Origin of the sequence: Bacillus sp. TH25, assembly GCF_016650935.1 — a bacterium.
In the GTDB taxonomy this organism is placed as follows: Bacteria; Bacillota; Bacilli; order Bacillales; family Bacillaceae_G; genus Bacillus_A; species Bacillus_A mycoides.
Window position 1 is genome coordinate 173,014 of sequence record NZ_JAEKEU010000002.1, and the last position, 115,343, is coordinate 288,356.

Consider the following 115,343-nt stretch of genomic DNA (forward strand, 5'->3'; position numbering starts at 1 on the left):
ACCAATAAGAAAAAACATCATAACTGAAACGTACACTATTGTTCCTATCATAAAACCTAAAGCACCTTCTGGACTTAAACGCCTTCTACATATCATCCTAAACTTTTCTAAATTTTCTTCTTTTACATCCCACATCTAGTTACACACCTCTAGCTAATTTTTGGGTATATATCACTATGAATTACTTAATTTCTAAGTGCGATAGCTGACAACAGCCAATCATCCTTTTTTACAATTTGAGTGATGCTTATTAAATTTAAAAGCGATAATGCTTATAGTGAACTTTCATAATCACTAACCCTTATACAATGTTTTAATTCTTCACAAATAGATTCTTCCACCATGAAAAAACAATCTATTACTATTATTTACAATTATCATTTCAGTTTTTATTTCGCTTTTGCTCTTTCTCTCTTATTCTTTTTCTATTTGCTATAAATTCTTGGCGATCCTTTTCATGTTGTTCCCACGTAATATTAAATGATGGGAATTCGAAACGACAATACACCAATAGGACAAATTCTGCTGATGCAACGGCAAATACATATAATATAATTGTTTGTAAAAAATAAAACACCATCGGCTTTAGCGCAAAACGAATACTTGCAAAGATTAATATCAATAGGACAACTATATAAATTACCATTCCAATTAACATCCAGAGTTTTGTATTAGTAAAAAATGGGACTGATTCCCCTTCCAACTTATAGCCTCCATATTTTGCTTTTTTAAAAGCATGGATTGTAATTACAATATGAGTAGTAATCGCTCCTAATAATAATAGACCTATATAACATACGGTTAAATTTTCACAAGTATATCCAAATATCGCTTCAATTAATACATAAGCATACCCTACCGTTGCAACCTGAAACGAGTTAAACACAATTACAATGGCTTGTAACTTTTGTAATTTAAATCTTAATTTCGGAAATGAATAGATAATCAAAAAAAGGATTTGCAGAATATATAATACTAACTCTACAGAAACAAATATTCGTTCAAAAGATTTTGGATAACCCTCCCAACCAAGTTGTAAAAACCCCAAAATAATAAAAAACATCGGTAATGAAGCGTATACAAAGACTCCAACTAAAAATGCCATTACACCATCAGGACTTAATCGATTTTTATTTGCAATTTCGAAAAAACCTAAATCTTCTTCTTTTATTTTAAGCATTCATCTTTCCTCATTTCGACACAAAACTTATTTTATTTCTTTAGTTTTCTTTTTTCCTTCTCTTCATAAAGCTTTAGTCTTTTCTGACGTTCCCTTTCATGTTCCTCCCACGAAATATAAAATGATGGAAATTTAAATCTACAATAGGCTAATAATTGGAACTCTGCTGCACCTATGGCTACCGCGTACATTACAAGAGTTCCTGCTATATACCCTACTAATATCTCTGTTTCATAATCATTATGAAAATAAATTAAAATAAGAAGGATTAGTGCATATACCGTAACACCAATCATTACGTTGTTTTTTGTTTTACTAAAAAATGAAGCTGCCCTTTCATCCATACTAAATGCTCCACTCTCTGCTTGTTTAAAGGTATCAATTGTGGTCACCAGATGAACAAAAACTGCTCCTAGAAACAATAAACCCACATACAATAATGTAATTTGATCAATCGAATAATTTGAAATTGCTGGAAGTATAAACAATGTGAATCCTATAGTTCCCAGCTGAAATGTACATAATAATATCACAAGCGCTTGCAACTTTTGACATTTAAAACGAACTTTTGGAAATAGATATAGAATTAAAAAGATTACTTGCAAGGTATATAAAACTAATTCAATACAAACAATTATTTTGTCAAAGAGATTTGGATAATAACCCCAGCCAAATTTAACTAATGCTCCAAAAATAAAAAGCATGAATAATGAACTATAAACAGTTGCGCCAAGTATAAACACCATGGAGCGTTCTGGACTTAAACGATTTCTACATGTTATTTTAAATTCATCTAAATCTTTTTCTTTTATATTCCACATCCAATTGTCCCACCTTTAACTACCTTTACTTAAATCATGTAGATTAAAAATAAAAACCTTCTCATTTTAACGAAAAGAGAAGGTTTTCTTGCTGTTATACATTCATGCCATATACAAAACTTTCCCTCTTCAAATAACATATTATAGTTGTTAATCTTTGGATTTTTATTTTCGCTATTAATTTAGGCATTTTTACTTTTCTTAAAAAATACCAAATATGCAAATAATGACGAGATTAAGAGGAATACCCCCGCCCCTATACCCTCATATATTTTAAAATAAACAGCAGCAATTATCACAAATATTGACATTATTATTATAAGAATCATTGTATATTTCACTATAAGTTCTAACGCTTTATAGATAGATACTATTGTCCTTTGAAAAAAACTTTTCTCTGTTTCCGAAACATTCCGATCTTTATCCAAAATAACACCTTTCCCTCTTTCCAAATTGACTTTCGAATAAATTTCACCTTTCAAAATAAGAACAAAGCGAACTGCAGAACGTAACTACTCCCCATACAGATTGGCCCAACTGAAAAATCTCATGTCGAACTATTCAATCAATTGCATATAGATTTTAGAATAAAAAAACCTCCTCATTCTAACAAGAAGAGAAGGTTTTATTTATGTCATTTCCCCAAACCCTATTCAAAACTATCTCTTTTATGATATTTCATGATGTTTCCATATTTTAAAAGTCACAAGCTTAAAATATTATTCTTCATTAAATACAGCAATCTTCACTTCAACATACTGTAAAGACTCATCACCGCTAAACACATGATAAATTGGCGAGGCTAAATTCAGGTTATTATCCTCCATATACTGAAGCATTTCACCATACACCTGCTCTGTTAATTTTTCATAATCTCCCGTATATCGTTTCATGAGCATCTCATCAACATAGTAATAACTTCTAAATTGAAGTGTTTCTGATGTTGGAATTTTATCTTCATTTACCGGCATAAATAATTCAATATACATATTTCCATCAGATGGTATATTTTTCAAAGAATAAAACATAGGACCTTTTATCGTTAAATTTACTTTTGAAATTTCTGACGTAAAATCTTCAATTGCTTCTTTCATATCTGGGTAATGAAAAATGTATTCTCTTGAAACAACATTTGTATATGCAATACTTTGTTTTTCAATTAGCATTTCACTGTTTCACCTACTTCTATAATAGGAGCATAAATATCTAACCATGTATCACCATATACATCTAAACATACGTGATAAAAACTACTATCTAATTTCATATGATGCTGCTCTGCAACCTCACGTATTAGGTTATAAGCCTCCTCAATATCACCATCTTCATCTGTAAATCGCACACATAGAGCACTCTTAATAATTAAAGCATCATAATACTCATATGCAGAGCTCTCACCTAAATCAACTCTTCCATTGACAGGAATACAATACGTATATTCCCCATATTCTGGTTCATTTTCTAACTGTGAATATTTATATAGAACAGGTCCTACTGCATATATCCCATTACGAACTACTTGATTTCTAAGTGCTCTTGCGGGTAACAACCAATCTTCTTTTTTTACAATTTGAGTAATGCTTATTAAATTTAAAAGTGACAATGCTTTATGCTGAACTTTCACAAAATCTCCCCCTTTTCAACTTGTGGATTCATAAATAGTCATCAAGTTTATAACATATATCCTATTAAGATTTGAGCAATTTTCAACTCATTTTATTTCTTTTTCTTTCTTTTCTTCTCTCTCTCTATAACGCTTTAAGAATTCCTGGCGTTCTCTTTCATGTTCTTCCCATGAAATATAAAATGATGGAAATTTAAATCTACAATAGGCTAATAATTGGAACTCAGCTGCGCCTATGGCTATCGCGTACATGATGAACGTAAATATAAAGTAACCAAACATTATGCTCAATGAGTAATTATTTTGTATATAAATTAAAACAAGAAGAATTAGTACATAAATTGCCACACCAAACATTACATTTTTCTTTGCCTTATTAAAAAATGAAGTAGATCTTTCTCCCATACTAAATGCACCTTTACTTGCTTGTTTAAAAGTATCAACTGTTGTTACACCATGAACAAGTATTGCTCCTAATACTAGTAAACCTACATAAATAAGCGTAATAAAATTAATAGAATAATTACTCATCCCTGGAAGAACAAATGCCGTAAGACCTATAGTACCTAACTGAAACGCATATAATAATATCACCAATGTCTGGAGCTTTTGAAATTTAAAACGTACCTTAGGGATCAGATATATAATAAAAAAGATTACTTGTAGGCTATATAACAACAATTCCATTCTAACTATTACTGTGTCAAAAAGAGTCGGATAGTAATCCCAGCCAAATCTAATTAATGCTACAAAAATAAAAAGCATCAATAACGAACTATAAAGCATTCCACCAAACATAAACAACATAGCTCCTTCAGGGCTTAAACGATGTCTACATGTTATTTTAAATTCATCTAAATCTTCTTCTTTTATGTTCCACATTTGTTAACTCCACCTTTCCCCGAACTATATTATATTACCAAAATAAAGATGTAATCTTCTTAGTCACTGATTTTATACCTTTTTTTGTACCACTTACCAAACTTTCTCCTCCAAAAGTTTCAAATTTTTCATTCATTAAAAATGTAGCTCCTATCCCAACCGCTGCTCCAACTGCTGTCCCAATAGGCGGCAGAAAAAATGAACCTACTACAGCACCAGTTGCAGCTGCTCCAGCAGTTGTTCCAACATCTACCGCTGAATCCGTTGCTATATCCACTACGTCATGTAATTGCCAACCACCATTCTTTTTAGCATTATCGCTAGCCTCTACAACATTGTTTGCAACGGAAAGAACAGATCCAGCTATCCCAAAACTTTTCATTGTTTTCCCTACTCCACCTAATTCTTTGAGTGTATCCTTCCATTTCCAAGGCTTCAAATCAGTAATACCTTTTACGAGTTCTGTTTTGAGTGAACTCCAAGATTTGTTTCCAACAGCTTTTACGAACCCATTACTCTTCCAGTCTAGTTTGAAATCTTTATACGCTGTGAATTCCGGTAATTCCACAATCTCTCTTTTCGCTATTCTTACTTCTCTATCTGTTACTTTTGGATCAGTTGGCCTCATCCAACCAGTTAAATACTCTTCTACTCTACCTTTAAGAAATTTAAAAATATGATCCTCGTTCTTATCAGCCTTTACAAATTCAAGAGCTTCTACCATTTGTTTCGGTTTGGTTGTTTTTAATAAAAATTGTCCCTCACCATCTATAATGTCAAACTGCGTACCAAACCCTAAAACTTTTTTCATATAATGGTAGCGCAAAAATGAAGATATCACTCCTTTTCCCCATTTATTTCCTTTATTAAAACCGCCTATCCAAGCTTTCGAAGTCACAACTGTTGCTGCTACCCATTCTTCGGGCATTATTTTTTCTATTGAATCACTAGAAAAATCCCCGCCATAAGCTTGTACTCGATTCATTCCATCATCTAACTCACGTATCATTTCTTTAAACGTTTGTAGGTCACTTTGGTTACTATTATAAGCTTCTAATTTTTCTAAAGTGTCACTAATTTCCTTTTGGCTTTTTATAGACCCTTCCATGATCCCTGCTGATGATGGATATTGAATTGCGATGATGTCGCTAACAGACCCTACAGTTTGTCTTGCTTGGTCATTAGATAGATTAAATCCTTCACTATACCCATTAATTTTTTCTTTACATCATCCAAGTAAATTCCATAAATTTTCGTATCAACATCACTGTCAACAGTACTATTGAAATCATTAATACTTTTTTGAAATTGTTCTTTTAATAATTCCACTGCTTCCATATACTTAAAAATAACACTTCCATGAACTGTAGATAAATAATTTTTAATATCAGAAGCAGCTTTCCCTTGAAAAGAGTTAATCTCTGTAAAATCAAGTATTTTTTGCATCAAACATTCAAATTGTAGATTCAACTCAGTGGCACTTGCTTGAAATCTATTTTGAAGTTCTTTTACTTCTTGTAACTCTATATTTTTATCCACGCTTCTCCCACCCTATTTTAATTTTTCATAGCATGATGAATTGAACCGATCCTTAATTGCTTCTCAAGTTGTTCGTCTTTTTCGACTATTTTCTCCCCAGTTTGTTGTATTTTATTTAAGTCATTTTCTAATATCTGTTCGTATTGCTGCACCTTTTGAGATAACTGTTCAATTGCTTCACAATATTGAATCAGCCTAGTCAAGTTCGTACGATGTAACTGCATACCATTAAATTTAGTCTTACCTAAATCACTAGCGCCACTTTTCAATTCACTTACTTTCGCATCAAATACCCCTTTATTTAATTTAATTTCCCCCATTTATCATTTCCCCGCCTTCTGTACTTCTACTTGAATACTAGCGTCAACCATTGAAACACTTCTACTTAAAGAAAGAATACTAGACTCACATGTAGCGATTTCTCTTTCAAGCCGCCGTATAGCTTGATCGATGTCTTCTTGAACTCCCCCTAGTTCTCCGATAAACTTCCCTAAATTTGAAATAACTTGTTGTTCATAAGTTTCTTTAAAAGTAGTTGCTCTTTGCCCTTTCCAACTACTCTCGTTTATTTCTAAAGACTTAAACTGCTCTTGATTTTGTTTAATTGCTTCAAGATTATTTACAAATTTCCCCTTAGCAGTTATTAGCCTTCTTAGTTTCATTTGTAATTCAGCCAATTGCCCTTGTTGATGACTTATACTACTTAATAAACCAGATTTTTGACTATTTAATTCCTCTACCCCCATGCAAATTCCCCCTTAAATAGTTGGCACTTTAATTCTAGTAGCAAAACGATTTTCAACAAAATACCCTTCAAATGGATTTAATTTTGTACTACTTAAATCTTTATTAGATACATCGAAGACCATTTGGCCTGATGATTTTCTAAGTAAAATAACATGAGATTGCGTTTTTATTGTTTTTGAAACTAAGTCGTATCGACTGTCAATTGAATCAACATCACAGCCAATTACGAAGTGGATGCCCATAAATGCACCATTTGTTATTAATTCCGCCAAACTATATATATCGCTATCTTCTAAATTACTTAAAATATCATTTACATCTGCAATTACGATTACAATCGGCTTAAATTTCTTAATAAATTCAGCTGGGTTCACTGTTTCACTTGATGCTTCCTGCTCCTCTTTAAACGCCGCTTCTCTCGACTTATAAGCATTTGTAACTTGTTTAATTGTTTTCTCAATTCCTGTTTTTTCAGCTACATATAAAGCAGCACTCTCTCTGTAGTTTGAGAAATTACGTGTTCTTGTATCAATTAAACCTAGGTCAAAGTGTCCACTTTCAGCCAATTGTTTAAGGAATTGATGAACTACATTTTCAACTTCATCTTTCTTAATACCACCTATAACAATATTAGCTGCTTCAGTTAAATCTATTTCGAGAGGCGTAACGCTTTCTGTTTCTACACCAAATGTTAGTTTGCCTGCTTCAATAATTTTTCTTGTTTCTGGCCATGCAATGAATTCTTTGTATTCCAGAACTTCAGGAACCATAGGAATTGCTTTCGGTCTTTCTCCATCCCAGAAGGAATCCATCTCTTTTCCTTCAGCTTGTATATTTTCAATTCGAGTAAGGACATCTTCTCCATCTGTGGGTAAAGCTGTTTGGAAGATTGTTGGTTCGTCAATTTTAACTAAACCACGGCCTGCTAATTCTTCAATTTTTAAATCCGTTCTTCCTACAATAGCCCTAGATTCTGCCTCATCTATCATATATAGAGCAATTTGTAGTTTAATATTTGTATTTACTTGTACTCTCAATGCATTTTGACGCGTAGCCGTAAGCATTAAATGAATTCCTACCGCTGCCCCTTCACGTACAATTTGTGCAACAATGCGTTCAAAGTCTTCGACAAATCCAGCTTCTCTAACAGAATCATAGTTATCTAACGTAATTAATATTGTTGGTAATACTTCTTTACTAGCTCTCTCATACATTTCAAGACTCGCAACGCCATATTTACTTAGCAATTGCTTTCTATCTTTTAATAGGTCTTCTATGCGGCGAAGAAATTTCTCGCATTTTTCAACTTGGTCTAATGTAATGATGTCTGCCACATGTGGTAAAGATTTTAATGGCATTAAACCGTTTGTTCCGAAGTCTAATAAATACACATGCAAATGCTCCGGACTATGCTGACGAGCTACATCCATAATGACTGATTGTAAGAATGTTGATTTTCCGTAACCTGGACTTGAGAAGACTGCTACGTGTCCGTCTTTACTAATATCTAGTGTTAATGGTGTTTGTGATTGTAATTCAGGCTGATCTAGTAGACCAACTGTTGCTTTTAATGGTTTCTTTTCTTTCGTCCATGCTTCTTTGAACTGAATAGCGTGTAAGTCTTGTAAATATACGCTTTCTGGAAGTGGTGGTAACCACGGTCTAGCTAACGCTTCAATTTCATTTATTTCTGCGTAATCGTGAATATAGTCAATAACAGCATCCAGTTCAGATGGTACGCTTATTACTTCTTTACTGCTACCAAGTCCACTTAAGTCTTCACTTAATATTTCATATTGTCCTAGATCATTTATTGCATAGATTGTTGCGTCTAAATGTTCTTTATCCTCTTTGTTTTCTACATAGTCTGCTCCGCTCCAAGCTGATTGGAATAGTTCATAAATTTCATTATTCCCAACTTGTAAGTACGCACGTCCTGGTAATGTAATTTCAGCAGCATCTGGTGTTTTTAAAATTTCATTACTATCTGACGTATTTTGAACTTTTAATGCTAGTTTGAATTTCGAGTTACTCCAAATTTGATCATCTACAACACCACTCGGTTTTTGCGTAGCTAATATTAAATGGATTCCGAGTGAACGACCGATACGCGCTGTTGAAACTAACTCTTTCATAAATTCTGGTTGTTCTGACTTCAGTTCCGCGAATTCATCACTAATTAAAAATAGATGTGGCATCGGTTCACTTACTAAGCCTTCTTTATACAATTTTTGATACTGATTAATATGGTTTACATCATTTTCCCCAAATAATCGTTGTCTTTTTTGTAATTCAGCTTTAATTGATGCGAGCGCTCTCATACTTTGTGCTCCATCTAAGTTCGTAATTGTTCCTAATAAATGCGGTAAGTTTTTGAATAAATTCGCCATACCGCCGCCTTTATAGTCAATTAGTAGAAAGGCTACTTCGTAAGGATGGAAATTGACTGCTAGAGATAAAATATACGATTGTATAATTTCCGACTTACCTGAACCTGTTGTACCTGCTATTAACCCGTGTGGTCCGTGTGCTTTTTCGTGTAAGTTTAAGTTTACGATATCTTCTTTACCACGTAATCCAAGTGGTACAGCTAAAGATTTATGCGCTGCATTTTTCTCCCAGCGACTTGTGATATTCAGTTCTTTTACTTTCTCAACACCGTACATTTCTAAAAATGTTACACTTTCTGGGATACTATTTTTTAAGTTTTGCAAATGATTTAACGGTGCTAATGCTCGTGAAACATCTTCTAAATTGAACCCTTTCGGTACGTGATTTAGTTTAAATTGACGGTTAACAAGCTCTCCTTGTTCTAAGATGATGTTCCCTTGTTTTGCATCTCTTATATCAATTACCGTTTTCACGTGCTCCGGTAAACTTTGCATAACATCTTGTACAAATACAAGTGATACACCTAATTGACTCGGATCATCATTAAAGAATTCCATAACAACATGGTCTAGTATTAGTTTTTCATCTGTAATGAGAACGACATAGTGCGGTGCAAAGTACATTTTTTCATTAGTTGAACTTTTTTCATCTAGTTTTAATTTTCGTTCTTTCAATATTTGATACAAACTATTTAACACTTGATCACGACTACGATCATGGTATACAAATCCACGTACATTTATATCTCGAACACTTCCATGAGGTAGCCAGCGCATCCAATCCCATTTTTCTTTTTCTTCTTCAGGAAAAATAGTAATAAACTGCAAGTCATAATAACTATGGAATAACGCGGTTTGCACAACTAATAATTGTAATTGTTCTAACACTAAAGAGCGTTGTCCAATATAGCCAACCGGTCCATTTATCAAGTCTGTTACAACAGGTACATCTTCCAAAGAAAGATAACGCTGTCTTAGTTCACGTGCTATATCAATTAATTCATCTTTCGTTTGACTAAATTCTTCTTCATTAAATTGGATTTCAAAACTCGTATTAGCTTGTCCTGTCCCAACGCTAAATGTTAAGAAATCATGATGTAGCATTGTTTTTTCATATATACGTGGATTTACTTGCACAGCCATATTACGTATTACTTCAACATTTGGATTATGAAATTGTAATGCATGACGCTGCTTTTCACTTTCTGCATGTAAATCTTTCGTTTTTTGTTTTATATACTCTCTATAACTTTTATCACGTTCAACAATGTCAATTTTATATTGCTTTAAATTTTTTATATAAGATGTGACAGAAACAATAATTGTTACTAATGTCATCGCAATCGATGCGATAATAAACATTCCATATTTCATAAAGATAGCAAGTAATACTGTTACGACAATCATGACAAGAGATGGTGCAATGATTCTCGCCAAATGCTCAGCCGGTTTTGACGGCATACTTGAAGGTTTCGCAACTGTCATTTTCTCTTCTGGTTCACGATAAATAATACGTGGTGAACGATGATAGTCTGGATAACCACTTTGATAATTCGTTTCTGATTCTACTAAAATAGGTAATGTAGATTTCACGTTGTCTTCTGAGGACAATACTTGAATATCTTCACTGCCAATCTCCATCAAAACACCATCAAAATATAATTGGTCTCCTGCTTCTAACATAACGCTATCATTTAGCTTCGTATAATTATGAAATACAGCCCCGTCATATACGTTCACTTTAAAAGAATCATACAACGTTTCACGAGACAGTATTAAATCTACGCTACTCCCTGTAATAGCGATATCATCATAACTATTTTGACTGATTGTAAGAGAATGTTTCGTTCCTATATCAAACACTTTAGTTGTGCCAATAATAGATATAAAGACTTTTAAGCTCACGCCTTGATTTTTTCCAATTTCAAATTCTTTGTTGAATTCTATTAATTGACTTTCTACCATCCAAGCGTTTACTTCATTATTCCAGTTTAACTCTATTTCTTTCTCTAAACTTGGATTCGTAATATCATTTGTCCACTCTTTTCCAATCGACACTATTGATTGCTCTTTTGGATGTAATGTGCTCTTATATATTCTGTCTCCATAAGTCAATACTAATAGTTGCTCCATGCGCGTTCACTGCTCCTTTTCAACTGTCTCATCAAGTGCTTTCTTATTCTTTTTTCTCTGTGTTCGACAAATCTTTATCGCTTGATGACTTACCATATTTCTTTTTATATTCATCTAATTGTTGCTCATATGTTTTTAACTTTTGATCACGCTCTTCTCCTGACAAATCCGGATTATTTTTCAGCGATTCAATTTGTTTAACAAGGCCGTATATAATAAGCTCCGGATCATCAAGAGTCTTAGCTAAATCCAATGATTTATCAAAATTACCATTTCCGTTATACATCCAATACAGCAAATACTTTTCATCACTTTTCAAACTAATATTTTTCATAATTGATTTCTTTTGATCTTCACCTAGTTTTTCAGCTGTAATGTATGCAAATGCTAACTCATATTTAGATGCAATCGGTAATGATTCAAATTCCTCTTCATTTAATTGAGTAATTACTTTGTCATAATCAGTTGCTATGAAATTCGCATTTGCTTCTAATAATTTATTTTGATAAGGAAATTTTATAAAAGTGAAATATATTAAAGGAGCAGCTAAAATCACAGTCGCCGCTATGAAGGAAAAAGCTAAGTATTTAAACGATTTATAGCTTTTTTTAGGTACTAACTGCATATTTTTTTCTGTTTTTGTTTGTTCCTTCTCAAAGCTGTCATCAAGAAATTGCAGTAATGCATCTAAGCTTTCCATTTGAGCAACCGTCTGTTCAAATGTTGTTTCTTTTGCATCTTTTAGTAACCCAGCATACAAATCATCAAAATTGTGCTTTTGGGAGAATAAAGCGATAATTAGACACTTATATTGTGTTAAAAATTGCTCTTCTAACAACGGGGTTGGTGGAACAATATCTCGAATTCCTCTATGTATAATACTTGGCATTAAATTAGCATTAAAAACTATATTGTCCGGATGTAAAAAGAACGTGATTCGTTTATTTAAATATTTACGAAACTGCGCAACATTTCGAAGCAGTCTTAATTTCTCATTTCTTCCAAAACGGCTAAGATCATCCCACTTATATAATTTTTTATCCACTTGAAATATAAAGGTAAACATATCATCCGTTTCCTCTATCGTTAATGGTACAAATTCAGATGATGCGCCCGTAATTACATCAAATTGACGGAAGTCTTTTATACGTGTTTGAGATTTTGTCATCTCCAATTTCCAATTTTCCTTTTCTATTTGAAATTGATAGTTCATTGCATCAATTTGAATTGTTTTTTCCGTCATTTTTATCCTCTTCTCCTTTTCTTTATAACCCGTAATAACTTATTTTCAAATAACTAAAAGTAAAAATATTCTTTATAAAACTTGTAAAATATCTCCATCTGTTATTTGGTGATCGATTAAACGATCATTATCTGTTAAAACAATTGACTTATTCTTTACTTTAATTACAAAATGTGAACCTTCATGATTATCAATCTTTAGCGTATCTAATAAATTTTTCAACAAATATTTAATAGATTGATGATTCGGAATACGTAAATCGTATGTATTTCCATTCCATTTACTAAAATCTACCGTTACATTAATATGTGTTTGTATTGCCATTACTTTACCTCCAACTTTTGCGAAGAACTGTATAAATACCGATGCAAATAAGTACAATGCCACCACCAAATAATATTATTATTGTTGTACTAATTGGCTTTTCATTCATTGTTTCATTACTCGCTACTTCGTTTGCACTTTTTCTGACAACGTATTCACTACTAAACAAACTATTTTTCGTATCTTTAACACTATTTATTTCTTTTTGTTTTATAAAAAGAGAATCTCGTAAAGCTTCCATATCTTTTTGTTCTTTCTTTTTCTTTTTCTGAATTTCTTCTTCTATTTCTTTATTAAATAACTCAATCGATGCTTTATCTAATTCCGTTTCCTTATGCTCCTTTTTATTTTTTTCTTGGTCGCTTTCTTCAAGTCGATCCACTTTAAACTTAATCTTCCCATCATCACCAAGATAACTGTCAGCCGCGCTCCTTATCGGTAGCGCGACAAACAGTAAAAGGATAGAGAGAAATGATAACTTAGCCACTATGCTCCATTGTTTGATCATTTACTTCTTTTTCCTCCCATTTCTTATGCCATACAAATAGATTACTAACTAATCCGATAATGGCAATTACAAACAACACGATGAAAATAACTTTTCCAGTATCTTTACCGCTAATAAAATCATTTAGAAAACTTTCTATATACTGAAGTGGTGAGAACTGACGTACCTTTCCAACAGACGACATTTGATCTACTTTACTTCCAACTGCTTCAGTTAAAAATAGGTACATACTTAAAAATACTAATAGAATAAACATCCCTACCATTTTTATTTGTCGTAATAAGTATGTTGAGACCAATACAAACGCCATCATAATGATTGTGATAAACGCAATCCATAATAAACTTTGATCTTGACCGAACTGTAAAAGACGTCCAGAAATGATACCTATACTAATTCCTTCCACAATTGATATACCGAATGCCACTACTGTAGTTGGTACATTCATATCAATTAATGAGAATTTCTCTTCAAAATGATCTGATTGCGTTCGTTTCTTTTCTTGATTCGCAATTGCGTATGCTGTAAATAACGCAACAATAAAACAAGTTAATACAATTAAATATGGTGTAAAAGCATTACCAGCTACAATGACTCCATCATTTTGTTTCTGAACTGGACTAGATAAAAATTGATATAACATTTCATTTTGGCGATCACCAATTCGGCTATTAGCCAAAATTTTAGTAAAGTTTTTGGAGAATGATTTATCATCGTCCATTTTCTTTGTAAAGTCATTTAATAATGAATCAGCCTTTGAAACAATTGTCGTTCCACTGTCTTGAATTTCTTTTGCTTGTCCATTAATTTGATCAAATGTTTTATATACATCGTCTGATGTTGTTAAACTATGCTTCGAACTCTCGACCAATGACTGACTTTGCATCATTAATGATTTAATACCAGAATCTAACGATAAAACAGCTGTTTGCTCACCAGTATTATTTGTTGTTAGCACTTGCTGTTCTTCAACTAGCTTTAAGCTACTCTCACGCCATTTCGCTAAACCTTTTAAATACTCTCCTAAATTTTCATTCATACTAGTTGCTTGCTGCGTCGTTACATTTAATTTCTCCGCTAGTAGCATTGAATTTTGATCCGCACTAGTAATCACTTGTTGATAAGCGTCTATTTTTTGTTTTAAACCTGCCATATCTTGCTTTACTTCTGTCGTAATACTAGATGAAACAAGGTTTGAAATTAAATCAATTAAGCTTTGTTTATTTAATACATAGTACAAAGATTGATCAGTCGCAATTGCATCTAAACTTCCCTCTTCTAGCTTAGGACCTACATCTTTCGTTCTTAAGTCGATCCCATAATACATTTGGTACAGACTAAGTAAACCTTGGTAACTTTGAACAGTATCTACTGCTTCTTTAATTAGTACATTAGATGTATTAGTTGTTAATTTTTCTGTTTTTTGATGTACAACTTGATTAGTCGTTCGTTCAATAACTTTTGAGTTATCACCTTGGTTTTGGTTTCCTCCTGGATCTGTTCCCGTTCCGCCTCCTGGGTTTCCTCCTGGATCTGTTCCCGTTCCGCCTCCTGGGTTTCCTCCTGGATCCGTTCCCGTTCCGCCTCCTGGGTTTCCTCCCGGATCTGTTCCCGTTCCGCCTCCTGGGTTTCCTCCTGGATCCGTTCCCGTTCCGCCTCCTGGGTTTCCTCCTGGATCTGTTCCCGTTCCGCCTCCTGGGTTTCCTCCTGGATCTGTTCCCGTTCCGCCTCCTGGGTTTCCTCCTGGATCTGTTCCCGTTCCGCCTCCTGGGTTTCCTCCTGGATCTGTTCCCGTTCCGCCTCCTGGGTTTCCTCCTGGATCTGTTCCCGTTCCGCCTCCTGGGTTTCCTCCTGGATCTGTTCCCGTTCCGCCTCCTGGGTTTCCTCCTGGATCTGTTCCCGTTCCGCCTTCAGGGGTCCCTCCGTTACCATTGTTATCCTGTTCCGTTTTTTGAATGATAGGTTTTTTAGCAGTGTGTACTAGCGGCATTATTCCATACTGCGTTTTATTAACTACATTTTCCACCTTGCTATTTTGGGATTGTGTTCCTTCATCCTCTTTTTTAGGTTCTTCTTTTTTAGGCTCTTCTTTTTTAGGCTCTTCTTTTTTAGGCTCTTCTTTTCCAGAACTAGTTTCTTTTTCGTAATTTCCATTTAATCTCCATTCCCATGTTACTGGAGAGAAAACATCTATATTGATGCTTGGATCTATTAACTTCACATGAAGGTTAATTTTTAAATCCCCTTCATTACGGGCAGGTATTGTAACTGCTCCGTTTTGAAGAAATTCACTTGTATGATCCACATCATCAATATACAAAGATCCTGTACTTCCGTATAGTTCAAAGCCACTTGGAATACTTATGTTCATAGTTTGAGGTGATTCCATCTTGATTACTTTCGCTGTATCACTAAATGTAATTCCATCCTTAGAAAGACTATTCTTTACTTCTTTAATTGAATTTCCTAAAGAGATTTTATTTACAGGATCATAATTAAAGTTATTTTCTTTATTATATTTATTTGTAAATTGAATTACATTTTTCAGTTGTAATTTCGTTTCATCTGGCAAATCACTTTGAACTATTTCTTCCATATTTAAACTAGGTAATTTTGTAATTAAATTCTCGATTTGTTGCTTTATTCGAACATCTGGTTGTTTCATTAACGTATTTATAAATACTTCTTGCTTTCCATCGTTCGACATAGATTGCTTTAACTTTTTAATTATCGTCTCTTGAATATCACTTTCTAACTTTCCTGCAAGTTCTGTATCATATTCTGACACTTGTTTTTTTACATCTGTTAAATATTTTTGAATTGCTGAAGCATCAGCTAAAATATTTGGTTCTTTCTCTGAAAGCGTAAATTGATTTGTAATAACTTTATTAGCGGATTCCAATGCACTTAACTGCTTTAAAACATCGCCTGTATTCATATCACTCATGTATTGATTAAATTGATTCGTAAAATTATTCGCTAACAGATTATTATCAGATTGCATTTTTTGGAAGTTATTAAAACCATCTAAATACGTATTGTTAGATTTATTCCCTTCATCTAACGCTAAACCGAAACCTTTTAAAACATCCTGAAATCCTTTGAAACTAGTAACAGAAACCCCAGTATAATCTTGCACTGTTTTAAATTGATTTGTATAATTTGCCAAAGGACTATGTACATCTTTTTTGTACATAGTTGTTTGAACGTTTCCTTTTTCAATTATTTTGCCTATATTATCTTGTGCACCTTGCAACTTACCGATAATACTTGCAAAATAAACGTCGATGATTTGCTTATTGAAATCCTCTAAAATTGTAGACGCCGTATTTTCAGCTTCAGCTTTCAAATCTTTATTCCCAGTCGCGTTTACTTTGTAGTTTAACGTTAATTTCTCCGGCAGTTCTGAATCAATCGCAACGGCCTTCCTAGAAAAATCATTAGGTATTACAATCATCATATTGTAATTATTATTTTTCAAACCATTTTCTGCTACTCCGCGACTAACTACGTACCATTCTTGTTTCGTATTTTTATTTACATTTTTAACAAATTGATCTCCAAACGCTATTTTATTCCCTTCAAATACAGTTCCTTGATCTTCATTTACTAATGCAACTGTCATTTTTAGCGTGCTATTCTCATTAGCTTTCTTAACATTTTGATTTAATGCTAAATAGGAGACTCCTGTTGATAGCACAAGAGCTAAAATAATAAACAACAAGATGCTCCACTTAAACTTTTTCACTACTTATCACTCCTGCGGCTGCGAGTCTATTAAGTTAAGGACTCCTTATCTTACTCTAGTTTTAAAGCAATTTAGCCATACAACGAAAGTTGCATGGCTAAATTATATATTTCTTTTGCCCGTTTTTATTGTAGACCGAAATTACGAGAAAGATCTTCGTCGTGTCTAGCAACAGCCTCTGCAGTCTTATTAAGCTGCATATTAATTTCTTGTAATAGCTCTGCGAAGTTTTGTACTTTTGGTTTTAATTGATTGAACTGTTGATCAAAACCTTCGAAAGCACGACCTTCCCATTCTCCTCTTAATTCATTTTGTAAGTTTTGTAACTGACGTAAAATGTCCTCAATTTGATTTGCACCTTGTCCATATCGAGTCGCTTTTGATTTAAGCTCCTCTGGTGACATACGAATTTGTCCTGCCATTATTAAATCCCCCTTAAAATTTAAAAATAGTAAAATTAAACCAAAATCAATTCTACAAATTGATTATATCAATAATTTAAAAATTTCTAAATAAAAAAATGATATTTTTCCAAAATTTCTCTTTTAACATAATAACATTATATTATATAATATGAATTTATTGTTTTTTTTAAAAGGACTGCTAAGCGTTTCTACCTCTATTTAATAATAAAAAGAAAACCTTTTTTACCCAAAATTCAGAATATAACCTTTACAAATTACATACTCATTTTCTTTTTCTTGTTTCTTCGCCCACTTAAAATCGTTTTCTCACTTCAACGTCATGATTACTTGTCTTTCAACGAAGCCAAAATCTTCGTACATTTCTTTTGCAAAGTTCCCTGTAAATACATTCAAGCGAATTTCTGAATACTTTTCTTGTAGTTCCTTGATCCCAGCTTTCATTAGTTTTCGTGATAATCCTCTCCCACGATACTCTGAAAAAACATACAATTCATAAATAAAACCGAGTTTTTCACGAGAGAAATAGTCCACATTTTCTCCTATTAGTATCCATCCCACTACTTTATTTTCTTCCTTTGTAACTATATAATATGCCCCTTTTTCTACTAAAGGTTTTGTAATTTCAATCGCTTTTTCCGTACTTAGTTGACAATTTCCTCTCGTTCCTTCGAAAAGTGATTGAGCTGCATAATGTAATATTTGTTTCGTTTCTTCCTCATCCGCTTTTGTAATCATTCCTTTCTCCCTCCTGCCCTCTAATCATCATTGAAATACCATTTTCAAGACCGTCTGACTCAATTACCATTGCCATCAATCCTTTTTCCGTACTCGTTTCATGTAACTCGCCCTTCGCCCAAAACGCAGCTTGTCCAGCTCCTATCTTCACTTTTTCTTTATCTGATCCGCAAACAAATCCTTCTCCTTGTACAATTAGAAGCAGTTGAGATACAACTGCTTCATGATATCCAATAACTCCATTCGGTTGTAGATGCATAGAACCGATATGTATATTCCCTTGATGTTTTAATATTTTTGACATTATAAAGTTAGATTGAAATGCTGATATATGCTCTCCCACTTTTTCACTGAAATCAAAAATTTTCATTTCTGATCCTCCTTATATGTATAAAACCATTCTCACTGTTTGCAGCATATGCCCTTCGAAATCTTCTTCAAATTGCTCTAAAGCCGCAAAACCTTTTGCTTCATAAAATCGTTTTCCTTTTTCATTTTCCGCTTCTACATGAATGTACATTTTTCGAATCCCTTTTAACGTCTTGATCCCTTTTTGTAACAAAGCTGTCCCTATCCCTTTCCCTTGCTGATCTGGCAACAAATAAATTGCACCTAATTCTGCTTCGTTTTGCAGTCTAATTGGTGAAAAATTTGCAAAGCCAATTACTTCTCCCTCTTCTTCCGCAACAAATAAATGTGTATTTTCAAGGCGATATTTCATTTTTTCATCGGAATACGCTTCATTTAAAAAGTTGTCTTGAATCTCTCCCGGAATAATTCCTTCGTAAGTATCATGCCAAGCTATTTTCGCTACGTTTTGTACAGCATGAATATCTTCTTGCTTCATTTCTCTAATTACATATGTCATCTCGATGTCTCCATTCTCTTTAAATTATATTCTGTTAATATACTAGAAGAAATGGCAAAATCATTTTCATAATTTACCTTAATTAATTTTAACTTCTCAATCGAAGCTAGTGTAACATCAAACTTTTCATATATACATTCCATTACACTTAAAAATTGATTTAAATTTAACCCATTTGCAATCGTGCAATGCGGCACCCATTTTCCTGGTACGTAATATGACTGTAGATTATCATGAAAAACTTTGAAATAATCATGATAAGAATGATGAAGTCTTAATAACTCATCAGTAATGGTTGGTGCTAGAAAGATCGTTCCGTTAGTAGGAAAAGTTCCAACAGAAGGAAAAGTTACAGTGGAGATGTTCTCTTGAAAAGCTACAAACTCCTCTAATCTCTTCGTATATAAATTAATATCTAACTCCTTATAATCAGCCAATGTTATATGTGGTTCTACTCCGGCTAGTTCATTTGTTTCAATTATATTCGTTAATTCATTTTGCAATTCTCTAACTTTATTAGTAGACACACAATCAAATGTAGCAATGATAGCGTACATGCTTCCTCACCCCTTCGTTACACATAGCACTTCCCATTCTTCACGAATCATTCCCATTCGAATAGAATCATAGTATGTCCCGTTATAATATCGGCATTTTCGCATTCTTCCTTCTAAGCTCATTCCTATTTTCTCTGCTACTTTCATCATTCTTTCATTGCCAGACCAAGTTGTAAGCCCTACTCTACCAATCTCCATATTTTCAAAAAGTAAGTCCCTATATAATGTTAATGCTTCTGTACCATATCCACCATTCCAGTATGCTGGGTCATAAATTACGATTCCCATTTCTAACCAACGCGTCGGTTTATGCTCCCAATAAAATCCGACTGTCCCTATAATTTGACCGTCATTTTCGACAATTAAATTCGATAGCGGCTCTTCTATTAAACGTTTTTGTGAGTTTTCTTTATATCGCGTGTATTCTTGCATTGTTATTGGAAAGTATGGTGCATCCCATTTTTTCCACTCTGGATTTTCTTCTTTATATATGCAGCTCCATAATGTTTTGATATCTGATTCTTCTATTGTACGAATTGTAACTTTGTTCCCCTTTAATATAACGTTTTGCATAATTTCCTCCTACATTCCTCTTTATTTCATATACAATTATAATGTTTTTTCAGAAAAATCAAAACAAAACTCTACTCTATATTGTATAATTTTGTTATAAGATACGAATTATTTATGTAAATTAACCAATTTTTTCGAGTTTAATCTAGAAACGGAATTTCGGAAAAAATTAGATGAAGTACGAACTCGTAGCATAGTTAATAAAAAACAGGAGGTTATATCCCTCCCATTTTAGCTAAATATTGTATTTCCCTTCTTTTCTACCTCAAGTAGAATCCCTTTCTCTATCCAGCCCTCTACACCATCTTTTTTAATTAAATCATATCCCATGCAGCTACCATCAATTAAAGAAACTGTATCCCCTTTTCTAATACTGATTTGCGCACAAGAAATATCCGTTTTCACTGTATACTCACCTGATTCAAGTTGCTTTATATACTCGTTTTTCACATGAAGTAATTCATTTGTTCCTAGTTGTTTACATACGGTAAAACCTTTCATTCTCTCCACAGGTTCTATGTAATAATGTGGATATGTAACCCCGCCCTGCATTACTGAATTCGCATTAAAATCAGCCAATACTTCATACTGTGGAAAATGATCTACATATGTATAAGAAAACGTATCAGCTGAAGTTGTCCTCTGAATAATAAATGCATTTAATTGCCCTGCTTCTTTAATCGCATTACCACCATCAATCGCAATAATTTTTTTCTCCTTATCAATAACTGGATTGTTAGACGGCGCCTCCTCGGAATAGTTCACAACAGGCCAATGCCCAACAATTACGTACTTATCCGCACTATGTGACTTATTAAAAAACTCTGGTATTGCAATTGCATTTTTCCTGTCTGTTTGTCTCCAATTCTCTCTATCTTCAAGGCCAGCATGTACAAAGATATAATCATCAGTTTCAATAGCAGTTGGCAATTCTGTTAGCCACTTTATTTCTTTTAAAAAATGGCCCATCAATATGTTTTTCACTTCACAAATATCACTTTCTTCATTAACTGTAATGTTCAATTGCCCTAGCCATTCATTAAAAATTGTATTCTTTCTCGTACATAAATAATTTATTAGCGCAGGATTTTCATTTACAAGCGCTTCAACTACAACTTCACAATTCCCTTCAATTACATAAACATTTGGCTTGCTAACTACTAAATCCATGACATAGTTTACGACGCCAATGCTATCGTTCCCCTTCTCACAAAGGTCGCCATTTATAATTAAATAATCATCATCTTTAAAATTAACTTTATGTAGTAGTTCCTTAAAAAGATCTAATTCTCCATGAATATCAGAAATAATGATGACTCTTACATCATTTGGTATAGATAATTTCTTTATTTTTTCCAAGTATAAACGCTCCTAACATTCTCTAAATACAATATTCCCTTGTTAATTTCTAATATTCGACAAATTATATTACTAGACCTGTTCCTAGCTCAAATCTGTAAAAGAAAATAGGTTCCATATATTTTTACACACGGAACCTACTTAATATTATAACTCTTTATAAAAAGAATAACTTACCTTATCATAGCCTTCTCTTTCATAAAAACGATGGGCATCAACTCTTGGAAACGCTGATGTAAGAACGATAGAATTGCACCCTTTTTCTCTCCCCCATTTTTCTACATATGACAGAAGAACTTTACCATATCCTTTCGATCTGTGAGCTTCCGCAGTTACAAGGTCATATACGAAAACATGTTTCTCATTATAAAAGTTCGTACAAATTGCTACACCAGCAAGACAAACAACTTCATCATCTTCATTCTGTAACGAAAGTAGTTTATAATTTTCTTCTTTCATTTTTTGAAATAAAGAACTTGCTTCTTCTCTTGAAAGTTTCGTTCGTAATTGCTGTAATACGGGGAATACATCATGTAAATCAGCTTCTGTTACTACTTCTCTAATATTCATTATGATTCTCTCCTTACTATTTATAAAATTTTCTAAATGTTATATCATTATTATAAAAAGTAACTGCCCCTCACTTAAGTGACAGTTCGATTATTTTTTATATGGCCAGTTTTTAAAGGAGAATTCATAAAATGGATCTTACTATCCCATTGCAATTAGAAAGTAAAACACCAATTTATTTACAAATTTACGAATATATGAAACGAGAAATCTCTCAGGGATCACTGCCTGCCGGTACACGCCTTCCTTCTCACAGAAATTTAGCGGTACAACTTAATGTTAGCCGTATTACTGTTGAATCTGCTTATCAACAATTACTAGCTGAAGGTTATGTAGAAAGTAAACCGAAACGTGGGATTTTTGTTGCAGAAGTTGATATTGATGTCATTCAAAATAAACAACAAGTTGTGTCAAACAGCGCTAACAATATAAAAAAAGAACAATATGACTATGATTGTAGCCAAGGGCTGATTGATCAAAAAGCTTTTCCAATTACAAACTGGAAAAGAGCTTTACAAGAAACTTTATTCCAATATGAAAATGAATTATTTGCTAGAGAAGATCCTCAAGGTGAGTTCGTTCTACGAGAGCATATTTCAAAATATTTATACCATGCCCGCGGGGTACATTCTTCACCTGATCAAATTATTATCGGAGCCGGTACGCAGCCTCTTCTTTGGCTACTACTTCAACTGCTTGGTTCAAAAAAAGAATACGGAATCGAAAACCCTGGATTTCACCGTATAACTGCCATGATTCAAAGTTCTGGTCTTCCTGTTCACCCTATTTCATTAGACGATAAAGGGATTCGTATTTCAGCTTTACGTGAATCACGTTCCAATGTAGCATACGTCACTCCATCACACCAATTTCCTCTTGGAATGATTATGCCATTATCTAGAAGGCTCGAATTATTAAGATGGGCCAATGATTGCGGAGGATATATTATTGAAGATGATTATGACGGAGAATTTCGTTATGTAGGAAAACCTATTCCCTCTTTACAAGGACTAGATTCAAATGAACGCGTTATTTATATGGGAACTTTCTCGAAATCCTTCTTACCTTCTTTGCGAATGGGGTATATCGTTTTACCAACTCATCTATTAAAAATCTATAAAGATCTTGAAGGTAAGTTTAAACAAACTGTTTCCACAATACAGCAACTCGCTTTTGCAACCTTTATTCACAATGGTGATTGGGAGCGCCATTTGAACCGTAGTCGTACGTTATATAAAAGAAAGCACACATTACTAGTTAAATCTATCAAAAATGAAATGGGATCTCGTGTTCAAATACTTGGCGAACAGTCTGGACTGCATATCGTACTTCATGTTCATAATGGTATGAACGAACAAGAACTTATTCATGCTGCTGCAAAACAACAAATCAAATTATACCCACTCTCTACATATGATTCTGTACATAATTTAAGCGAGGCGTCATATGTACTACTCGGTTTCGGCAGCATTCCCGAAGATAGTATCGAAATTGTAGTCAAATTACTAAAGGAAGCCTGGTTCCCTAAGTAAAATAACTCCACATAAGTTATACTTATGTGGAGTTATTTTACACACTATTTTTCTGATACGTCTCCTGATCGAGCTGTCCTTCCTGGACGCTTTACACCAGTTGTTTCTGTTGAATAAGAAGCTTCAATTATAGCACTTGGATCTACAGAGAGAACGAGATCTTTCATTTTCGGATAAATGAAACGGTTTGTAATACAATAAATAATTCTCTGGTGCTCTCCTAAAAAACCACCTTCTCCATGTAGATACGTAACAGACAGTTGTAATTCTCTCATAAGCAGTTCGCCAATTTCTTTATTTTTATTCGAAATAATCATGACGCTCTTTCCTTGATTAATACCGTCTAATATGAAATCAATCATCTTCGTAACAATATAGAAAATTGCTAATGAGAACATCGCTTGCTCAATTGAAAATAAAATAGCAACAAATACAAAGATAACTGCATTTACAGTAAGTAAAAATGTACTAATTGGTACTTTAAAATGCTTGTTCATCCAAACAGCTAACATTTCTGATCCATCAATTGCTCCGCCCATTTTTACAACGATTCCAACACCAACACCAAATAGTACTCCTCCATAAAGTACAATTAATAATTCTGAAGTCGTAATAGCTGGAAATGGCTTTAAATAGATCAATCCGAGTGTTGTAACAACATTTGCATAGGATGTACGGATAAAAAACTTCTTTCCCATTACTTTTGCAGTAAATAGTAAAATAGGAATATTAAGTCCTAAAAAACTCCATAAAGCGGTAATCCTGCAACTTTATTTGCCATAATAGCAATGGCCGTTACCCCGCCATCTACTAATCCATTAGGGGCTAAAATAAGTTCCAGTGAACCAGCTACAATAATAGATCCAATTGTTAATAATACGTATTCGAATAATTTTTTCATTCATTACCCCCAAAACTTATATATTTTCTTAGTATTATTTTACCGTAATTTTTCTACTAATACAAAGATACCGGTTTATATACACAAAAGTTTCACCATTACAGTGGTTTTTATGTAATTTATTTAAAGGCTAATACAAGAAACACACTTACAGATTAAAAGTAGTAAGTGTGTTTTTAACATCTACTTAAGCTTTGAAAACGGCTTCATTTTTAATTTAAATATTTCCTCAACCGCTCTTTGATACCCACCACCATTTCGAAGCGAGTTTCCAACCGTACGACTATTTTCCTTAAACGTCACATCACACATTACTTTCTTTACAGTTTCACGTAACAGTTCAGAAGTTAATTCGTTACGATTAAGTCTTATGCCTGCCCCTACTTCATTTAATCGTTTCGCAACTAATGGCTGATCTCCTGTTACCGGAATTACAACTAACGGAACACCGTAATATAACGCTTCACTCGAACTATTCATACCTCCATGTGTCACGAATACATCAGTATGTTGTAAAACTTCTAATTGTGGCACATAATTATACAACTTAAAGTTATTCGGAATGTTTTCAAATTGATTTATATTTATCTTTTTGCCAACGACTAATACGACCGTCGCATCTACATCTTTAAACGCTTCAAAACATTTCTCATACAACACCGGTTGCTCATTAAAAACTGTTCCCATAGAAATGAAAATCACTTTTTCATCTTTTAAATCTTCAATAGGAAAACTACCCACTTCTTTACGAGTAGCAATTGATGGACCGACAAATTTATAAGATTCATCAAATACATCCGAATGCGGCTGATATTCTTTTGAAGTATATACAATAGTAATATCACCAGGATGATTCATAATATCATACAGACTATTACATTTCATTCCATATTGCTCTTTCCATCTTTCCATTCCAACTAAACAAGATTGATATAGTGGATTAGTTTCATCTATTTGTCTCGATTCTTGCTCATCATTAAAAGTAATGTACTGATTAAAAGCAAAAGTTGTACAAGAAGAAACACTAGGTAATTGTAAAACATTCGCTATAATACGTCCTACTGGAAAATGATTATCGTATATTAAATAATCGTACTTTTCTCCTTTCGCTTCTTCTACTATTTGAGTAACAATACGTTCTGATGCTTCCATCATATGAGATAGCATGGTTAAAGGACTACCACCTTCATTTACTCGTTCCATAATATTGATTTGCGAAAGAAAGTTTTCAAATGCTCGAAATTCCGCACCTGTTGCTTCAACCTTTTTTCTGTAATCTTCAACACAATATGACACGACTGTTTCCCCACGCCGAATTAGCTCACTAACAACTGCTAGCGTCGGATTAATATGGCCTTCTCCAGGAAAATTTATTACGAGTACGTTCGCCATAACATTCTCTCCTTTCCATCTAACAAAACTTAATAATTAATCAAGTTAATTAATTTAAATCTATTATAAAGGAATCTATTCTACTTCTTCATATGTTTCTCTTCATTTTATTATTGAGAAATATTTTCTATATCCCGCACTATTACGATTACAAAAGCTTATAACTGAATACTTATTTCCCCTTTTGCTCTCCATATCCTATTAAATACGTACTTTACATTCAAGCATTTCTACACGTTAATCACCCGAAGAATTATTTTGATAATTCATACAAAACCAGAAAAATATAATTTCCATTCTAATTTCTCACTATAAATTTATTTATGTTCTGTATTATCCCCTATCATTATCCACGTAGTACATATTCTGTTATATAATGAATTTATAGAATTTACAGAATAAGGAGTCCTTTCATGCTACAACAACTATTCAATTCACCTATTTTATCTGTTCAAACTTTACACCCAGGTTATGAAGACCATGCAAGCGACGTATTTCTTGTTAAAACAGAGGCTAAAGAAGTTATTGTTCGTTCCTCAAAAATGACTGAAGAGCCCAACAATGATTTTTGGTGGGGATGTAAAAACTTTTTTGGAATTGATCCAAGGAACGTACATTATTTAGAAACAATACACGCATTATTGAAAAAGCATACTACCTTACCCATCCCTACTATTTTGCAAAAACATGTTTTAAATGGGCGAGAGTATGTAATCGCCGAAAAACTAACCGGAAGTACACTGCAATCATTTATCGGACAACCTGATTCTATTTTATTCAGCCTTGGAAAAGGACTAGCAGAGGTTCATTCATTTAAAGCTAATTTCACAGGAAACCCTTCTGGTACTTTCCAAGTTCCACTAGAAGAATTTAAATCTCACATTTTAAAAGTAAGCAAGAACCTTGTAAATATGTTTTATTCCGATAATGCGAGCATACATAACGCATTTCATACTTTTGAATCACAGCTCTCTTCCTTGCCGTCACCGAAGGAATCTACACTCGTTTTAATTGATATGGACCCTACTCAGTTTTTATCAGATGGCAAATCTATTACTGGTTTAGTAGATACAGAGGCTTATGCAATTTCCCCACGAGAGTTTGATTTTATTGGATTAGAATATGTATTTACTGAAAAAGAAGCTTGTGCTTTTAAAAAAGGTTATGAGACCATTATGCCCATTCCTCGTCTTAAAGAATGTAGACAGCCCTATCGATATTTATATCGCTTATTATCTGTTCAGGGGAATGTGGAGTTAGAAAAGTGGTTACGTCATCCATCATATTTTTAATAACGATTGCGAGGGATTATGAAATGAATATTGAAAAAAAGAAATCTTTAACAACAAACGAAATTCAGCAAATGAAAGGTTTAGCACATATTTGCGGGCAACACGATCAAATTGATTACTCGTCAGAGTTACATGTCAACTTTTTAACTGCTCGTAATAAAGATGTGATAAATGATTTTCTATTTTATGATGATACTCAATTAATCGGTGCATTAAGTATGTATGACTTTGAAAGACCGACAAAACTGGAGTTAATAGGGTTTGTTCATCCGAACTATAGGAAACAACATATAGGCACTACTCTTTTACAAACCGCAATGAAAGAAATACAAAAAAGAGAGGCAGATGAAGCCCTTCTTATAATTAATGGTGACTCTATTTCAGGAAAATCATTTGCAAAACAAATGAACCTTCCTTATTTATACAGTGAATACGGTATGGCGTTCAAAACAAACGAAGCACAAAAAACAATGAAAAATAATATTAATCTTACCGTTGCATCTTCTGAATTACTTCCTGATCTTATAGAAATCGCTAGTGAAGCTTTTGGAGATTCGGCAGCAAATACATCCACATGGTTACAAAAGATGATGAATTCATCTTCCCATCAAGTTTACAGTGCTCTTATCGATGAAAAAGTGATAGGAACGATTACAGTTACTGAGCAAGAGCAATCTACTACACTATCAGGATTTGCAGTTCATCCTTCTTATCAAGGTAAAGGATATGGTAAAGATATTCTTAGTTATATGGTACATACACTTATTACAGAAGGAGTTTCAACAATTGAACTAGACGTCGAAACGAAAAATAACAATGCTTTAAAACTATATACACAATGTGGTTTTGAAATTATGACAAAGTATGATTATTATAGATTGTTGGAATAGGAGTGACTTTTCTACCGAGGAATCATGTTATTTTAGAGACGAAATTATTACCTCTTTAAAATCTGTAGGATGTAACAATATACAACTACACGGTATAAATAGAACATTTTCCATTTGTCAAAAATAAAAAAACTGAATCATATCGATTCAGTTTTTTCTTATTTTTTTCTTAGTATATTTACAACCGCAGTCGTTTCATCATTTTTTTTATAAACACGTGGAATTCTTCTATCCAACATGCATGTAACTTCATAATTAATTGTACCTAACATATCTGCTATTTCTTCCACCGCAATCTCTTCTTCACCTTGTTTGCCGTAGAATACAACTTCGTCTCCTACTTGTACTGGCATTGCATTTGTAACATCTAGCATAAGCTGATCCATACAAACACGGCCAATTACAGGTACTCGTACTCCGTTTATTAGTGCATGCCCTTTATTAGATAGCTGACGATTATAACCATCAGCATAACCAATCGGTACAGTTGCAATCCATTCTTCGCCCGTTGTTACATAAGTATTCCCATAGCTAACACCACGATTTTTCTTCGCATGTTTAACATGAGCTACTTTTGATTTTAAAGACAACGCTGGCTGTAAGGAAGCAACTGTATAATCCACTTCTCTTGAAGGATACATACCGTAAATTCCAATACCGACACGAACCATATTTTGAAATGTGTTACTAAGTTCCATTGATCCTGCACTGTTTGAACTATGAATATATGGAAAATGAATTCCTAATTCTTCCGCTGTATTTACAGCTTTCTCAAACAAATTTGTTTGCATATTTGTATAAGTTTTATCTATTTCATCAGCGGTAGAGTAATGTGTAAACATCCCTACTACTTCTACATATCGCATACGTTTTAACTCTTCAAAAAACGGTTTAACTTCTTCTTCCTGTAAACCAATACGGCTCATTCCTGTATCAATTTTCACATGAATTCGCACTTTCTTTTGAAGATGGTTTGCAACTTCATCTATACCTTGTAAATCTTCTACTCTATAAACAGTCATCATAACGTCATATTGAATTACATCTTCTACAGCTGCTACTGGTGTATATCCTAAAATTAAAATAGGTACAGTGATTCCAGCTTCTCTTAATTCAATTGCTTCATCTACAAATGCAACTGCAAGTTGGTTTATTCCTGCTTCAATAGCCGATTTCGCAACTTCAACTGCCCCATGACCATACCCATTCGCTTTTACAGCAGCCATCATTGCAATATTTTCATCATTCACACGTTTTTTAAATTCTTTTACATTATGTTTTACCGCATTTAAGTCAACTTCAACAATTGTATCTCTTCCATATTTCAAGCTCATTGGTCTAACTCCTAACTCAATAATTACATTCCATTCTATTTCACGTTTCATATGACCTTTTACAATATAATACTTTTCACTATGCTAGTCAAACTACTAGAATTTTCGGAATTTTGAGTATGATATAATACCCTTAAGATACTATTATATACGGAGGTGAGAATAATTACAATGTTTGTTCCATCTGCATTGAATCAAGTTAAAATTGCTATCGATACTTCCATTCAAATACTGAACCAATATACTGAAAGTGATTTGAAAATAAAGCCGATTGAATCAAAGCGGTCATTATTTGAAATGTGCACACATCTTTCCCTTATTTTCCATGCTGATTTACTCATATTAAATGGTATTACGGAAAAAGACTTACATACCTTTTATATAGAACAAACACCAGAAACAATTACTCAAATACAGCAAACGATGATACAAGGGTACGATTTACTTTCTAAAACTTTTTTATCCTATTCCAATGAAGAATTAGCGGAAACTATGACTGCTTATTGGGGTATTTCTTACTCTCGATTCGAATGGTTGCTTGAAATCGTTGCACATTTTTATCATCATCGCGGGCAAATTCATATTTTATTATGTGAGCACGTTAAAGATCCTAACATACCTTTATTTCAATAAAGGTATGTTAGACGACATTAAACTTTTTTAAGGCAAATAAAATACCACCTTCACTCGCCTTCTTTGTAACGAAATCTGCTCTTGTTTTTAACTCTTCTCCACCATTCTCCATCGCAATTCCTAGTCCTACATACTGTAACATCTCAATATCATTTCCACCGTCACCAAAAGCAATTGCTTCTGATTTACAAATTTTCAGATGTTCCAATACCTTTTGAATTGCAGTTAGTTTCGATACTTTATTATCTTCCAACACATTCATAACGTAACCATGAAAACGTTCAAACGTAAGCATTGGATATCTTTTCAAAAATTTTTGAGTTTCTGATTCATCAGCATACAGACATACACAATAAACCTCTTCTAACAAGTTTCTGACTTTGTCAGGATACTGCTCTAAATTTAACGTTTCGTTTAGTGCTCGTATTACACGTTCATCTTTCGAGGCAACACCATTCATTGCAAATTCTTCTGTAAAATAAGAAACACTATGACCATGTAATTCAGCGAAATTTGAAATATCATGAACAATTTCACTTGAAAGTACCGATTTATGTATAACTTCTTCCCTACATTTTATATGTGCACCATTTGCAGAAATAAACGTGTTTATGCCCAGCTCTTTAAATTGTGAACATAAGCTATATGGTCTCCCGGTTGTAACAACTACGTGAATCCCTTTATCTATTAACCTTTGTATCGCTTCTCTTGTACTTTCGTGCATACTTCTATCAATCTCACTTAAAAGGGTACCATCAACATCGAAAAATACAACTTTGTACACAGGTCCTTACATCCCGTCCAAATGATTCGTATCATTTATGAAATGTACCGTTTTTTGTGCACCCTCAATTTCAATCAAACTAATTCCCGTATCTCCCATTTTAAAATAATAGTCCATGCTAATTGGCATTTGGAAAAAAGCTCGTAAAATACTATTTATTACACCACCGTGTGCAACAATTGCAATTCGGTCATATGTATTCTCTGTCACGATTTTAGAAAAAATTCCTTCTATTCTCATTCTAAATTCAATAAATGATTCCCCGTTTTCAAAACGATCATGAAGAAATTTTGGCTCTGGATATTTTTTCGCTTCTTCAAATGATAACCCTGCTTGTACCCCATTATTAAACTCCATTAATTCTTCTTCTAGTTGAATTGGGCACCCAATTCCTCCTGCTAATGTTTCACCAGTTTCGCGGGCACGTTTTAATGTGCTTGCCCAAATGAAATCTGGCGGGAAATCTGCTTTCACTTTCTGTACAAGTCTTTGTACTTGCTGTCTTCCCTTTTCTGTTAATTCAAAGTCAGCTCGACCTTCATGTACATTTAAAATATCCGCTTCTGATTCACCGTGGCGTATTAGTAGTATTTGCATATTTCCCCTACTTCCTCATTTAATATTCACAAGATTCCATTATATCACATTCTTACCTTTCCATAACAAAAAGGAACGGTTTCCCGTTCCTCACCCATTCACTTTCTCCGCATTGTTCCAATAATATTTACTAAACGCTTCCGTCAACACATCAATTGTGTTATATAATTCATCTAATGTATTATCAACACCACCAACTTCAATTAACATCGCATTTTTAGATAAATCTTGATTATAAACACCATTTCCATCTTTTTTATACTTTGGAAAGATTCCTCTGCTTAATCCGTAATAGTTTTCATCTAAATAACTATTGATTGCTCTTGCAATTTTTTCATTTTCAGCACGCCCTTCATTTTCCATCCCAATTATAAAATATAATCTTGCATACGATTTCCCGTTAATTACTTTTGTTGTTACCTTCTTCCGCTGATCATCACGGTGTATATCAATCGGAAACGCAATTTTATTATTTTGTGCTAATGTTTCTTTTACATATTCATGAGACGCTTTATATGATTGCGGCCATTTCCATTTTTTACTCGCTAATAAATCCCCCATATTCGTTTTATCATGAACTACCGGAATTCCTTGTCCTTCAAGTTGTTCTTTCATACGTTTCCCTAGTAAGGACACATTTACATCTGGACTTGATGGATCGGTAGCCCCTGGTAATAACGGAAAGAAAGATTCCCAGCTATGTGTATGATAAATATATACTGCACTTTCACCTTTTTTCGCTCCGTTCTTTTTCTGAACCGGATTATTCTTTTCAGCTTCTGTAACTTTATCTTTTGCTACTTCTCGCTCTTTCGTTACTTCTTCAATCGGTACACTAGATTCATTTGGGATATTCGTAAAGTTTGTCCCTTCCCCAGCTACGATAATGTTAGAGTAATACTTTGACATACCAGGCACTTCTTTACCGACAAACGTTCTTAAATCTTTAATTTTCAAATCCGTCGCAATCGAGAACATTAAATTTCCAAATGACTCCCTTTTATTCTGCTTAAAATAATCAAATCCGTAATAGCGATTCTCACTTTCTAGCATTTGAACAAAACCTTGCATCGATACTTTTCCAAACCATTGATTCGCGTAATTCGATTTCATTGTATGTAAAAGCGACGTCAAAATCGACGCAATAATAATTATGACTAGTGCATATAGAAAGAGTAACGAGATTAGTTTCTTCCCATGTATACGGGTTGCATACTTCTTCACTGTATCACCTTCTTTATACATGGATATGTACAAGCCTTTCGTAATATACGCAAAAAAAAGAGAAATGGCATCCCATTTCTCTTCCTCACTCTTATTGTTCTTTTTCTGTATCTGACGAAGGTAATTTCTTCGTTTGTTTCTCTTTAAAGATTTCCCCAATTGCCCCAAGAGTACCAAGTGTTTCAATTGCATTAGACGGAATAAAGACTTTATTCGCTGGTCCTTTTGCAACCTCAATCAATGATTCAAATGATTTATAAGCAAGTACGCGCTCATCTAAATCTGCTGCGCGAAGTAATTCAATTCGGTTTTGTTCTGCTTTTGCAATTTCCTCAATCGCTCTCGCTTCCCCTTGCGCTTCTAATTCTTTCGCTTCTCGTATACCTTCCGCTTCACGAATACGCGCTTCTTTATCCCCTTCAGCCATTAAAATTTTACTTTGTTTTTCCCCTTCAGCACGAAGGACTTTATCTTGTTTCGCTGCTTCAGCTTCTAAAATGATCGCACGTTTATTACGTTCTGCTTTCATTTGTTTTTCCATTGATACTTGCACATCTTTTGGTGGATTAATATCGACTATTTCGACACGCTCAATACGAACGCCCCATTTTTCTGTCGCTTCATCAAGTGCTAAACGAATTTCTGTTGAAATTTTTTCACGACCTGATAATGTTTCATCAAGCTCCATTTTACCAATAATTTGACGCATTGTTGCAGATGTAATATTACGAACACCATATTCATAGTTTGAAATACCATATGTCGCAAGCTCTGGTTCAACAATTTGATAGAAAATAATTGTATCAATTTCTACTTGTACATTATCTTTCGTTATTACCTTTTGTGGTGGTACATTCGTTTGTTGAATACGTAAATCGTGATATACACGAACGCGGTCTACAATTGGGATTAGAATATTTAATCCTGGGTGCATAATCCGTTGAAATTTACCAAACCTTTCAACGACCCCAACTTTTTGCTGAGAAATAATTTTAATTGTCAATGCAATAAATACAACGACAATCAATGCGAAAATAATCGTTAACGTTAATGCTACTGCCATATTTATTCACTCTCCTTTTTCACTTGTAAAATAGTACTATGCCTCTGTATAACAACGACTTTTTCTCCAGCATCAATAGGAGTATCCGAAATAGCTGTCCAAGTATCTCCATCCACTTTCACAATACCGTTCACTTCACTTGTAATCGTTTGCATAACAATTCCCTTTTTACCAACAAGTTTATCTACTGTATCAGTAAAACCTTTTGCTTCTCGAAAGTTTTTGGAAATTCTTTTCGTAAAGAAAGTCAATGTTAAACTTACAATCGCCCCAACAACAACTTGTAAAAATAGTGCATCAGGAGCAAACAAAGCAATAAGACCTCCGACAACAGCTCCAATTCCAAGCCAAAGCATGTAAAACGTAATCGACAACATTTCTGCAATAAATAAAATACCCGCTATTATAAACCAAATCACCCATCCAGCCATATGCAACCCTCACTTTCTTTCTCATTTTCTATATGTATATGAAGAAAAGAATGGTTTATCCGCCCTTTCTCATGGAGGGGGCGTTTGCTACAAGCTATTATATGTATTCGCTGTTACAACAAGCATTAATAAAATGCTATATTAATATATTCTTCATTATACACGAAAATCCCTTTCAAAAAATGACAAAAAATTTAATTCTTTCAAAAATATAACTTACAGATTATAATAATTAAAATTAAAATTAAAAAGCAGTATTGATTTGAAAGGTGGTATTCTTATTGCCTAAACGTTCACTAACTTACTATTTGGGCTCCAAAATATGCATTACTCTCGCTGACATTGTATACATAATGATTATTACAACTCACATCTATATCACAACTAGATCAGCTACAATTACTGCTCTTTTTCCATTATTACAAGTTATCACAAATCTTATCGCGAACACCTCTGCACCACTTATAATGAATCGGTTTCCATCTTATTCATTGCTATATACTCTACAATGGATTAAAACAGCTCTTTTAATATTGTTAATGATATTATTTCCTATACTATCAACAAACATTTCTGCTCTTTTAACTTTTGTTATTTTCATTTCATTATGTAGTGGCTGGAGCGCTCCTCTACTATACGCCGTTATCCCGCGCTTAACACCACAAGAAAAATTAGTAAAAGTAAATAGTGTCTTTTCCTTTTCAACACAAATTATACAAGCCGCTGCATACTCATTTACAAGCATAATTGTTCTTCTCATTGGCGTTACTTCGACACTCATGATTAATAACATATTGATGATTTTCGGATGTATTACATTACACCTTTCATTACAATCTATACAAGCTGAACGAGTAGCAGAACCCACTTCTTCGAAAACTACTGCATTATTAGAAGGATGGAAACTGTTATTTCAACACCCGTCTCTGCGCATCGTTACAATTATGGACTTAATTGAAACTTTCGCAGGGACGATATGGATCGGTGCTATTACGATGGCATATGTAACGACTGTTCTTCATAAAGGCGAAGATTGGTGGGGATATATTAACACAAGTTATTACGTCGGCACATTAATTGGCGGGATATTAGCGTGGAAAATGAGTACATATATTCAAAAAAATTTAATACGCTCCATGGCGATAGGCTCTCTTATGTTTAGTATTCTTACATTTTTATATGGTATGACAAGTAGCGGATTTATTGCTCTATTTCTTTGTGTTCTAATGGGGCCATGTTATCAAATTAGAGATATTTCTCAAACGACGGTTTTACAATCCAGCGTCACTCCTTCTTTATTGTCGAAGATGTATACAGCTCATGGTGCACTTCTCTCGACAGCTTCTGGTCTTTCTATGCTTAGCGTTGGAATTATTACTGATATGTTCGGCGTTCGTACTATTTATATTATCGCCGCTTTTCTTATTTTATGTTCTGCTTGTTTATCCTTTAACTTATTAAAATATCATAAGACGGAGCAGAAAGATATTTCACTTTAATCAATAAAACAAAAAGGACAGGAATTCCTGTCCTCTTTGTTTATTCTATTCATGACAAGTTGGGAATCTTCCTATGTTTTGTCGCTTGTTCAAAAGCGTATGCTAGTTTAATTAATATTCCTTCACTAAAAGCAGTACTTGCAATCGTAATTCCAAAAGGTCTCCCGCTTTCCATATATCCCGCAGGTATTGCTATAGACGGATAACCTGCTTTCGCACATATAGTAGAGCCTATATAGGAGGGGAACAGTATCGCATCAAGATTATATTTTTCCAACGCAAAATCAATACCTTGTTTTTGCGAAAAATATATATCTTCTAATCTTGCGTTTAAATATTCTGGATTTCTTAACGTATTAGGAAAATCTTTTCTTCTTTCTAACTTAGTTTGTCCATATTTCAAAGCTCTTTCTGCTATGTTTTTATTAAACTCCATTAACTCCGAAATAGAATGCACTGGAATAGTAGAAGGTAATTTAGAAAGATAGTTATCCAAGCTGTGCTTCAGCTCATAAAGTGGAACTCCCCAACTCCATTCCCTATGAAAAGACGGAATATCAATATCTTCTACTACTGTCGCTCCCTCACTACGTAATACTTGGATCGTTTCCTCAAACAATTTTTCATCGTACTCACCATTTTCGTAATAATCTTTTGGAGCATTGCTATAAACACCAATCTTCGCTCCCTTTAAACCATTAGCATCGAGATAAGGCGTATAATCTTGATATGCCATTCCTTCACTTTTATGAGTAGCTACATCCTTCTCATCCACCCCAGTTAGACTCCCTAGTAAAATAGCAGCATCTGTTACCGTTCTAGCAAATGGCCCAGCTGTATCTTGTGAATAAGTAAAAGGAATAATTCCACTACGACTAATTAACCCAACAGTCGGCTTAATACCTACAACCGAGTTTTGAACAGCTGGGCTCAAAATAGAAGCATCTGTCTCTGTTCCAACGGATAATACAGTAAAGTTAGCGGCAACTGCTATAGCAGACCCTGTACTTGAGCCACCAACGAACATATCATCCTCTCCTGTACCGTAAGGATTAATTGTTTGACCACCTCTAGCGCTATATCCAGCCCACATTTCAAAAGACATTGCATTTGCTAACTCTGTCATATTTGCTTTTCCTATTATCACCGCTCCTGCTTCTCGCAGTTTTTTTACGAGAAATGCATCTTCACTACTTATATTTTGTTCCAGGGCAATCGTACCTGCACTTGTATGCATTGAGTCATTCGTTTCAATATTATCCTTAAGTAAAACAGGTATACCATGTAATAGGCCTCTTACACCTTTTGTCTTTCTTTCATGATCTAGCGCTTCTGCAATAAAGATAGCATCCGGATTGATTTCTAAAATAGAATTGATTTTTGGTCCATCTTGGTCATACTTTGCGATTCTATGAAGATAATACATGACTAGTTCTTTTGAAGTTAACTTCCCAGCTTCCATTTCCTTTTGAATATCATGAATTGTTAATTCTTTTTGCAGTAGTGTATTGAACTGAATTTCCATTTTCATTCTCCTTTTATAAGCCCTTTTATATATGACGTATGTCTATTACTTTTTCATTTTCTCCGCTCCTTGTATTAACAACTACTATCCCTATACAGGAATTCAACTCACCAGTTTAAAAACCTTTAATTTCCAGAGAAATAAAAAGAGTCTGAAACGAATATAATATCGCCTCAGACCCTTTTTATTATTTTACATATACCTCTTCTAACAAATGTAAAAACTCGCCTTGTTTACCTGCTAATTCAGGGCATTTGTTAATATCAACCCACTCATAATAAAATACTAAACCTTTGTCTTCCTCACCAGCACTTACTATATGTTCCCACGTATCTTTCACATCTGTTAATAATGAAATGTGGAAAAAATGACGTTTTTGATATTCCTTTTTTTCTTTCATATAAATAATGTAATCAGAAAGGAAGCGCTCGATACAAAAATGGCGTAGTCCTGACTCTTCTTGTACTTCACGTAAAATTGCTGCCTCTAACGTTTCGCCTTCATCTACTGTCCCACCTGGCACTTGGATACCAGCCTCTCGTATATCACGATGTTTAAAAACGAGTAGTTGCATAACCCCTTCTTTTTCTCTCGTAATATATGCATGTACCTTTTTCTTATATAACATCGTCATCTTATCCCTCTCCCCTCAATTCATTACTGCGTTACTTCTTCAATCGTCAGTTGGTTTTCATATAAATATGTAGCTTGCGGATTCCCAACATACCGTACATGCCACGGTTCATAACGATAACCGGTAATCCCTTCTTTCTCTTTCGTATATCTAATAACAAAACCAAACTTATGGGCATTTTCAGAAAGCCACTTTCCTTCTTTCGTCTCCCCAAAAACAGTTTCTAGCTGAAATTTAGCAGATTGAGATGTAATATCCATAGCTAGTCCTGTTTGATGTTCACTCGTACCAGGGACTGCACTAGACATCGCTGTCTTTGCTTCTCCATCTTGTCTTTTATACATTGTATTTAATGCTTTTTGTCGATCAAAAGATCTAAATCCAGAGACTGCAAAAAGGAAAATCCGCTCATTATCGGCTTGCTGAAACATTTCCTCAAGTGCCACCGCTGCCTCTTTCCTCATCTTTTTCTTCTCTTGATCACCTTCACTAGAGTAACGTACTTTCGGAATAACTAAATCTGGCGGTCTATACCCATCTGGTAAACGCCTATTTTTATTCACAAGTACAAGCATCGAATTTGGATTACTAATGACTGCGATATCCCCATCCATATTAGCAATCGTTTCTTTTGCTTTTGGGAATATATTGTTTACATTTACTTCCTTCGCCTCTTGCTCCTTATACATCTTATAATTTATTCCTGCTACTCCAACAATCAGTATCATTGCTACGATACCAAGTAGTGCCCATCTTTTTTTCATATAACGACCTCTTATTTTAATAATTTGGCCATTTCATACTCATCGATACCTTTTCCATCGATGATAAGAGCAGATTTTTTGACACCTTCTTGTTCAAATCCAATTTTGCTATATAGTGCCTGAGCTCTTGTATTGTGGGCCATTACCGTTAATTCTAAACGCCATACATCATGTAATCTTGCCCACTTCTCTACTTCTTTAAACAAACTCGTTCCAATACCTCGGCCACTATACTCTTGCAAAATACCAATTACAATGCCTGCCACATGTCTCTTTCTTTGAATATTATTTCCGTTAACTAAAATAAACCCTACTATTCTATCTTCTTCAACTGCTACAAATATTGTCGCATATTCATTTTCTATAAAACGATGGACCATCTTTTCTTGTTGCTCTACTGTAGTTTTTCTTTCTCCTGGTTCGTATAACATAAATTTCGTTTCTTCGTCTAATTGCTTACTTAATTGTAAAAATAGTGCTGCATCTTCTGCTCTAATCTCCCGAATCACCTTGATCACCCTATCCATTTTGTTAGTTAAAAATTTTCCTTGTAAAAAGATTTTCTCCACTATTCCGAAAATTCCTTTTTAAATTCCTTACTATAAATAGACAAATTTCGATATTGCTATAATGATAGGAAATTATGTCTATACTGTGACATGTCTTATTGACCATAACTTATGCTCAAAAAAAATAAACATAAGCTTCTCACTTACGTTTATCCATTCACTTTTTCAGCTTGCCAAAAATATTCTCCAAATGCTTTAGCAAGAGCATCAATTGATCGATTCAATTCTTCATCTGTATTATCTACGCCACCAACTTCAATTAAAATCGCCTGTCCTGATAAGTCTTGATTATAAACACCATTCCCTGTTTGGAAGCCTTTTTGAATAACACCTCGGCTTACTCCCGGATATTTTTTACTAATTGTCTCATGTAAAGCCGTTGCTAATTGTAAGTTTTTTTCATAGTTTTTGTTACCTTTCCCAATTACAAAAGCAAGCTTCGCATATGATTTATCCCCAATTGTCTTTGTCGTGACGTTTTTGCGCGCACTATCACGGTGCAAATCAAAAAAGTATTGGAGTTCTTTATTTCCAGTCATCGCTTGTTGTACAATTTCTCGGGACATTTTATAAGAACTATTACTGTTTAATCCTTTACTTATTAACTTTTGGCCGACATCAGTCTTATCGTTAGTAGCACCTATACCTTCACTTTCCAGTTGTTCCCGAAAACGATCTCCAGCTATTGAAATATTCGTTACAGAACTCGTTGCTTTATTCGGATCTGGGTCATTCGTTAAGTTCAGTAATGGCAAATAAGATTCCCAGCTATGTGTATGATAAATAAATGCAACTTGTCTTTTTCCCGTCGTTTGAGCTGGCTGTTTCTTCTCTTTATTCAGATCAGACTTAGGAACTTGTCCAGTTTCTCCAGTCCGTTCCTTCACTACTTCTTCAAGAGGAACGCTCGACTCTATCGGTAAATTGGAGTAATTTGTCCCTTCACCTGCTATAACGATTTCTGTATCATATTTCCCAAATCCCGGAAGTTCTTTCCCGACAAAACTACGTACATCATCAAAACGAATATTCGTAGCCATCGAAAAAAGGAATGAAGAAATAGAAAAGTCTTGATTCAAATTCCGGTACTCCTGTGTAAAATAATGATTCTCTTTCCCAATAACGTACATGTAACCATTCATTGATAACTCATTTAACCAATTATATAAATACGTTGACTTCGTCTCTTTCATAGAAGTAACCATCATACTAATAAGAAAAAAAGTCGCCAATACCGTAGTAATAACAAATAAAATTAACTTGCGTACACTTGTTAATTTCACGTAAAAAAAGCCTCGATTCATACTATCACCCTCTCTATTTCAAGTTATGTACAAGCTCTAGAGAATAGACCGCTTAAATTCCGGCTATATTGTTAATGAGGTGAAATGAATTGAAGCTACTAATAGGAACATTACCAATCGTCTTATCATTTATTTTTTATTTGTTTGCTTTACATCCTAAAATTCGTATTGCGCTACATATTTCCGCATACTTAGCACTGTATGTACTCGGGACAATTATTTCTATTAATATATATGATGTTTTAATACAAAATTTAGTTTTCATGACAAGCATTCATGGAATTTTACTAAATCCACTTTTTCTACTTGCAGGAGCATATATAGGTATATACACTTTGTACTTAATTTTGTCTCACATTATTATGAAACTAATGAATATAAAAAATGGAGCGTAACGAAATGCAGCCACCATTCATTTGTCATAAATGTAAAAAAAGAATAGCGAGAAAGAAAGATCTTATTACCTCTACATGGCATTTTCGCTTTTATTTATTTCACAACACTTGTTTCAAAAATCAGCAATTATTTGTCTCACGTTTTATTCCTATAAATACACTTTTTGGTTTTCTTCTTAATATATACGGGCTTATTGCTGGTAGCATTCTAATGTTCACGGAGCCATCTATCGTTTGGCTTATTTTTTTGCTTCCTATTTTACATCGTTTTTTTTCCTATTATTACGTTGAACGTTTTTTCTCTAAATAACTAGTAGACTGACCTCTAGGAATGCTTAAACACTCCCATTCATTTTCTTTTAACATTTTACCAATGTAGATAATTTGACCAATATGTAAAGCATAATGAGAAATTTGCCTTTCGATCGCTTGCATTACAGTGTGTGCTTCTCCGCGAATGTATACTGTCTTCAATAGGTGTTCTGGCGTTATAGTATTCATCGTTTTAAAAACATGTTCCCACCCTTCTTGCCACGCAGCGAGAGCTTCTTGTTTTGAATTGTAGCCGCCTTCAAATTCACCATCTCGATTACGATCTGTTTTTTCACCATCGGACGTTAAAAAATCTGTCCATCTTGAACGCATATTACCATGTAAATGCTTAATAATAATCGCAATACTATTTGTCTCCTCATGAGAAGACCACATTATCTGTTCATAAGATAATTGAGAAAGTACTCGTTCTCCTTGGTTTTGTGTTGCTTTGAAATTCGAAATTGCACATTGTAAATACTCTCGTCCAATATCCAAATTAACACCCACCTTCACACTAACTAATTTTCGTTCCATTCGGTAGTTCCATATTAGGCTGAAGTAAAACAACATCGTCAGCTTCAGGAACTCCGCCAAGTACAAGTACTTCCGATTTAAATCCTGCCACACGCTTTGGCGGGAAATTCACTATAGCAACGACTTGTTGACCGATTAAATCTTCTGGATTGTATCTTTTCGTAATTTGAGCACTTGATTGCTTAACCCCTAACTCTCCAAAATCAATCTCTAACTTAATTGCAGGAATCCTTGCTTCTTTAAATTCCTCCGCCTTTCTTACCGTCCCAATACGCAAATCCAAAGTTAAAAAATCTTCAAAACTAGCCATTTTATCAATCCTCCCAATTATTACTTAGACGAAACATAAAAATCCCCTTTAAAAAAAGAAAGGCGCCTAGGCACCTTTCTTTTGTAACTCACTTGATTCATTTGATTTATAGAAGAAGAAACCGAGAACCCCGCCAACACATGCTGGGATTAACCATCCTATTCCTTCTTTATATAATGGTAATATTTGTAGTACATTTGAAATTGCGTCAATTTTTATGTTCGCACTTTCTAAGCCATTAAATAAACTAATCGACAATGCACCTAATATTGCACCAATATAAATTGTATTACGCTTTCCAATCCATTTATGGAAATACGAAAGTACAATTAATACAATTGCAACTGGATAAATGATCATTAACACTGGTAAAGTTACTGCGATTAATTGTGTCAATCCTAAGTTAGATACAATTAAACTAAATACACATACTATTGTTACAATTGTTTTATGTGAAAATTTCGGGAATAAGTTTGAAAAGAACCCTGCACAGGCAGATGCTAATCCAACCGAAGTCGTTAAACAAGCAAGTGTAATAACAAGTCCTAATAAAATTTTCCCACTCGTTCCATACAACTCATTTACAACATTCGTTAAAATAAGACCACCGTTCTCTGAAACACCAAGTGATGTACTCGTTGAACCTAGATAAGCAAGTGATAAATATATTAACGTTAAACCTATTACAGCAATTACTCCTGATACGACTGTTATTTTTGCGATTTGTCCGCTCTCTTTTATTCCTTTTGAGCGAATAACTTGTACAACAACAATTCCAAACACAAGAGCACTAATTGCATCCATCGTTAAATACCCTTGAATAAACCCACCAAAGAAAGCATTTTCTTTATAAGCAGCGAGTGGTGCAGCCGGTGTTCCAATCGGATCAATAATTGCCTTTCCGACAATAACAGCAACTATTAATACTAACAACGGTGTAAGGAACTTTCCAAACCAATCAACTAATTTAGATGGATTTAATGATAAATACCACGTTACTCCGAAGAAAACTATAGTGTAAAGGAACAGCATGTACCATTCTGAAACCATTGCTTCTGATAAAAACGGCTTCATTCCCATTTCAAACGAAACAGCTCCAGTACGCGGGATCGCAAAGAATGGTCCAATTGCTAAATAACTAACTAGTGGAAAAATAAACGCAAATATAGGGTGAACTCTAGAAGATAGCGCTTTCAAGTCCCCCTCTACAAACGCGACAGCTGTGACAGCTAATAGGGGAAGTCCGACTCCCGTTACAAGGAATCCAATTGTAGCAATCCAAACATTTTCTCCTGCTTGTTGACCTAAAACTGGTGGAAAAATTAAATTTCCTGCTCCTAAAAATAATGCAAATAACATTAAACCGATTGCTAGCGTATCACCTGGCCTTAATCGTCCCTTCATCTCTTTCATTTGCATAGCACTTTTTCATTGTTTTTCTCTATTCTCACAATATGCTATGCATCCTCCTCTCCGTTCATAATCATAAAGTATGCCCCTTACAAAGCAATGTCCTTCTCCATAATTTCTCCATTCCCCTTTTAATTACTCTAAATAATAAATTTTGATTTTTTCGAAAATTTAAGACATTAGAGTGTTATGACGTGGAGTTTAGTTGTCAGACCTCTTTGTTTTTATCACACATATAGTAACATATTTGGCTGAAAAATAAAAACATATTTTTAAATAGAATTTTTTGAAAATCAAAATTATCCACGCATACCTCCTTTATTTATTCTATTACACAAATTTTTTTAGAAATTTACGATTTTTACATTTTATTATATTTGAATATTTTTATGCGAAAGAAAGTAAAAGCCATCAAAAAATAAGATGGCTTTTACTTGTTACTCTATCGTTTCAACTTCACGTGGATTATTCATCTCTTCAACATACACAACTCTAAATCCATGATCTTCTAAATCCTTTAGCAATGTTTCTAATTCACTATCTTCAAACTCTTCTCCCAATGTAAACATAATTCTACGTACTAATAAAGCATCATTATCAAAAGTCATTAAGCTTTGAATACCAGTGTATTTCTTTAGCACTGTCGATAATTTTTGAATGGCCCCATTATAATCTTGTGTTCCAATCATGACAGAATATTTACTAGAATGGACTCCCCATGCATCTTCTAATAGTTCAAAAACTTTTTTATGAGTTAAAATACCAAGGAAGACCCCTTTTTCATCAACTACTGATAAATACGGTAGTTTTTTAATTGTAAAAAATACTTTAAAGAAGGAAGAGTCTTCTCTCACATACCCATTCTTATCGTTCAATAATTGTAATACATTATCTTCAAGTGAACCTTTATATTCTAAAATATCTACTTTGTATACATTCCCTAAAAACTTCTCTTTTTTTCATCTAAAACTGGTACACAACGATACCCCGTCTTATTTAAATGCTCCAGCGTTTCCCCTACCGTAATTGAACTTGAGCAAAACAAAACTTCCCTCTTTGGCACATAATTCCCTTTAATCCTCATAAAAAAAGCCTCCTTATGCTAAAATACTTTCTGTGCCATAACTATATTATATTTTCAGAAAAAAATAAATATATTATTTTATTTTTCTGAAAATTATTCTTTTTTCCGTCATAATTTATTCATTAATCATACACTTGTACTCTCTTCAGCATCAAAAATCCCTTCTGAATTCTGGATCACTTTAATGCATCATTGTACGGACCTAATTGCTTTTTAGAAAAATAATGATTTGTCTCCTTACTTTTCATTAACATATTTCCTTTTATAATTAAAAAATAGGTAGCTACTAGAAAATAGATCAGCCCTAATATCCAATCCAAATTTGTAGCTAGATTGTGTAAAAGAACATATCTCATATATGCATAACCAATCGGAACATGTAGTAATACAACCGCACCTAATCCCGGATTGTATATTGTTTTAGCTTTTATATTCGCAAAAATACCATGCCATATGAATTGAAAAAATCCCATTAAAATAGGTGCCATCCCAAGCCATATTATATTTTGAAAGAAAACCGGAAGTAAATAAAAAACATATGCAATCAAAATATTTATTACCATAGCAGATTGCGTATTTAATGGATAGCGATCTGGTATATCACTTTTAAATATAACTACATTAAACAGACCAGCGAAATAACCTGGCCAACGATACTCTTCAAATTGATGCACTAAAATGGCCACAAAACTTAACGCTAACAGTACTTTTATTTCACTTATTTCTCCCAAATTCGCGACTAAACAAACAACGACAACAATAGCCACAACTAACCCTACATCACACCAATGCTTTCTAATAAAACTAATCATCTCTATCACCCACTATCTCAATTTTTATAAAAATAGCGTTCAAATAGGAAATCAATCTGTTTTTCTACAGGCAGTACTCTTATATCTGCCCCTGATTCAAGAATTGGCATCATTAATGCTGGAAGAAAAATGGATCCAAATATTTGCACTGTCATCATCATTAAAATTTCCTGATCCGCTTCATTTGTTATTTCGCTCAAAATATTCTTCACTTTACTAAAACCTAGCCTCTTCAAAAAATCTCCATATTCGTATTGAGATGTAAATACCGTAGTTCCCATTGCAATAATCTTCCTGACTAACTCAGGATATTGCCGAATTACTAGTACATAATCAAATAAAAATATTTTTAACCTTTCTTTCGCTGGCACTGTAATATCATCTAAAATAGAAAAAGTGCCTTGGAAGCTAATTAACAAAACTTTAATCGCCTCACTAATCAACTTTTCTTTTGAACCAAAATGGTAATTTACAAGCGCAATATTTACATCTGACAATGATGCAATTTTCCTTATCGTTACCCTTTCAAAACCTTCGTTTTTAATTAACTCCAAGGTTGTATTTAAAATCTTTTCTTTCGTTGATATGTTTTCATTTCCCCCAATTTATCTCCCCTCTAGAATTTATCGATTAAACAATGATTTAAACATTGTTTAATTTTATGGTATCACTTTCCAATTTGAAAAATCAATTTAATCCTTTCGACATTTACCTACATTTCTTTTCATTCATCCCATACAAAAAACGTGAAAATGCTAAACTGTTCACGTTTTTTGTATGGATGCTGTTATATACCCTCTCCTGCTTTATATCCCACACATAAAATAAATTTCTAAAAATAATTTAAAACTATCCATATACCAATACGTAAAGAAAAATATATTGTAACTTCCCCTGAAAAAAGCTAAAATAAGAATAAGAATTTTCTGAATATTCTAAGAGTAGGTGATTGTATGTCCTTATTGCGCTCACATATATGTAAATTTATAGTTGGTGTTTTTATTATTTTTGTCATAAGTCCTATTCCAGCATTATTCATTACACATAATTACTCTTACACAACTGGATTTATTAGCATTTTCCATAACTTTGCACAACTTTTTTCTATTTCAATTCCAAGAATCGATTGGATGCATGAACCTATCCTTTTCTCAGCAAATCAGATTATAAATACACAAAATATGATACATACTTCTAGCCATTCGTCACCACTATTCCCCTACATATGGGAAATATATTTTTTATCAATCGTTCGTTTCACATTCACTCTTGTAATCGGTTTCTTTATTAGTTTAGGGATCGGTCATCTATTTTTAAAAGCACCGAGATCAGTAAGAAAGTGCACTTCCTTATTGCGCTGGATACCATATTCTTTTGGTACTGTGATATTACAATGTTCAGTACTATTACTACTACTCTACATCGCGGAATTCATGAAGGTTCCTTTCTTCTCCTCTTTTATCATCGTATGTAGTACTTCCATGATAATCGTTCTGCAAGCAATAAAAAAATGGCTTCCTTTCTTAAATAATACAAATGAATACGAAATAAAAAATTCAGCCTTCCTTGTTGATACGTTATTTATGGCGCTTACTTCCAATCATAAATCTATTCTAAGTTCCATTATTCTTTCATTTGTTTTTATGGAATGTGTTTTTCACGTAAACGGACTCTTACAATTTATCGTTCAATTTGGTGGAAATGCACCTATAGTTGTCGCAATTGGTTTATTACTTCTTTACATCCCATACAGCGTATTATCTTTTCTCCAAACACTATGGACAACAAACTACAATAAACAGCAAACATACACTTTAACAAGAAGTATTTCAAAACCATAACGTAGAATAACCGTCTACTTTAAATTAAAAGTAGACGGTTATTCCTTTTATATAGCGGACAAAATAACAGCAAATTAAAAAAACTATTATTAAAACCTACCATTATTTACCCATTTTCTTTGACTAATCTTTTCATTTGGATTTATTATAAAAGTATAACATAATTGCAGGAGGTGACATCTTTATTCCAACTTAGGAGTAAAGAACACACTTGGACATATTAAATATTTTTCTCATCTTTATACTTATCCTTATTTCTGGTTTTTTCGTTGCTTCAGAATTCGCTGTCGTAAAAGTACGAAAAAGTCGAATTGACCAGCTTGCTAATGAAGGTAATAAACAAGCATTAGCTGCAAGAAGCGTCTTATCTAATTTAGATGTTTATTTATCTGCTTGTCAGCTGGGTATTACTATCACTTCTTTAGGGCTTGGTTGGCTTGGTGAACCAACTGTAGAGCATTTATTACGACCACTATTTGAAAGAATCAATATTACTGGAACAATGGCTAACACCCTATCCTTTATTATTGCTTTTAGTGTAATTACTTTTTTCCATGTTGTATTAGGAGAGTTAGTTCCTAAATCTTTCGCAATCCAAAAAGCAGAGGCAATCACATTAAAATTTGCAAAACCACTTATTTTATTTGATAAAATTATGTATCCGTTCATTTGGCTTCTCAATAGTGCAGCTATATTTTTCACAAAATTATTCGGTTTAGAGCCTGCGAAAGAAAATGAACTTGCTCATTCTGAAGAAGAATTACGACTCATTTTAGGTGAAAGCTATAAAAGCGGCGAAATTAATCAAACCGAATATAAATATGTAAATAATATTTTTGAATTTGATGATCGTGTTGCTAAAGAAATTATGGTACCTAGAACTGAAATGGTTTGTTTATCCACTGAAAATACGTTAGAAGAAAATATGAAAATCGTTGCAACTGAAAAGTATACACGTTATCCTATTATTGAAAAGGATAAAGATGATATTATCGGAATGATAAATACGAAAGAGATTTTTCATAATCAAACAAAAGGCATTTACAAACCACTTGATGCCTACATACATCCTGTTTTAACTGTATTTGAAACAGTTCCCATTCGTAAAACGTTAATACACCTCCAAAAGAACCGCGTACAAATGGCGATTGTTATGGATGAATACGGTGGAACTGCTGGCCTTTTAACGATGGAGGATATTCTTGAAGAAATTATCGGCGAAATTCAAGATGAATTTGACGCAGACGAATCACCGATGATTGAAAAGCGTACTCCTAAGCTTACTGTTTTAGATGGGAAAGTACTCATTTCTGAAGTAAATGATATGTTTGGCCTACATATCGATGAAAGTGACTTAGATACAATTGGTGGTTGGCTTCTCTCTCAAGCAATTGATTTAAATATTGAAGCTGGCTATTCAGTTGAATATGATGGTTTTCAATTTAAAGCATTAGAACTTGATGGGCATCAAATTAAAAAAATTGCTGTACATAAATTAGATACTACAAAGGAGTTATAAAGTGACTGTTTTACTAACAATTTGTATCATTGCTTGTTTCATTGTTTCATTTCTTGCCTTTATATACCCCATTATCCCTGGCATCCTTGCCGTATGGGCTGGTTATTTCATTTATCATTTTGGAATAAATGGCGGAGAGTTAACGACATCTTTTTGGATTATTCAAGTCATTTTTACACTCTTCATTTTCGTTGCTGACTTTATTGCAAATGGATACTTCCTAAAAAAATACGGAAGTACAAAATCGGGCGAACGTGTTGGTATGGTTTCTATCATTGTCGGATCGTTCTTCTTCCCACCATTCGGGCTTATTATCATACCGTTCCTATCTGTATTTATTACGGAACTAATGCATAAAAAGGCGCCAAAAGACGCCCTTTTAGTCGGAATTGCAACTGTAGTCGGTTTTTTAAGTAGTACAGTAGCCAAAGCCATTCTCCAAATCATTATGATTATCATCTTTGTATGCTATATCATTTTTTAGCCATCCCTATTTTGGGATGGTTTTTTAATATGAAATACCTACTCGACTTTTCTCGTATAAGCTTTTATTACGTAAACTCCATGTAAAATGAGCTGTATCACCAACTGTGATTTTCGATCCATCTGTTGGCAACATATCTTTTTCCGTTCGATATACACCAGTTACATCACCGTCTATTAAATGCGTCGGACAAACAACAGTCCAACATAGTTTACTATTATTCAACGCTTCATAAGCAGCTAAGTGATCTTCCGCAGCTGTTGTCATTTTTCTTTTCGATTCTTTTGATTGGAAACGATATATACTTGGATTTGTTCGCGCTTGTAAAATACCAGCAGTTCCTATTGTAACAATTTTCTTTATGCCCTCTTCTTCCATTTGCTTTATAATAATCGGTAAACTCTTCTCTAACGTCCCATTTCGATCAGTTCCAAGAGCACTAATTACAATATCACATCCTTTAATTGCTTCCTTTATATCATCTCCGCTTAATACATTTCCCTTAATAACATGCAACCTTTCATGCTCTGTTTCCACTCTACTCAAATCACGAACTAATACCGTTACTTCATATGAATCTTGTAATGCTAACTTCAAAATGTGTGATCCTACTCTACCTGTCGCTCCTAATATGCATACTTTCATATATTATCCCCTCTTCCATTCTTTCTCTCTATTTTTCCCTAATACATACAAATATACAACAAAAAAGCTTCCTCGTTTATGTGAGGAAGCTCTATTATTTATTTCTTTTCTTTCGAATCAGAAGACTTGTCTGTTCCGCTTGTTTCTTTATCTTTCTTTTCATCTTGCTGCGAAGTTGTGTCATCCTCTTTCTTTTTATCCCCATCTTTACTACAACCTACCATTAATAAAGAACTTGCAAGTGCCATAGCAGTTAATGACTTAACCCATTTGTTCATTTGCGTTTCCTCCCTTTGATAGAATATGTACAATCCCATATTACTCTTTTTTTTAAAGGGAAGATTTAAAAATAGTAAAGATACAGTAAACTTTTGTAAATTTTCGGATCACATAGCCAATCTTTAATCCTCCCATTCTAATTAGACATAAAAAAACTAAGGTGCCTTTCATTCCACCTTAGCTTTTCACGCGAATTTTTCACTTTCATATACATGTTTAATCTTATATTCCTTCTTCACAACATATTGCCAAACACTATAAGCATAACGATTCATTTTCACAAAACAATTTTCCAGAAAAGAACGAAACTCCGGGTTCGCAACTTCTACTGCCACTTGAGCAAACTTTAATGCTAATCGTTTCAAATGTGAAATATAACAAATAGCAATCCCAATATCCCCTGTATACTCATTATCTGTTTCCCTATCCATTTCAGTAAATTCCGGCCACATTTGTTTACAAGTTATATGTTGTATATTTTCTCCTTCTTGAAAATTCACTTGTTCATTATATGCTTGTAACATATACGGCAAATGATGCTGCAAAATATCTTTTAATTCTTCATCTCGAACCTTGCTCGTGTATTCTCCAACTTTATATATAAGTGTGTAACTATATGTCATCAATTCTTTCATACAATCCATTAAAGCGCCTCCCTTCCTATTTCATCTCTATACTATAAATATGATGCGATAACATTTGATATTCTTGCTAGAAACCAATCCCATCTACTAATTTTCTCAAAATCTTCTTCAGAAAATCGTTTTGATTTATGAAAGTCTTCTTTTAATCGACTCCATACGTCAGCAACGACTGTCTTATCATATATGAAACAGTTAGATTCGTTATTTAAGTAAAAACTTCTATTATCAAAATTTGCTGTACCAATATCAACCATTTCCTCATCGATGATTGTTACCTTCCCATGAAAAAATCCATTTCGATATTGATAAATCTCCGCTCCAGCATCTAACATGTCTTTCAAATAAGGATAGGCAGCCTGTTTTAGCAATACTGCATCACTTTTAAATGGGACGAGGATTTTTACATGGACACCACGATTTAATGCATCTTTCAGCCCCTTCACCATTTCTTTACTCGGTACAAAATATGGTGTAGCGATAATTAAAGAATGTTTTGCCTTCTTTAAAAACGCTCCATACTCCTTCCATAAACCTTTTCCATTCGAAAATACGTATTGATATTTTACATTTCCTTGTACAGGTAACTCTTGGTGTATAGGCAACTTTTCTCCCGTATCTTCTTGCCAATCTTCCGCAAACTTCCGTTCCATATCAGTAGCTCCATTCCCTTCGATGCGTACATGATAATCACGCCACGGACCAAATTTAGGATCCTGTCCAAGATATTCCTTTCCGATATTGAAGCCACCAATGTACGAAACTTTCCCATCTATAGTAACAATGCGTCTATGATTACGTTGATGCAAAGAATAAAATAAGTTTTTTAATTTAGGTTTTTTACTAAATGTAAACTTCACGCCTTTTTCTTTTAATTGATTAATTATCTTTTTCTTAAGCTTATATCCGCCAATGCGGTCTACTGACAATTTCACATCTACTCCGCTAGATGCTTTTTTCTCTAATAACTGTAAGAACTTTTCGCTTACTTCATCTTTTCCTACAATATAAAAATGAATATACACATTCTTTTCTGCACGATTTATATCCTCAAATAAACTTTTATATAACTCATCACCGTTTGTATATACTTGAAAATCCCCTGATCGGATTTTTTCTAATTCATATCCACTAGCCATTTTCTTCCCCATTTCCACATCAACGTTCATCCATATGAATACACCTATAAAACAAATTATTACAATTAAAAAGCGCTTCATGGATACGTTCCTTTCTCTAACTACTGTTATTCCTATATCTTTCCTTTTTTAAAACATTATCATACAAAAAATATGTCATTGCATGATATACGTCCATATCAAACAGGAGCTCATCTGCATATTGTATGTTGTATCTTAAAATAAAAGGAGGAAATAACAATGGGCTTCGCACATGGTAATGGATTTGCGCTACTAGTCGTATTATTTATCCTCTTAATTATCGTCGGTGCTGCTTGCTTCTGCTAAGCAGTTATTGTAGTACGATATGGGGATGAAAAAACTATAAAAGCGGACACCTATTTTTAGGTGTCCGCTTTTCATTTTAAAAATCTCCTAACCTATTACAAAATAGTACCACTAGGAAAGTATTTTACATCAAAAAGTTAGCAGTGTAGCTACCTTCTTACTCTCTGCCTTACGAATATGGCGCTGTTCTGCACGTAACACAGCAATTCGATGCAATTCTTTCTCCTCTTCTGTCTCAGGGATAACACGCGGTACAGGAACTGGATTATTCTCCTTACTAAGCGCAACAAAAGTAACGAATGAAGTTGCTGCTACACGTTTTTTACCTGAAATTAAATCTTCTGCTACTACTTTCACAAATATCTCCATAGAAGTTCTTCCCGTCCAAATTACGAAAGATTCATAACTAACACAATCTGAAGAACGTACTGGATGTAAGAAATCTACCCAATCCATAGACGCTGTGACACATTCCATTCTCGAGTGTCTCGTTGCTGAAATTGAAGCAACCATATCCATCTCCGCCAATATCTTTCCACCAAATAGCGTGTTATGATCATTTAAATCCGTTGGAAATACTCGACTCGTTTTAAACACCCTTGATTCATTAGCTGTTTTACCCTTTACTTCAGTCATTGTTATCACCCCTTTAATTATTTATCCCTAATATACACTACACCTCATGAACTACACGTTTAATATTAACAATTTTTAGAACTTTTAGTCCATAAAAAAGAACCGATCTTATCAATCGGCTCCTCTAAATACATATTGTTCTTTCGGCTGTTCAACTTTATTCCATTTCGTTACCTCTAAAACAGGAATATTTGCATGGAACGGCTGATAAAATTCAGTTGAAATTTCTCCCTCTATCTGAATCCAATCATCATTTTCCCACTCTACACCTTCTGGTTTTTTAACTAACATACCATATACACCCGAATCCGCTACACAATGTATAATACCGAAACGGAATAAGAAATATTGTTCCTTTTTAGAAGAATCATCTCGGAAAACAAATCCTTTATAAGACAGGGTTTTACCAGTAAATTCACCAGGATAATTATAAATTGTCTCCATACCCTTTAAGAAATCTTCATCTTTTAAAGTGATATTATCTTTCGTAACAAACTCTTTCTTCCCTTTTTCCATTACACCACGGTATCCTTCTTTCCCGTAATAAATGCTCGTGTCAGGTCTTAGAAATTGCCTTGTCATAAATGGATCTTTACTTTCTGCTTGCGCTACTGGAAAATGGAATCCCTTCGCCTTAACAATATCGGAATCTAATGTTGCAATTGGGAAAAACAATCCTGTAATGATTGGAAAACAGAATAACGTGTAAGAAAACACTTTTTTCCACCATTTATTCTCATCTTTCGAATGATCATGCCCACAATGACTATGATCACAACTACAATCATGCTTCTCTTTTTCCTTTTGGTGCTCTTTTTGGAAAACGATAATAATTTGTACAATCGTTAAGAAACCTAAAATAATAGCAGCAGTTTTTGATAAATAGGCGTACTTCATATTTATATACTTCGTAATGTTACCGGAAATATGAAGCTGTCCAATTAAAATTGTAAAGCCTAATAATATATATGCTCGAAACATAACCTACCACCCCATCGCATAAATGAGTAGTGAGCTTGCATAAACAACAAGTGTAACTGTAACCGTCACAACAATTACAAATTTTGTTTTAAATGTCGCAAGCATCATAAACATATTTTTAATATCCACCATCGGTCCATATACGAGAAACGCGACAAGTGACGCTGTTGAAAATGTACTTTGGAACGAAGAAGCAATAAATGCATCCGCCTCTGAACAAAGTGATAAAATGAAAGCAAGTCCCATCATTACAGCTGATGAAGAAAACGGACCTTGTCCAATAGCAAGCAATGTTGAAGTTTGTACAAACGTTTGAACTGCAGCAGCAATTAACGCTCCTAACACTAAGTATTTTCCCATTGAGAAAAATTCCTCAACAGCATGTGTACATACATCCCACATTTTTGTACGTAACGGACGCTTATGATTCACTTCTGGGAAGTGATCATCTCTTAATTGATGTTCTTTAAACATAAATGATAATATAATTCCAACGATAATTGCTACGATAATCGCTACAATAGAACGATACCATACCATGTGCATACTACTTCCAAAAGCAACATATGTTGCAAATAATACAACTGGATTAATAATCGGTCCAGTTAACATAAATGCAATTCCTGCATAGGGTGGAACCCCTTTTCCGATTAATCGTCTTACAATCGGAACAATTCCACATTCACATCCAGGAAACATCATACCTAAAAAAGTAGCTAATAAAACAGACAGAAATCGGTTTTTAGGCATCCATTTTGCCACCATATCTTCTGTCACAAACATTTGAATGAATCCTGAAATAAATACACCAATTAGCACAAAAGGAAGTGCTTCGATTAATATTGAGATAAAGATTGTATTCATTTGCAGGAATGCTTTCGGTAATTGAAACAATTCCATGATGTATTTCCTCCAACTTTTCATTAACAATATGTAATTTTAACCCCATTTCATTATTTGAACAAGAGTTATATGGAATTCATAACCTTCATACACATTACATTTCACAAGTTATATTCTGTTCCAAAATTGAGATTTCATAGCAAAAAAAGCTGCGCTAGCACAGTTTTATAACTATGCTAGCGCAGCTTTCCTATCATTAAAAGTAACGTTTCTTCCAAAAAACAAATGCTAAAGTGAAAGATAATGTTACACATATTATAAGTACAATTACAAAACCATGTGCTTCCCCTTCAAACGGAACCTTTACATTCATTCCAAAGAAACTAGAAACCATCGTTGGTAATGATAAAATGATTGTAATAGAAGTCAACAGTTTCATAACACTATTTAAATTGTTAGAAATAACCGAACTAAATGTATTCATCATTCCACTTAAAATGTGACTATATATTTCCGCCATTTCAATAGCCTGCTTATTTTCAATTAATACATCTTCTAGTAAATCTTGATCGTCTTCATACATTTTCAAAAATGTACTGTTTCGCATTAATTTTTGAATTACAATTTTATTTGCCTTTAATGATGTTGTAAAATAAACTAAACTTTTTTCAAGGCCGAGCAATGTGAAAATTTCTTTATTTTTCATCGACTTATTTAATTGGTGCTCTAAATCGATTGTTTTTCGATTAATTTGCTTTAAGTATCTTAAATAATAAGTAGAAATTGTATATAAGAGCTGAAGTGCGAAGCGCGTCTTTTTAAACGTATAAAATTCTTTAATACGTTGATTAATAAAGCGTTCAAAAATTGGATTTTCTTCTAAGCAAATAGTAACAAAACAATCTGGCATTACAATCATACCTATTGGAATCGTGTCATAAATTGAATTTCCTTCTTCATCATGTCTGACTGTCGGAATATCCACGATAATTAAAGTATTATTGTCTTCCTTTTCAATACGAGAGCGTTCTTCATCATCCAAAGGGTCTTTAATGAAATCTAAGTCTACATTTAAAGTTTGTACTAGATACTGAATTTCTTCTTCTGTTGGATGAAGTACATTAATCCAGCAGCCCTTTTGCATTTCCTCAATCTCTTGTAGTTTTCCGTTTCGGTCTGTTAAATAAATATTTAACATACTATCACCCCGATTCTTTTTACATGTGGGAATCTACCTCACTTAAACAACAGTTTTTGAACCGCTATTTTCAGCATATGAAACAAACGATTAAATTTCAATAGAAAAATTATTTTGAAAACGTTTTTTTAAGAAAAATCTTGTAAACATAGAAAAAGACAGAGTGTTCTCTGCCTTTAAAAAAGCTTATGTTGCCTTTATAACATATTTAGAAAGCATCCACAAGTTAAAGCCGACTGAAATCGTATAGCCAGCGTATGTTGAAATGATAAAACTTACATAATCAAAATACGGTAGCAATACAATATTTAAAACTATCTTCACAGTTATTCCGATTACTAATCCTAGCACTGTTTTCTGTTGTTGATTAATTCCTTGTAACATGGCAGCGGTTACTGTAAATAGTGAGAATAGTATACAAGCAGGAGCATAGTACTGCAAAATAATACTGCCCATCTCCGGATCATTTCCAGCACCAAATAAAAGAGTATATACTGGTTTTGCTAAAATCATCATCCCAATCGCCGCCGGTACGGTAATTCCTACCACTAATAAATTTGTCCTTGTAAAGTGTTTATACAGTAGCTTCTCATTTCCCGCTGTATAAGCTTTCGTCATCTCAGGTACAAGGGACATACTAAAAGCCGTTGCAACAGAAACCGGGATAAGTACAACCATCTGAACAAGGCCAATAATCGCATTAATCTTTTCTGCTTCTCCTTGCATATATCCTACTTGTATAAGTAGCTTATTAATTGTAAATGTATCAATCGTCTGATATAACGGAATCGCTAATCCTACTACAACGAAAGGAATAGAATATGTAAACAGTTCTCTATACAACGAAAAAAAAGTTTTCGTCGTTTGTGGTATACTGGCAATCTCTTTTTTCTTTAAATGTTTTCTCCTTCTTATATAATACGCACTTAAAACACTTAATCCACCTAGTGCTCCCATAAATGCTCCAAATGTTGAAATACCAACTGCCAACGAAACAGAAGCTTTTATAACATATAAAACGACAAAGCTTCCTATCAAAATAGTTAAGACCCGAAAAAATTGCTCTACAACTACACTGAGCGCAGAAGGTCCCATAGATTGAAAACCTTGAAAGAAACCACGTAACAAGCTCATTACAGGAACGAGTATTAACGCAAAACTTACAATTTGAATATTGTGCGTGACAGCTACCACACTATTCCCCGACTGATCATTTCCATCAATCACAAGTTTAGCTAAATGTGGTGCTAACATATATAATGCTAAACAAGAAATAACGCCCATAATGACCATAAAAACGATACCACTCTTTAGCACTCTCTTAACAGTGTGATAATCATTGAGTTGATCATATTTTGAAACCATTTTTGAAACGGCAAGTGGCAATCCCATCGTTGCAATACTAAGCATAATTGTATAAGGACGGTATGCATACGTATATAATACGTACCCACTCGTACCTACCATTGCTGTAAATGGTATAACATATATGAACCCTAACATTTTAGATATCATCGTTGCCATCGTTAAAAATATCGTTCCACGTAAAAACGGTGATCCTTTCATCACATTCCCCCGCTACGCTTTATTATTACACATTATGGACAACTCCTTTTTTTTAGAACTGAAACAATAAAAAAAGCCAATGAAAAATCATTGACTTTAACGCGCTGCTTTTTTCTTTTTTAAATACTTTAAACCGAAGTATAGAGCAATAAAGAGAACAGCCCCTATAATTATGTAATGTGTGTAATCAGATGCATACTCTTTAATATGTCGCCAATTTCCACCAAGCTTTTCACCTAAGTATATAAATAGTATTGACCATGGAATAATCGCTACAACTGTATACAGTGTGAAAAGTTTTAATGGCATCTTAGCTAGTCCTGCCGGAATAGAGATTGCATGACGTACAATTGGGATAAAACGTGCCGAAAATATTACTCCAGCTCCGTAACGCTTAAACCAATTTTCTGCTATGTCTAAATGGTGTTTATTAATAAGTAGATATTTTCCATATTTCTCTACAACTGGACGTCCTCCATAGTATCCAAGCCAATATAAAAAGATTTGAGCTAAAGTACCACCGATTGTTCCAGCAATAACTGCACCGACAAAGCTAATTTTACCATCTGCGACTAAAAAGCCAGCATACGAAAGTACAATTTCACTCGGGATAATTTCAATCATTAAAGCTAGCGCTACTCCAAAGTAACCTAGGCTTGCAAAAAATTGCAATAACTGATCTATTATGCTTGCTAACATTTTATTTTCTATCTCCTTTTTTCTTCACATACCATCCCATTATTACATAAAGGTTGCATTCTGCCAATATCTTCATTTTAACAATATGTACAATTCAAGCAGTATTAATCTATTATTTTTTCTTTCTGCGGGTCTTTCATGTAGGCAAACATTTCTTTAATTTGCTCTTCTGTATTTCTAGCAATTGATAAATCCGGCAATTTATCTTCACCAAAAAACTCTATTTCTTCTGTTTCAATACTAACTTTCTTTTCCCCACCAACAATATTACAGCCAATAAAAATCTTATATACATGCGTTGCTGAAGGTGATGGTTGATGCTTTTCTTTATCAAATATAGCTAGTAACTTAAAATGATCTACTTCATATCCTGTCTCTTCGAAAACCTCTTTTGCTGCTACTTCTGTTGGCGTATAACCAACATCAGCCCATCCACCTGGCAATGCCCATTTCCTATCACTTTTTTCTTTCACAAATAATAGTTTTTCATTTTGAAAAATAACCGCCCGTATATCAACTTTAGGTGTTTGATAGCCTGTCTCACTTGCAAATAACTTCTCTACTACTTCCCAATCTGTCTTTGTGTAATGTGACATCATTGAAACTGAAATGTCCCGTAATTGTTGGAAACGCTCTAGATCATACACATCTTTGGAGTACGTTAAACCTGCTTGAGCTATTGATTGTATTTGTTTTACCCAATCAATCCATTTAACCGTCATATCTATACAACTCCATTCTTAATCAATTTCATTCTACTAATAAATATTATTTCGCTTTTTTATTTCTCTATCTTTAGTATACAAAAAAAGAGATTGATAATGTTCCAATCTCTTTCAAAATTAATCCAATTCATGTAAGTGGTCTTGTATATACTTCCTTCTTTTATTTATATATTCATCAATCATATCAGCTTCTTGATCAAATGTTTCTAATTTTTCTTTCATATATGAATCCTGTAGTAAATATGGACGAATCGCTTCACACAAACCTTCTACTTTCGGCATCATAAACGAAACGGTAAATTGTTCTTCTAATATTTCTTCCAAAATACTTCGGTATTGTTTTCTAAATACAGGTATATCTAACAATCTTGCACTTAACGTATTATAACCTTGAATACGAATATATTCATGATTAAGTGGTCTCCCTTGTACATCTCGCCCCCAAGTCGCATCATAATCCCACGGTATCACTTCAAATAAATTTGTCTCATCGTTATGATATAGTGCATAGTTATGAACGAAACCATCAAAGTTTTGCGTAAAAATAACTCCAGCTAACCATCTTAAATATTTATCTACATGTAGAAACTTCCCGATTTCTTTTTCATAATCTTCCCTCGACAAAGTATTCGCTTGAAATACAAATTCACTCAGTTGTTCTTCACTATTTTTATTCGAATATTTAAATTCATAACCCGCAAAGAGCTCTGTCTTAACATCTTTATCTCGCTCACTCATTAACGAAAAATTCGCATCATCATCTATCGCATAATAAATAGAACCACTCGGTAACCCTCTATTTTTCAAAAAGTTTTCATCAACTGATTCTAACTGTAAATACACACCTTGAATTTGACCATTAATTTTTATAAATACATGTTGTGATTTTGGCGAAAGTACACCAATATCATGAAAAAAATCTAAAGATAATTTATTTCGTATGAGAGACGGATCCATAAACTCAGAATTCAAATGAAACTCTTTCGCGCCTTGAAATTTTTTCGGTTTATAAAACATAACATGATAAGACTTTTTCTCAAATTCGCGAATATGAGCCCCTCGGTATACGATATCAATGTCATACTTCTTTTTTCCATAAGTTAATTTTGCTGGCACTGGACTATCTGACCAAATGTCCTTTTTCAATTCCACTAAGTACATTGGATGAACAAAAAAATCATATGAAGGCAGCATGTTTTCTCATCCCTTCTCAGTTCTCTTCATTCAATGTATGCGCCTTGTCTTGTCCATACATCCGCTATCATCTATTTATATAAAATTACACTCTTGTCCTGTTCAGAAAGAAGTCGAATCTCATATCATGTTAAGGAAAAAGAATACCTTTTCAATTTAACACTCGATAAGGAGGATTTCTATGAAACGTGATATTAGAAAAGCTGTTGAAGAAATCAAAAGTGCTGGTATGGAGGATTTCTTACACCAAGATCCAAGTACTTTTGAGTGCGATGATGATAAATTCTCTCATCATAAATGTACAACAGGGTGTAAATGTACAACAGGGCGTAAATGTACAACAGGGCGTAAATGTACAACAGGGCGTAAATGTCCAAGAACAAGATGTACTCGCGTAAAACATTGTACTTTCGTTACAAAATGTACTCATGTTAAAAAATGGACGTTTGTTACGAAATGCACTCGTGTGCGCGTTCAAAAATGGACGTTCGTTACAAAAGTGACGCGTAGAAAAGAATGCGTTTTAGTTACAAAACGTACTCGCAGAAAGCATTGTACGTTCGTTACAAAATGCATACGCTTTGAAAAGAAATTTTTCTGGACAAAACGAAGTTTCTGTAAAAAATGCGAATTCTTCCCTCACGGACACGGTAGCTCTTGCGATGATGATTGTGATCATGGTAAAGACTGTCACGATGACGGGCACAAATGGAATGATTGCAGAGACGGACATAAGTTCCCATCTTGCAAAAATAAGAAATTCGATCACTTCTGGTATAAAAAACGTAATTGCTAGTTTTTTATGTCCACCAAAAAAGGTCGCTTTGCGACCTTTTTTACGTTTACTGAAAATGACTTATATCTGCAAATTGTTTTACTTTACCACGGTTTTCATCAAATTCAATCACACTAAGACTCGCGCTATGCATAAATGGCTCTTCCCATACATGTTCAATTTCAAAACCTGCAAAATGCCCTACGAGTAATTTCGCTGCTGCAGCATGAGTAACTATTAAAATATTTTCTCCTTTATGCTTTTCTAAAAGAAAGTGTACCCCTTCAATTACTCTTTTATGAACGGCCGCAAAGTTTTCCCCTGATGTTGACTGAAAAAGATGTGGTTCATTCCAAAATAAATGTACTTCTTCTGGATATTGCATTTCCAAGTCAGCAATTGTTTGCCCTTCCCATATCCCCATGTTTATTTCATAGAAACGTTCATCTTCTATAATTGGAAGATCGCGTTCCCCTTTAATCAATTCAGCAGTATGAAGCGTTCTTTCACTTGGACTACTATATATGGCGTGGAGAGGTAAATCCTTCATACGCTCCCCTAATTGTTTCGCTTGTATCATACCATTCTCAGTTAAGGCTGAATTTTTTCGTCCTTGCATCCGCTTTGCTACATTCCATTCTGTCTCACCGTGCCTTGTTACATATACTGTTGTCTTCATTTCCTATTTCCCCCTTATCATTTCGGCCGCAATTCCCACGGCTCTACTCTCCCTACAATCCATTCTGTGCATTTACTTTCAATTCCTTTTATAACTCCGTCAGCTATCTCTTCATGAGTAAGCCACCTTGCATATGTATCTTCTAAAATAAACCCTAATATAACTCTGTAATAACTACATAATGCCCCGCCTATTTTTTGTGATTTCGTACGTGATGCACTACTACCTAATATATGAAATAAACTGTACTTTTCCGACGACAATTCTACCTCATTACAAATGAGTCGTAATGCATGCTTTGCACTAGAGTGTATCCAGGCAACAACTAATGTTATTGGACCATTTTGTTCAATTGTATTTATAATAGATTGCTTTACATCATCGTCATTTTGATAATCTAAAGGAAGGCACGTAATATTTCCCGGTACAGAACTCACTTGCTTCACATTTTCCAATTTCGTACTATCTCGTCCAATAATAGAAACATGAAACCCTTGATCACAAAGCCACATAGAAACTTTCTTTAGCATTCCTGTTCCACCAATTACAAGCGCATGCAACTTCTTTCCCCCCCTTAGTAAAATGTCATATGAGCTTTCTCATCTCTATAATAATTTAGACGGTCTTGTAACGTCCCTGAATGAAACTCAAATTTATGACCATCAGGATCAACAAAATATATAGACTCACAATCTCTCACATCACGCTCTCTTCCTTGTAAAATATGAACTTTATTTTCTTCTAATCGCTGCAGTAAGCGTTCAAAGTCTTCTTGTTCAACAGAAAATGCGAGGTGCGTATAAGATTGATGAATCTCCTTTCTTGGAATATGTGCCTCTTCGTTCAGTGCTATCCATACTCCACATATATTGAAATATGCAAGTTTTCTCCCTTTAACTAATAGTTCTCCTTCTAGCACTCTTTCATAAAACATAATAGCGTTTTCTAAATTTGATACTGAAAAACAAAGATGATTGATTCCTTTCAACACTCCACGTTCCTCCCTAAACAAATAAAAGATGAGCGAAAATTCACTCATCTTTTATTATACTATTTCTTTGTAATATATGCCCATTTATAACTAAAGTCGCCACCGAACGTATGGTTAGCAATACCATTTACATACGTCTTCTCTAAGTAAGCTGTACTTTGTTGGTACGTAGGAGAGATTGCAGCATCTTGACCAATTAAGATTTTTTCAGCTTCTGCAAGTGCTTTCCAGCGTGCTGCGTCATCTTTTAGTAGTTCTCCTTTTGATTTTGCTACTAAATCATCGTACTTCGGATTTGAATAATCCATTTCATTAAATGAGCTTCCAGTAACGAACATATCAATATATGTCATTGGGTCTGGATAATCTGGACTCCATGCAGATAATGAGAATTCATATTCAAATTTCTTTTCTAAATCTAACTTCTGCTTATATGGTTGTTGCTTCAAATTCACTTTAATACCAGGTAAGTTTTTCTCTAATTCTTCTTTAATAAAGTCGCCCACTTTTTTACGACTACCGTTATCATCATTTAGTAATTCTACTGTAATTGTATCTTGACCAAGTTCTTTCTTCGCTTCTTCCCACAGTTTTTTTGCTTTCGCAGCATTATCTTTACTGTCACGGAAATTTTTATTTACAGTACGGAAGTCTTTTCCATCTGGTCCTGTCGTAAACTTTTCAGGTACTAAGAAATACGCTGGCAATGATCCATCATTCAAAATTACATCCGCAATTCCTTTTTTATCGTACGCTAAATCAATCGCCTCACGAACCTTTTGATTTTTAAACGTTGCATTTTTTTGATTAAAACGTAGGAAATACATACGTGGGTCTAGCTTCGTTTTAAATTCATCTGGTTTATTCTTTTTATATTTGTCTACAAACTCAGAACTTAAAATGACACGGTCTGCTTGATCACTATCATATAAATTTACCCCAGTACTTGTCTCTTTTACTATACCCACATTAATTTCTTGTAATTTTACAGCATCTTTATCCCAATAATTTGGGTTTTTCTTTAACTGGTAACTTTGTTCATGTTTCCATTCACTCATTGTAAATGGTCCATTGTACAATAATTTATCTGCTTCTAATCCGTATTTATCCCCTTGTCCTTTTACATACTTTTCATTTAATGGGAAGAATGTAGGGAACGAAGTAAGCTCAAGGAAATAAGGTGCTGGTTGCTCTAATTCTACTACCAACGTTTTATCATCCTTCGCTTTAACACCTAATTGATCCGACGGTACTTCTCCTTTATTTACTTTCTGTGCATTTTTCACATCAAATAAAATAAATGCATATTCTGCTGCTATTGCTTTATCTAATGTACGTTGCCATGCATATACAAAATCTTGTGCTCGAACTGGATCACCATTTGACCATTTTGCATCACGTAATTCAAATGTATATGTCTTTTTATCTTCACTAATCTTCACGTCTTTGGCCATACCTGGAGTTGGTTTATTATCTTTATCTAGACGATATAATCCTTCCATTGCATTTACAAATACACGGAAAGATACAGAATCTGTTGATTTAGATGTATCCATTGAAGGAATTTCAGCTGTTTCTAGCAAATTTAAAACTTGTTTATCTGCCATTCCCTTACTTGATTCTTTCTTCGTTGTCGAAGCCTTCTCCCCATTCCCACATCCCGCAACCAGTACACTAGCCGATAATGCAACTGCAGCAATCGTTGTTACCTTTCTCTTCATTCTTCCTTCCCCCAATCTATATGTATAAGTTAAAACTTGTATAATATATTTTATTATACAAAAAATTCTGATTATTTTAAATATTTATTTTCATAAAAAGAAAAAAAGCGGTCAGAAATTGCTTTCCCTCCGCTTTGTTGAATAGCATTTACTTGCAATCCATCCTCTATTTCAAACGGATTTTGAACCTTGAATATTTCTTCCATCATCTTCAAAAACTCTTCTTCATTTTTAGATTCACCATTAATCGTAAGGGAATATGGCTCAATTTCACTCAATTTATAATCAACAATAAATTGAATTGTAACTTTTTGTCTTGGCATCCCTGGGCTGTATCCTTGAAATTCTACTAATTCCATACCTTCCGAACCACGATAATATATCCACCCTGAATTTTGAAAATAGCTTTCAAACGATTCACCAATCGAAAAGAACGGATATTCATAAAGCGAACTTGTACGTACTTTTTGTATAATATCTCGATCAGTCGGAAAAAAGAAATGACTGAAAAAAATACTAGCAACTGCTAAAATAGTAACGATTGTTGCTCCCATTTTACTCGTTCCACCACTATCACGGATCAGATAATTTTCAACCGATTCATCTTTAATTCCCCGTGCTTTTATTCGATATATACGCCTTTCTGCAAATTGATAATATAATCCATTTGCAAAAATCCCCATCCCAAATAGAATGAAAATGAGTAATAAAAACGTAAGAGGCACCATATTAATGATTGGCAACGCTACGTTGAACCCCATATAATAAGAAAATGCATCACATGCTACTAATAACAGTATAAATAAAGCAGCAGGTAAATAATACTTACGATATCCAAGCCAACCTACATTGAAAATAGCAGCCAAACCATTCCAGCTCCACCTAGCAATTCGCTTATTCTCAAGCTCCCATTTTCTTTTGTAATATGGATATTGTCTCCCTACATATACTTCTAATTCTTTGTCTATTAGCGAGCTTTCTTCACCTTGTTTATTATGCAAGTTCCATTGACAATTTGCACAATTCAACTGATCATTAATACAAGGTCGCCCACAATTTATACATTTCAAAACAATCCCTCTTTCCATCCATACTTCATTTTAATATGCCTTCATGCTTCAATAACCACTCTTTCCTCCATAAACCACCTGCATACCCAACAAGTTTTCCACTCTTTCCTATTACACGATGACATGGAACGATAATTGAAATTGGATTCCGGCTATTTGCCCCTCCTATCGCTCGTACAGCTTTCGTATTCCCAACCTTATCTGCAATATCTAAATATGAAGCACTTACGCCATATGGTACGGTGTAAAGTGCTTCCCATACATTCTTTTGGAATGGTGTTCCTTCAGCAGACAATGGAACTGTAAACTCTTTTCTTTTTCCTTCAAAGTATTCATCTAATTCATTTATACATTGTTCAACAAGTTCATTTTTATGTTCTTCTTTTCTTTCTTCAACAAATATAACAGACGTAATCCCTTTCGTATTCGCTGTAATTTCCAGCAAACCTAATTCACTTTCATAATAAGCCTGATACATATGTCATCCTCCAATTCAATTCATATTAGCCATTGTAACACGAATAGACGAAATTTTTCGTATAAGCGTTTTATTAGGGAAACAAAAAAGAGGATGATACAATGTAAGAAAATTCAATCAAGGGGGATATTTGATGGAGCTTCAACTTTTTTCACCTTATACAATTAAGGACGTTACGCTAAAAAACCGTATCGTTATGTCGCCTATGTGTATGTATTCATCAGAAAACGCGGATGGCCGAGTAACCAATTTTCATCTCATTCATTATGGAACCAGGGCTGCTGGCCAAGTAGGCTTAGTTATGATTGAAGCAACAGCTGTGTTACCTGAAGGACGTATTTCTAACAAAGACTTAGGCATTTGGGATGATAATCTAATTGAAGGCTTACATAAGACGACAGCATTTATACATGATAACGGCGCAAAAGCTGCCATTCAACTCGCTCATGCCGGAAGAAAGGCTGAATTAGAAACGGACGCTTTAGCTCCTTCAGCAATTCCGTTTAACGATGGAATGAAAATACCCGTGGAAATGAGTAAGCAACAAATTAAAGACACCGTATTAGCTTTTCAAAAAGCTGCGTTACGTTCAAAACAAGCGGGATTTGACGTTATTGAATTACATGGTGCTCACGGTTATCTTATTAATGAATTTCTTTCTCTGCTTTCAAATAAGCGGACTGATGAATACGGGGGTTCACCTGAAAATCGCTATCGTTTCTTACGCGAAATCATTGACTCTGTAAATGAAGTTTGGAACGGACCGTTATTTGTTCGTATTTCAGCAAATGATTATCATCCTGACGGGTTAACAGTTCAAGATTATGTGCAGTATACAGGATGGATGAAAGAACAAGGGGTAGATTTAATCGATTGTAGCTCTGGTGCAGTTGTCCCAGCTCATATTGATGTATATCCAGGTTATCAAGTGCAATATGCCAAACACATTAAAGAGAATGCTAACATTGCAACAGGTGCAGTTGGATTAATTACGACTGGATTACAAGCGGAGCAAATTTTAAATAATAGCGAAGCAGATTTAATTTTTATCGGACGCGAGTTACTTCGTAATCCATACTTCCCAAGAATAGCCGCCAATGAACTTGGCTTTGAATTAAAAGAACCATATCAATACGGGCGAGCACCCGGAAAAATTAAAACTAATAAATAAAACCGAGAAGTGAGTCTTCTCGGTTTTATTTATTCTATCGTTGTAATTTCATTTGAATTATAAATATGAATACCAGATTCTTCACGCAGCGCTGTTATATACATTCCTTTCGCCACATCTTTAGCTGAAATTGGTTTGTACTTTTTAAAAGCCCCTTTAAATATAAACGGAAGAATACGAGATAATTTCTCAGCCATTCTTTCCCCAAAACGATATTCTTGTCGATTTCCTACTAATAATGACGGCCTGAAAATGTGTATGCCACCAATAACTAGCTTTTTCAGCTCCTCTTCCATTTTCCCCTTCACTTGCGAGTAAAAGAAAAATGATTTAGGTTTTGCTCCCATTGATGAAATAACAAGAAAATTTTGCACGCCTTGTTTTTCAGCTAAGCAGGCAGCTCGTAATGTATATTCATAATCTACTTTTTTAAAATTCGACTTCGACTTCGCTTTTTTTATCGTTGTTCCTAAGCAACTAAAAACATCATCTACTGCAAAAAATTCTTTGTATTCCTCTAATACTGAAAAATCCACCTGTTTCTGTTGCAATTTCTCATGCTGTAATTGTAATGGTTCTCTTACAAAAATAGTAACCGAATCGTAGTAATCTGAGTCAAGTAATAGTCGCGTTATTTCTTGTCCAACTAGCCCACTTGCGCCAAGTACTAACGCTGTTCGCTTATTCATATATGTGTATACCTCTTTATTTACTATTCTCTCCTATAGCTAATCGTCGCTAACAGGAGTTTCCGTTCTCCCATTTTACCATAAGTAAAGCACTATGCGTACGCATAGTGCTTTACTTACTCTTTTTCTTTTCTTTTTCCTCCATTGGTAATTTCGTTATTGTTGTAGCATCTCCTAAATTACTTATTAATCTCCTTAAAAAAATTAAAACAAAAGATAATGGCAATACTACCGCAAATATTAATAAGATAGCCTCCATGAAGTAACCCAAACGCTCATCCCCTTTTTTCTGCTCCCTCCCAATATATGAAAGTAACATTGTCACATATGCACCAATCATAAAAATTAATACCTTTCTTTTTGACAAATTTATAACAAAAACAAATCGTAATGATTATTATTTATTGCAACTTTCATAAAGATGTATTATACTAGGTTCGCAACCTAAAACGTAATTATTCCGTTTTGTATTAAAACGATATTTTCTTCTTATATTTGGAGAAAATATAATTGTAAAAAAGAAAAGAGGAGAATTATATGCCTAAAAAATTAGCTCTATTTTCATTTATACTTATTTTCACACTCATCTTTGCTGGATGTTCTAACAACAAAGAAGGTGCAGCGAAAAAAGATGGGAAACTTTCTGTTTATACAACCATTTTCCCACTCGCTGACTTTGCAAAAAAAATCGGTGGTGATTATGTAAATGTAGAAACAATTTACCCACCTGGTGCGGATTCTCATACATTTGAACCAAGTCAAAAGCAGACTGTACAAGTGGCGAAAGCCGATTTATTTGTTTATAACGGCGCAGAATTAGAACCATTTGCCGAAAAAATGGAAAAATCATTAAAAAAAGAAAACGTAAAAATTGTAAATGCATCTAAAGATATCGAACTTCGTGCTTCATCTGAAGAAGAGCAGCACGATCATGGAGACGGTCATAAAGAAGATGAACATCATCACGATAAAGACCCACACGTTTGGATAGATCCTACTCTTGCGATGAAACAAGCAGAAAAAATTAAAAATGCACTTGTAGAATTACAGCCTGAACATAAAAAAGAGTTCGAAAAAAACTTCGCGGCACTACAAACAAAATTTACTGATTTAGATGATCAATTTAAAGCAGTTGTTGCAAATGCAAAAACGAAAGAAATATTAGTTTCACATGCAGCTTATGGCTACTGGGAACAACGATACGGTTTAAAACAAATCCCAATCGCTGGAATTTCAGCATCTGATGAACCATCTCAAAAACAGCTTGCTGACATTACAAAAACAGTAAAAGAGCACGGTCTAAAATATATTTTATTTGAAACATTCTCTACTCCAAAAGTAGCATCCGTTATTCAACAAGAAACTGGCACAAAAATTTTACGTTTAAATCACCTTGCTACTATTTCTGAAGATGATGCAAAAAACAATAAAGATTACTTCACTTTAATGGAAGAAAACGTAAATACATTGAAAGAAGCTACTAACTAATCAACTTTTTTATAAGAAGCTGAATATTCCATTCAGCTTCTTTTTTGTCTGTTTCCGCTTGACTTGACCAAAATAACAAGTAAAATTATCCATATTAGCTTTTAAGCTATATTAATTTAGAAGGTGAGTTGGAATTATGACTCTTCACATTAGTGAAGTAACAGCAAAAAATTGGCGTTCAGTAGCTGCTTTAAACGTCACAAAAGACCAGCAGCAATTTATTGAAAGCAATGCGTTTTCTTTAGCAGAATCATTATTTGAAGGAAACGGAACGTCAGTAGGTTTATATGATGGAGAAACACTTGTAGGGTATGCAATGTATGGATGGTATTGGGGGAAACGTAAAAGTGTTTGGTTAGATCGCTTTATGATTGATCAACAATATCAAGGAAAAGGATACGCAAAACGTTTCCTTCGCATACTCATTCAATTCTTACAAGAAAAATTTGAATGTAAAATAATTTATTTAAGTTTACATCCTGACAACAAACACGCAATGGGACTATATGAGTCATTTGGCTTCCGTTTAAATGGGGATATTGATGACGAGGGCCCAGTTGTAGGTGTTGTAATGGAATTACTTATAGATGAAAATACAAGCCTGTGAAAACAGGCTTTTTATTATTTATTTATTAATGTCACATTTTCTATATTTAATTTCTTCTCCCTATGTGCTTCGCTTTTGCAATCTAGTATTATCTCCGTAAAATGCTCATCCGATTGAATTAGATAAATCATTTGATTGTTTAAACGTATTACTATTTCTTCTTCTTCATTTGTAACATCTGAAAATAGACAACTAATAATGTCTCTATCTTCATTTGTTATTTCTCCATATAATTTCACCGTATTTATTCCTGTAATTCCCTGCTCCAAACTATTTGGATACATATATTTCTCCATATATTCTCTGCTCTTTTGATCGTCCATTTGTTGTAGAAAGAATTGAAACGGCATCCCCTTCATCGGCTGTATGTATGCATTTTTCCACGGCATAGTTTTCTTAAATAAATTAAAAAACCACTTGTATTGTAATGGTTCTGGTTTTGTAATTCCAATTCCACCTTCTATCATTTTTCCATACACTTTATCTATATTTTCAACATCAATTGCCAGTCCGATAAGTCCCCTATGGCCATCACAATATTTCTGAACCCACTCTTGTACCCAACCACCCCCATCTTTTGTTTTTATTCTTACTAATTCTAAATATTCTTTTCCAATCCATATGTTAGATACTTTAAACCCTTTCGTTCCCTTTCCCCATTTCGGAACATATGGAAGCCCGATAGAATGTACATTTTTAATCGTTTCCTTATTTTCTTGTATTTCTTTATTTACATTTATAACAAGATGATCGATTTTCATATTCTTCCACCACATTTTTATTTTTTTAATAGTTTCTCTAACCTATGAATAAATCGAAGTTGCATCTCACATTGTTCATACATATTTTCGAAAATTAGTTTCACATACGCTGGCGCGTTATCTTTTAGTCTTTCTCCTTCCCTCATCTCTTCATAAGTAGATCGTATTTCACTTTTCTGCTCTTCTAAAGCTTCTAAAATCTCCTCTCTCATACTCTCTTCTTCTGACAGAAATGTTAACGCTGTATATAGATGTTTTGGAAACATAACTGAAGTTTTTTGAAACGACTCCTTTAATAACCTTTTAAATTCTTGACTTCCCTTGTCTGTAATACAATATATCGTTTTCGACCGTTTTCCGGTCATTTCAATTGCTTTAACTTGAATGAAATTTTCATTTTCCATTTTTTTTAATGCGTGATAAATAGAAGCTGGGAAAACTTCCGCCCATTTATTACTTTGCACCATATTTAGCGCCTGCTGTATTTCATAACCAGATAGCGACTCCCTTTTAGTAAGCAATCCAAGAATCATTAAACGCACCTTTTCTCCCCCCTACCCCTAACAAAACACTAAACGTTTAGTATTTTCAGATTATTTTAATACAAATTCCAATTTTAGTAAACAAAAAAAGCCTGCAATATACGCAGACTTATTTCACACACTCTTGGAAATGTTCTTGGAACCATTCTTTATTAATATCTCTTCCGATGAAAACTACTTCGCTTACTCGCTCTTCGCCCTCTTGCCACTCTCTATCGTACGAAGCAGCAAATAACGTATGCACACCTTGGAAAACAATACGTTTATCTACTCCATCAATAGATAAAATTCCTTTGTAGCGATATAAATGCTCCCCTAGTTCCTGAACGACAGCTGACATCCACTCATTCAATTTTTGTAAATCTAACGGACGTTCTTCACGTAGTACAAACGATTTTACACCTTCTAGATGGTTATATTCTGTATGAGGGTAAATTTGCAGCGTATCTTTCGTTTTAAACGTTTGAATTTGTAATAACGATGGAATATCTACCTCACAGTTAGTCGCCTCGATTAACTTTGCAGTCGGGTTAATTCCTTGAAGTTCATGCAAGAGATTTTCTTTCTCATTTTCTTCAATTAAATCTAATTTATTAACTAACACAACATCAGCAAAGGCAATTTGTTCTTTTGCTTCTAGTCCCTTTTCAAAATGTTTATGTATATGATAGCTATCTACAACTGTTACAACACCGTTAATTTGGTATGCAGATTGAATAACTGGATCTAAAAAGAAAGTTTGAATAATCGGACCTGGATTTGCAAGACCTGTTGTTTCAATTACTAATCCATCAAAGTCCATTTTCCCTTCTGCTTTCACATCCAGTAATTGTTTTAAAGCAACAAGTAAATCTTCACGCACAGTACAGCATAAACAACCGTTTGTCATTTCCATAATTTCTTCTTCAACGTTCATAATTAATTGATTATCGATACCAATTTGCCCTATTTCATTTACAATCACTGCTAATTTCTTGCCGTGATCCTCTGATAAAATTCGATTTAATAATGTCGTTTTCCCTGATCCAAGAAAACCAGTTAGTATTGTTACTGGAATCATTCCTTACATCTCCTTATAGCTATATGTTTCTACATTATAGCATATAGAGAAAAACGTTTTTGTAGCAAAACATATTTATTGTATGTACAACCGGGTAACTATATAATAATATGTAGCAAGAAAGCCTTTTCAAAAATATTATCATTCATCAAGGGGGTACTTATAATGGAACGAGTTCAAATGGCCGAAACACTAGAATTTTCTCGTATTATTCAAGGGTTCTGGCGTTTAGCAGAATGGAATATGACAAAGCAAGAGTTACTTTCTTTTATTGAAGACTGTATGGATTTGGGGATTACTACTTTCGATCACGCTGATATTTATGGCGGATATACATGTGAAGGATTGTTTGGAGAAGCGTTACAACTCAAGCCTTCCTTACGCGAAAATATGCAAATCATCACTAAATGTGGAATCGCTCCCCCATCCCCTAAATTTCCAGAGCGATATGTTGCTCACTACAATACGAGTGCTGAACATATAATAAAAAGCGCGGAGGATTCATTACAAAACTTACATACAGATTATATTGATGTATTGCTCATTCATCGTCCTGATCCATTCACGGACCCAAATGAAGTGGCAGAAGCGTTCTCACGCTTAAAGCAAGAAGGAAAGGTTCGTCACTTCGGTGTATCTAACTTTTTACCTTCACAATTTAATATGTTAAGTTCGTATTTAGATTTCCCGCTCATTACAAATCAAATTGAAGTATCTGCGATGCAGCTTGAGCATTTTGAAAAAGGTACGATTGATTTATGCCAAGAAAAACGAATCAATCCAATGATTTGGTCACCTCTTGCTGGTGGTGAAATCTTTACTGGCCAATCAGAACGTGCCATACGTGTACGTGAAACTTTACAAAAAGTTGCTACTGAACTAGGTGTTACTAGCATCGATACTGTTATGTATGCATGGTTACTTGCTCATCCAGCTAACATGATGCCAATTGTTGGCTCTGGTAAATTAGATCGTGTGAAAACAGCCGCTCTTGCTACAAAAGTTAACTTAGACCGCCAACAATGGTTTACAATTTTCGAAAGCTCTAATGGACATCCTGTACCATAATAAACAAAAAGAAGAGCTGTTTCTTTACAGCTCTTCTTTTTCATATGTATTTCTCGTCATTGCAAATACACACATATCCCTTAATCCATTTCCATCTACCGCAACACTCGCGCTTTCTAAAGTACCCTCTAATTTAAAGCCTAATTTCTCTGGTATCGCTCTACTCTTCTTATTTAGAGAATCACAACGAATTTCTACGCGGTTTGCTTTCAATTCAGTGAAAGCATAATCTGTTATACCTTTTGCAGCCTCTACCATATAGCCCTTTCCACTAAACCTTGAATCAATCCAATACCCGATTTCAAATTGAGGTATATCCCAATTAATACGATGTAATCCGGCAGATGCAATAAATTCACCTGTTTCGTTCGAAAAAACTAGTAATCTCAAATCCTCACGCTGCAAAAATTGAATATGCGATTTTCTAATACTCTCTTCTATTTCTTCCTCTGTTTGCTCTTTTTGTGCAAAGACCATCCAAGGTTTTAATTCTTGTATTGAAGCTTGAATTGCGTCATATACAACTTTACCATCACCTGGTTTTGGCATTCGAATAAAAAGCCTGTCAGTATAAAATTCAGAAGGAAAATCGAATAATAACGGATTCACTGTAAACACTCCCTATAATTCTTTTATATATAATAATATCCATCTCAAGTTATACAGTAAAGAAATTTCTGAATTTTAAACTTTTTGATCATTCACTTCCATCGCTACACGAACTCCAGATTCAATCGCACCTTGAATCCATCCGTGATACAGCGTTGTATGATCACCAGCAAAATATATTCTCCCCTCAGGTTTTACAATGACTGGCTGTAATTCTGATTCTTGGCCAGCTTGAAATAGTGCAAACCCTCCAAGCGCATATGGATCTAATGTCCAACTCTTTGATATTCCAGACATGAACTCATCATATACTTGACCACCTAATATTGTTGCTAAATTTTGTAGTGTGTAATAGATACGATCCCCCTTTGATAACCCATCCCATAACAACGCATCATAAGACCATGTATAGCTTCCTAACATCATAGCAGGCCCTTTCTCTCCGATTCCATGGCTTGGATAATACGCATAACGTATAGGAAGATCTGTTATAATTCTCCCACCTAATTGCCCTTGTTCCTCCCAAAAACGACTTTTAAATTGAATTCCTATTTTTGTAGCTGGCATATAATGCAATTCGCGAATTGTTTTCCACTTCGCATGAGATATCGAATCAAATGGATCTACTTCTACAAATCGCATTGTTGAAAAAGGAATTGTAACAATAACTAAATCCCCTGTAATACTACTATATTCAAAAGTTTCCTCGTTCCGGTAATAGGCTGTTACACTATTGGCTTGTTGATGAAGCTTCATTAATTTTTGATTATATATAATATTTCCTTCTAATTGTGGTAAAAAAGACTTTGGTAATCTATCATTCCCACCTATTATTTCGCAAAATCCGCTCTCCTCTTGCATAATATATAAAAAACGTAACGTCTCAACGAATGACCTTTCTAAAAAACCTTCTAAATCTAATAGAACACCTATCATCTCAATCGTTACTGGCGAAAAATACGTATTATATTGATAAGGATGATATTTTAAAAATTGACCTGTAGAATATTTCCCAAAATCCTTTACTACAATATCCCAATTTTTCTCTGGGTTCTTTTTTATAAAATTTATAATGGGCTGTACCGCTAACATTAAGAGTTCCTCAGACGTTTTCCCAACTTCATTCATTTCCACAGGATATCTTAAAATACTTGGATCTTTTTCGTATTGTTTTAATGTCGTTTTCCGACCATTTACGTAGATAATATCTGTCTCATTCCTATTAATAAAAGGGCTCACCTGTAGCCCAAACTTTCTTATATATGCCATCGTTAATGTATGCGAATACGGAATTCTCATTGCTCCAACATCTAAATATAATCCGGTATCTTCCATTCTAACTGTCTCTATACGGCCACCTACCCGGTTGTTTGCTTCAAAAATCTTCACTTCATGTCCCGCAGCCTTTAATAAAGATGCCGAAACTAATCCAGCCATACCAGCCCCTACTACAATGATTTGTTTCGGACGTGTCGTCTTCTTTAATCCATTATTTATAACTTTTAATGTTTCATCCATCTCAGTGTTATACATTATATCTTTCTGCACAATTCCACCCCTTACTTCATGAAATACGAATTAGTGGTTTAGTGCATTTTATTCATAAATTCACTTAAACATAACATCACCACAATTTGAAAATTCACTAAAAATACATAAGGTGCAGCTCTCCCCCTTCCACATGCTTCATATGATAAACATACAGATAGTAACTGTATGGAAAGGGTGGATACACATGAAACGTACTTACGATTATCAGGCTACAAAAAAACATTTAGAATTAAAGAAACAGCAGTTATGTAAAAAACTCACTAGCGTTAAACTAACTGAAGAAGAACGCAAGCAAATACATTTAGAAATTGATAACTACGAATATATATTAAACTTAGTCGAAATGAATCATTATGAACGAGGGTTTTCTCATTAAAAGCGGATAAAAAATTATTCACTTTTCCTTTTGAGCATTTCATTACGCATTTTTCGTAAGTAAATATATAATAGGATGTACATTAAGATTGAGAGGTATATTCTATGATCAAATTAAGTGTATTAGACCAATCACCTATTTCAGATGGTAGCACAGCAGCCCAAGCTATTTCACATACAGTTACGCTTGCACAAGAAGTTGAGAAACTCGGATTCACACGTTTTTGGGTATCCGAGCACCATAATTCAGTTAGCTTAGCTGGTTCAAGTCCAGAAATACTCATTTCACATATTGCCGCGAAAACTGACCGTATTAGAGTTGGTTCTGGTGGTGTTATGCTGCCACATTATAGTCCATATAAAGTTGCCGAGAATTTCCGCGTTTTAGAAGCACTTTATAAGGGCCGCATCGACCTTGGTGTCGGGAGAGCGCCTGGTGGTATGCCGATAGCAACTCGCGCACTTCAAGAAGGTAAAATGGTCTCACTTGATCAATATCCAGAACAAATTGCAGATGTTGCTATGTACTTACATGATCAAGTACCAGAAAACCATCATTATGCAAACTTAAAGGCTACTCCAGTTATCCCAACATCTCCTGAAATGTGGATGCTCGGTTCTAGCGGAGAAAGTGCAATGATTGCCGCAAAGCAAGGCGCTTCTTTTGCATTTGCACAGTTCATTAACGGATACGGTGGCCCTGAAGTAATGAAGGCTTACCAAGAACAATTCCAACCTTCCTATTTAGGCGATAAACAAAAATCAATCGTATCTATTTTTGTTATTTGCGGAGAAACAAATGAAGAAGCGGAGAAGATTGCATCAAGCCTTGATTTATCGATTTTACTATTAGAACAAGGAAAACGGACTACTGGTACTCCTTCTATTGAAACTGCTCAAAATTATTCGTATAGTGCTTATGATCTATTCCGCATAAAAGAAAATCGTCAACGTATGATTGTCGGTGATCCGTCTTCTGTGAAAGAAAAAATATTAAACTTAAGCAAAGCGTATAATACTGACGAATTTATGATTGTCACGATTACTCATCAATTTGAACATAAATTAAACTCTTATCGCCTATTGGCAGATGCTTTTAATTTATAATAACGAAAAGGAGATGCATCACATATGATGCATCTCCTTTTCTTACTACCAATCAATTGTTTTTGCTTCCTATATATTCAATAGCTTCTTTTAATAACTCATCAAAATTATGAGGATAATCATGATTTAAGTTAGGCACAACTTTATACTTATGTTCTATATTTTTATCCTTTAATAACGTTACAAATTGCTGTGTACCTTCAAAACAATCTTCATCTTGATCCCCACATATTATATATCCTTTTATGCTTTTATCATGCAATATTCCAATCATCTCTTCCCATTCTTCCATTTCCGGAAGCCACGGTGCCACAAAAATAAAACCGTTCACTTCTATTTCACCTTGTAACATGGAATGTAACGCTACTCTTGCCCCAGCAGAAAAGCCACCAATAATAATATTCCCAAATGTTTTATTCACTTTAATCTTATTGTAATGTCCTTTTAACTCATCTCTTCCTCTTTCGATATTATCCCACACATATCCATCTGAAAATTGAATTTGGGAAGATTGAGGCAATGCTAGCATAAAACCTTGTTCCATTACAGAGTTCCAATATGGTTCTATTATTTGTATATTTTCTTGATCCCCATGCAGTGTTATTAGTAGATTTTCAGTTTGTTTGCTGTATTTATATTTCAAGTCTGCTTGTTCCGATTTCTTTGCTAATTCTTCTCTTTCTTTACATAATTGAACCATTCTATGAAACTCTTCAAATTTATGTAGTGGTTTTAAATCATCATCGGAAATTAAATACTCACTTCCGTACCAAAATCCATTTTCTATAATTGCTTTCTTCATTAAATGCAACGCTTCTTCTTCAAGTCCTGCTGCACTTGCTAATGCATATTTAAAATTATATATTTGTGCTTCATTACCCATTACATCTTTAGCATTATTCATTATATAAGAATACGCTTCAAAACTTCCTTTATTTGCATAACAATGTAACGTTTCATTTAATAACTTAATATAAGTCATATTATTTTCCATATAGGAATTCCCCCGTAACCTTTTATAATAATTGCTTCTCCAATCTTCCTATCATTCTAGGGTCACGGTATAAGTAGTTAAATTCTACAATTCAACTTAATAATACCTGATTCTCAGAATGATATTTAATAGTTAATGTATGTATACGCATAATACACCACTCCTTCCTATCCACTAGTTGTAGTATAAAGTTAAATAAACTGAAAAATCAATATTTTAATAAAAAAAGACAACAATAATATTATTGTTGTTCTCATAACATCTGCCCACTATTCTTTTTTTCTTATCTGGTTTACTTGAAACTAAATAATGCTTTTCTGAAATATATAAGTTTCTTTTTAATATACGATTTAAATATGGTCCTAGCTTCACTCCGCATATGAGGCGATCTTCGCTATCTTCAACAATTGGGAACATTTCTTTTTCTGTTACATATTGATCTACGGCCTTTTGTACGATATCAATTTCTTTAACTAGGTTTAAATTTTCTTCTGTATGTTCAAATACTTCAAGCGTTTCCTTCGTTATCAGAAAAAAATTTGTTGGAAATGCAGGTAAATAGGGCTTTAACAAATCATAATTTACTGTGTAATCATCATTTACTAAAACTGTATAAACGATATTAGCATTCGTTTCTAGAAACTTCGCCATCGCTTGTTCTAATTCATCTTTCGTAATTTCCCTATCTTCTTTTCCAGTTCTGAAAAAGCGAAACATTGTATCGCCTCCTTTTTACTATATTATAGCATAAAAGAAAACTGAAAAATCAAAAAAACTCTATTGAAAGAATTTTTCAATAGAGTTTTTCTTTAATCAATTTATGTTTATTTTAAGAATGCACTTAACATCCACACATGTTGTTCTAATGTCGTATGAATTGCTAATAGCATATCAGCCGATGTTTCATCATCAGCTTCATCAGCTACTTCCATACCTTCTTTTAATTCTTGAATAAGTGCAGAAAAATCGTTTACTAAAATTTGCACCATTTCTTCTGCAGACTCTTTGCTTGTCCCTTCGATTACAGTTGAAGTTGCTAAATACTCTTTCATTGTCGCTAACGGTTTTCCTTCTAACGCTAAAATACGCTCTGCTAACTCATCAATGTATGTTCCTGCTTCATTATAAAACTCTTCAAATTTCTCATGTAATGTAAAGAAGTGCGGTCCTGTCACATACCAATGATAATTATGCAGTTTGACATATAATACATTCCAGTTTGCTACCTGCTTGTTTAATACTTCAACAACATTCGTTTTCGTACTCATACAATCCACTCCTCTTATCATGTTACTATCTTTTAATGACCTAACTTCATTTTACCATACATTCCCTATTCTTTTGAATGAACAGCTTATATGTAACAAAGTTTTAACAACCTTAATATTTCCCTAATATCATATAATTCATGTATCCTTTCAACTACTTCATATGTCTAATTGTCCAAGCTCACACATATGCATAATAGTAAGTCAAGCTCATCATAGAAGAAAGAGGGATAACATGGACAATCAACAATGGCAAGTAGCAAAGAAAGTCGCTGCTACTTATATCGGAACGGTCGTTGGAGCTGGATTTGCTACTGGGCGCGAAATTGTTGAATTTTTTACAGTTAACGGATTTTACGGAACCATTGGCATATGTATAAGTGGATTTTTTTTTATTTGGCTCGGCACAAAGATGATGTTACTTTCATCACAAATAGGGGCATTCTCAGCTCAAGAATTCAACAAATATTTATTTGGGGATGTATTTGGAAATGTCATAAACACATTACTATTACTCGTATTATTTGGTGTAACGAGCGTTATGTTATCAGGAGCCGGTGCAGTATTTGAAGAACAACTCCGCCTCCCGAGACAACTTGGTATTTTCATCACGGTCATCGCCTGTCTCATTATTGGGAGCCGGGGATTACAAGGTGTTTTTGAAGTAAATACGCTTGTCGTACCTATTATGATGATCTTTATTATCGGACTCGCTATTACAACCTTTTTCCATAGTACAACACCTATTAGTAATACTATTCCTGCAGAGAGCTGGAATATGAAGTGGATTACTAGCCCTATTACATATGTCGCTTTAAATCTTTCGCTCGCCCAAAGCGTTCTCGTCCCGTTAGCCAGTGAAGTAAAAGATCGAAAAGCCATTTTGTGGGGTGGAATTTTAGGTGGTGCAGGACTTTCTTTAATTTTATTATGCAGCCATTTAGCTATCTTATCAGTCGACCAATTTTATCAATACAATATCCCAATGGCTGAAGTCATAAGAAGATTTAATGCAACTTTTCACTTTTTCTTTGTTCTTATTATTTTCGGTGAAGTGTTCACAACTTTAGTTGGTAATGTGTTCGGGATGACAAAACAAATGCAATCCATTACCGGATGGAAAAGTAATAACATTATTTACTTCATATTACTAATTAGTTATTGCTTTAGTTTCATCGGATATAGTGAATTACTTCATATTCTATACCCTATTATCGGTTGGGTGAGCATCATTTTACTACCGATTATTGCCTTTAAACAACTTCAAAAAACATGAAAAAACATCCGTGTATACGGATGTTTTTTCATGTTCATTCACAGTCTTCACATACTTCCCAGTACGGCCCCATTTCTACTGCAAGGTATGGCTTTAATTGCAAACGAATCATTCGACTTGGCATGCGTTCTAATACGAATTGAATGCCTTCTTCCTCTTCATCTAACTCAACTTTTGAAATAGCAATTCTTTGCATAGTAGTAATGGGGCTTCCATCTTTATATAAAGTGATTTTCACCTCATCATACTCATTAAAATACAATTCAACATTCATTTGCTTTTTTAACATTTCATCAACAATTTCATATTTATCATTTTGTTCCTGGATTATATATTTCCAGCCGCCTCTATCCAATTCTATCGGAGCAGCTTGGAATAATGTCATCAAATCCTCGTATAGCATAAGATAACCCCTCTCTTACTAAAAAACGATGAGTATTTTATATACCCTTTATCTCTATCACTATCCATGTTTATTGTACCATATATCACAAATCTTACCGCATTCATTTGCTTTATAAACACATACAAAACATATAGTATTTTCAGTTCACTCTCTATTCACTAGTATGTTCCCTTACTGATAACTTATCACTTTCCTTATTTCCTACACACTACTTATAACTCTTAAAAAACCACAAAAAAGAAGAGTAATTTATATCACTCTCCTCATAAGATTTTCCCTGTAGCTGCTAATGCTAACACTATAATTAAACTTGCAAATAATAGTGATACAATTAAACTAAAAATCGGTAATATTTTCTTTTCATTCTTCTTAAATAATAACCTTAAACTAAGAATGATATTTAATGGAACAAATATAAAATAAAAGTATTTAACGATTTGTAATGAGCTATTTGAAAGTGTTTTAAATACAAACACTTCAATTAAAAAAGCAACAAAGAATAAAATGCTTAACCAAAACGAGACATAGCTAAGCCAAGAATGTCTTTTCGTTCCCCAATACACTCCCATACTGATCTCCTTTAAACGTAGTCTATATTATATTAATTATACACCCGCTTAACAAATTCCTCTATTTTTCGACAAACATTAAATACATTGAACCTCTAATCCGTTTATCAGCTAAAAGACTGTCTCTAATAGCACTAATGCTATTTTGAGACAGCCTCCCCTTTTTATACTTTAAATCTTTCAATTAATACTTGTAACTCTTCAGCCATTTGAGATAGTGTACCAGCTGCAGAACCAATTTCCTCCATGGAAGCTAGCTGCTCCTCAGCTGACGCTGCAACACTTTGTGTACTCGTCGCATTATTTTGTGCCGTCATAGCAATTTGACCAACCGAAATAGATACTTCATTTGCACCTTTTGACATTCCATTAGCTGTTTCAACCATCGTTTTAATTTGATCAACAATTTCATTTGTAGATTGTAAAATCTCAGCAAAATTTTGTTTCGTTTCATTTGCGATAACAAGTCCAGATTGAACTTCTTCATTTACATTATTCATAGATTTTACTGTCTTACTCATATCATCTTGTATTTCAGAAATTAATTTACTAATTTCACTCGATGATACACTAGATTGCTCTGCCAATTTACGTACTTCATCTGCAACGATCGCAAATCCTCTTCCGTGCTCACCAGCTCTTGCAGCTTCAATTGCAGCATTTAAAGCAAGAAGATTTGTTTGATCTGCAATATTTTGAATTACTTCTAGAATATCACCAATTTGCTTTGATTTGTTATTTAATAACTGAATAACTGCATCTGATTGCGAAACAGATGCCGCAATAGACTGCATTTGATTTACTGTTTTCCCTACTAGCTTTCCACCATCTTCTGCTTTTTCACGAGTATGAGTAGAAGCCGTATTAATAGATGATGAACTATTTGCTACATGCTGAATTCCTTCTGTTACATCAAACAATAACATCGCACCATTTTCTACACTTGTTGTTTGCGTCGTTGCCCCACTTGATATTTCATCCATTGCCATTGTAATTTGTTCCGTTGCTTCACTCGCTTGTCTTACACTCGCAGTTAGCTCTTCTGATGCCGCTGCAACATGCCCGGCCGAATCATTAATTCTTCCAATTAACGTTCGTAGTGAATCTGTCATCTCATTAAAACCTTTTGCAAGTTGACCAATTTCATCGTTTGAATGAATTTCAATTGTTTGCGTTAAATCTCCTTCACTTATTTCTTTAGAAGTGGCAACTAATCTCTTTAAAGGTTTTGTAATAGAAAGCGTTACGAAATAAATAAGTGCTCCTCCTATAACTAGTGAAATAAGCATAACCATTAACATATTATAAAATACAGGCTGAGCAGCTTCAATTACTTCATTTGAGTACATCGTTCCACCGATTTTCCATCCTGTTTTTAAGTTTGTAGCAAATACCATTTTCTTTTCACTACCGTCATACGTGTATGAAAAAGTGCCCTGATTATCTTCGTAAATTTTCTTTGCCCAAGAATCAGCTGCTTTATCTCCTGGTTTTTCTTGAGGATGCGCAATTATTTTTTGTTTTCCATCTAAAATGAAAGTATATCCTTTTTTACCAATATTGATTAGCTTTGTTGTTTTCAATAAATTCTCTAAACTTAAATCTACCGCAACAACACCATTTTTATCTTCTGTTTGTTTCGCAATCGTTACGACAATATGTCCATTTCCTTTCGCCTTATACGGTTCAGTGACCACGATTCCACCTTGTTTACTCACTGCATCTTTATACCAAGAGCGGGTTGTTGGATCATAATCTGCTGCCATTTGTATATTTGGTTCTTGCACAAACTTCTTATCATTGCCGGCAACATATACTTGTTCAATATCTTTATTTAAATTAATATATTGAGATAACACCTTTCTTAATTCATCTTGATTATCTCCTTGATACATATCACTATGAATCACTCGTGCAAAGTTATTTACTTCGTTAAATTTCGCCTCAATCATTTGATTGATTAAATTATCTAATATTTTTATATTATCGTGAGCACTACTCGTAATTTGTGATTCAAAATTCTTTTTAGCCGTTTGATAAGACATGCCTCCAATAATAGAGACAGCTGCAATTAAAATTACCAAAAATGAAATTAATAGCTTTTTTGCTACTTTTATATCTCGAAACCACCTTAACAGTTTATTCATTATAAACCTCCTAAATTTAAATATTAAGTTTTAAAGATAAATAACCGATTATGAATATATCCCATTCCCTATCCTCTATTTTTACAATTCGTTTTTGATAAACACCTTGTAAAGTTTAAACAAATATTCCCCGTTTGTCTATATATACGAATAATATTATTATAAAATTTACAAATACAAAAAACCAAAGGAATAGTCCTTTGGTTTTTTACATTTTTTTATGTTGTTTAGAAATCTTCTTCCACTTATCGCGCTCAGCTCTTGCGAGAATAGCATCTTGTTTTCTCATAAAATACGCCAATTCTCTTTGCAGCTTTTTATAGCTAAGTAAGCGCTCTACCGCTATAAGTCCATTATCTATAGCGCTGCGTACTTCACATCCTGGTTCACCTTCATGTTTACAATCTCGAAAGCGACATGTTTTTGCAAGATCCTCAATATCAGAAAATGTGGTTTGGATTGCCGTACTTCCTTCCCAAAGTTGAAGTTCCCTCATGCCAGGGGTATCAATTACTAAACCGCCACTCGGTAATTGGAACAACTCACGGTGAGTTGTCGTATGTCTTCCTTTACTATCTTCTTCACGTATATCTCCAGTTTTTGCTACCTCTATTCCTACTAATGCATTTAACAAAGTAGATTTCCCTGCACCTGAAGATCCAACTAAAGCAATTGTTTTTCCTGGGGCAACAAATTGTTGCAATGATTCTATTCCGACGTACGCTAGGCTATCAACAACGAAGATGGGAACACCGATTGCTACTGCTTCTGTTTCTGCAATTTTCCGTTCCACGTCTTCACATAAACTACTCTTCGTTAAAACGATAACAGGCATTGCACCACTTTCATAAGCCAATAGCAAATAACGTTCCATCCTTCTTACGTTGAAATCATGGTTAAGAGCATTTACTAAAAAAAGATAATCCACATTCGTAGCTATAATTTGTTCCTCAGTTCGGTAGCCAGCCTCTTGTCTAGAAAAAGAGCTTCTCCTTTGAAAAACACGATGAATAATCGCCTTTCGCTCTCCTTCTACTTTCTTTATATACACCCAGTCACCAACTGCTGGATAATCCCCCTTCGTTAACGCTTCATGACGAAACTTTCCAGACAGTTCCGCTACATATTCACCATCATTACAAATAATCCGATATATATGCTTATGCTCAAGTAAAATACGTCCTACTTCATAGTTCTCAACAGCTTGTTCTTCAAAAAAAGAATCCCAGCCGAACGATTCTAAAATATTTTGATTCAAATTGATATCCTCCCTAGTTTGAACTCAGTGGAAGGATTGTGCGCTCACTTATAGAGTATCGCCCTTTCCGTCCACCTTTGTATTTGGTTTACTATTCATATAAGTTAATTTCGCCATAATACATCACCCCGTTCTAATTTTAATTACTCTCATTATATGGAATATCCCGTTAAAAAGCTACCTCATTTAACGTAATTTTCAAATAATTTATTTTTTAGCATTCTAATTTGTCCACGATGACTAATTTCATCTTCTAGCACGTGAAACCAAAGGTAGTGCTGATTATACGCTACGCCATTAGGCCACTTTCTTTCTGACATTAGCCATTCATCATCCTTTTGTCTCAAACACTCTATTGTTTCCTCTCGAATTTTCTGTAAAAGTTGTACATAATACTGTATTTCATAACCACGAATAGATCTCCCCACTTCCCCTAAATACAGTGCATCTTCCCATATTTCTAATTCTTCTTTTGTAAAATCACGATTTTGAAAAGAAATAAGCTGATGGACTTTTTCTATAGCCGCTATATGCTTCAGTAAAGCACCAATTGAATTCTCACCACTCGGCATTATTAAATCCAATTGCTCCACTCCTAGATCCTCTATTTCCTGTAATGTTACTGCCCGCGTATGCTCCATCATACTTACAAGTTCCCCTATATTTTTTGTATAACCATTTACACTTCTTATTCGATAATCTATATACATTTCTCGCACCCCTTTCTGAATTCATATTAATGAAAAAAGGATTCATATAATAGACTGAAATATATCAGATTTTTCTGTTATAATTAAATTGAACAAGCAATTAGCCAGAACAAACTTTCTCAATAGGCTTATATAAAATTTAAAAAGGAATATATATTTAATAAACGAATCTTATTCACTAAAAGGAGTGGATTCGATGGAAATGTATCAATGGCTAACTGCTGTTCTAGTTGGTGGCGTTACTGGCTTCGTTTCCCATCTGATCAATAACCAAGGTAAGTTATTGCTTCCACGCCGTTTAAAAACGTTTTTCCACTTTGGGTTTTTAACCGATATATTGACTGGTTGCCTAGCTGCACTTCTTGGACTCGTTTTATTCGATGTCACCACAATAAAAGAAATTATAAAAGTATCTATTGTAACCGCTATTTCAGGTCAAACATTTTTACTTCATCAAGCTTTAGGTGGTGAACAGGCTAAAAACACGCAAATCGGGAAAGCTGATGAGAAAATTCAAGAAATTGACAAACTATTACGACGTTAATCTATACTTTCTTTAAAAATTATTGTTATAATGAAAAATAAATATTTTCTATTGCGTCGTTTGTCAGAAGAAAGGGTGTTTCGTATGACAAAAAAGAAAATAGAAGATTTCTTAACAAACACCGAAAAAGAGGAACTGCTAGAAAACTATAAATGTTTACGAGAAGCCCGCACAAAAAGCGAAGCTAACTATTTTGGTGAGGCAGTAGACCATCTATTAAATAAAGTAAAAAAACGAGTTATTGAAGAAGCTGGAATACATGATGAAAACGCAGCAACTGTTCAATCAAAAAGAAAAGCACTGTTTTAGTAAATTAACTAAAACAGTGCTTTTTATTACGGTATTTTTCACATTACTTTCACATCTATTTCACAAATATAAGTAGTCCTATATGTTAAACTAAGTATATCCTTTTCCAAGGAACTATATGCCGATATATAAATCCCTATCTCTTTAGGGATTTTTTATTTTTTGGATTTCTCCGATTTATTTTTAAAGGCTTTATGATGCAATTCCTGTTTCACTATCTTCATTAAGCTTTTCACTTTTTCTAAACAAAAATAAAGCTCCTATATATAGTAACGCAGTAAAACTACCTACAAGTATAAAATTGTGAGATGCTGCAAATAACATTCCTGCTATTGCCGCTCCAATCATTTGGCCAATATACATAGAAGCATTAGCAAGAGCGGCTCCTGTTCCTCTTGCTATACTAGACATATTTTGTAAGCGCCCCATCATCAATACAAACAAAATTCCTGTCACAAAAAATAAAACAAAGAAAAATAACTCTACAAATATAATGTTCTTTAAATGAGGAAGTATGACATATAGCACTGCTGTAAATACAATTCCACCATAGAAAGAAAGGTTATAACCAATTTTATTTACGATTCTCGGCCCAAAAATGTTACCGGTTAAATTTCCTAATCCTAATACGAGCATAGCTATACCTACTTCATGAACTTGTAAGCCAAATTGACTGGAAAGCCACACACCAAAGAATGAAAATGCTGCAAAATTACCAGTTTGAAAAACAAAATATGCAAAATAAGAAAGTGAAACCTTTGAATCTCTAAGTAATTGCTTATAGCGCTTTAATATATTTTTTTCATTTCCACCTATTTGAGCTGGTTGTATTTCTGGTAATGTAACATAAATAAGAACGACAAGTAGTGCTGATAATATACCAATGACGAAGAATGGTGTTGTATAATGTATCGTTGCTAAATATGCTCCAATTGGCAGTCCTAAAATTTGGGAGATTGATAACCCTGCTGTTGCAATTCCAATTGCTTTTACAATTTGCTTCTTCTCTATAAGGAGCGGAATAGATGCCCATACTTGTGGAGATATAAAAGCTGCACTTACACCTGCTAAAAATCTAAATGTTAGCATCCATAAAAAACTCGGTGCCATTCCACACAAAAATGTACTTAATGCAAAAAAACTCATTCCTAATACCATCACTTTTTTTCTGTTTAAGCCATCTGATATAGGACCAGCGATAAGCGCAAATCCAGCGTATCCTAAAGCATATGAACTCACCATCCATCCTGATAATTCAGTTGATACATGATACACCTGTTGTAATGTTGGCAAAAGTGGTGAAATTAAGAAAGTATCTGTACCAATCATAAACATTATCGTAAAGAATACAGCTAGCACTCTTTTCATTTAAACCTTCTCCTTTTATATAAAAAGAGGGCACTGTCCCTCTTTTCAACTAATCTTCTAATATAGATCCAATCTCTTTCATAACCTTTTCATTCAATGAAACATCCACTGCTCTTACACTTTCTCTTATTTGCTCCGCTCGCTTCCCGCCAGGAATAACAGTATCAATTCCTTTTTTGTTTAATAACCACGCTAAAGCTAACTTCGATACTTCGAGATTCTTTTCTTTAGCTAAGCCTTTTAACTTCTCAACTTTCTTAAAGTTACTCTTATATGTATTTTCTTCAAATAGATTTACACTTTGACGCCAATCTCCTTCACTCAATTTGAAATCTTCTGTATATTTTCCGCCTAGTATCCCAAAAGCAAGAGGCCCGTACGGAATAAATGAAATACCTGATTCTATACAATATGGCAAAAGTTCTTCCCCAGCAGCACGATCCAACATATTATACGGTGATTGTACAACATCTATATGTCCGTGCTGATTCGCTTCTTTTAATTGCTCTACATTAACATTAGATATTCCAATTGAACGAATTTTCCCTTCTTCTTTTAGGCGAGTAAGCTCTCCAATTGAATCTATGTAACTTGTTTCAGGATTTGTAAAATGTAAATAATATAAATCAATATAATCAGTTTGTAATCTTCTTAAGCTATTTTCCACAGCATTTCTTAAATAGCTTGGTTCATTATTAATATAAACCTCTCCATTTAATAACGGCTGTATTCCACCTTTTGTAGCAAGTACAAATTCGTGGCGTTTTCCTTTCAATACTTCTCCTACCAATTCCTCTGATCTACCGAAACCGTATGAATCTGCTGTATCAAAAAATGTAATCCCTTGCTGGATAGCTTCTTCTATTAATCGTTTTCCTTCTTCCTCATTCACATCAGCATATAAATTATGTCCCCCTACAGCGTTTGTTCCTAACCCTAACTTTGAAATATTTAGTCCTGCCTTTTGCAATTTTGTATACTTCATTTTTTTCCCCCTATATTTCTATTGTTCGAATATAATCGAACAATAGAAATATATCACTTTATATGCTATAGTGCAACTAGAACAACTTATACAAGTAGGTGAAATAATGCGAACACTATACCATCCGAATCGAGAAGAAATTCAATTCTCTTCAGTCTTATATGCACTTAGCGATCAAATTCGTTTACAAATTGTAAATATGTTACTTGAGAAAAATGAACAATCTTGTGGCTCATTAAACATCCCTATCGCGAAATCAACTTTATCTCATCATTTCAAGGTTTTACGTGAATCAGGTGTTATGTATACACGCCTTGAAGGAACACAACGTTTCATTTCAATTCGTGAAGAAGATTTAAATACTAGATTCCCTGGTTTATTAGATGTTGTAATACATGCGACAGAACCATACTAAAAAACATCTCATTTAAATATGAGATGTTTTTTAGTAATTACTATTCTTTTAATAAATCTATTAATCCATTCCCTTCAGATGTACGTTCATACCCTAAAGGTACAGTCCTTTTTATAAGTTGCGCATATATTTCCGGCTCTGATAATTTTCTACCATACTCTCTCTCACACTGCTTTATGAGAAGTGCTAACGCCCCAGCGACATGCGGTGTCGCCATTGAAGTACCACTTAATACCGCATATTTCCCCTCTGGATACGTAGACAGTATTTCATCACCCGGCGCTACTAAATCAATTTCTTGATTTGAATTACTAAAGCATGAAATTTTCCGCTCTAAATTAACAGCACCTACTTCAATTACTTCAGAATAAGCACCTGGAAAATCTAATTCTTCAGTATCATCGTTACAATCTCCATCATTTCCTGCAGCGCACACGACAAGTACGTCTTGTTTTACCGCATTTTGAATAGCTTCATGTAACTCTGGTACATCTTGCGGACCACCAAGTGACATTGAAATAATTCTCACTTTCTCTTTATTCGGTCCTCTCCAATTTACAGCATAATGAATGGCCTCAATAATTTGTTCATAACTTCCAGAACCATCTCCAGCTAATACTTTTAAAACTAACATTTTAGAAAGTGGTGCGACTCCTAGTACACCCACTCCATTTTCAGTCGCTGCAATTGTCCCCGCTACATGAGTACCATGTCCATTATTATCAAGATAAATATTGGGATTTCCTTCATAATCTTTTGTGAAATTTCTCCCACCAATAATACGATCTTTTAAATCAACATGATTTACATCACAACCTGTATCTAAAACAGCAACGACAATGTCTTTTCCTTTCGCGCTCTTTTCCCATACTTGCGGAGCATGAATCAATTGTACACCTGGTGGAATTTCATTTACTTGTTCAACCACTTTATTTACAGTAAACGGAATTAATTTAATGCCTTTTTGTTTATTCGCTGTACTACTATTCATCGTAATCCCTCCTGAAAATATATTATTTTCATTTCAGACCACTATTGAATGCGTTTAGATTTAACATTCGTTTTATTCGTTCCATTTCCCTTCCTCTCAAATGTTTCTCAATAAACAAAAGAAAAGGACCATTAATGGTCCTTTTCTTTTTCAGTTTTTCAAAAGAATAATATAAAGTGAAACTATAATCAGTGGGTGGTGTTCATCCCCCACTGATTATTAGCCCTCACCAATCGGGCGTTTACGGGCAATTGATCTCCCACCTAACTTCTTTGCTTCAGCCGAGTTTTGAGGTGGGAGTTTTACTGCCCACAAATAGCGAGATAAATTAAGACTAAATCTTACTCTTGTTCAAAAACTGCTCAATTTCTTTTATTACATGTTTTGCGCCTTCTATACTAACAGTAATGTTTCCATTTGCTAATGAAATATTTTGATCTGAAACATCACCTGTTATTTGACAAGCATTGTATGGTTGATATTTTTGTAAAATGACTTTGTCTTCTTCTACAAAAATTTCAAGTGGTGATTTGATTTGTATTCCTAATACATCCCGTAATTCTTTAGGAATAACTATCCGTCCCAATTCATCTACTTTTCGAATAATTCCTGTTGCTTTCATGTTACTCCCCCCTTACTCTCTATTATTTTTTTCACCTCGCTATTTTCATTTTATCACTATATATTTGGTAATGCCTTACTCTTTTTAGAAAATATAGTACAAAAGTTAAAAAAACACATTTAACGAATATTCAATCTTTCTTTCAATTGTTTTAAATAACGCGATCGTATAATTAAGAAGTATACAACTTGAATACCTACGAAAATACTTAATACAATTGTATTTTCTTTAAACAGTGAGTACTCAAACATTTGTCCTAACGCAGTTAATGCTACTGCCCCGTGTAATGTTGCAACTCCAACTGGAACGAAGAATAAAAGCGCTAAGCGGATTGTGACTACTTTCGATAATTCCCCTCTCGTCAATCCAACTTTTCGAATCATTTCAAATAAACGAGTATCGTCCTCCAAATCTGAAAATAAACGGAAGTAAAGGAAGCTTCCTGCACAAACGAAAAATACAATACCAATAAAGAAACCTACAAATAAAATGGGTCCTGCGATTTGTAGACTTTGATTTTGATCGTACTCTTCTGCACTAAACGTTGAATGTTCTTGATAAGGCTTAATCTGATTCGTAAGCTCTTTACCAACCTCAATTTCATCTTTCACGGATTGTGTTTTATACATATAATCTTTTTCTTCTTTAAATCCATCTTGTAATGAATCATATTGATTTTTAGAGATTACATACACATTACCTCTTAGTATTTTACTTAATGAAGAAGTATTAACTTTTTTCACATTTAAAGGTTCATTCATATTTGGTAAAGTAATTTCTTTTCTTTCTTTCATCGGTGGTCCGGGTATTTCGACTGACAAAAATAAAGCCTCTTTATTTGATACAGTATTAAATGGTTCTCCTGTTAACTTTGCATATTCTTTATAATCTGATTCTTTTATAAAAATGGCGCTTCTTAACGACTGCTCCTCCGTTTTCTTCGATGAAATATTTATTTTTGAAGCTGCTATATTATGTTTCTTTAACCCTTCGTCAATGATTTTCAGATGCTGTGGCTCATTACTATTACCTTGCTTAGACTGATAGTGAAACGCAATTGGTCTGTCCATAATTTCTTTCGTCATCGAAGCAAACCCAACCAATGTACCTATTGCTGAAAATGCTACTGTTGAAATAATCGTTACAATAAAGAACATTCTTGCGTTATCTCTCATACGGTATGCTAAATCTGACAAAGTAATAATATTTGTCTGTGTCCAATAGAAACGTTTACTTTTTTTACATAGTCTAATAATAAAGACGCTCAACTGCTTGTACAGCAAATACGTACCAATAATGACTACCGTTGTAACAGGAATCATCATTATAAATACCATTGCACCATGTGACATAAGAGCTCCTGCATAACCAGCGCTAAGCAATACTACTGCTAATATAGAAGAAATTATAGATGCCTTCGGTTCTGGCTTCGCCTCTGCTGATCCTCTAAACAATTTCATAATTTTATTTTTACGAACCATTCCTGCACTAAACAATGAAATGATCATAAATAATACGAAAAACATAATACTCGTTACAACAATCGCTTTCATCGGTATGTAATAGGATAAAGAGATATCTAGTTTTAATATCATCGGAGCTACAAATATTAATATTCCTGAAAACAACATACCTGAAAGAATCCCAAAAATTATTGCCCCTATTCCAATCATTATATTTTCAAAGAAGATAAGACGCTTTAATTGATATTTCGTCATACCTAGCATCATTAAAATTCCTAGTTCACGCTTTCTCGTTTTTAAAAACATTCCCATTGAATATAAAATAAAGAAGAATGTAAATAAGTAAATAATAGACTGCGCAAAAGACATACTTACGAATACGTACCGTCCTAATTCTCCAGCACTTAATGCCGGATGAAACGCAAAAAATGAATACACAAAAAAGGCCATAATTGCAAATGCACTACTCAAAAAATAAGCTGAGTATGTCCGTCTATTTCGTGTTACATTCCGATATGCGAGTTCTCTAATGTTCATACTACTTCTCCGCCCTTCTACTAACTATGCTTTTATATTAGTAAAGTACGGAAATCCCTTCCATCGATTCAAATGACAAAAACCTTACATTATTGAAAGGTTTGAAACAATTGCTTATATAAAACAGTTTCATTATAATGACTACATTCATACACGCATCCTATTGTATATTCGTTAGTTTTGCGAAATAATAAAGGATAGAAGTATGTACCAATATACATATAAACTTATTTACCGCTTTAATATGAATAGGAGGAAAATATAATGACATTACAAGAACAAATTATGAAAGCATTACATGTTCAACCTGTAATTGATCCGAAAGTAGAAATTCGTAAACGAATTGATTTCTTAAAAGATTATTTAAAAACTACAGGTGCAAAAGGATTTGTACTTGGAATTAGCGGCGGACAAGACTCTACACTGGCAGGACGTTTAGCACAGCTTGCAGTCGAAGAAGTTCGTAATGAAGGTGGTAACGCAACGTTTATCTCCGTACGTCTTCCATACAAAGTACAAAAAGATGAAGATGATGCACAATTAGCATTACAATTTATTCAAGCTGATCAGTCTGTTGCTTTTGATATCGCTTCAACAGTTGATGCTTTCTCAAATCAATACGAAAACTTATTAGGCGAATCATTAACAGATTTCAATAAAGGGAACGTTAAAGCGCGTATCCGTATGGTTACACAATACGCAATCGGCGGACAACAAGGGCTACTCGTTATCGGAACTGATCATGCTGCTGAAGCTGTAACAGGTTTCTTCACAAAATTCGGAGATGGCGGTGCAGATTTATTACCATTAACGGGATTAACGAAACGCCAAGGACGTGATTTATTACAAGAATTAGGTGCAGACGAGCGACTTTACTTAAAAATGCCAACAGCTGATTTATTAGATGAAAAACCAGGTCAAGCTGATGAAACAGAGCTAGGCATTACTTACGATCAATTAGATGACTATTTAGAAGGTAAATCCGTTCCAGCTGACGTTGCTGAAAAGATCGAGAAGCGTTACAAAGTGAGTGAACATAAAAGACAAGTACCAGCGTCAATGTTTGATGATTGGTGGAAATAGAACATAAAAAAGAAGCTAATCTCATTTAGCTTCTTTTTTATACGTTAACGATATACCCCTACTCTTTTCTCTAATAAATCCTGCAAGCAATCTTCATGTTGTTTATTAAACAATGGCGGCATTTTGTCTAAAGGGAAAAACTGCAAATCTAACGTTTCATCACCGTCTATTTTTGTATTCCCTCCAACGATTGAAAACTTAAAGAATATTACAATTGCCTGTGCCTGATCTCCATTCGGATATGTTTGAAAATATTTCGTATACACACCAATGAGCTCATCAATTTCCACATCATATCCTGTTTCTTCTTTTATTTCTCGAATCGCAGTTTCTGCCGCAGATTCCCCGACTTCCATTGCACCGCCCGGAAATCCCCAAGCATTAAAGTCTCCTCTTTTTTGCAGAAGCACTTCACCAAATTCATTAAATACACAACCTCCTGCAAAATTCAAAATAACATAATCATGCCCTATTTTTTCACGTAATTCCTTTATATAATTCGCCATCTGCTTCTCCTTTTTATCCATCTTCCATTATTCTTTTTTATCTTTTTCAAGCAATTCAATAATCCGATCTAACTTCTGATTCATATTAATCACATGTTGTTTTTTCATAGTGTTTTTTTGCAATAATCTTTTAATGAACAGAGTAAATGATACAAAAAACAAAACGATAAGCCCGATTACTAGACAAAAATATATCAATGCAAATATATTATTTTCGAACAAATTCATTCAGCTATCACATCCTCTATTTTCAATTATTTTATCACGCAATTCTAAATAGTCAACGATATTATAAATCAAACACAAAAAGAGCACCTTTTAAAGATGCTCTTTTTCATTAATACGTAAATGTAATTGTCGCTAATGAATAACCTGCCATTGCACTATATGGCGCAACTTGATAAGATACACGCTTTGCACCTTTTGGCCAAGCTATTTCATCTAGTACTTTCTTTATATCTTGCATCGTTCCATCCATTGACTGCTTATATCGTACTTCTACTTTTTCTGGCTTGGAAGCAAATTGTTGCTGTAATTTTTTCTTAAACTCATTGTAATTTTCCGCTCCGTATTGTGCAGATAAATACTTTAAATTTGTTTCTTTTAACATTTGTTCATATACAGCAGTTTTTGAACTACCGGCTTTTATTTTGCTTGTTAATTCGTTGAAGTAGCTTGTAGTTGCCGCTGGATATTCACTACGATCCCATTCATGGTCTTTGCTTAATTGTTCATCAGACATATTAAAATATGAATATGTTACGCGCCCAGCTTTATCAGGAACTGGATCATCGAATGTAGTATCAAGGTGGTACCACTTGTTATCAATGTTCACTAAATTCCATGCGTGAGCTTGTCCATTCCCTGTACCTGTTACAATATGATTTTGAATACCTGCTTCTTTTAGTAATTGATATGTTAACAATGTATATCCTTGGCAAACGGCAGAACGATTCGCTAACGCTTCATACGCTGTATATGCTTGATAAGAAGTATCATATGATACTTCTTTCACAACATAATCATGAATAGCTTTCACTTTTTCATGTTCATCCATGCCTTGTTTAATGATAGAGTTTACAATTGCTTTCGCCTGAGACTTTACATACTGTGTTTGCTCTTTTGATTCACGATACTTCACTTGTAATGTAAATGTATAATTCCCTGGCATCCCTTTTATAGAATATTTAGTAGACGCTACATTATATTTTACATACTCATCAGCATCTACAATTTTATTAAACTCACCATACAATTGGTCCATAATATTTCTAGCATTTCTATCTTTTGTTTTATATGTGATTGTAATATTTTCTTCTCTATTATCAATCTGTTTTTTTAATTCTTTTCTGAAATCATTTAACAACTTTGCATCTGATTGTGTTGTCACTGTAGTCGGATTCGTAGCCGCATAAGATACGGCTGACGCCTGTAAGCCTCCCATTACTATAGTTGAACAAAGTGCGGCAGCTGTCACATACTTACTTGTCTTTCCCATCTTGTCACTCCTTACATTCTATAACTATACAAAAAAGTATCGTATAGTTTCAGAGTATACAATACTTTTCAAAATAGGTCATATGAGATTATGCATATTTAACATTTTTAAAAGGGTTGTTCTTTTAGAAAAAGAACAACCCTTTTTTAGCAAGTTTGCAACACACAGCATGTATTTTCAAAATGGCGATTTTTCAAGTCTTCATTTCCAATACAGAAATAAAGCATCCCTAAATCTCCCCACATCATATTACAATTTTTAGTATCTGAATCAATTTGGAATAAGAGCGTCATATGCTGTGGATCTATCCCCATATATTGTCCAGTCTCGTACAATACCTCATCTTGTACAGAGAATGGTTCTCCAAACATTTGATGATTATCATAGTTGTCTGGGATTAGCTCTTCAAGTAATTGCAAGAAACGATCTGAATCCGCCTCATCTTCAATGAAAAGCTCCGGTAATTTATACGTCAGTTCAAAAGTAATTGCACACTGGTTATATTTCGCTTGTATTTCATCTGCTCTACGTAATTGCTCTACAGGGATATTATAATAAAGTACACGTCCAGCTTCGGTTGGATCCACATCTTCTTCAAAGTAATTTTCAATACTAAAGAAATATAACATCCCTGTCTTAGGAAGATTGTGATCCATACCAACGTTTTGTAAATCACTTAAATTAAATTGTGCGATAAAACGTAACGGATTCTCTTTGTATGTTGGATATTCAAATGTATTTGGCAAATCAGGAACTCCGCCCATTTTCGAACTGCCTATCGTAATTATTTCCTGTTGTTTTGGCACAACTTTTACACAAGGAAATACAGTATTAATAAGTTCCTGTTTCAAATGTGTTAGTTCATATTTATCAATTAATATTTCAATTTTCTTTTCCATAAATTCTCCTTACATTTACATACTTATTTGTATCATAGCACAAAGATTATACTCCATTCATTGTAAAATCAACAAGCCCTCCAAAAAACGGGCTTATCCCTCGTACGCGAACAAGTTTAAAAAAGCATAGTATACATTGTTCCTACAAACACGATAGTTCTTTATTTCTTCCAGTACATTTTCCCCTCGTTCATTTTTATTTTTAATTTAAGGAGGAATTCCACATGGGTTACGGATATAGTTGCGGCGGCTACGGCGGTGGTTACGGTTACGGCGGTAGTTGTGGTGGCGGTTGTGGTTATGGAGGTTTCGCTTTATTAATCGTTTTATTTATCCTTCTAATCATCATCGGAGCTAGCTGTTGGGGCGGCTTTGTAGGCTGCTAGTAAACTTAAAAACTATTGTAAAAAAGCACGTACAATACGTGCTTTTTTTCCATTTTCATTTTTTAGAAAGGAAGTATGTCCAATGAAAATTGATGGTGTTTTTGAAGGAGGCGGTGTACGTGGAATTGCGCATGTGGGGGCAATTTGCGCGTTAGCCGAAAAAGGATATGAATGGGAGCGCGTAGCTGGAACATCAGCTGGTTCAATTATCGCAGCGCTTTTAGCAGCTGGATATTCTTGTTCCGAATTAAAAACAATAATAACCGACATTGATTATAATAAATTTATGAAGAAAACTTTTCTTGATAGAATCCCGTTTATCGGTAAAGGAATAAGTGCATGGTCTACTCTAGGTATTTATTCCAATGTATTTATAGAAGAATGGCTTGAAGAATTACTGCGAAAAAAGGGCGTTCACTTATTTACAGATCTACCTGATTTAAACAAACTCAAAATTATAGCTTCTGATATAAGCAACGGTAAAATGGTTGTCTTCCCCGATGATTTACCGAACTATGGATTTTTAAATTATCGCTTCTCTATTGCTAAAGCTGTAAGAATGAGTAGTACAATCCCCTTCTTCTTTGAGCCAGTAAAATGGAGAACACCAAAATGGAAGCAGCCTTGTTATATGGTTGATGGCGGGATTTTAAGTAATTACCCAATTTGGATTTTCGATTCACCGACTTCTCCTCGCTGGCCTACCTTTGGATTTCATTTTGTAAAAGATGAGATTCAAGCTGATCCCGCCCACTATGACGAACCTATTTCCATGTTCAAAGGATTATTTAAAACGATGATGCAAGCTCATGATTTACGTCATTTAGATAAAGAATCAAAGGCTAGAACTATTACAATTCCAACAGGAAGCATTACCAGTACTAATTTTCAACTAACTAAAGAAGAGAAAGAATGGCTCTATAACTCTGGTTATAATGCAGCTAATAAGTTTTTACAATCTTGGAACTTCAGACAATATGTTGATGAATATAGAGACGGAAATCAGGATCGAAAAACAAATCGGTATTTCCGCCAACTTGACTCATAATTATATTATTTTCCCTGTCACACTTTAATAGTAAATAAGCCTAATAATATAGTACATTATTAGGCTTATTTACTTCTTATGTACTCTCCCATTATTTAAGGATAAGTTAACCCTTCTGCTTCTTCCGCGGTAATTACTATGTAACGGTTTCCGGTTCTTAATCCTAACAGTTCTGCTTTTTCAACTGCATCCTGTTTTGTCTCTGCATAAGTAGCTAAATATTTATCCCCATCGATAATTTGGCAAATCACATATTGTTTCATGTTTTTCTCCTTTTACCCTTTAATTAATTGCGCAATCTTTTTTATTCCAACTTCAATTTCTTCTACAGTTGCATAGGAATAAGAAAGACGTAAAAATTGGTTAGCACTTCTATCATACAAAGTGCCTGGGTTTAACAACACCTTTTCTTGTAAAGCTTTTTCAAATAAACTACGATTCGAAATTGGTAGATTTATATGTAGCCAAATGTAAAAGCTTCCTACTGGCTCATGCCAAGTTGCAATGCCACTACAATACTTTTCTAACATACTTATCATAAAATCTCTACGTTTTTTCAATTCACTTCTTACAAACTGTAAATGTTCATCATACAATCCATTTTCAAACCACTCCGCTGCAATCTGCTGGGATATAGAACTTGAACCATAATCAGTTTGCATTTTTATATCTGCTAATCTTTGAATAACTGATTCTGATCCAACAACCCACCCAATTCTTAAACCAGGACTAATGACTTTGGACATACTTCCAATATGTAGCACGATACCATTTTTATCATATGCCTTTAAAGGCTTTGAAACTGGTGCATCGAACCATAAATCTTGATATACCGCGTCCTCAATAATAGGTAATCCAATTTCATTACATATCTCCATCACTTCTTCCCTCTTCTTAGCGTTCATACTAAAATTGGTCGGATTATGAAAAGATGGGATTGTATATAAAATAGATGCGTTAAATTGTTTCTTATATTTTGTAATGTATGAAGTATTTATACCATTCTCATTCATTGGTATTCCAATCAAGCGCATTCCTGCTGATTGAAATACATTAAGCGAATATAAATATGATGGTTTTTCTAATAAAATTGACGCTCCTTTCGGAAGAAGCCCCATAGAAATAAGCTGCAATGCTTGAATTGCCCCTGAAACAATTAAAATAGAGTCAGGAGATACATATACCCCATGCCCTTTTAAATATTCCGCAATTTTTTCTCTTAAATGGAGATTTCCTTTCGGTTCCTCATACCCAAGTGGAACATTTGATTGTAAAATTTTATTAATAATACCCTTCATCTTTTTCTCAGGCAAGAGACTCGGTGAAAGTTCACCTGTTCCTAATCGAATTACATTGGGAGTAAATTCGGCTTGATTAATCTCTTGTACAGCAGGAAGATTCGGATAATGAAGTCCTGTTTCTACGTAAGACTGCCAGTTTGGAGGCGGGGCATATGTTGAAGTATTCTCACTATTTTTTATAACAATTGTTCCCTTCCGTCCATTCCCCTCAATATACCCTTTTGCTATTAACTCATCGAAAGCCATTACAATTGTACTTCGGTTCACTTCAAACGCATGCGCCAAAGCTCTTTGTGAAGGTAATTTAGTTCCAATTGTCCATTCCCCATTAACAATTCTCTCTTTTATATAAGATTCTATTTGTTTATACAAAGGAATAGATGAAGACATATTAGGTTTCCAAACGAGCCTTTCCATTATCTCACCTCACATATTTTATGGTTGGTAACCTATCCAACCATATGGATGGATACAAATTTTCATTTCTTCTATACAATATAGACTATCATAATTAATCAAATTAAGTAGGAGGTAATCTGATGAGTGAAGCAATTATTCACGGTATCATCCTTGCATTTGGTCTTATCATTCCATTAGGTGTCCAAAATGTTTTCGTCTTTAACCAAGGCGCTAGTCAACCAAATATTTGGCGAGCTGCTCCTGTAGTCTTGACTGCATCTATATGTGATACATTATTAATATTAATTGCTGTACAAGGTGTCTCCCTTATCCTCTTAACTTTCTCTTGGTTAACAACCACCTTGTATATGATTGGATTTTTCTTTCTTATGTATATGGGCTGGGTTATTTGGAGAAGCGATCCTTCAAATGATGTAAAACAAGAAAAAAGCATGCCTTTAAAAAATCAAATTATTTTCGCCGCATCAGTTTCATTACTAAATCCACACGCAATTTTAGACACAATTGGTGTAATCGGAACAAACTCTATACAGTACATAGGAAGTGAGAAATGGGCTTTCACTTTTGCAACAATTATAGTTTCTTGGATCTGGTTTATTAGTTTAGCTTTTGCTGGAAAATTTCTAAAAGGATTTGACTCGACAGGAAAAACGATTATAGTATTAAATAAAATTTCAGGGCTAATCATATGGGGAGTCGCACTTTATATGTTAAAACAAGTTGTTTTTCCTAACTAATTAAAGAGAATTGCATGTTATGTAATTGGCATGCAATTCTCTTTCGCATTATGAAGTTGGTTCCGGTTTCTGTTTTAACATCATTTTATCTTTTGCTGGTTTAATCCAAATAATTGCTATGACAGCACCAATAGCAGCGAAGATGCTTGTTAAATAAAACACTTCATGGTCTGCCCCTTTCATAAAAAAAGAATACAGGGGTGGTCCAGCTGCTACACCGATAAATCGCATTGAACTATAAAATGACGTAACTGTCCCCCTCTGCTCTTTTTCAATCCCTTGTGTAATAAGAGCATCTAGACATGGTAACGCCATACCAATTCCTCCCCCCATAATAACGAGACAAAGAAGTAGCAAATAGATTCCTTTTAGAAATAAAGGTAAGAAGACAGATGCAGCAGCCAGTAAAAATCCAATATAGATACACTTTTTCATAATATCTTGTTTATCTCCAATTTTTTTACCAGCCATATATGAGCTAAGTGATAGTACAAGTAAAGGAATAGCGAGTACACACCCTTTCCATATACCATGAATATCGTACTTCGACTCCAGTATAGTTGACAGATAAAAAAGTATTCCGAATAAAATAAGCATAATAATTGCACCTAGTATAAAAATGGCAATTAACCATCTTCCCTTTTCTCGAAACGTAGAGATAATAGATTGAATAAATTCTTTAAGTGGTGGGGCTTCTTCTTCTTGTTTCTTCGCCTTTACTAGTACCAGTAGTAAAACAATCGATATTACACATAAAACTGGAATCGCCCAAAATGGTAAGAACCATACAATAGCTGCAAGAGCTGATCCTAATATGGGACTCAATACTTTTCCAAATGTATTTGACGTCTCAATGATTCCTAAACCTGCACTAACCTGTTTTTCATCTTTGTATAAATCACCGACACATGGTATGACAACTGGCATAGCACCAGCAGCACCTATCCCTTGAATTGCTCTTCCGATAAGAATCCAAACATAAGGGTTATCAACTTTCCATGATACCCATCCTGTTATCGCTCCTCCAATAGCTGCAATTAATAAGCTTGGAACCATTACCATCTTTCGTCCCCATCTATCTGATAAATAACCAGCAATCGGTATAAGTATAATTGCAATGATAGAATAAATTGTAATTATCATGGATACTTGGAAAGATGAAATATGTAATTTCTTTTCAATGGTTGGCAGGATTGGAATAAGCATTGAATTACCTAGCGTCATAACAAGTGGAACTGATGCAAGTGCAATTAAACAACAGTTTTCTTTTTTTAACATGTTGATTTCGGAACCTTTCATCATATATTTCTTACCATATAATAGCCCTGCTGGAAATTATATTTACATTCCACCAGGGCTATTTCATCTTTACTACTTTCCATTTACAACAAAAGAAATTGGGTAAAATATAGCATTACTCCTATTCTTTGAATCCTGTTCACAATATATCCATACCAATTAATTGAAAATAAAAAAGAAAGGAAGAATCCTTCCTTTCTCCTATAACCTTCTACATTTAGCGAGTATATCCGCCACCAAGCTGTTGTTCTGCCATCGCTACAAGGCGTTTTGTAATTTCACCGCCTACAGAACCGTTTGCACGTGAAGAAGTATCAGCTCCAAGCTGTACACCAAACTCTTGTGCAATTTCATATTTCATTTGATCTAGAGCTGCTTGTGCTCCATGTGATGCTAATTGATTAGCGTTACGATTTCTAGCCATTACCGATCACCTCCTTATATATATTAAACTGTGTCAAATCCGCAATTAAATACATGGTAATTTTTGGTTATTGTTAAAATAAAAAAAGAGTCTCCTAAACGAGACTCTTTCATCATTTCACCTTATGAACTTACTACTTCTAATTTTCTATTCGTTAATGCTTTCATTTCTTCTTTCAATATATCTTTCGCATTATGCCCAAACCATTCAAGCGAAGCAAAATGATCAGTATCTCTCACTTCCCGGATGATTTCATCATAGTTTACAATACCTTCAAATAATGGAACCATTCCTATACGACTTCCAGCAGCGGCATATACATTATTTGGTTCAAACACGTGTAAATACTCCGCCGATGATATATTCTTAAAATGGTAATGTTGTATCCACGGCTTTAATCGATGAAAACTATCTACAGGGTCTGCACCAGACTCCCATATATGAAGAAAATCAAGGTTTATTTTTAAATATGGATGATTTACTTCTTCTAACAATTTCAAAGTAGACGGCAAAGTATCCGTTAACGTATTTGGATGTGTTTCTAATAGTATATACATATTATGCGGAGCAAATAGATCACAAATCATGCGAATTCGCTTCACATACTCTTTTCTCTCTTGTTCCGAGAAATCCTCACTACCTTTTTGCCCGGCAAACGTACGAATTTTATTTGTATTAAACCAATTAGCTAGTGTTACCAGCTGTTCACATTTTTCCATCGTTTTTTGAAAATCCGCTAATAATGATATGTCCAAGTAATCACTTATCATCGTAACTTCTAAATTTTTATCCTTTAAATAATCTATTTCTCGTTCTGTCGTTTCACGCTCTTGCATATATAAATTTTGTGCATGGGTCCCCCACAACTCAATTCCTTCAAAACCGTTTTCGTATGCAAATTGAACAATATCAGTAAATGAAATTAGTTGATGGCGAAATGAAATTGTACATAGCGAATATTTCATTGGTTTGAACTCCCTTATCTTAAATTCAATGAACTTGTATTAGTTAAGAAAGACTGATTTGTTATCATTTCTTTCCATAACAGAAACTGTTTCTCTAGTTCATCCTTAATTTGCAGTTCAATTGTATTCATTTCATCAAGCTTCTCAACAATTGTTATTAACATATCTTTATTTTTTGTCATTGCCATTTTGATTGTGCGGTACTGTACATTTGTAAATCCTTGTACAATGTCTTCCACTCGATCACACCAATAATCAAAGTCTTGTTCCGAATATTGTAACGTTTCACGGAAGTATGCAAAGGCATGTTCATAGCTATATTTCCGTATTGCCAATACGGGTATTTGCTTTACTGCCGCTACGAGCCCCGAAAGTGAATACCCATCCTCTTCATTTACCATTTTTTTAATTAATTTTTTTAATTCCATAGTTAGTTCATTATCATTCTTTTTGAATGTTTCCATGAAATAACTTTCTACCCTCTCTTGTGTTGGCTCCTGAATTCCTTCTATATCAATGAAATAGCCTCCACCAAATGGGTTGTCTTTAACAGAATGGAGCACTTTTTCTCTTTCCATATTCCCTTCCCAGCGAAAATCAGGATCAAGCATGAACCATTCATCTTCTTTCTCTGTCTTCGATATCATTAAGTAATGCGGAAACGGTTTTTGATGAAACTTATTTTCTCTCTCAGGCAATAAAGACATATCAACCATTACAATTACGTAACGATTTTCCGGCTTATTTTCTACTAATTCTAAAAATTTTTCTACATTGCTATTTTTATCTTTTGAATGATCGTACCATTCGTTCACTTTAATACCATACAATTTTTCATACCAGAGTAAGTAGTTATCATGGTTAATGTTTTCAGAATGATAAGAAATAATCCCGCCTTCTGTTATATCAAAATCTCCATCCCATAATCCGAAATAAAATGGACGGAAATCTATATCGCTACGCCTTTTTAAAATTTCACAAAAACAACTCACTAAACAGTGAACTTTAATTGAAGTCATACTCTCATCCACTTTCCTAAAAGGTTAGTTATTCACATTTATTTCGTGTAACGGCTGTAACTCTTCCATAAAGTCAAGCAAAGATCCTACAGTAAGAAACGCCTTTGGGTCTATCTCATCCTCTGGAACACATAGCTTTAAATCCATTTCTATGTATACTATAAGCTGTAACATCATTACCGAATCTATATATAAATCTTGATTTAAACGCATCGTTTCTTCTAAATGCGTTACATTTTTCAGTTCCATTTTTTCTCTCATAATACTTAAAACTGCTTCTTTTAACATTTCACGACTCATGTTGTTATCTCTCCCATCTCTAATAACTTCCGACTTACTTTCCCTGTTTTATTTTTCGGAATCTCTGCTACATTTTCAATTTCATGTGGCACTTTATAAGACGGTAAATGCTGTATGCACCATTCTCGTATTTGTACTGGTTCAATACGAGAGACTACTTTCGCTTTTACTATTTCTCCCATCACAGGATGCTTGCCCCGGTATACAATCGCCTCCTGAATACCTTCTAATCGAAGCATCGTTTCTTCCACTTCTATAGGAAATACCTTTAGACCGGACACATTAATAACATCATCTATTCGCCCCATGAAATGAAGGCCTTGCTCAGATCTATAACCTAAATCTTTTGTATAAATCTCCTTTTCAGCAATTTTCACTACGATTTCTTCAGGTTCATCTTCATTTGAACCTATGTTAATACTTACATGAGGAAGTGGTTTTCCTAAATCCAAATGTGTTTCCATAGCATGACATATACTAATGCAACCAGCTTCAGAACAGCCGTACTGCTGCATCATGTATTTCGTCATGCCCTTTAACTTATAAAATAGCGTTTCTGACAAAGGTGATCCTGATGTCATAATTTTATGAAACTGAAAAGTCCCTTGTGGAAAACTCCCCATAATATGTAACATAAGTGGTACTGCATATATGATATGTTTTTCGGTATTACGAACTATATTTAATGCGAATTTAGGGTTTTTATTTGTAATGATTATAGGCTTACTACCTCTCGTAATTGCTGATAACGTGCCACAAATTAATCCGTATGAATGTGAAACTGGAGCCATTACAATTGGCACTTCGTCTTCTTCACATTTTAAAGCTTCATTGTAAGCAGCAATTTCTGTTTCAATTTCCGTCCATGCTCTACGAATCAGTTTTGGCTCTCCTGTTGTACCTGAACTATACTGCAATAAAGACGGTTCTTCTTGTAATAGATTTGGAACTTCTAATTTTGTAAAGTCGTTACTTTCTCCGTATAAAAGTGCAGTACACTTTGCGCGCTTTGCCATTTCAATAGCTGTATCCTTTGGCGTATCTTCATGAATAAGTAGTACAGATGCTCTTTTTTCTTTTAGAAAAAACACAAGCGTAATAATATCGAATGGATCTTTCAGACAAAGTGCAAATCTATTTCCTTCTGCTTCTTGAAATTGTTCCACTCCCTCGTAACCTTGTAATCTCAATTCAAAATCATATTTGCTAAATTCTTGTTTATTAACGATTAGCATGATTTCCCCCTGTAACAACTGATTTTTGTATTGTAAGTTGCTTTGCTCTATACAATGGATTTGGAACTTCATGAACAAGCGATTCCACATCCATATATAAACGACGCTTCGTTAATTGCTCTGCATGAAATGTAGGTGCATATAATTGTAATGCTTCAAAACGTTCTTTCAAATGCGAAAATCTTTCAAAATGATCTTCTATTTCTTCAACAAGAATGATCCAAAATTGTTCCTCTTTCAACTGATACTCATCTGCCAGCACGAAAGCCAGTTCACCTAGATTGAATAGGAAAAGCGCATCTAAAACCATTTCTTGTAAACATTCAATACGGTCCATTTCAAAGAAATCATTCATTTGACCATTCGCATATGTTTTATGCATTTTAGTAAAGTCAGGACATTTTTCGAGTTCTTTCAAAAATGGACGATAAAACTCCAGTCCTTCATGAAAATCTTTTAGTGCAATACGGACTGGTATTCCCTCTTCATGAACTAAAATCATGTTTTGTCCATGTGATTCTAATGCGACTCCATGCTCTACAACGAGGTGTACAACTGGGATAATTGCTTTTTGAATAAGCAATTGTAACCAGCTTTCTACTCCATATCTCTTTAACCACAAATCAATAGTTGGTGTCCCATTTTTTCCCTTGGCATATAAACCGTTAAATGGGATTGCCTCTTCTTTCTTATCTAAATATTTGTGAACGCTTTCGCGCCAAATACATCCTAATGAGCCATACGTAGCTTTTTTATTCGCATCGTACGTAACACTCGAAAATTCATTTAACAAAATTAAACGCGATTCATCCCTTAAATAAGGGTCATGATTTACTATATCTTTTAACCAATTCGATATAGCAGGTGCACTCACAACCGAATGTGGTTTTAATGTACGGATAGTTGAAGTATTGAGTAAATTCATTGATAACTTTACATATGGTTTCTCTCGATTCGTAACATTTCTTAATGTCCGCATCGACTGCTGCGCGCAATAATCATCTTCTGATTTCCCTAAATAAATAATATATTTATCCTGTATATGGTCAGTATAATTCGGAATAATAAAGTTCTCCCACTGCCAAGGATGAACAGGTATAAACATGTACTTCTTCGAATCACAGTCCATTGTTCGAATACGATCCATATACTCTTCGATTTTCTTTTCACCAATTTCTTCTTTAAAGGTACAGTTATAACTCTCTTCACCTTCATATCCTACAGTCGTATATTTCTCATGAACTGCAATCCATATAATTTTCATTGGCTGCATAAATTCAAATCCATATTGAAAATTATCACGATATTGAAACCCGATGCGTGCTTTATAACTAGGATGATACGGGTGTCCATCTATTAAATGACTTTCAAGCTCATCATAAGATTTCGCAAGATAGTCTTCTTCACAACTTCTCTCATATTGTGCAATCGTATCTTTAAAGATTGTTTGTTCTAATTCTTGAATAAAAGAATCCAATTTCGTTCGATCCACTTGAACAATCCGAAAAATCTCCTGTAAAAATTGTGAAACTGATTGTATTTCTTCTTCCTCATCTTGAACTCTCATTATTAATGAGTCATGTAAACAAATACGCCCAAATGTCATACGTTCTTGCCCATAGCATTGGTACATTACATTTTGATTCTTTTCATCAAGACCTTGTATAATAAAAAGGATTTGCTCTCCCTTTTGTATACGCATCGGCGTAATGATTTCTTCATAAATTAACGATTCTACTAATTGCCGGAATACTCTTCTTCTTACTGAAATGTACTCTTTTGATTGGAGTGCCTTCAATATTTTCATGTGATAAACTTCTTCTTTCATAAATCCCTCCGCTATAATACGGAATATCAAATTCCATTATTTGTATTACGTGAAATTTTAGCACTACTTATGAACGAACAGCCACTTCTCTAACGAGTGGATTATCTACTTGTACATAAATTGCTTGCTCTAAAGGATTTGTCAGTTCATCAACATCGAAAAATCTCGTTAGCAAATTTGCTTTACATGCCAATTTATTTTCTTCCAACAATTCACTTAAAAATGTAGAAGGTTCGCGGTTATATGGAAGGAACGCTTCAAGTACAGACCTTAATTCCGAAAGAAGAATTTCCTCCTTTATTAATCCTGCTGTACCAAAACCGTTAATTAGTCCAAACATATGATTAAAAATTAAATAGTAACGAAATCTTTCATCTACAATGTAATCGTCATATAAATTCCCAGTACGTTCGCCAATACCCGCTAGTTCATTATCTAGCACTGACTTCATTGAATTGCAGAAATAAAAACCTTGATTATCACGGAAGTAAAACTTAACTGGATAACCATCTTTCAATTGAACAACACTATTTTGTTGATGCGCTTCTAATGCAACGCCATAACGTAAATACATCCATACCATCGGCTTTAAAGAGATATTCATATATCGTCTAAACCACTCTAAACTTACTTCTTCACAGCTTCTACCTTCTAAATCCGCTAAGTGATGAATAATATTCGATAAACGAGTACGTTCTCCCGGTATAGCATCTTGAACTAGTCCTGCAATTAAAGTAACGTCATTTGCATGTTCACTATAAAAAGGATTCTCTCGAATAATCACTTCAAATCCAGACTCTTTTGCTCCATAATTTAAGGTAATAAAGGCTGGATCACAAATAAAATCAAAACCTGGATACTTTTCTAGTACTTCACCAATTGACGTATTTAACATTGCCTTCCCTTCAAGGCCACTCTCAAGTTCCTTCAACTTATTAATGCGCATTGAATTTGTTACTTTCACCGGAAATGAAAACTTAAGCATATATTTCGAATGAGGATGATATAGCGTCCTAAGTGATGATGTTGCCATATAATACTTACCTACGGGACCCATATACTCAAGTACTCCTTGATTTATCCACTCTTGTACATAAGGTTGATGTAATAGCCATTCTGCTTGTAGCGGATGGATTGGAATTAATGAATATTCATCTTCTTGACAGTACTCTTCAATAAATTCTTGACCTACCTTTTCATCGTTCTTTAATTCCTTTTTTATCATCGCCGTTGTAGAATCTTGTAACAATGACTTTTCACTTACTATACTTTTATGTGCCCGAAAATAGTGAAGTTGGCACTCCCCTTTTAATTCAGGAGAATACATGGAACTTTTCCAATCCAATATACCTTGTCTACTCTTTGGTGTTGGATGAGTTAAATGTCCAAATAATAAAGATTGCTCCGCCTCAATAAAAGTTGTATGGAAACCATATAATGCAGATGTATCTTCTGCTCTCTTTTTTGTAAATTCCTCAATATTTTGACAACTACGAATAACTCGAAGCATAAGTTCAGCAGGGTTAGTTCCTTCTCCATAGTTGATAGACATCTCTTTTATTAAAAATGTAATAACTGTAACGTAATCTGCTTTTATAACAGTTTTAGTTTCTCCGATTTGATAATAAAACTGTTCTCCAAACAAATGGCGATCTGTTGATGATTTATATATAACTTCTCCATACAAAGTAACCTTCTGTGCCGATAGCCGACAACATAAATATGTGGGGACTATATTTCTATTCAACGTATTACTGAAGATACTTTCTATTCTTTCATCCTCTGTAATCCATTCTCCACTCCCTGTTTCTCTTAAATAACAGTTTAAAAAGCTTTGTATTGTTGCATGTTCTGCGATTTGTTTCGCATGCTGCATACTGGTCCTCCTCTTTTAGACGAACACTATTAAAATTTCCATAAAACTATCGATAATTGAATTTCATTATCAATCACAATTTTAATTGATAATGATAATCATTTCAATATATATTTCAGAATTTTTTCATCTGACTAAACCTTTTGTCTTTTCCACAACATTAAATCCGTATGCAAAAAAACATCAATATAATTATTGATGTTTTTTAATATCCGTAAGTTTAATTTACATAATATAATTATTCAAACCTAAATTGATAATGTTTTGTATAAACAATCCATATTTCGCCACACATATGCTATTTCTTCTATATGTAGTCTTTCTAAAAATTTTGTATCAATTTTTTCAGGATTATATTTTTCATAAAATTTTTTAGAAGGATTATTAGAGACAACCCAAACTAAAAGAGATTGCATATTATTTTTTTTACAATCTGATAGTAAAGCTTGAAATAAAAGTTGTCCTATCTTCATTCCTTGATACTCTTGTAAAATGTATATTGCATATAATTCCCCATCACAATTATATGTCCCCGTTCTTTCAGCTCCACCATCGATAAATCCGATAATTTCCCCATTTAACGTCTCTGCTACAAACCTATATTCGTTCTTATCATCTTTTTGGAAGATGCTTTTCCACAGGTTTTCTCGTTGTTCATACGTTATATTGTCTAAAACCCCGTTAGAAAATATCCCTTTATACGTTGTTTTCCAGCTTTCCACATGCACTTTTGCTATACTTGCAATATCATTTTTCGTTGCCCTTCGAACATGTATCTCCATCACTTATATCCCCCTTTGTAATTAATTATAGCAAAATGTTTTTCCCATATAAAAAAGAGTAAATTTTCATCACCCTTTTCAATCTTTTTTATCTACTTTCAACTTCAACAGATACGACATGATCGATTTCTTTTAGAGAACTATATAACTCAGTTGTATATAAATCTTCTGGAGCTAAAATTACCATTTCTAATTGCTGAGATGCTCCATTATCAATATCTTTAATTTTCACTCGCTTCACTTGCATATTTAAATTTTTAATTTGCTTAAAAATCCCATCTAACTCTCGATGCTCATTTACAGTAATTTTGATAGACAAGTCCTTTTGTCTCAATGAATATGGGCCTGCAATTTTCACAAGGTGAGGAAGTACATTAATCGCTAATATAATTAAAATCATAGCAACCGTCGCTTGTATATAAAAACCTGCACCAATCGCAATACCTAGTGCTGAAGCGGCCCATACCATAGAGGCTGTCGTTAATCCTGAAATAACGTCATTATTTCTTCGTAAAATTACCCCTGCTCCAAGAAAACCAATCCCACTAACAATTTGAGCGGCGAGACGCATTGGATCCATGTTTGTATGACCCGGTACAGAATAAACATTCACTGATTCAATTGAAACCATTGTAATTAAACAACTTGCTACAGAAATAACCATACTTGTTTTCACACCAAGCGGTTTATTCTTTAGCTGCCTATCTATCCCGATGAATAATCCTAAAAAGAGTGCTAAACCTAATTTGAATAAAAATTCATATGACATATTTCATTCTCCTTACTTTACAATGTTTTCCTTCGAATAATACACTATAACTCTTTTATGATATCAATTCCAGTCTTTTCTATTCATTTAACGACAAAAGCCGAAAAAACACTTTTTGCAATGTTTCTCCGGCTTTTTCTATAGCTTTTTTATTAGGATTAAGATCATTATTTATTTTTGTTCTTTAGTCTTAATCTGTGCATCTTTGTAAAATGCTAATTTACTGTCATTATACTCTTTTGTGTGTTTATTAAATTGTTCTTTCGCCTTTTGCGCTTCCACATTTAACTCATTAACAGTTTTAACTTTTTCACCAATTTCTTTTAACTTCGTTTCTTTTACTTTTAATTTTTCATACAGCTCTTTTTCATTCGCTAACGCCTTCGTGTAATCCTCATTCATTTTTTGGAATGCAGCATAACGGTTTTTATACGACTCTTCTACTGCTTTAGCTTGTTTTTGTAATTTCTTATCTTCAAGCTTCTCTATATTGCTTTGAACTGATTTCGTCTCCTTCTGAGCTTTCTCTAACAGTTCTTTCTCGTTTTTCAATACTTTCTCACGCTCATTTACATTTGCAGTAGCTTCCTCTATCTTCTTCGTGACTGCTTCATTATGTTCTTTACCTTCTTGTAAAATTTGAGAATATAGTTCTTGCCCTTGCTTTTCTAATTGCTCTAACTTTTTCGTATCATCAGCTAACGATTTTTCTTGTGTCGCTGCTGTTTCAAAAGCCGTATATAAATTTTCTTCTGGTTTTTCACCGAAACAACCTGATAATAATCCTACTGATAAAGCTCCAACTACTGCTACTTTTCCATACTTCAACTTCAATTCCTCCAATTACATACGGTTATCGTGCCAGAAATTCACTGGGAAGTGATTCTCTTCATGGTATGCCTCAAATTCATAACCTTTTTCTTTTAGACCCTTTAAAATTGCTGGCACAGCAGCAACTGATTGCGGGTGAATGTCATGCATTAAAATGACTTCTTGCGGTTTTGTTGCACCAGCTAATACATTTTGAGCGATTTGCGCTGCCGCTGCATCCACTGGTACTTTATTGTATTTCCAGTCTAAAGAATCAATTGTCCAGTCCCACACTTTTAAACCATCCTCAACTACTTTATTTCGGAGACCTTCATTTAAACCAGGCATCGATCCGTATGGAGGACGTGTTAATTTAGGGGCTTTCCCAATAATATTTGCGATTAAGCCTTGATCTTCTTTCATTTCATTAACATACTCGCCATTTTTATATAACTTCGCAAAATTGTGTGTCATACTATGCATTCCAACATAATGTCCTTCTGCATTTTCACGTTTTACTAAATCAGGAAACTGTTTTACATTCGCACCAATTAAAAAGAATGTCGCCTTCGCATCATGCTGTTTTAACATATTTAATAATTCAGCCGTATATTTTCCTGGCCCATCATCAAATGTAAGGTAAGCAACTTTTCTTTCCTGTCCATTAAAACGACTTGGCGCCGTTTTATTCATTTCAACTTTCGATTGTTCACTTGCAAGCTGCACTATATTTTCTTGCTTCGCAACAGCTTTTGCTGGTGAAGTAATAGATTGAAACATGAAATACCCAATAGCTACTATTGCAATCGCTACTGAAACAACTGCAACTCGTTTAATTTTAAAAGCCTTTTCCATTCTATCGAATTCCTCTCCCTATTAATCTTATATATAAATCACCCAATATAATTATACATCTATTTATTTTATTACACTATATAAACAATCTAAAATATGAATTATAATGGGAGTTTTATCAAAATTGTTGTTACTGCCTCAACAAACTCTTTATTCTTTTCATACCAATTCTTGATTGCACTATGTACAACTTTCAAGAAGATTTGTTTTAACCTGTTTGATCTTCCATCAATTCAATTCGCTTTCAACTTGCAATGAGATGAATTTATTTTCTCTATTTTAGGAGTTAATTACCAAATTCTTCCCTCTAGTATATCGTACAATTGCACCTTTTGTTTATATAAATTAAAATGATTTAACTGTAGACGTGAAAAAACTAGTAGCCCTTCTACTAAAAATAAATGAAGCACTCCATTTCCATAAAAAAAGATTGGCTGAGGCCAACCTTTTTTTATACTTATTCATTTCGAGTTGGTTTTGGTGTAACACCTAAATGCTCATTTAACTTAGTCGAAATATCTTTCACATTTTTTTCGTTTGGAATGTAATAATAAATACCACCAATACGTTTATCCGTTCCTTCTATTTGCATCTTTTCCATTTGCAAATCTGATCCTGCCATATTTTTCGTAATAGCAAGCATATCATCAAACGTTAAGTTTGTTTTCATATTTTTATCAACTGCATCAAGTAGAGAGCCCATTTTACTAATAGATTGAACAGACATTGCTTTTTTCGCAATTGCTTCAATTACAAGTTGTTGTCTTTGACCACGCATTGTATCACTGTCAATTTTACGCGTTCTCGCAAGTGCAAGGGCTTGTTCACCATTTAAATGTTGGAAACCTTTTTCTAAATGAATCATACCTGCTTGGTCTTTACTATCTTGTTCTGTGAAAGTAACAGGTACATCAATATCAATACCACCAATTGAATCTACAATTTGTACAAATGACTCAAAGTTAAACTTCACATAATAATCAACTGGTACATTTAAAAATCTTTCCACTGTATCTCTTGTACTTTCAACACCACCAAATACGTGTGCGTGTGTAATTTTATCTAATTTCTTTCTAGATGGAATATAAACACGTGAATCACGAGGAATGCTTACTAATTTAACGGATTTATTATCTTTATTAATTGTCGCTAATAAAAGTGCATCTGTTCGAACCGCTTCACCATATTGGCTTTTTCTCATTTCGCTTCCATCGACACCCATGATTAAAATCGAAATATTATCCTTTAAAGGTTCCACTTCTTTGTCCCTTTTTGATGACTTATCAATTTTTGCATATGCATCACTTACAACAGCTTTTGCTTTGTTATATATAAACGATCCATATCCTACTCCTCCAAAAACAAGTAGGAAAAATGGAATTAAAATGAACCATTTTATTGATTTTCTTTTAGAACGTTTTTTACTGCTTCTCGTATCTTGTTCTAATTCAGAGCTCATGTTCATTCTCCTCTCTTTCTCTTTTCCTAGTATAATGTATGTCTAGTAATCTTCATATTGAATTTCCTTTCAATCACCTTACATTTTTGTAAGGTTACATCATGAATCCAATATGTATTCCATTTCACATTATACTCTCGTGCTTATTTTTGGCAAGTCACTATTTATCAACTTCAAAAATTTAACACTTCAAAACGTTCAAATTTACAGATTTATCATTCTGTTATTTGCAGGTAGTAAGACTTTCACCTCATAATTTAGCAGGAATAAAAGAGTCAAGTTTGTGCCGTGAAATTTTGATTGGTGATGACTAATAATCAGTGAGGGATAAATCCCCCACTGATTAAAGTTTCACCTTATTATTTCTCATTTGGTGTGTATATCATTTGCTTCCCATTATTATTAATTAAAGCTGATTTTGCTTGTATTTTCGTTTTTTCTATTTCTACATCTTTATTTGAGAAATTCACAATAATTTTAATATCTTTTCCATATGAAGCAGATTGTACTAGCTTATCTTCTGACAGATATGCAAAGTTCGTCATTTCTTCTTTTACTGCTTTTTCATGAACTTCATTCCAAACTTTCAGATGCTGTGTAATTTCTTTTTTATGCTTATTCCACTCTACTTCATCTAAATGGTACAACGGAGGAACATTATACAATAACTCATATAACATACGATTTCCAACTTCATCTTTCACCTTCAAACTTCCCCATTCCCAATGGTGCGTTGTAATAACGGAATCGTTGTATACTAATTTATATAATGGTACCGAATATACTGGATTTAAATATACTTGTTTATATTCTTCTTTCAACGGTACTTGTTTTGCATATTTTTCGGGAACATTTTGATTTGGTGACCAATATCCACCTACATAATACGGGCTTGTTTTGTTTTTTCTCATATCTTCATCGTCCCATTTAATAACTGGCGTTTCAATTCCATGAGCAAATGCAATCGTACTACTCGCAAAATCATTTCCACCCTCAGATCCAACTACCATCCCTTTTTCTTGTGCAATATAATCCATTCGTTTTAATCTGGCTTGTAAATCTTGTTCTT

Annotated in this window: 123 protein-coding genes and 4 pseudogenes (2 of these 127 only partly in view); 26 read left to right on the plus strand and 101 right to left on the minus strand. The window is 33.9% G+C overall.

Annotated features, from left to right (window positions below; all coding sequences use genetic code 11):
- The 23 genes and pseudogenes from JFT89_RS00955 to JFT89_RS01060 all read right to left on the minus strand — a co-directional run.
- Positions 1-135 carry the beginning of a polysaccharide biosynthesis protein gene (locus JFT89_RS00955; RefSeq protein ID WP_059037776.1) on the minus strand. The gene continues 648 nt to the left of window position 1, outside the view, so the window shows 135 of its 783 coding nt (coding positions 1-135); it begins with the start codon at positions 133-135; its stop codon lies beyond the left edge, outside the window.
- A 247-nt stretch (positions 136-382) separates the two neighbouring features.
- Complete coding sequence (locus JFT89_RS00960) at positions 383-1,180, minus strand: hypothetical protein (protein ID WP_201039364.1); 798 nt, start codon at positions 1,178-1,180, stop codon at positions 383-385.
- A gap of 32 nt (positions 1,181-1,212) precedes the next feature.
- On the minus strand, positions 1,213-2,001 hold the full coding sequence (locus JFT89_RS00965; protein WP_201039365.1) for a hypothetical protein: 789 nt from the start codon (positions 1,999-2,001) through the stop codon (positions 1,213-1,215).
- A 182-nt stretch (positions 2,002-2,183) separates the two neighbouring features.
- A complete protein-coding gene (locus tag JFT89_RS30065; protein WP_078173794.1) occupies positions 2,184-2,429 on the minus strand; it encodes a hypothetical protein in 246 nt (81 codons plus the stop codon).
- A 291-nt stretch (positions 2,430-2,720) separates the two neighbouring features.
- Entirely contained in the window at positions 2,721-3,167 is a 447-nt protein-coding gene (locus JFT89_RS00970; protein ID WP_201039366.1) for a DUF5085 family protein, read from the minus strand.
- Positions 3,161-3,625 (minus strand): DUF5085 family protein, encoded by a 465-nt coding sequence (locus JFT89_RS00975; protein ID WP_046959244.1) that lies wholly within the window; start codon positions 3,623-3,625, stop codon positions 3,161-3,163. Before JFT89_RS00975 ends, JFT89_RS00970 begins: the two co-directional genes overlap by 7 nt.
- Positions 3,626-3,712: 87 nt before the next feature.
- Positions 3,713-4,507: a hypothetical protein gene (locus JFT89_RS00980; RefSeq protein ID WP_078173765.1), complete on the minus strand. Its 795-nt coding sequence runs from the start codon at positions 4,505-4,507 to the stop codon at positions 3,713-3,715.
- A 34-nt stretch (positions 4,508-4,541) separates the two neighbouring features.
- Positions 4,542-6,046: pseudogene (locus tag JFT89_RS00985) on the minus strand (T7SS effector LXG polymorphic toxin).
- A 17-nt stretch (positions 6,047-6,063) separates the two neighbouring features.
- Entirely contained in the window at positions 6,064-6,366 is a 303-nt protein-coding gene (locus tag JFT89_RS00990) for a TIGR04197 family type VII secretion effector (RefSeq protein WP_000503893.1), read from the minus strand.
- Positions 6,367-6,369: 3 nt separating this feature from the next.
- Complete coding sequence (locus JFT89_RS00995; protein WP_002065054.1) at positions 6,370-6,792, minus strand: YwqH-like family protein; 423 nt, start codon at positions 6,790-6,792, stop codon at positions 6,370-6,372.
- Positions 6,793-6,804: 12 nt separating this feature from the next.
- On the minus strand, positions 6,805-11,316 hold the full coding sequence (essC, locus tag JFT89_RS01000) for a type VII secretion protein EssC (protein ID WP_201039367.1): 4,512 nt from the start codon (positions 11,314-11,316) through the stop codon (positions 6,805-6,807).
- A gap of 43 nt (positions 11,317-11,359) precedes the next feature.
- Positions 11,360-12,559, minus strand: a complete 1,200-nt coding sequence (gene essB, locus JFT89_RS01005) for a type VII secretion protein EssB (protein ID WP_002065052.1) — start codon at positions 12,557-12,559, stop codon at positions 11,360-11,362.
- Positions 12,560-12,631: 72 nt separating this feature from the next.
- Complete coding sequence (locus tag JFT89_RS01010; protein WP_001007571.1) at positions 12,632-12,883, minus strand: EsaB/YukD family protein; 252 nt, start codon at positions 12,881-12,883, stop codon at positions 12,632-12,634.
- A 4-nt stretch (positions 12,884-12,887) separates the two neighbouring features.
- On the minus strand, positions 12,888-13,391 hold the full coding sequence (essA, locus tag JFT89_RS01015; protein WP_002165921.1) for a type VII secretion protein EssA: 504 nt from the start codon (positions 13,389-13,391) through the stop codon (positions 12,888-12,890).
- Positions 13,363-17,139 carry a type VII secretion protein EsaA gene (esaA, locus tag JFT89_RS01020; protein ID WP_201039368.1) on the minus strand — a complete coding sequence of 1,259 codons (3,777 nt, stop codon included), beginning with the start codon at positions 17,137-17,139 and terminating at the stop codon, positions 13,363-13,365. The genes essA and esaA overlap by 29 nt, the downstream gene beginning before the upstream one ends.
- Positions 17,140-17,264: 125 nt before the next feature.
- On the minus strand, positions 17,265-17,561 hold the full coding sequence (locus tag JFT89_RS01025) for a WXG100 family type VII secretion target (RefSeq protein ID WP_000918598.1): 297 nt from the start codon (positions 17,559-17,561) through the stop codon (positions 17,265-17,267).
- 309 nt (positions 17,562-17,870) lie between these two features.
- On the minus strand, positions 17,871-18,299 hold the full coding sequence (locus tag JFT89_RS01030; protein ID WP_002127034.1) for a GNAT family N-acetyltransferase: 429 nt from the start codon (positions 18,297-18,299) through the stop codon (positions 17,871-17,873).
- The gene (locus JFT89_RS01035; protein WP_201039369.1) at positions 18,280-18,669 is read right to left on the minus strand and encodes a cupin domain-containing protein; all 390 of its coding nucleotides are present in this window, start codon (positions 18,667-18,669) and stop codon (positions 18,280-18,282) included. Before JFT89_RS01035 ends, JFT89_RS01030 begins: the two co-directional genes overlap by 20 nt.
- Before the next feature lie 12 nt (positions 18,670-18,681).
- Positions 18,682-19,167 (minus strand): GNAT family N-acetyltransferase, encoded by a 486-nt coding sequence (locus tag JFT89_RS01040; protein WP_016094193.1) that lies wholly within the window; start codon positions 19,165-19,167, stop codon positions 18,682-18,684.
- The gene (locus JFT89_RS01045) at positions 19,164-19,724 is read right to left on the minus strand and encodes a 2'-5' RNA ligase family protein (protein ID WP_002065048.1); all 561 of its coding nucleotides are present in this window, start codon (positions 19,722-19,724) and stop codon (positions 19,164-19,166) included. Before JFT89_RS01045 ends, JFT89_RS01040 begins: the two co-directional genes overlap by 4 nt.
- A 6-nt stretch (positions 19,725-19,730) precedes the next feature.
- Positions 19,731-20,297 carry a GNAT family N-acetyltransferase gene (locus tag JFT89_RS01050; RefSeq protein WP_016094194.1) on the minus strand — a complete coding sequence of 189 codons (567 nt, stop codon included), beginning with the start codon at positions 20,295-20,297 and terminating at the stop codon, positions 19,731-19,733.
- 231 nt (positions 20,298-20,528) lie between these two features.
- Positions 20,529-21,656 (minus strand): metallophosphoesterase, encoded by a 1,128-nt coding sequence (locus tag JFT89_RS01055; RefSeq protein WP_201039370.1) that lies wholly within the window; start codon positions 21,654-21,656, stop codon positions 20,529-20,531.
- A gap of 147 nt (positions 21,657-21,803) precedes the next feature.
- Positions 21,804-22,226 carry a GNAT family N-acetyltransferase gene (locus JFT89_RS01060; RefSeq protein WP_002065046.1) on the minus strand — a complete coding sequence of 141 codons (423 nt, stop codon included), beginning with the start codon at positions 22,224-22,226 and terminating at the stop codon, positions 21,804-21,806.
- A 131-nt stretch (positions 22,227-22,357) separates the two neighbouring features.
- Here JFT89_RS01060 and pdxR point away from each other — a divergent pair, with 131 nt between their 5' ends.
- Entirely contained in the window at positions 22,358-23,758 is a 1,401-nt protein-coding gene (gene pdxR, locus JFT89_RS01065; RefSeq protein ID WP_201039371.1) for a MocR-like pyridoxine biosynthesis transcription factor PdxR, read from the plus strand.
- A gap of 44 nt (positions 23,759-23,802) precedes the next feature.
- On the opposite strand, the pseudogene JFT89_RS01070 reads toward pdxR, so the two are convergent.
- Together JFT89_RS01070 and JFT89_RS01075 are read right to left on the minus strand one after the other, a co-directional pair.
- A pseudogene (locus JFT89_RS01070) lies at positions 23,803-24,659 on the minus strand (YitT family protein).
- Between the two features lie 183 nt (positions 24,660-24,842).
- Entirely contained in the window at positions 24,843-26,051 is a 1,209-nt protein-coding gene (locus tag JFT89_RS01075) for a macrolide family glycosyltransferase (RefSeq protein WP_002065043.1), read from the minus strand.
- Positions 26,052-26,464: 413 nt separating this feature from the next.
- Between JFT89_RS01075 and JFT89_RS01080 the strand changes: the two genes are divergently transcribed.
- Positions 26,465-27,343: a protein kinase family protein gene (locus JFT89_RS01080; RefSeq protein ID WP_201039372.1), complete on the plus strand. Its 879-nt coding sequence runs from the start codon at positions 26,465-26,467 to the stop codon at positions 27,341-27,343.
- A 23-nt stretch (positions 27,344-27,366) separates the two neighbouring features.
- Positions 27,367-28,233: a GNAT family N-acetyltransferase gene (locus tag JFT89_RS01085; RefSeq protein ID WP_201039373.1), complete on the plus strand. Its 867-nt coding sequence runs from the start codon at positions 27,367-27,369 to the stop codon at positions 28,231-28,233.
- A gap of 158 nt (positions 28,234-28,391) precedes the next feature.
- Here JFT89_RS01085 and alr read toward each other — a convergent pair whose 3' ends face one another.
- Complete coding sequence (gene alr, locus JFT89_RS01090) at positions 28,392-29,567, minus strand: alanine racemase (RefSeq protein WP_201039374.1); 1,176 nt, start codon at positions 29,565-29,567, stop codon at positions 28,392-28,394.
- A gap of 171 nt (positions 29,568-29,738) precedes the next feature.
- Between alr and JFT89_RS01095 the strand changes: the two genes are divergently transcribed.
- Positions 29,739-30,200: a DinB family protein gene (locus tag JFT89_RS01095; RefSeq protein ID WP_002065039.1), complete on the plus strand. Its 462-nt coding sequence runs from the start codon at positions 29,739-29,741 to the stop codon at positions 30,198-30,200.
- Between the two features lie 7 nt (positions 30,201-30,207).
- Here JFT89_RS01095 and JFT89_RS01100 read toward each other — a convergent pair whose 3' ends face one another.
- The 5 genes from JFT89_RS01100 to JFT89_RS01120 form a co-directional block, all read right to left on the minus strand.
- A complete protein-coding gene (locus JFT89_RS01100) occupies positions 30,208-30,984 on the minus strand; it encodes a Cof-type HAD-IIB family hydrolase (RefSeq protein WP_201039375.1) in 777 nt (258 codons plus the stop codon).
- 6 nt (positions 30,985-30,990) lie between these two features.
- A complete protein-coding gene (locus tag JFT89_RS01105) occupies positions 30,991-31,581 on the minus strand; it encodes a histidine phosphatase family protein (RefSeq protein WP_002065036.1) in 591 nt (196 codons plus the stop codon).
- A gap of 90 nt (positions 31,582-31,671) precedes the next feature.
- Entirely contained in the window at positions 31,672-32,805 is a 1,134-nt protein-coding gene (spoIIP, locus tag JFT89_RS01110) for a stage II sporulation protein P (RefSeq protein WP_307838598.1), read from the minus strand.
- 91 nt (positions 32,806-32,896) lie between these two features.
- Positions 32,897-33,868, minus strand: coding sequence for an SPFH domain-containing protein (locus JFT89_RS01115; RefSeq protein WP_002012471.1), 972 nt, complete (start codon positions 33,866-33,868; stop codon positions 32,897-32,899).
- A 2-nt stretch (positions 33,869-33,870) separates the two neighbouring features.
- The gene (locus JFT89_RS01120) at positions 33,871-34,299 is read right to left on the minus strand and encodes an NfeD family protein (protein WP_002012470.1); all 429 of its coding nucleotides are present in this window, start codon (positions 34,297-34,299) and stop codon (positions 33,871-33,873) included.
- 281 nt (positions 34,300-34,580) lie between these two features.
- On the opposite strand from JFT89_RS01120, the gene JFT89_RS01125 reads away from it, so the two are divergent.
- Positions 34,581-35,798 (plus strand): MFS transporter, encoded by a 1,218-nt coding sequence (locus JFT89_RS01125; protein WP_201039376.1) that lies wholly within the window; start codon positions 34,581-34,583, stop codon positions 35,796-35,798.
- A gap of 49 nt (positions 35,799-35,847) precedes the next feature.
- Here JFT89_RS01125 and JFT89_RS01130 read toward each other — a convergent pair whose 3' ends face one another.
- The 5 genes from JFT89_RS01130 to spoIIP (JFT89_RS01150) all read right to left on the minus strand — a co-directional run bounded on the left by JFT89_RS01130 (position 35,848) and on the right by spoIIP (JFT89_RS01150) (position 40,594).
- On the minus strand, positions 35,848-37,323 hold the full coding sequence (locus tag JFT89_RS01130) for an amidase family protein (RefSeq protein ID WP_201039377.1): 1,476 nt from the start codon (positions 37,321-37,323) through the stop codon (positions 35,848-35,850).
- A gap of 187 nt (positions 37,324-37,510) precedes the next feature.
- Positions 37,511-37,957, minus strand: a complete 447-nt coding sequence (locus JFT89_RS01135) for an NUDIX hydrolase (protein WP_002065031.1) — start codon at positions 37,955-37,957, stop codon at positions 37,511-37,513.
- Between the two features lie 23 nt (positions 37,958-37,980).
- Positions 37,981-38,721 carry a M15 family metallopeptidase gene (locus tag JFT89_RS01140; protein WP_201039378.1) on the minus strand — a complete coding sequence of 247 codons (741 nt, stop codon included), beginning with the start codon at positions 38,719-38,721 and terminating at the stop codon, positions 37,981-37,983.
- Between the two features lie 11 nt (positions 38,722-38,732).
- Positions 38,733-39,230, minus strand: a complete 498-nt coding sequence (locus JFT89_RS01145) for a GNAT family N-acetyltransferase (protein ID WP_002065029.1) — start codon at positions 39,228-39,230, stop codon at positions 38,733-38,735.
- Positions 39,231-39,439: 209 nt separating this feature from the next.
- On the minus strand, positions 39,440-40,594 hold the full coding sequence (gene spoIIP, locus JFT89_RS01150; protein WP_016094206.1) for a stage II sporulation protein SpoIIP: 1,155 nt from the start codon (positions 40,592-40,594) through the stop codon (positions 39,440-39,442).
- Positions 40,595-40,683: 89 nt separating this feature from the next.
- Between spoIIP (JFT89_RS01150) and JFT89_RS01155 the strand changes: the two genes are divergently transcribed.
- Both JFT89_RS01155 and JFT89_RS30070 read left to right on the plus strand, forming a co-directional pair.
- On the plus strand, positions 40,684-40,989 hold the full coding sequence (locus tag JFT89_RS01155) for a hypothetical protein (protein ID WP_016094207.1): 306 nt from the start codon (positions 40,684-40,686) through the stop codon (positions 40,987-40,989).
- 4 nt (positions 40,990-40,993) lie between these two features.
- Positions 40,994-41,299 carry a hypothetical protein gene (locus JFT89_RS30070; RefSeq protein WP_016094208.1) on the plus strand — a complete coding sequence of 102 codons (306 nt, stop codon included), beginning with the start codon at positions 40,994-40,996 and terminating at the stop codon, positions 41,297-41,299.
- On the opposite strand, the gene JFT89_RS01160 is transcribed toward JFT89_RS30070, so the two are convergent.
- The 6 genes and pseudogenes from JFT89_RS01160 to JFT89_RS01185 all read right to left on the minus strand — a co-directional run bounded on the left by JFT89_RS01160 (position 41,272) and on the right by JFT89_RS01185 (position 46,059).
- Positions 41,272-41,838 (minus strand): DUF1572 domain-containing protein, encoded by a 567-nt coding sequence (locus tag JFT89_RS01160; RefSeq protein WP_201039379.1) that lies wholly within the window; start codon positions 41,836-41,838, stop codon positions 41,272-41,274. The two genes, JFT89_RS30070 and JFT89_RS01160, sit on opposite strands and share 28 nt — an antisense overlap.
- Positions 41,819-42,148, minus strand: a complete 330-nt coding sequence (csaA, locus tag JFT89_RS01165) for a chaperone CsaA (RefSeq protein ID WP_002200758.1) — start codon at positions 42,146-42,148, stop codon at positions 41,819-41,821. Before csaA ends, JFT89_RS01160 begins: the two co-directional genes overlap by 20 nt.
- 66 nt (positions 42,149-42,214) lie before the next feature.
- Positions 42,215-43,552: a branched-chain amino acid transport system II carrier protein BrnQ4 gene (gene brnQ4 / locus JFT89_RS01170; RefSeq protein WP_483862142.1), complete on the minus strand. Its 1,338-nt coding sequence runs from the start codon at positions 43,550-43,552 to the stop codon at positions 42,215-42,217.
- A gap of 443 nt (positions 43,553-43,995) precedes the next feature.
- Positions 43,996-44,642 (minus strand): annotated as a pseudogene (cbpA, locus tag JFT89_RS01175) (cyclic di-AMP binding protein CbpA).
- A gap of 176 nt (positions 44,643-44,818) precedes the next feature.
- Positions 44,819-45,463, minus strand: a complete 645-nt coding sequence (locus tag JFT89_RS01180; protein WP_016094212.1) for an HXXEE domain-containing protein — start codon at positions 45,461-45,463, stop codon at positions 44,819-44,821.
- Between the two features lie 8 nt (positions 45,464-45,471).
- Positions 45,472-46,059, minus strand: coding sequence for a TetR/AcrR family transcriptional regulator (locus JFT89_RS01185; RefSeq protein WP_016094213.1), 588 nt, complete (start codon positions 46,057-46,059; stop codon positions 45,472-45,474).
- A 348-nt stretch (positions 46,060-46,407) separates the two neighbouring features.
- On the opposite strand from JFT89_RS01185, the gene JFT89_RS01190 reads away from it, so the two are divergent.
- The 3 genes from JFT89_RS01190 to JFT89_RS01200 all read left to right on the plus strand — a co-directional run bounded on the left by JFT89_RS01190 (position 46,408) and on the right by JFT89_RS01200 (position 49,298).
- Positions 46,408-47,295, plus strand: coding sequence for a hypothetical protein (locus JFT89_RS01190; RefSeq protein ID WP_002065013.1), 888 nt, complete (start codon positions 46,408-46,410; stop codon positions 47,293-47,295).
- A 211-nt stretch (positions 47,296-47,506) separates the two neighbouring features.
- The gene (locus JFT89_RS01195) at positions 47,507-48,814 is read left to right on the plus strand and encodes a hemolysin family protein (protein WP_002065010.1); all 1,308 of its coding nucleotides are present in this window, start codon (positions 47,507-47,509) and stop codon (positions 48,812-48,814) included.
- A gap of 1 nt (position 48,815) precedes the next feature.
- The gene (locus tag JFT89_RS01200) at positions 48,816-49,298 is read left to right on the plus strand and encodes a DUF456 domain-containing protein (protein ID WP_000217328.1); all 483 of its coding nucleotides are present in this window, start codon (positions 48,816-48,818) and stop codon (positions 49,296-49,298) included.
- A gap of 24 nt (positions 49,299-49,322) precedes the next feature.
- Here the strand turns inward: JFT89_RS01200 and JFT89_RS01205 are convergent, their stop codons facing one another.
- From JFT89_RS01205 to cls, 4 genes are all read right to left on the minus strand, one after another.
- Positions 49,323-49,943: an NAD(P)-dependent oxidoreductase gene (locus JFT89_RS01205; RefSeq protein ID WP_002065009.1), complete on the minus strand. Its 621-nt coding sequence runs from the start codon at positions 49,941-49,943 to the stop codon at positions 49,323-49,325.
- A 98-nt stretch (positions 49,944-50,041) separates the two neighbouring features.
- Complete coding sequence (locus JFT89_RS01210) at positions 50,042-50,221, minus strand: hypothetical protein (RefSeq protein ID WP_002065008.1); 180 nt, start codon at positions 50,219-50,221, stop codon at positions 50,042-50,044.
- A 186-nt stretch (positions 50,222-50,407) separates the two neighbouring features.
- Entirely contained in the window at positions 50,408-50,866 is a 459-nt protein-coding gene (locus JFT89_RS01215) for a spore coat protein (RefSeq protein ID WP_002135854.1), read from the minus strand.
- Between the two features lie 32 nt (positions 50,867-50,898).
- Entirely contained in the window at positions 50,899-52,083 is a 1,185-nt protein-coding gene (gene cls, locus JFT89_RS01220; protein WP_002065004.1) for a cardiolipin synthase, read from the minus strand.
- 159 nt (positions 52,084-52,242) lie between these two features.
- Here cls and JFT89_RS01225 point away from each other — a divergent pair, with 159 nt between their 5' ends.
- Positions 52,243-52,329: a YjcZ family sporulation protein gene (locus JFT89_RS01225; RefSeq protein WP_000505094.1), complete on the plus strand. Its 87-nt coding sequence runs from the start codon at positions 52,243-52,245 to the stop codon at positions 52,327-52,329.
- Positions 52,330-52,458: 129 nt separating this feature from the next.
- Here JFT89_RS01225 and JFT89_RS01230 read toward each other — a convergent pair whose 3' ends face one another.
- The 8 genes from JFT89_RS01230 to cotH all read right to left on the minus strand — a co-directional run bounded on the left by JFT89_RS01230 (position 52,459) and on the right by cotH (position 60,171).
- Positions 52,459-52,965 carry an acyl-CoA thioesterase gene (locus JFT89_RS01230; RefSeq protein WP_002012448.1) on the minus strand — a complete coding sequence of 169 codons (507 nt, stop codon included), beginning with the start codon at positions 52,963-52,965 and terminating at the stop codon, positions 52,459-52,461.
- Between the two features lie 111 nt (positions 52,966-53,076).
- The gene (locus JFT89_RS01235; RefSeq protein WP_002065003.1) at positions 53,077-53,946 is read right to left on the minus strand and encodes a TIGR03943 family putative permease subunit; all 870 of its coding nucleotides are present in this window, start codon (positions 53,944-53,946) and stop codon (positions 53,077-53,079) included.
- 3 nt (positions 53,947-53,949) lie between these two features.
- Entirely contained in the window at positions 53,950-54,846 is an 897-nt protein-coding gene (locus JFT89_RS01240) for a permease (RefSeq protein ID WP_000418719.1), read from the minus strand.
- Between the two features lie 199 nt (positions 54,847-55,045).
- Entirely contained in the window at positions 55,046-55,987 is a 942-nt protein-coding gene (locus tag JFT89_RS01245) for a magnesium transporter CorA family protein (RefSeq protein ID WP_000932386.1), read from the minus strand.
- 186 nt (positions 55,988-56,173) lie between these two features.
- Positions 56,174-57,553 carry a putative polysaccharide biosynthesis protein gene (locus tag JFT89_RS01250; RefSeq protein ID WP_002031482.1) on the minus strand — a complete coding sequence of 460 codons (1,380 nt, stop codon included), beginning with the start codon at positions 57,551-57,553 and terminating at the stop codon, positions 56,174-56,176.
- A 96-nt stretch (positions 57,554-57,649) separates the two neighbouring features.
- On the minus strand, positions 57,650-58,252 hold the full coding sequence (uptA, locus tag JFT89_RS01255; protein ID WP_002065002.1) for an undecaprenyl phosphate transporter UptA: 603 nt from the start codon (positions 58,250-58,252) through the stop codon (positions 57,650-57,652).
- Positions 58,253-58,356: 104 nt separating this feature from the next.
- Complete coding sequence (locus tag JFT89_RS01260; protein WP_002065001.1) at positions 58,357-58,974, minus strand: NUDIX hydrolase N-terminal domain-containing protein; 618 nt, start codon at positions 58,972-58,974, stop codon at positions 58,357-58,359.
- 120 nt (positions 58,975-59,094) lie between these two features.
- Entirely contained in the window at positions 59,095-60,171 is a 1,077-nt protein-coding gene (cotH, locus tag JFT89_RS01265; RefSeq protein ID WP_033706694.1) for a spore coat protein CotH, read from the minus strand.
- A 181-nt stretch (positions 60,172-60,352) separates the two neighbouring features.
- On the opposite strand from cotH, the gene exsB reads away from it, so the two are divergent.
- Positions 60,353-60,967, plus strand: a complete 615-nt coding sequence (exsB, locus tag JFT89_RS01270) for an exosporium protein ExsB (protein ID WP_002086058.1) — start codon at positions 60,353-60,355, stop codon at positions 60,965-60,967.
- 46 nt (positions 60,968-61,013) lie between these two features.
- On the opposite strand, the gene JFT89_RS01275 is transcribed toward exsB, so the two are convergent.
- The 6 genes from JFT89_RS01275 to JFT89_RS01300 form a co-directional block, all read right to left on the minus strand.
- Entirely contained in the window at positions 61,014-61,625 is a 612-nt protein-coding gene (locus JFT89_RS01275; protein ID WP_002064998.1) for a phosphoserine phosphatase 1, read from the minus strand.
- 17 nt (positions 61,626-61,642) lie between these two features.
- Positions 61,643-62,185, minus strand: coding sequence for a short-chain dehydrogenase (locus JFT89_RS01280; RefSeq protein WP_201039381.1), 543 nt, complete (start codon positions 62,183-62,185; stop codon positions 61,643-61,645).
- Positions 62,186-62,199: 14 nt separating this feature from the next.
- Complete coding sequence (gene fosB, locus JFT89_RS01285; RefSeq protein ID WP_002064996.1) at positions 62,200-62,616, minus strand: FosBx1 family fosfomycin resistance bacillithiol transferase; 417 nt, start codon at positions 62,614-62,616, stop codon at positions 62,200-62,202.
- Positions 62,617-62,675: 59 nt separating this feature from the next.
- A complete protein-coding gene (locus JFT89_RS01290; RefSeq protein ID WP_002126994.1) occupies positions 62,676-64,337 on the minus strand; it encodes a peptide ABC transporter substrate-binding protein in 1,662 nt (553 codons plus the stop codon).
- Between the two features lie 71 nt (positions 64,338-64,408).
- Entirely contained in the window at positions 64,409-65,407 is a 999-nt protein-coding gene (locus JFT89_RS01295) for a DUF2628 domain-containing protein (RefSeq protein WP_016094216.1), read from the minus strand.
- A gap of 25 nt (positions 65,408-65,432) precedes the next feature.
- A complete protein-coding gene (locus JFT89_RS01300; RefSeq protein ID WP_002031467.1) occupies positions 65,433-65,885 on the minus strand; it encodes a methylated-DNA--[protein]-cysteine S-methyltransferase in 453 nt (150 codons plus the stop codon).
- Positions 65,886-66,018: 133 nt separating this feature from the next.
- Here JFT89_RS01300 and namA point away from each other — a divergent pair, with 133 nt between their 5' ends.
- Positions 66,019-67,056, plus strand: coding sequence for an NADPH dehydrogenase NamA (gene namA / locus JFT89_RS01305; RefSeq protein WP_016094217.1), 1,038 nt, complete (start codon positions 66,019-66,021; stop codon positions 67,054-67,056).
- Between the two features lie 29 nt (positions 67,057-67,085).
- Here namA and JFT89_RS01310 read toward each other — a convergent pair whose 3' ends face one another.
- The gene (locus tag JFT89_RS01310) at positions 67,086-67,745 is read right to left on the minus strand and encodes an oxidoreductase (protein WP_003188777.1); all 660 of its coding nucleotides are present in this window, start codon (positions 67,743-67,745) and stop codon (positions 67,086-67,088) included.
- Positions 67,746-67,857: 112 nt separating this feature from the next.
- On the minus strand, positions 67,858-68,085 hold the full coding sequence (locus JFT89_RS01315) for a hypothetical protein (RefSeq protein WP_201039382.1): 228 nt from the start codon (positions 68,083-68,085) through the stop codon (positions 67,858-67,860).
- 197 nt (positions 68,086-68,282) lie between these two features.
- On the opposite strand from JFT89_RS01315, the gene JFT89_RS01320 reads away from it, so the two are divergent.
- Positions 68,283-69,233, plus strand: coding sequence for a metal ABC transporter substrate-binding protein (locus JFT89_RS01320; protein ID WP_016094218.1), 951 nt, complete (start codon positions 68,283-68,285; stop codon positions 69,231-69,233).
- Between the two features lie 136 nt (positions 69,234-69,369).
- Complete coding sequence (locus JFT89_RS01325) at positions 69,370-69,840, plus strand: GNAT family N-acetyltransferase (RefSeq protein WP_002064976.1); 471 nt, start codon at positions 69,370-69,372, stop codon at positions 69,838-69,840.
- A 14-nt stretch (positions 69,841-69,854) separates the two neighbouring features.
- On the opposite strand, the gene JFT89_RS01330 is transcribed toward JFT89_RS01325, so the two are convergent.
- From JFT89_RS01330 to JFT89_RS01340, 3 genes are all read right to left on the minus strand, one after another.
- Entirely contained in the window at positions 69,855-70,601 is a 747-nt protein-coding gene (locus JFT89_RS01330; protein WP_002135827.1) for a VOC family protein, read from the minus strand.
- 17 nt (positions 70,602-70,618) lie between these two features.
- A complete protein-coding gene (locus JFT89_RS01335; protein ID WP_016094219.1) occupies positions 70,619-71,143 on the minus strand; it encodes a PadR family transcriptional regulator in 525 nt (174 codons plus the stop codon).
- A 109-nt stretch (positions 71,144-71,252) separates the two neighbouring features.
- Entirely contained in the window at positions 71,253-72,203 is a 951-nt protein-coding gene (locus JFT89_RS01340) for a CobW family GTP-binding protein (protein ID WP_002064973.1), read from the minus strand.
- Positions 72,204-72,368: 165 nt separating this feature from the next.
- Here JFT89_RS01340 and JFT89_RS01345 point away from each other — a divergent pair, with 165 nt between their 5' ends.
- Positions 72,369-73,271 (plus strand): aldo/keto reductase, encoded by a 903-nt coding sequence (locus JFT89_RS01345; protein ID WP_002064972.1) that lies wholly within the window; start codon positions 72,369-72,371, stop codon positions 73,269-73,271.
- Between the two features lie 24 nt (positions 73,272-73,295).
- On the opposite strand, the gene JFT89_RS01350 is transcribed toward JFT89_RS01345, so the two are convergent.
- Both JFT89_RS01350 and JFT89_RS01355 read right to left on the minus strand, forming a co-directional pair.
- Positions 73,296-73,880 (minus strand): GNAT family N-acetyltransferase, encoded by a 585-nt coding sequence (locus tag JFT89_RS01350; RefSeq protein ID WP_002126982.1) that lies wholly within the window; start codon positions 73,878-73,880, stop codon positions 73,296-73,298.
- 75 nt (positions 73,881-73,955) lie between these two features.
- Entirely contained in the window at positions 73,956-75,428 is a 1,473-nt protein-coding gene (locus JFT89_RS01355) for a flavin monoamine oxidase family protein (RefSeq protein WP_016094220.1), read from the minus strand.
- Between the two features lie 187 nt (positions 75,429-75,615).
- On the opposite strand from JFT89_RS01355, the gene JFT89_RS01360 reads away from it, so the two are divergent.
- Together JFT89_RS01360 and JFT89_RS01365 are read left to right on the plus strand one after the other, a co-directional pair.
- Positions 75,616-75,807, plus strand: a complete 192-nt coding sequence (locus JFT89_RS01360; protein ID WP_002012420.1) for a DUF3896 family protein — start codon at positions 75,616-75,618, stop codon at positions 75,805-75,807.
- A gap of 104 nt (positions 75,808-75,911) precedes the next feature.
- Positions 75,912-76,913 carry an LLM class flavin-dependent oxidoreductase gene (locus JFT89_RS01365; RefSeq protein ID WP_002031450.1) on the plus strand — a complete coding sequence of 334 codons (1,002 nt, stop codon included), beginning with the start codon at positions 75,912-75,914 and terminating at the stop codon, positions 76,911-76,913.
- Between the two features lie 52 nt (positions 76,914-76,965).
- On the opposite strand, the gene JFT89_RS01370 is transcribed toward JFT89_RS01365, so the two are convergent.
- The 3 genes from JFT89_RS01370 to JFT89_RS01380 form a co-directional block, all read right to left on the minus strand.
- Positions 76,966-77,907 carry an alpha/beta hydrolase gene (locus JFT89_RS01370; protein ID WP_002064969.1) on the minus strand — a complete coding sequence of 314 codons (942 nt, stop codon included), beginning with the start codon at positions 77,905-77,907 and terminating at the stop codon, positions 76,966-76,968.
- A gap of 216 nt (positions 77,908-78,123) precedes the next feature.
- Positions 78,124-78,624, minus strand: a complete 501-nt coding sequence (locus JFT89_RS01375) for a DUF3939 domain-containing protein (protein ID WP_151304634.1) — start codon at positions 78,622-78,624, stop codon at positions 78,124-78,126.
- A 107-nt stretch (positions 78,625-78,731) separates the two neighbouring features.
- On the minus strand, positions 78,732-79,175 hold the full coding sequence (locus JFT89_RS01380; protein ID WP_002012416.1) for a Dps family protein: 444 nt from the start codon (positions 79,173-79,175) through the stop codon (positions 78,732-78,734).
- 235 nt (positions 79,176-79,410) lie between these two features.
- Here JFT89_RS01380 and JFT89_RS01385 point away from each other — a divergent pair, with 235 nt between their 5' ends.
- A complete protein-coding gene (locus JFT89_RS01385; RefSeq protein ID WP_201039383.1) occupies positions 79,411-80,451 on the plus strand; it encodes a YkvI family membrane protein in 1,041 nt (346 codons plus the stop codon).
- Positions 80,452-80,485: 34 nt separating this feature from the next.
- On the opposite strand, the gene JFT89_RS01390 is transcribed toward JFT89_RS01385, so the two are convergent.
- The 5 genes from JFT89_RS01390 to JFT89_RS01410 all read right to left on the minus strand — a co-directional run bounded on the left by JFT89_RS01390 (position 80,486) and on the right by JFT89_RS01410 (position 85,541).
- The gene (locus JFT89_RS01390) at positions 80,486-80,854 is read right to left on the minus strand and encodes a DUF3979 family protein (RefSeq protein ID WP_016094221.1); all 369 of its coding nucleotides are present in this window, start codon (positions 80,852-80,854) and stop codon (positions 80,486-80,488) included.
- 266 nt (positions 80,855-81,120) lie between these two features.
- Positions 81,121-81,426 carry a hypothetical protein gene (locus JFT89_RS01395; protein WP_002064965.1) on the minus strand — a complete coding sequence of 102 codons (306 nt, stop codon included), beginning with the start codon at positions 81,424-81,426 and terminating at the stop codon, positions 81,121-81,123.
- Between the two features lie 164 nt (positions 81,427-81,590).
- Positions 81,591-83,573: a methyl-accepting chemotaxis protein gene (locus JFT89_RS01400; RefSeq protein WP_201039384.1), complete on the minus strand. Its 1,983-nt coding sequence runs from the start codon at positions 83,571-83,573 to the stop codon at positions 81,591-81,593.
- Between the two features lie 208 nt (positions 83,574-83,781).
- Positions 83,782-84,831, minus strand: a complete 1,050-nt coding sequence (gene rsgA, locus JFT89_RS01405) for a ribosome small subunit-dependent GTPase A (protein ID WP_201039385.1) — start codon at positions 84,829-84,831, stop codon at positions 83,782-83,784.
- A gap of 182 nt (positions 84,832-85,013) precedes the next feature.
- Entirely contained in the window at positions 85,014-85,541 is a 528-nt protein-coding gene (locus JFT89_RS01410; RefSeq protein WP_201039386.1) for a DinB family protein, read from the minus strand.
- A 196-nt stretch (positions 85,542-85,737) separates the two neighbouring features.
- Between JFT89_RS01410 and JFT89_RS01415 the strand changes: the two genes are divergently transcribed.
- Positions 85,738-86,085, plus strand: a complete 348-nt coding sequence (locus JFT89_RS01415) for a DUF4257 domain-containing protein (RefSeq protein ID WP_105586900.1) — start codon at positions 85,738-85,740, stop codon at positions 86,083-86,085.
- A gap of 84 nt (positions 86,086-86,169) precedes the next feature.
- Complete coding sequence (locus JFT89_RS01420; RefSeq protein ID WP_140392428.1) at positions 86,170-86,394, plus strand: hypothetical protein; 225 nt, start codon at positions 86,170-86,172, stop codon at positions 86,392-86,394.
- A gap of 192 nt (positions 86,395-86,586) precedes the next feature.
- On the opposite strand, the gene JFT89_RS01425 is transcribed toward JFT89_RS01420, so the two are convergent.
- On the minus strand, positions 86,587-87,762 hold the full coding sequence (locus JFT89_RS01425) for an MFS transporter (protein ID WP_201039387.1): 1,176 nt from the start codon (positions 87,760-87,762) through the stop codon (positions 86,587-86,589).
- A gap of 49 nt (positions 87,763-87,811) precedes the next feature.
- Entirely contained in the window at positions 87,812-88,747 is a 936-nt protein-coding gene (locus JFT89_RS01430) for an aldo/keto reductase (protein ID WP_201039388.1), read from the minus strand.
- A 106-nt stretch (positions 88,748-88,853) separates the two neighbouring features.
- Between JFT89_RS01430 and JFT89_RS01435 the strand changes: the two genes are divergently transcribed.
- The gene (locus JFT89_RS01435; RefSeq protein WP_071769951.1) at positions 88,854-89,162 is read left to right on the plus strand and encodes an ArsR/SmtB family transcription factor; all 309 of its coding nucleotides are present in this window, start codon (positions 88,854-88,856) and stop codon (positions 89,160-89,162) included.
- Between the two features lie 40 nt (positions 89,163-89,202).
- On the opposite strand, the gene JFT89_RS01440 is transcribed toward JFT89_RS01435, so the two are convergent.
- The 3 genes from JFT89_RS01440 to JFT89_RS01450 all read right to left on the minus strand — a co-directional run bounded on the left by JFT89_RS01440 (position 89,203) and on the right by JFT89_RS01450 (position 92,775).
- Entirely contained in the window at positions 89,203-90,153 is a 951-nt protein-coding gene (locus tag JFT89_RS01440) for a serine protease (protein ID WP_002012402.1), read from the minus strand.
- Between the two features lie 334 nt (positions 90,154-90,487).
- Positions 90,488-90,775: an AbrB/MazE/SpoVT family DNA-binding domain-containing protein gene (locus JFT89_RS01445; protein ID WP_002012401.1), complete on the minus strand. Its 288-nt coding sequence runs from the start codon at positions 90,773-90,775 to the stop codon at positions 90,488-90,490.
- 119 nt (positions 90,776-90,894) lie between these two features.
- Positions 90,895-92,775 (minus strand): ABC transporter permease, encoded by a 1,881-nt coding sequence (locus tag JFT89_RS01450; protein WP_201039389.1) that lies wholly within the window; start codon positions 92,773-92,775, stop codon positions 90,895-90,897.
- A gap of 264 nt (positions 92,776-93,039) precedes the next feature.
- Between JFT89_RS01450 and nadE the strand changes: the two genes are divergently transcribed.
- The gene (gene nadE, locus JFT89_RS01455; RefSeq protein ID WP_002064947.1) at positions 93,040-93,858 is read left to right on the plus strand and encodes an ammonia-dependent NAD(+) synthetase; all 819 of its coding nucleotides are present in this window, start codon (positions 93,040-93,042) and stop codon (positions 93,856-93,858) included.
- A 44-nt stretch (positions 93,859-93,902) separates the two neighbouring features.
- Here nadE and JFT89_RS01460 read toward each other — a convergent pair whose 3' ends face one another.
- From JFT89_RS01460 to JFT89_RS01475, 4 genes are all read right to left on the minus strand, one after another.
- Positions 93,903-94,364 (minus strand): NUDIX hydrolase, encoded by a 462-nt coding sequence (locus JFT89_RS01460; RefSeq protein ID WP_016094227.1) that lies wholly within the window; start codon positions 94,362-94,364, stop codon positions 93,903-93,905.
- A 27-nt stretch (positions 94,365-94,391) separates the two neighbouring features.
- On the minus strand, positions 94,392-94,592 hold the full coding sequence (locus tag JFT89_RS01465; RefSeq protein ID WP_002064945.1) for a DUF4083 domain-containing protein: 201 nt from the start codon (positions 94,590-94,592) through the stop codon (positions 94,392-94,394).
- 109 nt (positions 94,593-94,701) lie between these two features.
- The gene (locus JFT89_RS01470) at positions 94,702-95,862 is read right to left on the minus strand and encodes a transglutaminase domain-containing protein (RefSeq protein WP_002064944.1); all 1,161 of its coding nucleotides are present in this window, start codon (positions 95,860-95,862) and stop codon (positions 94,702-94,704) included.
- 146 nt (positions 95,863-96,008) lie between these two features.
- Positions 96,009-96,761: a YwqG family protein gene (locus JFT89_RS01475; protein ID WP_113708754.1), complete on the minus strand. Its 753-nt coding sequence runs from the start codon at positions 96,759-96,761 to the stop codon at positions 96,009-96,011.
- A 224-nt stretch (positions 96,762-96,985) separates the two neighbouring features.
- Between JFT89_RS01475 and JFT89_RS01480 the strand changes: the two genes are divergently transcribed.
- Positions 96,986-97,147: a YjcZ family sporulation protein gene (locus JFT89_RS01480; protein WP_002012392.1), complete on the plus strand. Its 162-nt coding sequence runs from the start codon at positions 96,986-96,988 to the stop codon at positions 97,145-97,147.
- 82 nt (positions 97,148-97,229) lie between these two features.
- Positions 97,230-98,195 (plus strand): patatin-like phospholipase family protein, encoded by a 966-nt coding sequence (locus tag JFT89_RS01485; RefSeq protein ID WP_002064941.1) that lies wholly within the window; start codon positions 97,230-97,232, stop codon positions 98,193-98,195.
- A 95-nt stretch (positions 98,196-98,290) separates the two neighbouring features.
- Here the strand turns inward: JFT89_RS01485 and JFT89_RS01490 are convergent, their stop codons facing one another.
- Both JFT89_RS01490 and JFT89_RS01495 read right to left on the minus strand, forming a co-directional pair.
- On the minus strand, positions 98,291-98,458 hold the full coding sequence (locus JFT89_RS01490; RefSeq protein ID WP_201039390.1) for a DUF3933 family protein: 168 nt from the start codon (positions 98,456-98,458) through the stop codon (positions 98,291-98,293).
- Positions 98,459-98,470: 12 nt separating this feature from the next.
- Positions 98,471-99,913 (minus strand): aminotransferase-like domain-containing protein, encoded by a 1,443-nt coding sequence (locus JFT89_RS01495; RefSeq protein WP_002064938.1) that lies wholly within the window; start codon positions 99,911-99,913, stop codon positions 98,471-98,473.
- Positions 99,914-100,035: 122 nt separating this feature from the next.
- Between JFT89_RS01495 and JFT89_RS01500 the strand changes: the two genes are divergently transcribed.
- The gene (locus tag JFT89_RS01500) at positions 100,036-100,653 is read left to right on the plus strand and encodes a LysE/ArgO family amino acid transporter (RefSeq protein WP_002064937.1); all 618 of its coding nucleotides are present in this window, start codon (positions 100,036-100,038) and stop codon (positions 100,651-100,653) included.
- A 48-nt stretch (positions 100,654-100,701) separates the two neighbouring features.
- Here JFT89_RS01500 and bcbE read toward each other — a convergent pair whose 3' ends face one another.
- The 15 genes and pseudogenes from bcbE to JFT89_RS01570 all read right to left on the minus strand — a co-directional run.
- A complete protein-coding gene (gene bcbE / locus JFT89_RS01505) occupies positions 100,702-101,952 on the minus strand; it encodes a bacillibactin exporter BcbE (RefSeq protein ID WP_078176796.1) in 1,251 nt (416 codons plus the stop codon).
- Positions 101,953-102,169: 217 nt separating this feature from the next.
- Positions 102,170-102,376 carry an alpha/beta-type small acid-soluble spore protein gene (locus JFT89_RS01510; RefSeq protein ID WP_000113539.1) on the minus strand — a complete coding sequence of 69 codons (207 nt, stop codon included), beginning with the start codon at positions 102,374-102,376 and terminating at the stop codon, positions 102,170-102,172.
- Positions 102,377-102,498: 122 nt separating this feature from the next.
- Positions 102,499-103,341: a sugar phosphate isomerase/epimerase family protein gene (locus JFT89_RS01515; RefSeq protein ID WP_002064934.1), complete on the minus strand. Its 843-nt coding sequence runs from the start codon at positions 103,339-103,341 to the stop codon at positions 102,499-102,501.
- A 14-nt stretch (positions 103,342-103,355) separates the two neighbouring features.
- Positions 103,356-104,360, minus strand: a complete 1,005-nt coding sequence (locus JFT89_RS01520) for a DUF6005 family protein (protein ID WP_016094228.1) — start codon at positions 104,358-104,360, stop codon at positions 103,356-103,358.
- A gap of 24 nt (positions 104,361-104,384) precedes the next feature.
- Positions 104,385-104,660 carry a petrobactin biosynthesis protein AsbD gene (asbD, locus tag JFT89_RS01525; RefSeq protein WP_002064932.1) on the minus strand — a complete coding sequence of 92 codons (276 nt, stop codon included), beginning with the start codon at positions 104,658-104,660 and terminating at the stop codon, positions 104,385-104,387.
- On the minus strand, positions 104,657-105,895 hold the full coding sequence (locus tag JFT89_RS01530; protein ID WP_002135784.1) for an AMP-binding protein: 1,239 nt from the start codon (positions 105,893-105,895) through the stop codon (positions 104,657-104,659). Before JFT89_RS01530 ends, asbD begins: the two co-directional genes overlap by 4 nt.
- Positions 105,882-107,723, minus strand: a complete 1,842-nt coding sequence (locus JFT89_RS01535; protein ID WP_016094229.1) for an IucA/IucC family protein — start codon at positions 107,721-107,723, stop codon at positions 105,882-105,884. The genes JFT89_RS01530 and JFT89_RS01535 overlap by 14 nt, the downstream gene beginning before the upstream one ends.
- 67 nt (positions 107,724-107,790) lie before the next feature.
- A complete protein-coding gene (locus JFT89_RS01540) occupies positions 107,791-109,599 on the minus strand; it encodes an IucA/IucC family protein (protein WP_201039391.1) in 1,809 nt (602 codons plus the stop codon).
- Between the two features lie 248 nt (positions 109,600-109,847).
- Positions 109,848-110,384 carry a GNAT family N-acetyltransferase gene (locus tag JFT89_RS01545; RefSeq protein ID WP_033706680.1) on the minus strand — a complete coding sequence of 179 codons (537 nt, stop codon included), beginning with the start codon at positions 110,382-110,384 and terminating at the stop codon, positions 109,848-109,850.
- A gap of 85 nt (positions 110,385-110,469) precedes the next feature.
- Positions 110,470-111,150 carry an MgtC/SapB family protein gene (locus JFT89_RS01550; RefSeq protein ID WP_002064923.1) on the minus strand — a complete coding sequence of 227 codons (681 nt, stop codon included), beginning with the start codon at positions 111,148-111,150 and terminating at the stop codon, positions 110,470-110,472.
- A 171-nt stretch (positions 111,151-111,321) separates the two neighbouring features.
- Positions 111,322-111,978, minus strand: a complete 657-nt coding sequence (locus JFT89_RS01555; protein WP_002202330.1) for a YkyA family protein — start codon at positions 111,976-111,978, stop codon at positions 111,322-111,324.
- Positions 111,979-111,993: 15 nt separating this feature from the next.
- Positions 111,994-112,815, minus strand: coding sequence for a peptidoglycan-N-acetylglucosamine deacetylase (locus JFT89_RS01560; RefSeq protein WP_201039392.1), 822 nt, complete (start codon positions 112,813-112,815; stop codon positions 111,994-111,996).
- Positions 112,816-112,949: 134 nt separating this feature from the next.
- Positions 112,950-113,210: pseudogene (locus tag JFT89_RS30695) on the minus strand (sensor histidine kinase); the annotation flags it as partial.
- A 62-nt stretch (positions 113,211-113,272) separates the two neighbouring features.
- On the minus strand, positions 113,273-114,274 hold the full coding sequence (locus JFT89_RS01565; protein WP_483862140.1) for an LCP family protein: 1,002 nt from the start codon (positions 114,272-114,274) through the stop codon (positions 113,273-113,275).
- A 359-nt stretch (positions 114,275-114,633) separates the two neighbouring features.
- Positions 114,634-115,343, minus strand: the end of a protein-coding gene (locus JFT89_RS01570; protein WP_201039394.1) for a glycoside hydrolase. 1,594 nt of this gene lie beyond the right edge of the window; 710 of the gene's 2,304 nt are visible here — the last part of the coding sequence; its start codon lies beyond the right edge, outside the window; the stop codon is at positions 114,634-114,636.

Bases quoted from the DNA above. Each gene is read 5' to 3' on its own strand.
- JFT89_RS01395 (WP_002064965.1), bottom strand. From the start codon at position 81,426: ATGGGAGTGTATTGGGGAACGAAAAGACATTCTTGGCTTAGCTATGTC.
- JFT89_RS01140 (WP_201039378.1), bottom strand. From the start codon at position 38,721: ATGAAAAAAAGATGGGCACTACTTGGTATCGTAGCAATGATACTGATT.
- JFT89_RS01245 (WP_000932386.1), bottom strand. From the start codon at position 55,987: ATGTTAAATATTTATTTAACAGACCGAAACGGAAAACTACAAGAGATT.
- JFT89_RS01035 (WP_201039369.1), bottom strand. From the start codon at position 18,669: ATGAAAATTTTTGATTTCAGTGAAAAAGTGGGAGAGCATATATCAGCA.
- JFT89_RS01315 (WP_201039382.1), bottom strand. From the start codon at position 68,085: ATGATTGGTGCATATGTGACAATGTTACTTTCATATATTGGGAGGGAG.
- JFT89_RS01210 (WP_002065008.1), bottom strand. From the start codon at position 50,221: ATGAACAAATGGGTTAAGTCATTAACTGCTATGGCACTTGCAAGTTCT.
- JFT89_RS01495 (WP_002064938.1), bottom strand. From the start codon at position 99,913: ATGGAAAGGCTCGTTTGGAAACCTAATATGTCTTCATCTATTCCTTTG.
- JFT89_RS01370 (WP_002064969.1), bottom strand. From the start codon at position 77,907: ATGGAAAATAATATGACTTATATTAAGTTATTAAATGAAACGTTACAT.
- JFT89_RS01160 (WP_201039379.1), bottom strand. From the start codon at position 41,838: ATGGAACGAAAATTAGTTAGTGTGAAGGTGGGTGTTAATTTGGATATT.
- JFT89_RS01115 (WP_002012471.1), bottom strand. From the start codon at position 33,868: ATGGCAGTAGCATTAACGTTAACGATTATTTTCGCATTGATTGTCGTT.
- JFT89_RS01560 (WP_201039392.1), bottom strand. From the start codon at position 112,815: ATGGAAAAGGCTTTTAAAATTAAACGAGTTGCAGTTGTTTCAGTAGCG.
- JFT89_RS01385 (WP_201039383.1), top strand. From the start codon at position 79,411: ATGGACAATCAACAATGGCAAGTAGCAAAGAAAGTCGCTGCTACTTAT.
- JFT89_RS01515 (WP_002064934.1), bottom strand. From the start codon at position 103,341: ATGAAATATTCGCTATGTACAATTTCATTTCGCCATCAACTAATTTCA.
- bcbE (WP_078176796.1), bottom strand. From the start codon at position 101,952: ATGAAAGGTTCCGAAATCAACATGTTAAAAAAAGAAAACTGTTGTTTA.
- JFT89_RS01320 (WP_016094218.1), top strand. From the start codon at position 68,283: ATGCCTAAAAAATTAGCTCTATTTTCATTTATACTTATTTTCACACTC.
- JFT89_RS01420 (WP_140392428.1), top strand. From the start codon at position 86,170: ATGACAAAAAAGAAAATAGAAGATTTCTTAACAAACACCGAAAAAGAG.
- brnQ4 (WP_483862142.1), bottom strand. From the start codon at position 43,552: ATGAAGGGACGATTAAGGCCAGGTGATACGCTAGCAATCGGTTTAATG.
- JFT89_RS01105 (WP_002065036.1), bottom strand. From the start codon at position 31,581: ATGCAAATACTACTAATACGCCACGGTGAATCAGAAGCGGATATTTTA.
- JFT89_RS01450 (WP_201039389.1), bottom strand. From the start codon at position 92,775: ATGAACATTAGAGAACTCGCATATCGGAATGTAACACGAAATAGACGG.
- JFT89_RS01435 (WP_071769951.1), top strand. From the start codon at position 88,854: ATGCGAACACTATACCATCCGAATCGAGAAGAAATTCAATTCTCTTCA.
- JFT89_RS01380 (WP_002012416.1), bottom strand. From the start codon at position 79,175: ATGAGTACGAAAACGAATGTTGTTGAAGTATTAAACAAGCAGGTAGCA.
- JFT89_RS01080 (WP_201039372.1), top strand. From the start codon at position 26,465: ATGCTACAACAACTATTCAATTCACCTATTTTATCTGTTCAAACTTTA.
- JFT89_RS01475 (WP_113708754.1), bottom strand. From the start codon at position 96,761: ATGGAAAAGAAAATTGAAATATTAATTGATAAATATGAACTAACACAT.
- JFT89_RS01415 (WP_105586900.1), top strand. From the start codon at position 85,738: ATGGAAATGTATCAATGGCTAACTGCTGTTCTAGTTGGTGGCGTTACT.
- JFT89_RS01030 (WP_002127034.1), bottom strand. From the start codon at position 18,299: ATGATTACAAAAGCGGATGAGGAAGAAACGAAACAAATATTACATTAT.
- JFT89_RS01485 (WP_002064941.1), top strand. From the start codon at position 97,230: ATGAAAATTGATGGTGTTTTTGAAGGAGGCGGTGTACGTGGAATTGCG.
- alr (WP_201039374.1), bottom strand. From the start codon at position 29,567: ATGAGCTTGAAATATGGAAGAGATACAATTGTTGAAGTTGACTTAAAT.
- cotH (WP_033706694.1), bottom strand. From the start codon at position 60,171: ATGCTGCCTTCATATGATTTTTTTGTTCATCCAATGTACTTAGTGGAA.
- JFT89_RS01230 (WP_002012448.1), bottom strand. From the start codon at position 52,965: ATGACTGAAGTAAAGGGTAAAACAGCTAATGAATCAAGGGTGTTTAAA.
- JFT89_RS01540 (WP_201039391.1), bottom strand. From the start codon at position 109,599: ATGCAGCATGCGAAACAAATCGCAGAACATGCAACAATACAAAGCTTT.
- JFT89_RS01050 (WP_016094194.1), bottom strand. From the start codon at position 20,297: ATGCAAAACGTTATATTAAAGGGGAACAAAGTTACAATTCGTACAATA.
- nadE (WP_002064947.1), top strand. From the start codon at position 93,040: ATGACATTACAAGAACAAATTATGAAAGCATTACATGTTCAACCTGTA.
- JFT89_RS00965 (WP_201039365.1), bottom strand. From the start codon at position 2,001: ATGTGGAATATAAAAGAAAAAGATTTAGATGAATTTAAAATAACATGT.
- cls (WP_002065004.1), bottom strand. From the start codon at position 52,083: ATGAAGCGCTTTTTAATTGTAATAATTTGTTTTATAGGTGTATTCATA.
- JFT89_RS01325 (WP_002064976.1), top strand. From the start codon at position 69,370: ATGACTCTTCACATTAGTGAAGTAACAGCAAAAAATTGGCGTTCAGTA.
- JFT89_RS01365 (WP_002031450.1), top strand. From the start codon at position 75,912: ATGATCAAATTAAGTGTATTAGACCAATCACCTATTTCAGATGGTAGC.
- JFT89_RS01240 (WP_000418719.1), bottom strand. From the start codon at position 54,846: ATGGAATTGTTTCAATTACCGAAAGCATTCCTGCAAATGAATACAATC.
- JFT89_RS01340 (WP_002064973.1), bottom strand. From the start codon at position 72,203: ATGATTCCAGTAACAATACTAACTGGTTTTCTTGGATCAGGGAAAACG.
- JFT89_RS01480 (WP_002012392.1), top strand. From the start codon at position 96,986: ATGGGTTACGGATATAGTTGCGGCGGCTACGGCGGTGGTTACGGTTAC.
- JFT89_RS01260 (WP_002065001.1), bottom strand. From the start codon at position 58,974: ATGACGGTTAAATGGATTGATTGGGTAAAACAAATACAATCAATAGCT.
- JFT89_RS00990 (WP_000503893.1), bottom strand. From the start codon at position 6,366: ATGGGGGAAATTAAATTAAATAAAGGGGTATTTGATGCGAAAGTAAGT.
- JFT89_RS01025 (WP_000918598.1), bottom strand. From the start codon at position 17,561: ATGGCAGGACAAATTCGTATGTCACCAGAGGAGCTTAAATCAAAAGCG.
- JFT89_RS01225 (WP_000505094.1), top strand. From the start codon at position 52,243: ATGGGCTTCGCACATGGTAATGGATTTGCGCTACTAGTCGTATTATTT.
- uptA (WP_002065002.1), bottom strand. From the start codon at position 58,252: ATGTTAGCAAGCATAATAGATCAGTTATTGCAATTTTTTGCAAGCCTA.
- JFT89_RS01215 (WP_002135854.1), bottom strand. From the start codon at position 50,866: ATGGATTGTATGAAAGAATTGATGACATATAGTTACACACTTATATAT.
- JFT89_RS01345 (WP_002064972.1), top strand. From the start codon at position 72,369: ATGGAACGAGTTCAAATGGCCGAAACACTAGAATTTTCTCGTATTATT.
- essC (WP_201039367.1), bottom strand. From the start codon at position 11,316: ATGGAGCAACTATTAGTATTGACTTATGGAGACAGAATATATAAGAGC.
- csaA (WP_002200758.1), bottom strand. From the start codon at position 42,148: ATGGCTAGTTTTGAAGATTTTTTAACTTTGGATTTGCGTATTGGGACG.
- essB (WP_002065052.1), bottom strand. From the start codon at position 12,559: ATGACGGAAAAAACAATTCAAATTGATGCAATGAACTATCAATTTCAA.
- JFT89_RS01510 (WP_000113539.1), bottom strand. From the start codon at position 102,376: ATGGCTAGAAATCGTAACGCTAATCAATTAGCATCACATGGAGCACAA.
- JFT89_RS01465 (WP_002064945.1), bottom strand. From the start codon at position 94,592: ATGAATTTGTTCGAAAATAATATATTTGCATTGATATATTTTTGTCTA.
- JFT89_RS01060 (WP_002065046.1), bottom strand. From the start codon at position 22,226: ATGAATATTAGAGAAGTAGTAACAGAAGCTGATTTACATGATGTATTC.
- JFT89_RS01310 (WP_003188777.1), bottom strand. From the start codon at position 67,745: ATGAATAAGCGAACAGCGTTAGTACTTGGCGCAAGTGGGCTAGTTGGA.
- JFT89_RS01565 (WP_483862140.1), bottom strand. From the start codon at position 114,274: ATGAGCTCTGAATTAGAACAAGATACGAGAAGCAGTAAAAAACGTTCT.
- JFT89_RS01430 (WP_201039388.1), bottom strand. From the start codon at position 88,747: ATGAAGTATACAAAATTGCAAAAGGCAGGACTAAATATTTCAAAGTTA.
- JFT89_RS01095 (WP_002065039.1), top strand. From the start codon at position 29,739: ATGTTTGTTCCATCTGCATTGAATCAAGTTAAAATTGCTATCGATACT.
- essA (WP_002165921.1), bottom strand. From the start codon at position 13,391: ATGATCAAACAATGGAGCATAGTGGCTAAGTTATCATTTCTCTCTATC.
- JFT89_RS01120 (WP_002012470.1), bottom strand. From the start codon at position 34,299: ATGGCTGGATGGGTGATTTGGTTTATAATAGCGGGTATTTTATTTATT.
- JFT89_RS01010 (WP_001007571.1), bottom strand. From the start codon at position 12,883: ATGGCAATACAAACACATATTAATGTAACGGTAGATTTTAGTAAATGG.
- JFT89_RS01390 (WP_016094221.1), bottom strand. From the start codon at position 80,854: ATGCTATACGAGGATTTGATGACATTATTCCAAGCTGCTCCGATAGAA.
- JFT89_RS01290 (WP_002126994.1), bottom strand. From the start codon at position 64,337: ATGAAGAGAAAGGTAACAACGATTGCTGCAGTTGCATTATCGGCTAGT.
- JFT89_RS01460 (WP_016094227.1), bottom strand. From the start codon at position 94,364: ATGGCGAATTATATAAAGGAATTACGTGAAAAAATAGGGCATGATTAT.
- exsB (WP_002086058.1), top strand. From the start codon at position 60,353: ATGAAACGTGATATTAGAAAAGCTGTTGAAGAAATCAAAAGTGCTGGT.
- JFT89_RS01535 (WP_016094229.1), bottom strand. From the start codon at position 107,723: ATGAAAGAAGAAGTTTATCACATGAAAATATTGAAGGCACTCCAATCA.
- JFT89_RS01040 (WP_016094193.1), bottom strand. From the start codon at position 19,167: ATGACATATGTAATTAGAGAAATGAAGCAAGAAGATATTCATGCTGTA.
- JFT89_RS01410 (WP_201039386.1), bottom strand. From the start codon at position 85,541: ATGTATATAGATTATCGAATAAGAAGTGTAAATGGTTATACAAAAAAT.
- JFT89_RS01275 (WP_002064998.1), bottom strand. From the start codon at position 61,625: ATGAAGACAACAGTATATGTAACAAGGCACGGTGAGACAGAATGGAAT.
- JFT89_RS00970 (WP_201039366.1), bottom strand. From the start codon at position 3,167: ATGCTAATTGAAAAACAAAGTATTGCATATACAAATGTTGTTTCAAGA.
- asbD (WP_002064932.1), bottom strand. From the start codon at position 104,660: ATGAGTCGTGAAATGTTAAAAGAAGCAGTTTTAAGTATTATGAGAGAA.
- spoIIP (WP_016094206.1), bottom strand. From the start codon at position 40,594: ATGAATCGAGGCTTTTTTTACGTGAAATTAACAAGTGTACGCAAGTTA.
- JFT89_RS01500 (WP_002064937.1), top strand. From the start codon at position 100,036: ATGAGTGAAGCAATTATTCACGGTATCATCCTTGCATTTGGTCTTATC.
- JFT89_RS30070 (WP_016094208.1), top strand. From the start codon at position 40,994: ATGCAGCCACCATTCATTTGTCATAAATGTAAAAAAAGAATAGCGAGA.
- JFT89_RS01130 (WP_201039377.1), bottom strand. From the start codon at position 37,323: ATGGAAATTCAGTTCAATACACTACTGCAAAAAGAATTAACAATTCAT.
- JFT89_RS00960 (WP_201039364.1), bottom strand. From the start codon at position 1,180: ATGCTTAAAATAAAAGAAGAAGATTTAGGTTTTTTCGAAATTGCAAAT.
- JFT89_RS01425 (WP_201039387.1), bottom strand. From the start codon at position 87,762: ATGAAAAGAGTGCTAGCTGTATTCTTTACGATAATGTTTATGATTGGT.
- JFT89_RS01360 (WP_002012420.1), top strand. From the start codon at position 75,616: ATGAAACGTACTTACGATTATCAGGCTACAAAAAAACATTTAGAATTA.
- JFT89_RS01045 (WP_002065048.1), bottom strand. From the start codon at position 19,724: ATGTACGCTATCATTGCTACATTTGATTGTGTGTCTACTAATAAAGTT.
- JFT89_RS01520 (WP_016094228.1), bottom strand. From the start codon at position 104,360: ATGACTTCAATTAAAGTTCACTGTTTAGTGAGTTGTTTTTGTGAAATT.
- JFT89_RS01075 (WP_002065043.1), bottom strand. From the start codon at position 26,051: ATGGCGAACGTACTCGTAATAAATTTTCCTGGAGAAGGCCATATTAAT.
- JFT89_RS00995 (WP_002065054.1), bottom strand. From the start codon at position 6,792: ATGGGGGTAGAGGAATTAAATAGTCAAAAATCTGGTTTATTAAGTAGT.
- JFT89_RS01300 (WP_002031467.1), bottom strand. From the start codon at position 65,885: ATGTATCAGGCTTATTATGAAAGTGAATTAGGTTTGCTGGAAATTACA.
- JFT89_RS01375 (WP_151304634.1), bottom strand. From the start codon at position 78,624: ATGTTTCGCTTTTTCAGAACTGGAAAAGAAGATAGGGAAATTACGAAA.
- JFT89_RS01400 (WP_201039384.1), bottom strand. From the start codon at position 83,573: ATGAATAAACTGTTAAGGTGGTTTCGAGATATAAAAGTAGCAAAAAAG.
- JFT89_RS01330 (WP_002135827.1), bottom strand. From the start codon at position 70,601: ATGAAAATCGATCATCTTGTTATAAATGTAAATAAAGAAATACAAGAA.
- pdxR (WP_201039371.1), top strand. From the start codon at position 22,358: ATGGATCTTACTATCCCATTGCAATTAGAAAGTAAAACACCAATTTAT.
- JFT89_RS01235 (WP_002065003.1), bottom strand. From the start codon at position 53,946: ATGTTTCGAGCATATATATTATTAGGCTTTACAATTTTAATTGGACAG.
- JFT89_RS01550 (WP_002064923.1), bottom strand. From the start codon at position 111,150: ATGTCATATGAATTTTTATTCAAATTAGGTTTAGCACTCTTTTTAGGA.
- namA (WP_016094217.1), top strand. From the start codon at position 66,019: ATGGAGCTTCAACTTTTTTCACCTTATACAATTAAGGACGTTACGCTA.
- JFT89_RS01190 (WP_002065013.1), top strand. From the start codon at position 46,408: ATGTCCTTATTGCGCTCACATATATGTAAATTTATAGTTGGTGTTTTT.
- JFT89_RS01490 (WP_201039390.1), bottom strand. From the start codon at position 98,458: ATGAAACAATATGTGATTTGCCAAATTATCGATGGGGATAAATATTTA.
- JFT89_RS01250 (WP_002031482.1), bottom strand. From the start codon at position 57,553: ATGAAAGGATCACCGTTTTTACGTGGAACGATATTTTTAACGATGGCA.
- JFT89_RS00980 (WP_078173765.1), bottom strand. From the start codon at position 4,507: ATGTGGAACATAAAAGAAGAAGATTTAGATGAATTTAAAATAACATGT.
- JFT89_RS01530 (WP_002135784.1), bottom strand. From the start codon at position 105,895: ATGCTAATCGTTAATAAACAAGAATTTAGCAAATATGATTTTGAATTG.
- JFT89_RS01440 (WP_002012402.1), bottom strand. From the start codon at position 90,153: ATGAATAGTAGTACAGCGAATAAACAAAAAGGCATTAAATTAATTCCG.
- JFT89_RS01445 (WP_002012401.1), bottom strand. From the start codon at position 90,775: ATGAAAGCAACAGGAATTATTCGAAAAGTAGATGAATTGGGACGGATA.
- JFT89_RS01205 (WP_002065009.1), bottom strand. From the start codon at position 49,943: ATGAAAGTATGCATATTAGGAGCGACAGGTAGAGTAGGATCACACATT.
- JFT89_RS01085 (WP_201039373.1), top strand. From the start codon at position 27,367: ATGAATATTGAAAAAAAGAAATCTTTAACAACAAACGAAATTCAGCAA.
- JFT89_RS01135 (WP_002065031.1), bottom strand. From the start codon at position 37,957: ATGACGATGTTATATAAGAAAAAGGTACATGCATATATTACGAGAGAA.
- JFT89_RS01470 (WP_002064944.1), bottom strand. From the start codon at position 95,862: ATGGGAAAGACAAGTAAGTATGTGACAGCTGCCGCACTTTGTTCAACT.